General features: G+C 70.9%; 132 protein-coding genes and 1 pseudogene (2 of these 133 only partly in view). 37 read left to right on the top strand and 96 right to left on the bottom strand.

What is annotated here, in order from left to right; genetic code table 11:
- The 3 genes from PV396_RS24175 to PV396_RS24185 all read left to right on the top strand — a co-directional run.
- A protein-coding gene (locus PV396_RS24175; protein ID WP_319207848.1) for an ABC transporter permease/substrate binding protein crosses the window boundary here: on the top strand, positions 1-1,754 show its 3' portion. Its footprint begins 85 nt before the window's first position; the window shows 1,754 of its 1,839 coding nt (coding positions 86-1,839); its start codon lies off the left edge, out of view; its stop codon occupies positions 1,752-1,754.
- A gap of 466 nt (positions 1,755-2,220) precedes the next feature.
- Positions 2,221-2,790, top strand: coding sequence for an XRE family transcriptional regulator (locus PV396_RS24180; protein ID WP_319207849.1), 570 nt, complete (start codon positions 2,221-2,223; stop codon positions 2,788-2,790).
- A gap of 62 nt (positions 2,791-2,852) precedes the next feature.
- Entirely contained in the window at positions 2,853-3,596 is a 744-nt protein-coding gene (locus PV396_RS24185) for a helical backbone metal receptor (RefSeq protein ID WP_319207851.1), read from the top strand.
- Here the strand turns inward: PV396_RS24185 and PV396_RS24190 are convergent.
- On the bottom strand, positions 3,523-4,716 hold the full coding sequence (locus PV396_RS24190) for a TDT family transporter (RefSeq protein WP_319207852.1): 1,194 nt from the start codon (positions 4,714-4,716) through the stop codon (positions 3,523-3,525). The two genes, PV396_RS24185 and PV396_RS24190, sit on opposite strands and share 74 nt — an antisense overlap.
- A 70-nt stretch (positions 4,717-4,786) precedes the next feature.
- Between PV396_RS24190 and PV396_RS24195 the strand changes: the two genes are divergently transcribed.
- Positions 4,787-5,710, top strand: a complete 924-nt coding sequence (locus PV396_RS24195) for a LysR family transcriptional regulator (RefSeq protein WP_319207854.1) — start codon at positions 4,787-4,789, stop codon at positions 5,708-5,710.
- An 82-nt stretch (positions 5,711-5,792) separates the two neighbouring features.
- Here PV396_RS24195 and PV396_RS24200 read toward each other — a convergent pair whose 3' ends face one another.
- Together PV396_RS24200 and PV396_RS24205 are read right to left on the bottom strand one after the other, a co-directional pair.
- Positions 5,793-6,509: a gamma-glutamyl-gamma-aminobutyrate hydrolase family protein gene (locus PV396_RS24200; protein ID WP_319207857.1), complete on the bottom strand. Its 717-nt coding sequence runs from the start codon at positions 6,507-6,509 to the stop codon at positions 5,793-5,795.
- Positions 6,510-6,590: 81 nt separating this feature from the next.
- Complete coding sequence (locus tag PV396_RS24205) at positions 6,591-7,325, bottom strand: FadR/GntR family transcriptional regulator (RefSeq protein WP_319207859.1); 735 nt, start codon at positions 7,323-7,325, stop codon at positions 6,591-6,593.
- A gap of 96 nt (positions 7,326-7,421) precedes the next feature.
- Between PV396_RS24205 and PV396_RS24210 the strand changes: the two genes are divergently transcribed.
- From PV396_RS24210 to mycP, 5 genes are all read left to right on the top strand, one after another.
- On the top strand, positions 7,422-8,792 hold the full coding sequence (locus PV396_RS24210) for a glutamine synthetase family protein (protein WP_319207862.1): 1,371 nt from the start codon (positions 7,422-7,424) through the stop codon (positions 8,790-8,792).
- 11 nt (positions 8,793-8,803) lie between these two features.
- Positions 8,804-10,207 carry an aldehyde dehydrogenase family protein gene (locus PV396_RS24215; RefSeq protein ID WP_319207865.1) on the top strand — a complete coding sequence of 468 codons (1,404 nt, stop codon included), beginning with the start codon at positions 8,804-8,806 and terminating at the stop codon, positions 10,205-10,207.
- A complete protein-coding gene (locus PV396_RS24220; protein WP_319207867.1) occupies positions 10,204-10,995 on the top strand; it encodes a 3-oxoacyl-ACP reductase in 792 nt (263 codons plus the stop codon). The genes PV396_RS24215 and PV396_RS24220 overlap by 4 nt, the downstream gene beginning before the upstream one ends.
- A 1,207-nt stretch (positions 10,996-12,202) precedes the next feature.
- Positions 12,203-13,432 carry a hypothetical protein gene (locus PV396_RS24225; protein WP_416071468.1) on the top strand — a complete coding sequence of 410 codons (1,230 nt, stop codon included), beginning with the start codon at positions 12,203-12,205 and terminating at the stop codon, positions 13,430-13,432.
- Complete coding sequence (gene mycP / locus PV396_RS24230; RefSeq protein ID WP_319207869.1) at positions 13,429-14,652, top strand: type VII secretion-associated serine protease mycosin; 1,224 nt, start codon at positions 13,429-13,431, stop codon at positions 14,650-14,652. The genes PV396_RS24225 and mycP overlap by 4 nt, the downstream gene beginning before the upstream one ends.
- 55 nt (positions 14,653-14,707) lie before the next feature.
- On the opposite strand, the gene PV396_RS24235 is transcribed toward mycP, so the two are convergent.
- Positions 14,708-15,685 (bottom strand): serine hydrolase, encoded by a 978-nt coding sequence (locus tag PV396_RS24235; RefSeq protein WP_319207871.1) that lies wholly within the window; start codon positions 15,683-15,685, stop codon positions 14,708-14,710.
- Between the two features lie 149 nt (positions 15,686-15,834).
- On the opposite strand from PV396_RS24235, the gene PV396_RS24240 reads away from it, so the two are divergent.
- Positions 15,835-16,578: an SseB family protein gene (locus PV396_RS24240; RefSeq protein ID WP_319207872.1), complete on the top strand. Its 744-nt coding sequence runs from the start codon at positions 15,835-15,837 to the stop codon at positions 16,576-16,578.
- Here PV396_RS24240 and PV396_RS24245 read toward each other — a convergent pair.
- Positions 16,575-16,952 (bottom strand): DUF1844 domain-containing protein, encoded by a 378-nt coding sequence (locus tag PV396_RS24245; protein WP_319207874.1) that lies wholly within the window; start codon positions 16,950-16,952, stop codon positions 16,575-16,577. The genes PV396_RS24240 and PV396_RS24245 overlap by 4 nt on opposite strands.
- 369 nt (positions 16,953-17,321) lie before the next feature.
- On the opposite strand from PV396_RS24245, the gene infC reads away from it, so the two are divergent.
- The 10 genes from infC (at position 17,322) to PV396_RS24295 (ending at position 28,631) form a co-directional block, all read left to right on the top strand.
- Positions 17,322-18,038, top strand: a complete 717-nt coding sequence (infC, locus tag PV396_RS24250; protein ID WP_319208426.1) for a translation initiation factor IF-3 — start codon at positions 17,322-17,324, stop codon at positions 18,036-18,038.
- A gap of 106 nt (positions 18,039-18,144) precedes the next feature.
- Positions 18,145-18,339, top strand: coding sequence for a 50S ribosomal protein L35 (rpmI, locus tag PV396_RS24255; RefSeq protein WP_006374321.1), 195 nt, complete (start codon positions 18,145-18,147; stop codon positions 18,337-18,339).
- 100 nt (positions 18,340-18,439) lie between these two features.
- Positions 18,440-18,823 carry a 50S ribosomal protein L20 gene (rplT, locus tag PV396_RS24260; RefSeq protein WP_105974242.1) on the top strand — a complete coding sequence of 128 codons (384 nt, stop codon included), beginning with the start codon at positions 18,440-18,442 and terminating at the stop codon, positions 18,821-18,823.
- 272 nt (positions 18,824-19,095) lie between these two features.
- Positions 19,096-19,941 carry an RNA methyltransferase gene (locus PV396_RS24265; RefSeq protein ID WP_319208428.1) on the top strand — a complete coding sequence of 282 codons (846 nt, stop codon included), beginning with the start codon at positions 19,096-19,098 and terminating at the stop codon, positions 19,939-19,941.
- 55 nt (positions 19,942-19,996) lie between these two features.
- On the top strand, positions 19,997-21,178 hold the full coding sequence (locus PV396_RS24270) for an ATP-binding protein (protein ID WP_319207877.1): 1,182 nt from the start codon (positions 19,997-19,999) through the stop codon (positions 21,176-21,178).
- A 145-nt stretch (positions 21,179-21,323) separates the two neighbouring features.
- Positions 21,324-22,451 carry a phenylalanine--tRNA ligase subunit alpha gene (gene pheS / locus PV396_RS24275; RefSeq protein ID WP_319207879.1) on the top strand — a complete coding sequence of 376 codons (1,128 nt, stop codon included), beginning with the start codon at positions 21,324-21,326 and terminating at the stop codon, positions 22,449-22,451.
- Entirely contained in the window at positions 22,451-24,955 is a 2,505-nt protein-coding gene (gene pheT / locus PV396_RS24280; RefSeq protein WP_319207881.1) for a phenylalanine--tRNA ligase subunit beta, read from the top strand. The genes pheS and pheT overlap by 1 nt, the downstream gene beginning before the upstream one ends.
- A gap of 422 nt (positions 24,956-25,377) precedes the next feature.
- Positions 25,378-26,388, top strand: coding sequence for a PP2C family protein-serine/threonine phosphatase (locus tag PV396_RS24285; RefSeq protein WP_319207883.1), 1,011 nt, complete (start codon positions 25,378-25,380; stop codon positions 26,386-26,388).
- A 223-nt stretch (positions 26,389-26,611) separates the two neighbouring features.
- Complete coding sequence (locus PV396_RS24290; protein ID WP_319207885.1) at positions 26,612-27,961, top strand: transcriptional regulator; 1,350 nt, start codon at positions 26,612-26,614, stop codon at positions 27,959-27,961.
- Between the two features lie 130 nt (positions 27,962-28,091).
- Positions 28,092-28,631, top strand: coding sequence for an NUDIX hydrolase (locus PV396_RS24295; protein ID WP_319207888.1), 540 nt, complete (start codon positions 28,092-28,094; stop codon positions 28,629-28,631).
- A gap of 35 nt (positions 28,632-28,666) precedes the next feature.
- Here PV396_RS24295 and PV396_RS24300 read toward each other — a convergent pair whose 3' ends face one another.
- Positions 28,667-28,924, bottom strand: coding sequence for a hypothetical protein (locus PV396_RS24300; RefSeq protein ID WP_319207891.1), 258 nt, complete (start codon positions 28,922-28,924; stop codon positions 28,667-28,669).
- A gap of 193 nt (positions 28,925-29,117) precedes the next feature.
- A pseudogene (locus PV396_RS24305) lies at positions 29,118-29,252 on the bottom strand (3-hydroxyacyl-CoA dehydrogenase family protein); the annotation flags it as partial.
- Positions 29,253-29,797: 545 nt separating this feature from the next.
- Between PV396_RS24305 and PV396_RS24310 the strand changes: the two are divergent.
- The gene (locus tag PV396_RS24310; RefSeq protein WP_319207893.1) at positions 29,798-30,031 is read left to right on the top strand and encodes a helix-turn-helix transcriptional regulator; all 234 of its coding nucleotides are present in this window, start codon (positions 29,798-29,800) and stop codon (positions 30,029-30,031) included.
- A 77-nt stretch (positions 30,032-30,108) separates the two neighbouring features.
- Here the strand turns inward: PV396_RS24310 and PV396_RS24315 are convergent, their stop codons facing one another.
- From PV396_RS24315 to PV396_RS24325, 3 genes are all read right to left on the bottom strand, one after another.
- The gene (locus PV396_RS24315; protein WP_319207895.1) at positions 30,109-30,492 is read right to left on the bottom strand and encodes a hypothetical protein; all 384 of its coding nucleotides are present in this window, start codon (positions 30,490-30,492) and stop codon (positions 30,109-30,111) included.
- Positions 30,489-31,085: a hypothetical protein gene (locus PV396_RS24320; RefSeq protein ID WP_319207897.1), complete on the bottom strand. Its 597-nt coding sequence runs from the start codon at positions 31,083-31,085 to the stop codon at positions 30,489-30,491. Before PV396_RS24320 ends, PV396_RS24315 begins: the two co-directional genes overlap by 4 nt.
- 100 nt (positions 31,086-31,185) lie before the next feature.
- Entirely contained in the window at positions 31,186-32,370 is a 1,185-nt protein-coding gene (locus PV396_RS24325; protein WP_319207899.1) for a helix-turn-helix transcriptional regulator, read from the bottom strand.
- Between the two features lie 133 nt (positions 32,371-32,503).
- Here PV396_RS24325 and PV396_RS24330 point away from each other — a divergent pair, with 133 nt between their 5' ends.
- Both PV396_RS24330 and PV396_RS24335 read left to right on the top strand, forming a co-directional pair.
- Complete coding sequence (locus tag PV396_RS24330) at positions 32,504-33,052, top strand: flavoprotein (protein WP_319207901.1); 549 nt, start codon at positions 32,504-32,506, stop codon at positions 33,050-33,052.
- 9 nt (positions 33,053-33,061) lie between these two features.
- A complete protein-coding gene (locus PV396_RS24335) occupies positions 33,062-33,250 on the top strand; it encodes a hypothetical protein (RefSeq protein ID WP_319207903.1) in 189 nt (62 codons plus the stop codon).
- Between the two features lie 86 nt (positions 33,251-33,336).
- Here the strand turns inward: PV396_RS24335 and PV396_RS24340 are convergent, their stop codons facing one another.
- The 42 genes from PV396_RS24340 to PV396_RS24545 form a co-directional block, all read right to left on the bottom strand.
- On the bottom strand, positions 33,337-35,652 hold the full coding sequence (locus PV396_RS24340) for a hypothetical protein (protein ID WP_319207904.1): 2,316 nt from the start codon (positions 35,650-35,652) through the stop codon (positions 33,337-33,339).
- A 14-nt stretch (positions 35,653-35,666) separates the two neighbouring features.
- Positions 35,667-36,374, bottom strand: coding sequence for a collagen-like protein (locus PV396_RS24345; RefSeq protein WP_319207906.1), 708 nt, complete (start codon positions 36,372-36,374; stop codon positions 35,667-35,669).
- A complete protein-coding gene (locus tag PV396_RS24350) occupies positions 36,371-36,640 on the bottom strand; it encodes a hypothetical protein (protein WP_319207908.1) in 270 nt (89 codons plus the stop codon). The genes PV396_RS24345 and PV396_RS24350 overlap by 4 nt, the downstream gene beginning before the upstream one ends.
- Before the next feature lie 13 nt (positions 36,641-36,653).
- On the bottom strand, positions 36,654-36,848 hold the full coding sequence (locus tag PV396_RS24355; protein ID WP_319207910.1) for a hypothetical protein: 195 nt from the start codon (positions 36,846-36,848) through the stop codon (positions 36,654-36,656).
- A gap of 8 nt (positions 36,849-36,856) precedes the next feature.
- Positions 36,857-37,624 carry an N-acetylmuramoyl-L-alanine amidase gene (locus PV396_RS24360; protein WP_416071469.1) on the bottom strand — a complete coding sequence of 256 codons (768 nt, stop codon included), beginning with the start codon at positions 37,622-37,624 and terminating at the stop codon, positions 36,857-36,859.
- A 63-nt stretch (positions 37,625-37,687) separates the two neighbouring features.
- Entirely contained in the window at positions 37,688-38,116 is a 429-nt protein-coding gene (locus tag PV396_RS24365) for a hypothetical protein (RefSeq protein WP_319207912.1), read from the bottom strand.
- A gap of 74 nt (positions 38,117-38,190) precedes the next feature.
- A complete protein-coding gene (locus tag PV396_RS24370) occupies positions 38,191-39,993 on the bottom strand; it encodes a right-handed parallel beta-helix repeat-containing protein (protein ID WP_319207915.1) in 1,803 nt (600 codons plus the stop codon).
- Complete coding sequence (locus PV396_RS24375; protein ID WP_319207916.1) at positions 39,993-40,937, bottom strand: hypothetical protein; 945 nt, start codon at positions 40,935-40,937, stop codon at positions 39,993-39,995. The genes PV396_RS24370 and PV396_RS24375 overlap by 1 nt, the downstream gene beginning before the upstream one ends.
- 3 nt (positions 40,938-40,940) lie before the next feature.
- Positions 40,941-42,098, bottom strand: a complete 1,158-nt coding sequence (locus PV396_RS24380) for a siphovirus ReqiPepy6 Gp37-like family protein (protein ID WP_319207918.1) — start codon at positions 42,096-42,098, stop codon at positions 40,941-40,943.
- 1 nt (position 42,099) lies between these two features.
- Complete coding sequence (locus PV396_RS24385) at positions 42,100-43,074, bottom strand: phage tail domain-containing protein (protein ID WP_319207920.1); 975 nt, start codon at positions 43,072-43,074, stop codon at positions 42,100-42,102.
- The gene (locus PV396_RS24390) at positions 43,075-47,847 is read right to left on the bottom strand and encodes a hypothetical protein (protein WP_319207923.1); all 4,773 of its coding nucleotides are present in this window, start codon (positions 47,845-47,847) and stop codon (positions 43,075-43,077) included.
- 13 nt (positions 47,848-47,860) lie between these two features.
- Positions 47,861-48,259 carry a hypothetical protein gene (locus PV396_RS24395; protein WP_319207925.1) on the bottom strand — a complete coding sequence of 133 codons (399 nt, stop codon included), beginning with the start codon at positions 48,257-48,259 and terminating at the stop codon, positions 47,861-47,863.
- A 17-nt stretch (positions 48,260-48,276) separates the two neighbouring features.
- Positions 48,277-48,615 carry a hypothetical protein gene (locus PV396_RS24400; protein ID WP_319207928.1) on the bottom strand — a complete coding sequence of 113 codons (339 nt, stop codon included), beginning with the start codon at positions 48,613-48,615 and terminating at the stop codon, positions 48,277-48,279.
- A gap of 95 nt (positions 48,616-48,710) precedes the next feature.
- Positions 48,711-49,268 carry a hypothetical protein gene (locus PV396_RS24405; RefSeq protein ID WP_319207930.1) on the bottom strand — a complete coding sequence of 186 codons (558 nt, stop codon included), beginning with the start codon at positions 49,266-49,268 and terminating at the stop codon, positions 48,711-48,713.
- A 73-nt stretch (positions 49,269-49,341) separates the two neighbouring features.
- Positions 49,342-49,773 carry a hypothetical protein gene (locus PV396_RS24410; RefSeq protein ID WP_319207932.1) on the bottom strand — a complete coding sequence of 144 codons (432 nt, stop codon included), beginning with the start codon at positions 49,771-49,773 and terminating at the stop codon, positions 49,342-49,344.
- Positions 49,770-50,018, bottom strand: a complete 249-nt coding sequence (locus PV396_RS24415) for a hypothetical protein (protein WP_319207934.1) — start codon at positions 50,016-50,018, stop codon at positions 49,770-49,772. The genes PV396_RS24410 and PV396_RS24415 overlap by 4 nt, the downstream gene beginning before the upstream one ends.
- Complete coding sequence (locus PV396_RS24420) at positions 50,018-50,428, bottom strand: hypothetical protein (protein ID WP_319207936.1); 411 nt, start codon at positions 50,426-50,428, stop codon at positions 50,018-50,020. The genes PV396_RS24415 and PV396_RS24420 overlap by 1 nt, the downstream gene beginning before the upstream one ends.
- A gap of 1 nt (position 50,429) precedes the next feature.
- Positions 50,430-50,771: a hypothetical protein gene (locus PV396_RS24425; RefSeq protein WP_319207938.1), complete on the bottom strand. Its 342-nt coding sequence runs from the start codon at positions 50,769-50,771 to the stop codon at positions 50,430-50,432.
- Positions 50,768-51,397, bottom strand: a complete 630-nt coding sequence (locus tag PV396_RS24430; protein ID WP_319207940.1) for a hypothetical protein — start codon at positions 51,395-51,397, stop codon at positions 50,768-50,770. Before PV396_RS24430 ends, PV396_RS24425 begins: the two co-directional genes overlap by 4 nt.
- Positions 51,398-51,412: 15 nt before the next feature.
- Entirely contained in the window at positions 51,413-51,844 is a 432-nt protein-coding gene (locus tag PV396_RS24435) for a hypothetical protein (protein ID WP_319207942.1), read from the bottom strand.
- 62 nt (positions 51,845-51,906) lie between these two features.
- Positions 51,907-53,229, bottom strand: coding sequence for a hypothetical protein (locus PV396_RS24440; RefSeq protein ID WP_319207944.1), 1,323 nt, complete (start codon positions 53,227-53,229; stop codon positions 51,907-51,909).
- An 8-nt stretch (positions 53,230-53,237) separates the two neighbouring features.
- Positions 53,238-53,426 (bottom strand): ribosomal-processing cysteine protease Prp, encoded by a 189-nt coding sequence (locus PV396_RS24445; RefSeq protein WP_319207946.1) that lies wholly within the window; start codon positions 53,424-53,426, stop codon positions 53,238-53,240.
- A complete protein-coding gene (locus PV396_RS24450) occupies positions 53,426-54,157 on the bottom strand; it encodes a hypothetical protein (protein ID WP_319207947.1) in 732 nt (243 codons plus the stop codon). The genes PV396_RS24445 and PV396_RS24450 overlap by 1 nt, the downstream gene beginning before the upstream one ends.
- A gap of 70 nt (positions 54,158-54,227) precedes the next feature.
- A complete protein-coding gene (locus PV396_RS24455) occupies positions 54,228-55,280 on the bottom strand; it encodes a hypothetical protein (RefSeq protein ID WP_319207949.1) in 1,053 nt (350 codons plus the stop codon).
- Positions 55,264-56,754, bottom strand: coding sequence for a phage portal protein (locus PV396_RS24460; RefSeq protein ID WP_319207950.1), 1,491 nt, complete (start codon positions 56,752-56,754; stop codon positions 55,264-55,266). The genes PV396_RS24455 and PV396_RS24460 overlap by 17 nt, the downstream gene beginning before the upstream one ends.
- Positions 56,755-56,768: 14 nt before the next feature.
- Entirely contained in the window at positions 56,769-58,412 is a 1,644-nt protein-coding gene (locus PV396_RS24465) for a hypothetical protein (RefSeq protein WP_319207952.1), read from the bottom strand.
- Between the two features lie 321 nt (positions 58,413-58,733).
- A complete protein-coding gene (locus PV396_RS24470; protein WP_319207953.1) occupies positions 58,734-59,360 on the bottom strand; it encodes a hypothetical protein in 627 nt (208 codons plus the stop codon).
- Between the two features lie 374 nt (positions 59,361-59,734).
- Complete coding sequence (locus PV396_RS24475) at positions 59,735-60,124, bottom strand: holin (RefSeq protein WP_319207954.1); 390 nt, start codon at positions 60,122-60,124, stop codon at positions 59,735-59,737.
- A gap of 284 nt (positions 60,125-60,408) precedes the next feature.
- Complete coding sequence (locus PV396_RS24480; RefSeq protein ID WP_319207955.1) at positions 60,409-60,750, bottom strand: hypothetical protein; 342 nt, start codon at positions 60,748-60,750, stop codon at positions 60,409-60,411.
- A gap of 15 nt (positions 60,751-60,765) precedes the next feature.
- A complete protein-coding gene (locus tag PV396_RS24485; protein ID WP_319207957.1) occupies positions 60,766-61,008 on the bottom strand; it encodes a hypothetical protein in 243 nt (80 codons plus the stop codon).
- On the bottom strand, positions 61,008-61,337 hold the full coding sequence (locus PV396_RS24490; protein ID WP_319207959.1) for a hypothetical protein: 330 nt from the start codon (positions 61,335-61,337) through the stop codon (positions 61,008-61,010). Before PV396_RS24490 ends, PV396_RS24485 begins: the two co-directional genes overlap by 1 nt.
- Before the next feature lie 75 nt (positions 61,338-61,412).
- Positions 61,413-61,667, bottom strand: a complete 255-nt coding sequence (locus PV396_RS24495; protein WP_319207961.1) for a MerR family transcriptional regulator — start codon at positions 61,665-61,667, stop codon at positions 61,413-61,415.
- Positions 61,668-61,839: 172 nt separating this feature from the next.
- Entirely contained in the window at positions 61,840-62,526 is a 687-nt protein-coding gene (locus tag PV396_RS24500) for a hypothetical protein (protein ID WP_319207962.1), read from the bottom strand.
- Between the two features lie 83 nt (positions 62,527-62,609).
- On the bottom strand, positions 62,610-62,777 hold the full coding sequence (locus PV396_RS24505; protein WP_319207963.1) for a hypothetical protein: 168 nt from the start codon (positions 62,775-62,777) through the stop codon (positions 62,610-62,612).
- 135 nt (positions 62,778-62,912) lie between these two features.
- Complete coding sequence (locus tag PV396_RS24510; protein WP_319207966.1) at positions 62,913-63,491, bottom strand: hypothetical protein; 579 nt, start codon at positions 63,489-63,491, stop codon at positions 62,913-62,915.
- Positions 63,488-63,994: a hypothetical protein gene (locus PV396_RS24515; RefSeq protein WP_319207968.1), complete on the bottom strand. Its 507-nt coding sequence runs from the start codon at positions 63,992-63,994 to the stop codon at positions 63,488-63,490. Before PV396_RS24515 ends, PV396_RS24510 begins: the two co-directional genes overlap by 4 nt.
- Entirely contained in the window at positions 63,991-64,632 is a 642-nt protein-coding gene (locus PV396_RS24520) for a hypothetical protein (RefSeq protein ID WP_319207970.1), read from the bottom strand. Before PV396_RS24520 ends, PV396_RS24515 begins: the two co-directional genes overlap by 4 nt.
- 73 nt (positions 64,633-64,705) lie before the next feature.
- A complete protein-coding gene (locus PV396_RS24525) occupies positions 64,706-64,867 on the bottom strand; it encodes a hypothetical protein (RefSeq protein WP_319207971.1) in 162 nt (53 codons plus the stop codon).
- A 2-nt stretch (positions 64,868-64,869) separates the two neighbouring features.
- Positions 64,870-66,549 (bottom strand): hypothetical protein, encoded by a 1,680-nt coding sequence (locus PV396_RS24530; RefSeq protein WP_319207972.1) that lies wholly within the window; start codon positions 66,547-66,549, stop codon positions 64,870-64,872.
- A gap of 100 nt (positions 66,550-66,649) precedes the next feature.
- On the bottom strand, positions 66,650-66,835 hold the full coding sequence (locus PV396_RS24535; protein WP_319207973.1) for a hypothetical protein: 186 nt from the start codon (positions 66,833-66,835) through the stop codon (positions 66,650-66,652).
- Entirely contained in the window at positions 66,835-66,981 is a 147-nt protein-coding gene (locus PV396_RS24540; protein WP_319207975.1) for a hypothetical protein, read from the bottom strand. The genes PV396_RS24535 and PV396_RS24540 overlap by 1 nt, the downstream gene beginning before the upstream one ends.
- Positions 66,978-67,289, bottom strand: coding sequence for a hypothetical protein (locus tag PV396_RS24545; protein ID WP_319207976.1), 312 nt, complete (start codon positions 67,287-67,289; stop codon positions 66,978-66,980). Before PV396_RS24545 ends, PV396_RS24540 begins: the two co-directional genes overlap by 4 nt.
- A gap of 176 nt (positions 67,290-67,465) precedes the next feature.
- On the opposite strand from PV396_RS24545, the gene PV396_RS24550 reads away from it, so the two are divergent.
- The gene (locus PV396_RS24550; RefSeq protein ID WP_319207977.1) at positions 67,466-67,903 is read left to right on the top strand and encodes a helix-turn-helix transcriptional regulator; all 438 of its coding nucleotides are present in this window, start codon (positions 67,466-67,468) and stop codon (positions 67,901-67,903) included.
- Between the two features lie 69 nt (positions 67,904-67,972).
- Here PV396_RS24550 and PV396_RS24555 read toward each other — a convergent pair whose 3' ends face one another.
- From PV396_RS24555 to PV396_RS24705, 31 genes are all read right to left on the bottom strand, one after another.
- Positions 67,973-68,683 carry a hypothetical protein gene (locus tag PV396_RS24555; protein ID WP_319207980.1) on the bottom strand — a complete coding sequence of 237 codons (711 nt, stop codon included), beginning with the start codon at positions 68,681-68,683 and terminating at the stop codon, positions 67,973-67,975.
- Positions 68,680-68,910 carry a hypothetical protein gene (locus PV396_RS24560; RefSeq protein WP_319207982.1) on the bottom strand — a complete coding sequence of 77 codons (231 nt, stop codon included), beginning with the start codon at positions 68,908-68,910 and terminating at the stop codon, positions 68,680-68,682. Before PV396_RS24560 ends, PV396_RS24555 begins: the two co-directional genes overlap by 4 nt.
- Positions 68,907-69,485, bottom strand: a complete 579-nt coding sequence (locus PV396_RS24565) for a hypothetical protein (protein ID WP_319207983.1) — start codon at positions 69,483-69,485, stop codon at positions 68,907-68,909. The genes PV396_RS24560 and PV396_RS24565 overlap by 4 nt, the downstream gene beginning before the upstream one ends.
- On the bottom strand, positions 69,482-70,045 hold the full coding sequence (locus tag PV396_RS24570) for a 3'-5' exoribonuclease (protein ID WP_319207985.1): 564 nt from the start codon (positions 70,043-70,045) through the stop codon (positions 69,482-69,484). The genes PV396_RS24565 and PV396_RS24570 overlap by 4 nt, the downstream gene beginning before the upstream one ends.
- A gap of 2 nt (positions 70,046-70,047) precedes the next feature.
- Positions 70,048-70,209 (bottom strand): hypothetical protein, encoded by a 162-nt coding sequence (locus PV396_RS24575; RefSeq protein WP_319207988.1) that lies wholly within the window; start codon positions 70,207-70,209, stop codon positions 70,048-70,050.
- The gene (locus PV396_RS24580; RefSeq protein ID WP_319207990.1) at positions 70,206-71,321 is read right to left on the bottom strand and encodes a hypothetical protein; all 1,116 of its coding nucleotides are present in this window, start codon (positions 71,319-71,321) and stop codon (positions 70,206-70,208) included. The genes PV396_RS24575 and PV396_RS24580 overlap by 4 nt, the downstream gene beginning before the upstream one ends.
- Positions 71,318-71,641 (bottom strand): hypothetical protein, encoded by a 324-nt coding sequence (locus tag PV396_RS24585; RefSeq protein WP_319207992.1) that lies wholly within the window; start codon positions 71,639-71,641, stop codon positions 71,318-71,320. Before PV396_RS24585 ends, PV396_RS24580 begins: the two co-directional genes overlap by 4 nt.
- A complete protein-coding gene (locus PV396_RS24590) occupies positions 71,638-71,946 on the bottom strand; it encodes a hypothetical protein (protein ID WP_319207993.1) in 309 nt (102 codons plus the stop codon). The genes PV396_RS24585 and PV396_RS24590 overlap by 4 nt, the downstream gene beginning before the upstream one ends.
- The gene (locus PV396_RS24595; protein WP_319207995.1) at positions 71,943-72,272 is read right to left on the bottom strand and encodes a hypothetical protein; all 330 of its coding nucleotides are present in this window, start codon (positions 72,270-72,272) and stop codon (positions 71,943-71,945) included. The genes PV396_RS24590 and PV396_RS24595 overlap by 4 nt, the downstream gene beginning before the upstream one ends.
- Complete coding sequence (locus PV396_RS24600; RefSeq protein ID WP_319207997.1) at positions 72,269-72,472, bottom strand: hypothetical protein; 204 nt, start codon at positions 72,470-72,472, stop codon at positions 72,269-72,271. The genes PV396_RS24595 and PV396_RS24600 overlap by 4 nt, the downstream gene beginning before the upstream one ends.
- Before the next feature lie 90 nt (positions 72,473-72,562).
- Positions 72,563-72,847, bottom strand: a complete 285-nt coding sequence (locus PV396_RS24605; RefSeq protein ID WP_319208000.1) for a hypothetical protein — start codon at positions 72,845-72,847, stop codon at positions 72,563-72,565.
- Complete coding sequence (locus PV396_RS24610; RefSeq protein ID WP_319208002.1) at positions 72,844-73,086, bottom strand: hypothetical protein; 243 nt, start codon at positions 73,084-73,086, stop codon at positions 72,844-72,846. Before PV396_RS24610 ends, PV396_RS24605 begins: the two co-directional genes overlap by 4 nt.
- On the bottom strand, positions 73,083-73,796 hold the full coding sequence (locus tag PV396_RS24615; protein ID WP_319208004.1) for a hypothetical protein: 714 nt from the start codon (positions 73,794-73,796) through the stop codon (positions 73,083-73,085). The genes PV396_RS24610 and PV396_RS24615 overlap by 4 nt, the downstream gene beginning before the upstream one ends.
- Before the next feature lie 62 nt (positions 73,797-73,858).
- On the bottom strand, positions 73,859-74,215 hold the full coding sequence (locus tag PV396_RS24620) for a hypothetical protein (RefSeq protein WP_319208005.1): 357 nt from the start codon (positions 74,213-74,215) through the stop codon (positions 73,859-73,861).
- Positions 74,212-75,288, bottom strand: a complete 1,077-nt coding sequence (locus PV396_RS24625) for a hypothetical protein (RefSeq protein WP_319208008.1) — start codon at positions 75,286-75,288, stop codon at positions 74,212-74,214. Before PV396_RS24625 ends, PV396_RS24620 begins: the two co-directional genes overlap by 4 nt.
- A complete protein-coding gene (locus PV396_RS24630) occupies positions 75,285-75,509 on the bottom strand; it encodes a hypothetical protein (RefSeq protein ID WP_319208010.1) in 225 nt (74 codons plus the stop codon). Before PV396_RS24630 ends, PV396_RS24625 begins: the two co-directional genes overlap by 4 nt.
- Complete coding sequence (locus tag PV396_RS24635) at positions 75,506-75,826, bottom strand: hypothetical protein (protein WP_319208013.1); 321 nt, start codon at positions 75,824-75,826, stop codon at positions 75,506-75,508. The genes PV396_RS24630 and PV396_RS24635 overlap by 4 nt, the downstream gene beginning before the upstream one ends.
- Positions 75,816-77,528 (bottom strand): hypothetical protein, encoded by a 1,713-nt coding sequence (locus tag PV396_RS24640; RefSeq protein WP_319208015.1) that lies wholly within the window; start codon positions 77,526-77,528, stop codon positions 75,816-75,818. Before PV396_RS24640 ends, PV396_RS24635 begins: the two co-directional genes overlap by 11 nt.
- Before the next feature lie 98 nt (positions 77,529-77,626).
- Positions 77,627-78,319 (bottom strand): VWA domain-containing protein, encoded by a 693-nt coding sequence (locus PV396_RS24645; protein WP_319208018.1) that lies wholly within the window; start codon positions 78,317-78,319, stop codon positions 77,627-77,629.
- Between the two features lie 146 nt (positions 78,320-78,465).
- Positions 78,466-78,981 carry a hypothetical protein gene (locus PV396_RS24650; protein WP_319208020.1) on the bottom strand — a complete coding sequence of 172 codons (516 nt, stop codon included), beginning with the start codon at positions 78,979-78,981 and terminating at the stop codon, positions 78,466-78,468.
- Positions 78,982-79,138: 157 nt separating this feature from the next.
- Positions 79,139-79,678: a hypothetical protein gene (locus tag PV396_RS24655; protein WP_319208022.1), complete on the bottom strand. Its 540-nt coding sequence runs from the start codon at positions 79,676-79,678 to the stop codon at positions 79,139-79,141.
- Positions 79,675-80,028: a hypothetical protein gene (locus PV396_RS24660; protein WP_319208024.1), complete on the bottom strand. Its 354-nt coding sequence runs from the start codon at positions 80,026-80,028 to the stop codon at positions 79,675-79,677. The genes PV396_RS24655 and PV396_RS24660 overlap by 4 nt, the downstream gene beginning before the upstream one ends.
- Position 80,029: 1 nt before the next feature.
- The gene (locus PV396_RS24665) at positions 80,030-80,353 is read right to left on the bottom strand and encodes a hypothetical protein (protein WP_319208025.1); all 324 of its coding nucleotides are present in this window, start codon (positions 80,351-80,353) and stop codon (positions 80,030-80,032) included.
- 1 nt (position 80,354) lies between these two features.
- Positions 80,355-81,212, bottom strand: a complete 858-nt coding sequence (locus PV396_RS24670; protein ID WP_319208026.1) for a hypothetical protein — start codon at positions 81,210-81,212, stop codon at positions 80,355-80,357.
- Positions 81,212-81,691 (bottom strand): hypothetical protein, encoded by a 480-nt coding sequence (locus tag PV396_RS24675; protein ID WP_319208029.1) that lies wholly within the window; start codon positions 81,689-81,691, stop codon positions 81,212-81,214. Before PV396_RS24675 ends, PV396_RS24670 begins: the two co-directional genes overlap by 1 nt.
- Positions 81,691-82,302 (bottom strand): hypothetical protein, encoded by a 612-nt coding sequence (locus tag PV396_RS24680; protein WP_319208031.1) that lies wholly within the window; start codon positions 82,300-82,302, stop codon positions 81,691-81,693. The genes PV396_RS24675 and PV396_RS24680 overlap by 1 nt, the downstream gene beginning before the upstream one ends.
- Positions 82,302-82,568 (bottom strand): hypothetical protein, encoded by a 267-nt coding sequence (locus PV396_RS24685; protein WP_319208033.1) that lies wholly within the window; start codon positions 82,566-82,568, stop codon positions 82,302-82,304. The genes PV396_RS24680 and PV396_RS24685 overlap by 1 nt, the downstream gene beginning before the upstream one ends.
- Positions 82,565-83,176, bottom strand: a complete 612-nt coding sequence (locus tag PV396_RS24690; RefSeq protein WP_319208036.1) for a hypothetical protein — start codon at positions 83,174-83,176, stop codon at positions 82,565-82,567. Before PV396_RS24690 ends, PV396_RS24685 begins: the two co-directional genes overlap by 4 nt.
- Positions 83,173-83,709 carry a hypothetical protein gene (locus tag PV396_RS24695; protein ID WP_319208038.1) on the bottom strand — a complete coding sequence of 179 codons (537 nt, stop codon included), beginning with the start codon at positions 83,707-83,709 and terminating at the stop codon, positions 83,173-83,175. The genes PV396_RS24690 and PV396_RS24695 overlap by 4 nt, the downstream gene beginning before the upstream one ends.
- A gap of 108 nt (positions 83,710-83,817) precedes the next feature.
- On the bottom strand, positions 83,818-84,099 hold the full coding sequence (locus PV396_RS24700; RefSeq protein WP_319208039.1) for a DNA-binding protein: 282 nt from the start codon (positions 84,097-84,099) through the stop codon (positions 83,818-83,820).
- Entirely contained in the window at positions 84,080-84,322 is a 243-nt protein-coding gene (locus tag PV396_RS24705; RefSeq protein WP_319208041.1) for a helix-turn-helix transcriptional regulator, read from the bottom strand. The genes PV396_RS24700 and PV396_RS24705 overlap by 20 nt, the downstream gene beginning before the upstream one ends.
- Positions 84,323-84,499: 177 nt before the next feature.
- On the opposite strand from PV396_RS24705, the gene PV396_RS24710 reads away from it, so the two are divergent.
- From PV396_RS24710 to PV396_RS24720, 3 genes are all read left to right on the top strand, one after another.
- Positions 84,500-85,054: a helix-turn-helix transcriptional regulator gene (locus PV396_RS24710; RefSeq protein WP_319208043.1), complete on the top strand. Its 555-nt coding sequence runs from the start codon at positions 84,500-84,502 to the stop codon at positions 85,052-85,054.
- 213 nt (positions 85,055-85,267) lie between these two features.
- The gene (locus tag PV396_RS24715; RefSeq protein WP_319208045.1) at positions 85,268-85,729 is read left to right on the top strand and encodes an ImmA/IrrE family metallo-endopeptidase; all 462 of its coding nucleotides are present in this window, start codon (positions 85,268-85,270) and stop codon (positions 85,727-85,729) included.
- Positions 85,693-87,357 (top strand): site-specific integrase, encoded by a 1,665-nt coding sequence (locus PV396_RS24720; RefSeq protein WP_319208047.1) that lies wholly within the window; start codon positions 85,693-85,695, stop codon positions 87,355-87,357. Before PV396_RS24715 ends, PV396_RS24720 begins: the two co-directional genes overlap by 37 nt.
- 99 nt (positions 87,358-87,456) lie before the next feature.
- Here the strand turns inward: PV396_RS24720 and PV396_RS24725 are convergent, their stop codons facing one another.
- Positions 87,457-88,332, bottom strand: coding sequence for a 3-hydroxybutyryl-CoA dehydrogenase (locus tag PV396_RS24725; protein WP_319208049.1), 876 nt, complete (start codon positions 88,330-88,332; stop codon positions 87,457-87,459).
- A 241-nt stretch (positions 88,333-88,573) separates the two neighbouring features.
- Between PV396_RS24725 and PV396_RS24730 the strand changes: the two genes are divergently transcribed.
- Complete coding sequence (locus PV396_RS24730) at positions 88,574-89,839, top strand: glycoside hydrolase family 10 protein (protein WP_319208430.1); 1,266 nt, start codon at positions 88,574-88,576, stop codon at positions 89,837-89,839.
- A gap of 48 nt (positions 89,840-89,887) precedes the next feature.
- On the opposite strand, the gene PV396_RS24735 is transcribed toward PV396_RS24730, so the two are convergent.
- Both PV396_RS24735 and PV396_RS24740 read right to left on the bottom strand, forming a co-directional pair.
- Positions 89,888-90,082 (bottom strand): DUF1918 domain-containing protein, encoded by a 195-nt coding sequence (locus PV396_RS24735; protein WP_319208052.1) that lies wholly within the window; start codon positions 90,080-90,082, stop codon positions 89,888-89,890.
- Between the two features lie 14 nt (positions 90,083-90,096).
- Entirely contained in the window at positions 90,097-91,062 is a 966-nt protein-coding gene (locus PV396_RS24740) for a DMT family transporter (protein ID WP_319208054.1), read from the bottom strand.
- Between PV396_RS24740 and PV396_RS24745 the strand changes: the two genes are divergently transcribed.
- From PV396_RS24745 to PV396_RS24755, 3 genes are all read left to right on the top strand, one after another.
- The gene (locus PV396_RS24745; RefSeq protein ID WP_319208056.1) at positions 91,061-92,545 is read left to right on the top strand and encodes a PLP-dependent aminotransferase family protein; all 1,485 of its coding nucleotides are present in this window, start codon (positions 91,061-91,063) and stop codon (positions 92,543-92,545) included. The genes PV396_RS24740 and PV396_RS24745 overlap by 2 nt on opposite strands.
- Before the next feature lie 10 nt (positions 92,546-92,555).
- Positions 92,556-92,996, top strand: a complete 441-nt coding sequence (locus PV396_RS24750; protein ID WP_319208058.1) for a GNAT family N-acetyltransferase — start codon at positions 92,556-92,558, stop codon at positions 92,994-92,996.
- A 130-nt stretch (positions 92,997-93,126) separates the two neighbouring features.
- Positions 93,127-93,720, top strand: a complete 594-nt coding sequence (locus tag PV396_RS24755; protein WP_319208059.1) for a histidine phosphatase family protein — start codon at positions 93,127-93,129, stop codon at positions 93,718-93,720.
- Here PV396_RS24755 and PV396_RS24760 read toward each other — a convergent pair.
- The gene (locus PV396_RS24760; protein ID WP_319208060.1) at positions 93,717-94,193 is read right to left on the bottom strand and encodes a DUF6314 family protein; all 477 of its coding nucleotides are present in this window, start codon (positions 94,191-94,193) and stop codon (positions 93,717-93,719) included. The genes PV396_RS24755 and PV396_RS24760 overlap by 4 nt on opposite strands.
- Positions 94,194-94,356: 163 nt before the next feature.
- On the opposite strand from PV396_RS24760, the gene PV396_RS24765 reads away from it, so the two are divergent.
- Positions 94,357-96,834 (top strand): alpha-L-arabinofuranosidase C-terminal domain-containing protein, encoded by a 2,478-nt coding sequence (locus PV396_RS24765; protein ID WP_319208062.1) that lies wholly within the window; start codon positions 94,357-94,359, stop codon positions 96,832-96,834.
- Between the two features lie 60 nt (positions 96,835-96,894).
- Here the strand turns inward: PV396_RS24765 and PV396_RS24770 are convergent, their stop codons facing one another.
- Genes PV396_RS24770 through PV396_RS24780 form a run of 3 tightly spaced genes read right to left on the bottom strand, consistent with a single transcriptional unit; the run spans position 96,895 to position 98,993 of the window.
- Positions 96,895-97,665, bottom strand: a complete 771-nt coding sequence (locus PV396_RS24770) for a 2-phosphosulfolactate phosphatase (RefSeq protein ID WP_319208065.1) — start codon at positions 97,663-97,665, stop codon at positions 96,895-96,897.
- Positions 97,666-97,689: 24 nt separating this feature from the next.
- Positions 97,690-98,430, bottom strand: coding sequence for a VOC family protein (locus tag PV396_RS24775; RefSeq protein WP_319208067.1), 741 nt, complete (start codon positions 98,428-98,430; stop codon positions 97,690-97,692).
- 44 nt (positions 98,431-98,474) lie between these two features.
- Positions 98,475-98,993, bottom strand: coding sequence for a hypothetical protein (locus tag PV396_RS24780; protein ID WP_319208069.1), 519 nt, complete (start codon positions 98,991-98,993; stop codon positions 98,475-98,477).
- A 139-nt stretch (positions 98,994-99,132) separates the two neighbouring features.
- On the opposite strand from PV396_RS24780, the gene argC reads away from it, so the two are divergent.
- From argC to PV396_RS24805, 5 genes are all read left to right on the top strand, one after another.
- Entirely contained in the window at positions 99,133-100,161 is a 1,029-nt protein-coding gene (gene argC / locus PV396_RS24785) for an N-acetyl-gamma-glutamyl-phosphate reductase (RefSeq protein ID WP_319208071.1), read from the top strand.
- 88 nt (positions 100,162-100,249) lie between these two features.
- Positions 100,250-101,401, top strand: coding sequence for a bifunctional glutamate N-acetyltransferase/amino-acid acetyltransferase ArgJ (gene argJ, locus PV396_RS24790; RefSeq protein WP_319208073.1), 1,152 nt, complete (start codon positions 100,250-100,252; stop codon positions 101,399-101,401).
- The gene (argB, locus tag PV396_RS24795) at positions 101,398-102,309 is read left to right on the top strand and encodes an acetylglutamate kinase (RefSeq protein WP_319208075.1); all 912 of its coding nucleotides are present in this window, start codon (positions 101,398-101,400) and stop codon (positions 102,307-102,309) included. The genes argJ and argB overlap by 4 nt, the downstream gene beginning before the upstream one ends.
- Entirely contained in the window at positions 102,306-103,529 is a 1,224-nt protein-coding gene (locus PV396_RS24800; protein ID WP_319208076.1) for an acetylornithine transaminase, read from the top strand. Before argB ends, PV396_RS24800 begins: the two co-directional genes overlap by 4 nt.
- A 22-nt stretch (positions 103,530-103,551) precedes the next feature.
- Complete coding sequence (locus PV396_RS24805; RefSeq protein WP_319208078.1) at positions 103,552-104,088, top strand: arginine repressor; 537 nt, start codon at positions 103,552-103,554, stop codon at positions 104,086-104,088.
- Between the two features lie 65 nt (positions 104,089-104,153).
- On the opposite strand, the gene PV396_RS24810 is transcribed toward PV396_RS24805, so the two are convergent.
- The 6 genes from PV396_RS24810 to PV396_RS24835 form a co-directional block, all read right to left on the bottom strand.
- Entirely contained in the window at positions 104,154-104,891 is a 738-nt protein-coding gene (locus PV396_RS24810; RefSeq protein WP_319208079.1) for an FAD:protein FMN transferase, read from the bottom strand.
- 43 nt (positions 104,892-104,934) lie between these two features.
- Complete coding sequence (locus PV396_RS24815) at positions 104,935-106,098, bottom strand: FMN-binding protein (RefSeq protein WP_319208080.1); 1,164 nt, start codon at positions 106,096-106,098, stop codon at positions 104,935-104,937.
- A gap of 19 nt (positions 106,099-106,117) precedes the next feature.
- Complete coding sequence (locus tag PV396_RS24820) at positions 106,118-107,500, bottom strand: ferredoxin reductase family protein (protein WP_319208083.1); 1,383 nt, start codon at positions 107,498-107,500, stop codon at positions 106,118-106,120.
- A gap of 183 nt (positions 107,501-107,683) precedes the next feature.
- A complete protein-coding gene (locus tag PV396_RS24825) occupies positions 107,684-108,388 on the bottom strand; it encodes a L,D-transpeptidase family protein (protein WP_319208085.1) in 705 nt (234 codons plus the stop codon).
- A 3-nt stretch (positions 108,389-108,391) separates the two neighbouring features.
- A complete protein-coding gene (locus tag PV396_RS24830) occupies positions 108,392-108,979 on the bottom strand; it encodes a pyridoxamine 5'-phosphate oxidase family protein (protein WP_319208087.1) in 588 nt (195 codons plus the stop codon).
- 131 nt (positions 108,980-109,110) lie between these two features.
- Positions 109,111-109,133: the 3' end of a hypothetical protein gene (locus PV396_RS24835; RefSeq protein WP_319208089.1), read on the bottom strand. 850 nt of this gene lie beyond the right edge of the window; 23 of the gene's 873 nt are visible here — the last part of the coding sequence; the start codon falls outside the window, past its right edge; it ends in the stop codon at positions 109,111-109,113.

Here is a 109,133-nt window from a genome sequence, read left to right on the forward strand (position 1 = left end):
AGACGGTCGTGGAGGGCCTGTACGACGGCATCAACGCGGTACTCACCGCCCCGGAGCCCCTCCTCCTGGCCGGCATCCTCGCGGTGGCCGCCTGGTGGCTGCGCGGCCTGGTCGCGGGCGTGCTCGCCTTCGCCGGATTCGCGCTCGTCGACTCCATGGCCCTGTGGGACCGCGCCATGTCGACGCTCGCCCTGGTGCTCGTCGCCACCCTCATCGCCCTGGTGATCTCGATTCCGCTGGGCATCTGGGCGGCCCGCTCCAGGACGGTCGGCGCCGTTCTGCGGCCCGTCCTGGACCTGCTCCAGACGATGCCGTCGATGGTGCTGCTGATCCCGGCGATCCTGTTCTTCGGCATGGGCGTCCCGGCGGGCGTCGTCGCCACCCTGATCTTCGCCCTCGCTCCCGGCGTACGCATGACCGAACTCGGCATCCGCCAGGTCGACGCCGAACTCGTCGAGGCCGCCGAGGCGTTCGGTACGCCGCCCCGCGACACACTGCTGCGCGTGCAGCTGCCGCTCGCCCTCCCGACGATCATGGCGGGCGTCAACCAGGTCATCATGCTCGGCCTGTCCATGGTCGTCATCGCCGGCATGGTCGGCACCGGCGGGCTCGGCGGTGCCGTCAACGAGGCCATCGGCCAGCTCGACATCGGGCTCGGCTTCGAGGCGGGGCTCGGCATCGTCGTCCTCGCCATCTACCTCGACCGGATGACCGGCGCGCTCGGCGCCCAGATCTCCCCGCTGGGCCGCCGCGCCGCCGCCAGGGCTCGCACCGCGGGCACCCCGAAGCTCTGGAACCACCGCCCCAGCCCGGTCGTCGCACTGGCCGGCGTGCTCGTCCTGGCGCTCGTCGCCGGCGGCCTCGGCGTCTTCGGCTCCTCCTCGCAGACCGCGCGGGCCGCCGGGACGGACGTGGGCCAGGGCAAGAAGGTCACCATCGGCTACATCCCCTGGGACGAGGGCATCGCCACCACGTTCCTGTGGAAGGAGCTCCTGGAGGAGCGCGGCTTCGACGTCACGACCACCCAGTACGCCGCCGGCCCGCTGTACACGGGCCTGGCCACCGGCCAGATCGACTTCCAGACGGACTCCTGGCTGCCCGTGACCCACGCCGAGTACTGGAAGAAGTACGGCGACCAGCTCGACGACCTGGGCAAGTGGTACGGCCCCACCTCCCTGGAACTGGCCGTCCCGTCGTACGTGAAGGGCGTCGACTCGCTCGCCGACCTCAAGGGACAGTCGTCGAGGTTCAAGGGGCGGATCGTCGGCATCGAACCCAGCGCCGGGATGATGGGCCTGCTCAAAGGCAAGGTCCTGGGGGAGTACGGCCTCGGCGACGAGTACCAGGTCGTCGACGGCTCCACCCCGGCCATGCTCGCCGAACTCAAGCGCGCGTACGCCAAGAAGGAACCGATCGTCGTCACCCTCTGGTCGCCGCACTGGGCGTACAGCGACTACGACCTGAAGAAGCTCAAGGATCCCAAGGGCGCCTGGGGCAAGGGCGACGGCGTGCACACGCTCGCCCGCAAGGGCTTCGCCGAGGACAACCCCGAGGTCGGCGCCTGGCTGAAGAACTTCTCCATGACCGAGGCACAGCTCACCGGCCTTGAGGCGCGCATCCAGCAGGCGGGCAAGGGCGGCGAACAGGACGCCGTCCGCGCCTGGCTGAAGGCGAACCCCGGGCTCGCAAGCAAATGGGCACCGGCCGCCGATCCCGAGGGGAAGAGCGGCGCGAAAGGGGTATCGAACAACTGAGGGAGCCGCTCAGGAGGGGTGGGTCGAAACCGGCGACACGCGCGCGTGCGGGTGTTTCCGGTGCGGCCCACCCCTCGCGGCGTTCCCGGGCACGGATGTCTCCGCGTACGAAAAGGATCCGGACAACCACGGAGTGCTATGCCCTCACCCCGGCCTGACCGCCGCGGCGGCCCGTCCCGCTGGTCAGCCGCCCCGCACGCGCGCGTGGGACCGCGCCGGAAGGGGCCGGGCGGCCCTTCTCCTGGCGTGAACCGTGGGGGTCGTACCCGACGGCGGACGACACCGATCTGACGGGCGCATGAAACGGTTTGACGAACATGCGTAGGGTGCAAGGAAGTCATCAGGGAACGCGTCGTGCATGTTTCGGAGACGATCCGGCGAACAGCCACCGAACACGCGGCGCGATGCGCTGTGATGGACGTACACGAACCGGGCGCGACGACGAGCCGAGGAGGGAGCCGGAGCTATGGGCGACCACAAAGAACAGCCCCTTCGGGTGGGCGCGGCCGTCCGGCGGCGGCGCCGGGCGCTGGAGCTCACCCTCGCCGTCGTGGCCGAACGCAGCGGGCTGTCGGTGCCCTTCCTGAGCCAGATCGAGAACGAGCGGGCGCGGCCCAGCCGCAGCTCCCTGGAGAAGGTCGCCGACGCCCTGCGCACCACCGCGGTCGAACTGCTCGCGGCGGCGGACCCGGCCTGCAGCGTCGACGTCGTCCGCGCGGACGCCCTCGAACCCGCCCTCGACGAACCCCGGGTGCGCTCCCTCGTCCGAGGACACCAGCAGCTGCACGCGATGGAGTTCACCGGCGACCACGACGCGGGCCGCGAGTTCCAGCACCGCAACGACGAGCTGATGTACGTCGCCGACGGCGCCGTGGAGATCGAGGCGGAGGGCCGCGCACACCGGCTCGGCCGCGGTGACACGCTGTACCTGACCGGTGGCGTACGGCACCGCTGGCGGGCGACCGTGCCGGACACCCGGGTGATCGTGGTGGCGGTGGCCGAGCACATCGAGGCGGTGCAGGAAGGGCGCCGCTGAGACACGGCAGCCGCGTTCGCCGTCAACTCGTATCCGGTGCGCAGCAGTTGAGGAAACCCACCATGAGAGTGATTTCGCTGGTGCCGTCCCTGACGGAGGCGGTGGCGGTCACCGTGCCGGGCGCTCTCGTCGGGGTCACCGACTGGTGCAGCCACCCGGCCGACCTCGGTGACGACGTCGTATGCGTCGGCGGCACCAAGAACCCCAAGGTCGAGCAGATCGTCGCGCTCGCCCCGGATCTGGTCGTCGCCAACGAGGAGGAGAACCGCGAACCCGACCTGGCCGCCCTGCGCGAGGCGGGCATCGAGGTGCTGCTCACCGAGGTGCGGGACGTCCCGCAGGCCTTCCGGGAACTGGAGCGGGTGGTGACGGCATGCGGGGCCGCATCGCGCCCCCGGTGGCTCGACGAGGCGGAGACGGCGTGGTCGGCGCCGGAGCGCTGGTGGAGCACGGCCACCGACCTGCGGACGACCGCTGTCGTGCCGATCTGGCGGCGACCCTGGATGGTGTGCGGCCGGGACACCTTCGCGGGTGACGTGCTGGCGCGGCTGGGCGTCGACAACGTGTACGCGTCCCACGCCGAACGCTATCCGCGCGTGCCGATCGAGGAGCTGCGAGCCGCCGCCCGGCCCGGGATCGTCGTGCTGCCGGACGAGCCGTACCGCTTCACGGCCGAGGACGGTCCCGAGGCGTTCGACGGGGTGCCGTACGCGCTCGTCAGCGGGCGCCACCTCACCTGGTACGGGCCGTCACTGGCCGAGGCGCCGCGGGTGCTGGGCGAGGCCCTGCGAGCAGCTCACCGCTGACCACGCCCCGGACGGTACGGACGGTGGCCCCCGCCCAGGCGGCGACGAGCAGGACGTACAGGGCGACGGCGAGAACGCCGAACACGGCGATCCCGGTGTGCCGGGCGAGGCCCGCAGCCCCCGTCGCACAGGTGCCCACCGGGAAGGTGAAGGCCCACCAGGTCATCGCGAAGCCCATGCCCCGGCGCCGGGCACGCAGCACCAGAACGCCGGCGAGGGCGAGCCACAGCAGGGCGAAGCCCATGACGGGGACGCCGTAGAGGACGGCGGCGCCGGCGGCGGTGGCATGCGGGGCGGGTACGACGCCCGGGGCGAGGTCGGCGAAGTTGCCGGCGGCGGTGGTGGACTGGCCGAGCGGGCCCAGCGCCAGGAACAGGGTCGGGGTGAGGGCGAGCGGGAGCGGACCGCTCGTGAGGAGACGGGCCACGACGACCGGCAGCATCACCAGCGTCGCGAGCAGACTCGTGCCGAACATCGCCAGGCAGGCGATCAGCAGCGTCCGCTGCCCCTGCCCGGGCGGGAGGTGCGGGACGAGAAGCGGACCGAGCGCCGCGGACACCATGGGCGCGACGACGGGCAGCAGCCATACGGGGCTGGGGGTGCCACCGCGCACGACCAGGAGACAGGGGACCGCGACGGCCGCGACGAGCCCGACGAGCGTCCCGGCGGTGAAGAGGATGGCGTCGAGGGCGACGGCGGCCGGTACACCGATCCAGTCCCGCCCGACGACGAGGGCGCCGCCTCCGACCGCCGTCAGGGCCATGGCGAGACAGCCGTAGAAGGGTGCCGTGGAGGGGTCGAGGAGGTGGGCGCGGGCCTGGTCGCGGTGGTGGACCCAGTGCAGGGCACGGGCGCAGAGCAGCGCGAGCAGGAGGGCGAGGGAGAGGGCCCAGACGGCCGTGCAGACGGTACGCAGTCCCGGGATGCCGTCCGCGCCGGGGAGCCCGGCGCCCGCGGTGCCCACGATGGCGGTGCCCATGACGGGGGCGTACCAGTTGGGGCCGAGGTGGCGGAGGCCGGCGAGGGGGAGGGGGCGCACGGAGTGGGGGCGCTGGGGCTGGGTCTCGAGGCCGGCGAGTGGGCGGGGGTGGGCGGCGGTTGCGGTGACTGCGGTTGCCATGGCCCCACGCTCGCGCGGGGTGAGGGCGGTCACCAGGGGGTTCGGATGAATGAGGGCATAAGCTGGATCTATGGGCGATGTGGAGGGCAGGGCCGCGCGGTCGGCGGGGGTCGCGCACCGGGTCCCGGACCTCGGCGCGATGGAGCTGCTCCTCGCGGTCGCGCGGCTGGGCAGTCTCGGGCGGGCCGCGCAGGAACTCGGCGTCACACAGCCGGCCGCCAGCAGCCGTATCCGGTCGATGGAACGCCAGCTGGGCGTGGCTCTCGTGGACCGCTCACCGCGCGGCTCCCGGCTCACGGACGCCGGTGTGCTCGTCACCGACTGGGCCCGGCGGGTCGTCGAGGCGGCGGAGGCGTTCGACGCCGGGGCGCAGGCCCTGCGGGCGCGGCGCGACTCCCGGCTGCGGGTGGCGGCGAGCATGACGATCGCCGAGTACCTGCTGCCGGGCTGGCTGCTGGCGCTGCGCGCGCTGCGTCCCGAGACGGCGGTGTCGTTGCTGGCCGGGAACTCGGCGACGGTGGCGGAGCGCGTCCTGGCGGACGAGGCGGACCTCGGGTTCGTGGAGGGGACGGGCGTACCGAGCGGTCTTGACTCGACGGTCGTCGCCAAGGACCGGCTGATCGTCGTCACCGCGCCGGGACATCCGTGGGCGCGGCGGCGGAAGCCGGTGGGGGCACAGGAGTTGGCGGTGACGCCGTTGATCCTGCGGGAGGAGGGGTCGGGGACGCGGCAGGTGCTGGACACCGCGTTGGGCGGGCTGGCGCGTCCGCTGATCGAGCTGTCGTCGACCACGGCGGTGAAGGCTTCGGCGGTGGGTGGGGCGGGGCCGGCGGTGCTGAGTGAACTGGCGGTGGGGGAGGAGTTGGCGACGCGGCGGTTGGTGTGTGTGCCGTTGGACGGGGTGCGGTTGGATCGGGAGTTGCGGGCGGTGTGGCCGGTGGGGCATCGGCCCGTTGGGCCGGCTCGGGAGTTGTTGGGGTTGACCCGGGGGTGAGTTCGCCCCCGCCGCCCCTATCCGTCCCATCCCTGGGGGCTGCGCCCCCAGAGCCCCCTACGGCCCTGAACGGGCCTTGTCCTCAAGCGCCGGACGGGCTGAAAGCAGCCGCCACCAGTGACTCCATGACCCGCGTGTCCTCTCCCATCTCCGGGTGCCACTGCACCCCAAGTACCCACCCGGCGTCGGCATCCTCCGTCTCCACCGCCTCCACCGTGCCGTCCGTCGCGTACGCCGAGGCCAGTAGGCCCCGGCCCAGGCGGTCCACCGCCTGGTGGTGGTACGTCGGGACCGATGTCTCCTCCGGTACCGCGTCCTCGTAGCGGGTGCCCGGTACCGGCTTCACGGTGTGGTGGCCGAAGGCGCCCGGGGTCCGCGCGTGGCCGTCGATGTGCTGGACGAGGGTGCCGCCCAGGGCCACGTTCAGCAGCTGCATGCCCCGGCAGATGCCCAGCAGCGGTGTGCCGGACGTCAACGCCGCCTCGATCAGGGCGAGTTCCCAGGCGTCCCGCGCCTCGGCCGGCGGGCCCGTGCGCGGGTCGCGCTCCGCACCGTAGCGGGACGGATCGACATCGGGACCGCCCGCGATCACGACCCCGTCGAGCCGGGCGACCGTCGCCGCGGCGTGGGCCGGGGCGTCCGGCGGGAGCATCGCGGCGATGCCCCCGGCCCGCTGTACGAGCTGCGGATACCCGGCCGGCAGTAGCGCCGCGGGCAGCTCCCAGACCCCCCAGCGCGTGCTGGACTCGAGATACGTGCTGACGCCGATGAGCGGTCGTCGTCCGGTCGTCGGTGTCACGAGGGGCTCCCTGGCATCCGGTAGAGAATCAATGGCGTACGGCCATACCTTTGCCGACCCTCGCCCCGGGTGGCAACCCCGTCACGCCAGGAACCCCCGCAACAGGGCCGCCGTCCCCGAGCAGTGCTCCCGCATCATCTCGCGCGCCCCTTCCGTGTCCCCGTCGAGCACCGCGTCGACCAGTGCCGCGTGCTGGCGCTGGGAGTGCTCCAGGTTGCGTACCAGGAGCGGGATGCAGTCCAGCAGGTCGTTCACCTTCGCCCGTACCGCCGCGTACTGCGAGGTCAGCGTCGGGGAGCCGCAGAGTTCGGCCAGGGTGAGGTGGAGCAGCGTGTCCAGGCGGCGGTAGTCCGCGAGGGGCGCGTCCTGGGTGCGGACCAGCGCGTCCCGCAGCCGGTCCGCCTGTTCCGGGGACAGCCCGTGCTGGGCGCACAGTCCCGTCGCGCCCACCTCCAGGACCTCCCGGAAGCGCAGTACGTCCTCGAGGTCCACCGCGCTGATCCGTCTGCGCAGCTCGTCCTCGCCGCCCGCGTCACCGCGCGGCAGCACGAACGTGCCGCCGTACCGGCCGCGCCGCGACTCCACGAGCCCCTGGTCCTGGAGCACCTTCAGCACCTCGCGCAATGTCACCCGGCTGATCCCGAGCCGGTCCGCGAGTTCGCGCTCGGCCGGCAGCCGTTCGCCGCCCGGTACCAGACCCAGCCGAACGACCTGCAGGATCTGTTCCAGTGCCTCCTCGAACCCGTTGCCCGCCCGCACAGGCCGCAGCACCGGCGTCAACCGGTCCTCCAAGCCGCCATCGGCGTCCAGCGACATCTCGCCGTGCCCCCTTCCCAAGCAATGGTTCTCGGCAATACCTTATGGCTTCCGGGCCCGGCCGAAAAAACGCGCAGAAGCCGAAGGAGCTTTCCCGTGGCAGACCGCACACCCCCGCTCGGCGTCGAGGAGCTGCACGCCCTCGTCGCGAGCGGTGAGATCGACACTGTTGTCCTGGCCTTCCCCGACATGCAAGGGCGGCTCCAGGGCAAGCGGTTCGCCGCTCGCTTCTTCCTCGACGACGTCCTGGAGCACGGCACCGAGGGCTGCAACTACCTCCTCGCCGTCGACACCGAGATGAACACCGTCGACGGCTACGCGATGTCCTCCTGGGAGCGGGGGTACGGCGACTTCGCCATGCATCCCGACCTGTCGACGCTCCGGCGGCTGCCCTGGAACGCGGGCACTGCGTTCCTCGTCGCCGACCTCGCCTGGAACGACGGGACCCCGGTCGTGGCCGCGCCCCGCCAGATTCTTCGCCGCCAGCTCGAGCGCCTCGCCGAGCACGGGTTCAGCGCCAAGGTCGGGACCGAGCTCGAGTTCATCGTCTTCAAGGACACCTACGAGCAGGCCTGGGACGCGAACTACCGCGGGCTGACCCCGGCCAACCAGTACAACATCGACTACTCGGTCCTCGGCACCGGCCGTATCGAGCCCCTGCTGCGCCGCATCCGGAACGAGATGACGGCCGCCGGGCTGATCGTCGAGTCCGCCAAGGGCGAGTGCAACCCGGGCCAGCACGAGATCGCCTTCAAGTACGACGACGCCCTCGTCACCTGCGACCAGCACGCCGTCTACAAGACCGGCGCCAAGGAGATCGCCAGCCAGGAGGGCGTCTCGCTCACCTTCATGGCCAAGTACAACGAGCGCGAGGGCAACTCCTGCCACATCCACCTCTCGCTCGCCGACGCCGACGGCACGAACGTCATGGCCGGTACCGCCGCCGACCCCGGCGGGATGTCCGAGGTCATGCGGTACTTCCTCGCCGGGCAGCTCGCCGCCCTGCGGGACTTCTCGCTGCTGTACGCGCCCAACATCAACTCGTACAAGAGGTTCCAGCCCGGTTCCTTCGCGCCGACCGCCGCCGCCTGGGGGTACGACAACCGCACCTGCGCGCTGCGGGTGGTCGGCCACGGGCGGTCCATGCGGTTCGAGAACCGGCTGCCCGGCGGTGACGTCAACCCGTACCTCGCCGTCGCGGGGCTCGTCGCCGCGGGGCTGTACGGCATCGAGCAGAAGCTGGAGCTGCCGGAGGCGTGCGCGGGCAACGCCTACGCCGGCGACTACGCCCACGTCCCCACCACCCTGCGCGAGGCCGCCGAACTGTGGGAGAACAGCCCCATCGCCCAGGCCGCCTTCGGTGACGAGGTGGTCGCCCACTACCGCAACATGGCCCGCGTCGAACTCGACGCCTTCGACGCCGCGGTGACCGACTGGGAGCTTCGCCGCTCCTTCGAACGCTTGTGAGAGGTCCTTTCTTGTCGTACGAGCATGAGCGCGAACTCGCGTCCGAGCGTGAGCTTCGCGTCCTCAATCCCGCCACCGAGGACGTCGTCGCCACCGTCCCCGCCGCCACCCGGGAGGACGTCGACGCGGCCGTCCGGCGGGCCGCGCACGCGCAGACGCGCTGGGCGGCCCTCGCGCCCGGCGACCGCGCCCGCCTGCTGCGCCGCTTCGCCGCCACGGTCGACGAACACCTCGAGGAACTGGCCCAGTTGGAGGTGCGGGAAGCCGGGCACGTCATCGGCAACGCGCGCTGGGAAGCGGGCAACGTCCGTGACCTGCTCGACTACGCGGCCGGGGGAGTGGAGCGGCTGACCGGACGGCAGATCCCGGTCGCCGGCGGCCTCGACATCACCATCCTCGAACCGCTCGGCGTCGTCGGCGTCATCGCGCCCTGGAACTTCCCGATGCCGATCGCCGCCTGGGGTACGGCTCCCGCGCTCGCCGCCGGCAACGCGGTGATTCTCAAGCCCGCCGAGACGACCCCGCTGACCGCCCTGCGGCTGGCCGAACTCGCCCTGGAGGCAGGCCTGCCCGAGCACCTCTTCCAGGTGCTGCCCGGCCACGGTCCCGTCGCGGGCAACGCGCTCGTCGAACACCCCGGCGTCGCGAAGATCGTCTTCACCGGGTCGACCGGCGTGGGCAAGCAGGTGCTGGCGAAGGGGTCCGCACTCCTCAAGCGCGTCACCCTCGAACTCGGCGGCAAGAGCCCCAACATCGTCTTCGCCGACTCGGACCTCGAGGCCGCCGCGGCGGCAGCGCCCATGTCGTTCCTCGACAACTCCGGCCAGGACTGCTGCGCCCGCACCCGCATCCTCGTCCAGCGCTCCGTGTACGACCGCTTCCTCACCCTCCTCGCCCCCGCCGTGGAGTCCGTCCTCGTCGGCGACCCGGCGGACGAGAAGACCCAGATGGGCCCGCTGATCTCCAGGGCCCAACTGGACCGCGTACGCGCGTACGTCACCGACGAGCTGGCCGGCATCCGGGGCGAGGCGCCCACAGGGCCCGGCTTCTGGTTCCCGCCAACGGTCCTCACCGATGTCGACCCGCACGCGCGCGTGGCCGTCGAGGAGGTCTTCGGCCCCGTCGCCGTCGTGCTCCCCTTCGACGACGAGGTGGACGCCGTGGCACTCGCCAACGGCACCGACTACGGCCTCTCCGGCTCCATCTGGACCCGGGACGTCGGCCGCGCCCTGCGCGTGTCGCAGGCCGTCAGGGCAGGCAACCTGTCCGTCAACTCGCACTCCAGCGTGCGCTATTGGACCCCCTTCGGCGGCTTCAAGCAGTCCGGGATCGGGCGCGAGCTCGGGCCGGACGCCCTGACCGCCTTCACCGAGACGAAGAACGTCTTCATCAGCACGGAAGGCCCCGCACAGTGACCGAATCGACCGAACAGAACGTCTGCCGCCGCCTGGTCGGCCGTACCGCCGTCATCACCGGCGCGGGCAGCGGCATCGGCCTCGCCACCACGCGCCGGCTCGCCTCCGAGGGCGCGCACGTCGTCTGCGGCGACGTCGACGAGGCGCGTGGCAAGGCCGCCGCCGACGAGGTGGGCGGGATCTTCGTCAAGGTCGACGTCACCGACCCCGAGCAGGTCGAGGCGCTCTTCAAGACGGCGTACGACACCTACGGCAGCGTCGACATCGCGTTCAACAACGCCGGTATCTCGCCGCCCGACGACGACTCCATCCTGGACACCGGCCTCGAGGCGTGGAAGCGCGTCCAGGAGGTCAACCTGACCTCCGTCTTCCTGTGCTGCAAGGCCGCGATCCCCTACATGCGCCGTCAGGGCAAGGGCTCGATCATCAACACGGCCTCGTTCGTGGCGAGGATGGGTGCGGCGACGTCCCAGATCTCGTACACCGCGTCCAAGGGCGGTGTCCTCGCCATGACCCGTGAACTGGGCGTGCAGTTCGCCCGGGAGGGCATCCGCGTCAACGCCCTCTGCCCGGGGCCGGTCAACACCCCGCTCCTGCAGGAACTGTTCGCCAAGGACCCCGAGCGCGCCGCCCGCCGGCTCGTCCACATCCCGGTCGGGCGGTTCGCCGAGGCCGAGGAGATCGCCGCCGCGGTCGCCTTCCTGGCCAGCGACGACTCGTCCTTCGTCAACGCCACCGACTTCCTGGTGGACGGCGGCATCGCGGGTGCGTACGTCACGCCGGTGTAGGCGGCCGGCCACCGGCCGTGCGTACGTTCGGGGCTGCCCCCGCCGCATCCCGGCGGGGGCGGGGGCGTGCCCGTAACGGCCCCGGTCAGTGGCGCGGGCAGCCCTGAACGAAGCCCACGGGGACGATTCCCGCAGGACAGGGGACGATCCGGGCAGAAGCCCCAGGTGCCCCGGACTGGTTCCCGTTCGGTGGGGGTCAACCCGTAGAGTGACGCTTCACGCAGGGAGGAGCCACCGCGCGCGGAGGTACGCGCCCGGATGGGCGCCCGCCCGCGCGGGTATGCGTGCCCGGGACGGCCGCGTCCCGCGCCGCACGGACTCCGCCGGCCCTGCGCCGGTACGAGGAAACGGGGGGTGCATGAGCACGGAAGCGCGCCGCGCCTCCATCCCCCCGCGCCCGGCCACACCCACGTCACCGACGGAGCCATCGGCCACGCACGGTACGGGTGAGACGGTTAGGGACGCCCCGGACGTGTCCGGTGCGTCGGACGCGGCGGGTACGCCCCGCTCGACAGGGGCCGCCGCCCACCAGGACGCGGCGACCGGCGACGGGTCGAACACGCCCCGAGTGGCGTCGCCCCCGTCGGCCCCCCGCACGGGACGTGGAGACGGAACGCGAACGTCCGGTACTGCTTCGGACCCGGTGACTTCCGGCTCGACGCCCCCCGATGGGCCGGCCACCCCGGCGCCGACACGGAACCCGGCCCGATCCGCCGCCCCGCCCCGCTTCCCGTACCTGCGCGCACGCTCCCACGAGGGCACAGACCCCATAGCCCCGCCCCCGCCGCCGGCCTCCTCCGCCCGGCTCCCCGACGCACCGCCCGCAGGCCGTGCCCCGACACCGCCGCGCCCGCGCCCCGACCTCCCGCCGCGCCCGACGCACCAACCGCCGGTGGCGCCCTGGCGCCCGACGGTCCCCGCGGACCCCGAGTCGGACACGACCAGGCGCCTGCGCAAGTTCCCGCCGCCGTTCGAGCCGCGCGAGACGCCCCCCGGCTCGAACGGCACGACCCGGCCAACGAGCCCCACAGGCGTGCCCCCCACCCCGCCCAAGTCCGGACCGCGCCCCTCGGACCAGCCCCTCGCCCCAACAGGCCGCCCATACCTTCCGGACCCACCCCAGCAAGCGAACGGCCGTCCAGCCGGCGCTGAGACACCGGCGAGGCACACCGATCCGCCCCGCCCGGGGAGCGCGCCCGCTGCGCCGATGGGCCGTTCGTACCGCCCGATCCCGTCCCAGGCGCCGACCGGCCGGCCGGGTGCCGCCGCGATGCCCTCGGTGCCGGCTGATCCGCCTCGCCCTGCCAGCGCGCCCGGCGCGCAGACCGTGGGCCGCCCCTATCGGCCCGACCCGTCGCAGGCGGCGAGCGGCCGGCCGGGTGCCGCCGAGATGCCTGCGACGCCCGCCGAACCACCCCGTCCCGTCGGTGCCCCCTCCGCGCCCACCGGCCGCCCGTATCTCCCCGACCCTCCCCCGTTCCAGGCGCCGACCAGCCGGCCGGGCGCCGCCGCGATGCCCTCGGCGCCCGCTGATCCGCCTCGCCCCGCGAGCGCGCCCGGAGCACCCGATCCCGCCCTCTCCTGGAGTGCCCCGTACGGCGACACCGGTGGCCTCGGTTCCGGGCGGCCCATCGTTTCGCTGGCTCAGCCCGATGTGTACGGGCGTGAGGTGCGGTCCCGGTCGTTCAGTGGGCGGGCGCTGCTCGCCGTCGCCTGTGCCGTGCTCGGGCTCGGGCTCATCGGCGGGGCGCTGACCGGGAGTTGGCTCACCGGAGACGACTCGGGTGACCTCGGCGCGCGTACCGCGTTCACCGCGGCCGGGAACCTCTGGCACAGCGTCCCCGTGGACCAGCTCTTCCCGCCCACCGTCGAGGGCGACGGAGCCGGCCCCGGCGGCGCCGACCGGACCTGGATCCGGATCGCCGTCGCGCCCGACACCGGCTGCGCCGACGCCTTCGACCCGCTGCTGCGCCAGGCCCTCGCCCCCGTCGGCTGCCAGCGACTCCTGCGCGCCACCTACACCGACGAGACCCAGAGTTACGTCACCACCGTCGGCCTGCTCTTCACCAAGGCCGACGAGGCGGCGATGAACGCCCTGCGCACCCGCTTCGGCAAAGAGAACCTCGACCGTCGTACGGACCTGATGCCCCGCCCCTACGCCGCGAAGAACACCGTCGCCGCCGGCTTCAAGGACGCCCAGCGCGCATCCTGGACCATCTCCGTCCTCACCGACGCCCCCGTCGTCGCGTACGCCGTCTCCGGCTGGGCCGACGGCCGCAAGGTCGACACCCCGCAGCCCGCCGAGGAGGCCATCGCGCCCGGCGGCACCACGGCCGTCGACCAGGCGGGCCTCGGCAACGAGGCGAAGGGGCTGGCCGACCGCGTCGAACGGGCCCTGCGCAAGAACGTCGGCTCGGCCGCGAAGCAGCCGTCATGACCCGTACCCCCACCCGTACCGGCACCCGCACGGCCCGGAGCGGCCTCCTCGTCCTCCTCCTCGCCGGCTCCCTCGCCCTCCTGCCCACCACAACCGCGTACGCCGACGGCATCCGGAGCCAGCAGTGGGCCCTGGACGCCATGCACATGCAGGAGGCCTGGCGGACGACCAAGGGCAAGGGCATCACCGTCGCCGTCCTCGACACCGGCGTAGAAGCCAACCACCCCGACCTCGTCGGCAACGTCCTCAAGGGCAAGGACCTGGTCGGCTTCGGAGCGAGCCGGGGCAACCCGTACTGGGCCAAGCACGGCACCGCCATGGCCGGCATCATCGCCGCTCACGGCCACGGCTACGACGACGAGGACGGCGTCGTGGGCATCGCCCCCGAGGCGAAGATCCTGCCGATCCGGGTGATCCTCGAGGACGGCGACTCGGCTCGCCGCAAGGCCCGCAACACGCGCGGCAACGCCCTCGCCGAAGGCATCCGCTGGGCCGCGGACCAGGGCGCCGACGTCATCAACCTCTCCCTCGGCGACGACTCCAAGTCCGCGCATCCCGAGCCCGCCGAGGACGAGGCCGTCCAGTACGCCCTGGAGAAGGGCGCCGTCGTCGTCGCCTCGGCCGGCAACGGCGGCGAGAAGGGCGACCACATCTCCTACCCGGCCGCCTACCCCGGCGTGATCGCCGCGACCGCCGTCGACAAGTACGGCGTCCGCGCCCCCTTCTCCACCCGCCGCTGGTACGCCACCGTCAGTGCCCCCGGCGTCGGCGTCGTCATCGCGGCCCCCGACGAGCGCTACTACGAGGGCTGGGGCACGAGCGCCGCCGCCGCGTTCGTCTCCGGCACCGTCGCCCTCATCAAGGCCGCCCATCCCGGACTGTCCCCGGCACAGATCAAGAAGCTCCTGGAGGACACGGCCCGCAATGAACCGGAGGGCGGCCGGGACGACTCCCGGGGCTACGGTTTCATCGACCCGGCGGCGGCCCTCGAGGCGGCGGGCAGGCTCAAGCCGGAAGAGCTCGACTCGGCCGCGTACGGCAAGAAGTACTTCGGCGCCGGCCCGTCCCCCGTGCTCCCGGAGGACGACTCCTTCGACTGGGCCGGCCCGGTGGCGGGCGGCCTCGGTGTCGCGCTCCTGCTCGCCGCCGTCCCCCTGTGGCGAGGCCGCCGCAGGACCGTCGAGCCCCCCGCCCACGACTCGTACGACGACGACTTCTAGACCCGGCTTTCCAGACCCGGTGAACCCGGGCCGGTGGCAGCGTCATTGACGGACGTCAAGAACTGCCCGCGGTACCGGACTTCGTGGTGAGCGCCGAGACCGCCGCACGTGCCGCCGACTCCACCAGCGAAACCCCCTTCGCCTTCGTCGTGTTGCCGTTCGACACCACCGCGACGAGGAACTCCCGCCCGTCCGCCGCCGTCACCCGTCCGATGCTGTTGATGTCCCACAGCCCGGTCGCCGTACGCGGCAACCACCCGTTCTTCAGGGCGAATCGACCACCCGAGGCACCGCCCGCAGCCGCGGCCGACACTCCCCAGTCCTGGTCCTCGGCGATGGTGGACATCAAGCCCTGGAGATACGTCCGCGACGCCCCACTCAGCACCGAATCCGCCCCGGAGGTGGCGAACACCTGCTGGAGCAGGGTGAGTTGATCGGCCGCCGTGGTCTGGGTCAGGCCCCACAGCGCACCCGAGCCACCCTCCGTGTCCGTCAGCCCGAAGCGCTTGTTGGCGGCGCCGAGTCCCGCCGCCCTCCCGATCGCCGTCCACAGCGCCGACGCCGAGGCGTTGTCACTGACCTCGATCATCGAGGTGGCGTACTGCTTCTCCCGCGCCGTGAGACCCCGGTCCTCGTCCTGCGCCTGGAGCAGCAGCGTCGCCAGGATGTCCACCTTGACGATGCTCGCCGTGTCGAACTGCCCGTCCCCGTAGGTGGCGTGGTCGCCCGACTCGACGTCGAGCACCGCCACGGACACCTCGGCCCCGTCCTCGGCCGCCGCGATCACCGGTTTCATCGCCTCGGAGAGCAGAGTGTCCGGTTCCACCGTGGGCTGTACGACGGGTTCCACCGACGCCTCCTCGCTCGCTTCGGCCCGTACGGGCGCTGCCGCCGCCGACGTCACGCGTCCCACCGCCGTGTGAGCCTGTGCCTTCACATACGCGGTGGCCGCGCCCGTACCACCCATGACGATCGCGGAGGCGGCGACGACCAGGACGACGGACCGGCGCCGGGGAACTCTCTCAGAGGCCATGCCGTGATGCTGGCGGCCGTGACTGTGCGGTTGATTAGCCGAATGTTAGATGTGTGTCAGCGATGGCTGAGAATCCCGTGAAACCGGTGAACGCCGGGTTTCCGGGGCGGCGAAGGCCCAGGAGCGATCCCCCGATAGGGTCGGTCACCGTGGCGAACAAGAACATTCCCGACTCCGGCTTCCCCGACGACGACGGCGGCGCCGACCCCGGGCTGAGCGCCGCGCTGGCGGCCTGGGCCGAGGACCGTACCGCCGTCGGACCGGTACTGGCGGCTCTCAAGGGAGCCCGACTGCTCGTCCCCGTCGTCGCCGTGCTCGGTGAGGTCGAGGAGGACGCGAACGGTCTGCGCCACGAGAAGACCAGCGACATGGCCGTACCCACGCTCAAGGCCGGCGACCGGACCGCCCTGCCCGCCTTCACGTCCACCGACTCGCTCGCCCGCTGGGACCCGGCCGCCCGCCCCGTCGCCGTACCCCTGCGCCAGGCCATCCAGGCGGCCGTGCACGAGAAGGCGGACACGATCGTCCTCGACCTGGCCGGACCCGTACCGTACGAGCTGACCGGCCCGGCGCTGCGCGCGCTCGCCGAGGGGCGTACGACCACCGATCCGCTCGCCGACCCCGCCGTGGTCGACGCCGTACGGGCCGTCGTGGCCGCCGAGCCCGCCGTGGTCCGCGCCCATCTGGGCCCGGGCCGGGCCGACGGCACCCTCGCGCTCGTACTGGACCCGGCCGCGGCCCCCGCCGAGGCCGCCCGCGCGGTCGCCGAGAGGCTGGCCGCCGACGAAACACTGAGGGCCCGCCTGGTGCGCGGCCTCGACCTGGCACTCCTGCCGGCCGAGGCGACGCCCCCCGGCGAGCCCCTCTACGTGCGTTCCCGAGCGGCTTCCTAGCCGTAGACCGGGCCCGTGTACTTCTCGCCCGGGCCCTGCCCCGGGTCGTCGGGGACCAGGGACGCCTCGCGGAAGGCGAGCTGGAGCGACTTCAGACCGTCGCGCAGGGGGGCCGCGTGGAAGGAGCTGATCTCCGTCGTGCTCGCGTCGAGCAGCCCGGCGAGGGCGTGCACCAGCTTGCGGGCCTCGTCCAGGTCCTTGTACTTGTCGCCCTCGTCGGTCAGGCCGAGCTTCACGGCGGCGGCGCTCATCAGGTTCACCGCGACCGTCACGATCACCTCGACCGCCGGAACCTCGGCGATGTCGCGGGTCATGGCGTCGAAGTCGGCACCCGGGGAAGCGTTCTCGGAACTCTGGGGAGGGGTCTCACTCATGACCCACACGATAGGCCCCGGCGGTACGGCACCCTTGTGCGGGCGCCCGGTACCCGACGGTTAGCACCACCTCCTACTTGGTGCTAACCTTTTGTAACGACCGGCTGGACATTCACGTGCCCGGCCCACAAGTGGAGGCTCCGATCTCCCACCCGACCGTCCTCACGGATGGCGGGTCACTCCGGTCAGGCGGCCACCATCGTTCCGTACGGACGATGGAGTCGCCCGATGTGCGCCCCGCGGTTGACCGCGGCGGTGCTCCGGTATTCCTTTGGAGCCCCGCCTGTGTCCCGTCGGGGCATTTTTCATGCGCCCCGGTAGTTGGTCCCATTGTCATCAGAGACATACGCGACGGTCCGCCAGACCGCCGTGTGGTGCTACCGAGGAGGATCCATCAGCACCGAGCCCCGCATCAACGACCGGATTCGCGTTCCCGAAGTGCGACTTGTCGGTCCCAGCGGCGAGCAGGTCGGGATTGTTCCGCTTGCCAAGGCCCTGGAGCTTGCGCAGGAGTACGACCTCGACCTGGTCGAGGTGGCGGCGAGCGCGCGCCCGCCGGTCTGCAAGCTCATGGACTACGGGAAGTTCAAGTACGAGTCGGCCATGAAGGCCCGTGAGGCGCGCAAGAACCAGGCGCACACGGTCATCAAGGAAATGAAGCTCCGGCCGAAGATCGACCCGCACGACTACGACACCAAAAAGGGTCACGTCGTCCGGTTCCTCAAGCAGGGCGACAAGGTCAAGATCACGATCATGTTCCGTGGTCGCGAGCAGTCCCGGCCCGAGCTGGGCTACCGGCTGCTGCAGCGGCTCGCCTCGGACGTCGAGGACCTCGGGTTCATCGAGTCGAACCCGAAGCAGGACGGCCGAAACATGATCATGGTTCTCGGTCCGCACAAGAAGAAGACCGAGGCGATGGCCGAGGCCCGTGAGGCTCAGGCGGCCCGCAAGGCGGAAGCGAAGGCCAACCCGGGCAAGTCGCAGAACGCCGCGGAGACCGACGGAGTCGACGAGAACACCGCCGACGACGTGGACATCGCCGAGGAGAGCGCCGAGGCTCCGGCCGAGGCATCAGCCGAGGTCTGATCCCCGGGCTCACGCCCAGGGATGCCAACCCATACACATGACGTTCCACCGTGCCCGGTTTCACGACCGGGCACCGGAACGCCACTGACGAGGAGAGAACGGCGCTATGCCGAAGAACAAGTCGCACAGCGGTGCCAGCAAGCGCTTCAAGATCACCGGCTCCGGCAAGGTGCTCCGCGAGCGCGCCGGCAAGCGCCACCTGCTCGAGCACAAGTCGTCCCGCGTGACGCGCCGCCTCACCGGCACCGCCGAGATGGCCCCGGGCGACGCCGCGAAGATCAAGAAGCTTCTCGGCAAGTGACGTACCGGCGCCCGAGCGCCGTACGTACATCTGAAGACCGGGACCCCATCGAAATCGGGCCGTGTGAGGACCACCACGGCCCCGCTGCAAGGAGTTAAAAGTGGCACGCGTCAAGCGGGCAGTAAACGCCCACAAGAAGCGCCGGGCGATCCTCGAAGCCGCCTCCGGCTACCGCGGTCAGCGTTCGCGCCTGTACCGCAAGGCCAAGGAGCAGGTCACCCACTCGCTGGTCTACAACTACAACGACCGCAAGAAGCGCAAGGGCGACTTCCGTCGGCTGTGGATCCAGCGCATCAACGCCGCCGCCCGCGCCAACGGCATCACGTACAACCGCTTCATCCAGGGCCTGAACGCGGCGAACATCGAGGTCGACCGCAAGATCCTGGCCGAGCTGGCCGTCAACGACGCGGGTGCGTTCGCCGCGCTCGTCGAGGTCGCGCAGAAGGCGCTGCCGGCGGACGTCAACGCGCCCAAGGCGGCGTGACGCTCGCGCTGGCTTGAGCGGCTTGTGAAGTGATCCCGGGCCCACAGGTGTTCGCCGCCTGTGGGTCCGGGCGTTTTTTGGGTGCGTTGTCGGGTGCGGGTCCGGTGGGGGTTTCTCGCGCAGTTCCCCGCGCCCCTGAAAAGCTGGGGCTGCGCCCCATGCTTTTCGGGCCGCAGGGCCCGTGTCTTTGTCTTTAGGGGCGCGGGGAACTGCGTGACCAGCCCCCACCGGGCCCGCACCCGGCGATGAACCGAACCCTGGAGAAGGTGCCCATGCCCGCCGCCCCCGAGTTGATCTCACCGCGTTCGCCCCGCGTGTCCGCCGCGCGGCGTCTCGCCCGGCGGAACTTCCGGGGGAAGGAACGGCTGTTCCTCGCCGAGGGGCCGCAGGCCGTGCGGGAGGCGGCCGGGCACGCGGACACCCTGGTCGAGCTGTTCGCCACCCTCGACGCCGCGGAGCGCTACGCCGACATCGTCGGGGAGGCCCGCGCCGCCGGCGCCCGCGTGCACCTCGCCGACGAGGACGTCATCGCCGACATCTCCACCACCGTCACCCCGCAGGGCCTCGTCGGGATCTGCCGGTTCCTCGACACCCCGTTCGAGGACATCCTCAAGGCGCGGCCCCGGCTCGTCGCCGTCCTCGCCAATGTGCGCGACCCCGGCAACGCCGGCACCGTCCTGCGGTGCGCGGACGCCGCGGGCGCCGAGGCCGTCGTCCTCACCGACGCCTCCGTGGACCTCTACAACCCGAAGGCCGTACGCGCCTCCGTGGGCTCCCTGTTCCATCTGCCCGTAGCGGTCGGTGTGCCCGTCGAGGAGGCTGTGGCCGGGCTCCGGGACGCCGGCGTGCGGATTCTCGCCGCCGACGGCGCGGGCACCGACGACCTCGACGACGAGCTGGACAACGGGACCATGGGCGGGCCCACCGCCTGGGTGTTCGGGAACGAGGCCTGGGGGCTCCCGGAGGAGACCCGCGCACTCGCCGACGCCGTGGTGCGCGTTCCGATCCACGGAAAGGCGGAGAGCCTGAACCTGGCGACCGCCGCCGCCGTATGTCTCTACGCGTCCGCCCGTGCACAGCGCGCCTCCGGAGGGTGCCGTTCCGTCACCCAGAGCTAGTAGGGTGACGTAACTCGGGGGCCCACTGCGCCAGTACGAGAGGTGGGGTACGGGGATGACTGTCGGCACGAGCGGAACACTGGGGGCATGGGCATTGCGGAGCGACCCCGCCTCCCCGCACGGTGATCCCGCCGGGCCCGGAGCCGGATTCCGGGCCGGGTTCGGAGCCGAGCTGGGCATCGACCCCGACGACCTGCCCGACGGGCTCGTCGTCGCCGACGAGCACGGCCGGGTCATCTGCTTCAACGCCGCCGCCCAGCGCATCACCACCGTCCCCGCCGCCGACGCCCTCGGCCTGCGGCTCGAACGGGCCCTTCCGTTAGAAGACCTGGAAGGGCGCCGCTGGTGGCAGCTGACCGACCCGTACGGCGGGCTCGCCATCAGGAACGGCCAGCCCGAGCGGAACCTGCTGCTCCCCGGCGGGCGCGAGGTACTCGTCTCGGCGCGCTATCTCCGTACGCGTCCCACCGGACCGGTCCGCCGTGTGGTCGTCTCCCTGCGTGACACCGAGGCCCGGCGGCGCACCGAGCGCAGCCACGCCGAGCTGATCGCCACCGTCGCCCACGAACTGCGCTCGCCGCTCACCTCCGTCAAGGGTTTCACCGCGACCCTGCTCGCGAAGTGGGAACGCTTCACCGACGACCAGAAGAAACTGATGCTGTCGACCGTCGACGCCGACGCCAACCGCGTCACCCGGCTCATCGCCGAACTGCTCGACATCTCGCGCATCGACTCCGGACGCCTCGAAGTGCGCCGCCAGCCCGTGGACATGGGCGCCGCCGTCGGACGGCACATCCAGGCGTACGTCGCCGCAGGCCAGCCCGCCGACCGGTTCCTGCTGCGGATAGCGCAGCCGCTGCCCGCGCTCTGGGCGGACCCGGACAAGGTCGATCAGGTGCTCAGCAACCTCCTGGAAAATGCCGTGCGCCACGGCGAGGGAACCGTCACCATCGACGTCACGGCCGCGCTGTCCCCGCGTGAGGGGGACGCCGACCAGAACACGGCCACGTCGGTCACCGTGAGCGACGAGGGGCCCGGCATCCCGGAGGAGTCCATGAACCGCGTCTTCACCCGCTTCTGGCGGGGCAGCAAGCGCGGCGGCACCGGGCTCGGGCTGTACATCGTCAAGGGCATCGTCGAGGCCCACGGCGGCTCCATCACGGTCGGCCGAGCCCCCGGCGGCGGCGCCGAGTTCCGATTTATGCTGCCCGTGAGCACCCCGGCGTACCTGCAGTAACGCCGCCGAGGGCACACGGGCGCGTTCGAACACCTCACCCCCGTTAGACTCGGCCTTTGGCACCTTTGCGTCCCTCTCTGTGGACCATTCGTCTCCGAGCCGTAGACGGGGACCATCCGCCAGCCAACCGGAAGCACGGGAAGAGATGTCGGCACCGAATAAGTCGTACGACCCTGTAGAGGTCGAGGCCTTGAAACCGGAAGAGATCGAGCGCATGCGGGACGAGGCGCTCGCCGCCTTCGCCGCCGCGGACTCCCTCGACGCGCTTCAGGAGGCCAAGGTCGCGCACACCGGCGGCACCTCGCCGCTGGCCCTCGCCAACCGCGAGATCGGCGCGCTGCCCCCGCAGGCCAAGGCCGCCGCGGGCAAGCTCGTCGGCCAGGCCAGGGGCGCCGTCAGCAAGGCGCTCGCCGCCCGCCAGACCGAGCTGGAGGCGGACCGCGACGCCCGTGTGCTGGTCGAGGAGGCGGTGGACGTCACCCTGCCGTACGACCGCGTACAGGCCGGCGCCCGCCACCCGCTGACCACGTTCATGGAGCGCGTCGCGGACGTCTTCGTCTCCATGGGCTACGAGGTCGCCGAGGGCCCCGAGGTCGAGGCGGAGTGGTTCAACTTCGACGCCCTCAACTTCACCCCGGACCACCCGGCCCGGCAGATGCAGGACACCTTCTTCGTCGAGGGCCCCAAGGGGACTACCGGCGACGAGTCCGGTGTCGTGCTGCGGACGCACACCTCGCCCGTGCAGGCCCGCTCCATGCTCGACCGCGAGCCGCCGGTCTACATCGTGTGCCCCGGCCGCGTGTACCGCACGGACGAGCTGGACGCCACGCACACCCCCGTCTTCCACCAGATCGAGCTCCTCGCCATCGACGAGGGCCTGACCATGGCCGACCTCAAGGGCACCATGGACCACATGGTCCAGTCGCTCTTCGGCCCGGGCACGAAGACGCGGCTGCGGCCCAACTACTTCCCCTTCACCGAGCCGTCCGCCGAGATGGACATGCTCTGCTACGTCTGCAAGGGCACGTCCGTCGGCAACCCAGACCGGCCCTGCCGGACCTGCTCCAGCGAGGGCTGGATCGAGCTGGGCGGCTGCGGCATGGTCAACCCGCGCGTGCTCGTCGCGTGCGGTGTCGACCCCGAGAAGTACAGCGGATTCGCCTTCGGGTTCGGCATCGAGCGGATGCTGATGTTCCGCCACAACGTCGAAGACATGCGAGACATGGTTGAGGGCGACGTCCGGTTCACCCGGCCGTTCGGGATGGAGATCTGATGCGGGTCCCGCTTTCTTGGCTGCGGGAGTACGTCGACCTGCCGGCGACTCAGACCGGCCGCGACGTCCAGGAGAAGCTCATCACGGTCGGCCTCGAGGTCGAGACCGTCGAGCAGATCGGCGCCGGCCTCAAGGGCCCCCTGGTCGTCGGCCAGGTGCTGACCATCGAGGAGCTGGAGGGCTTCAAGAAGCCGATCCGCTTCTGCACGGTCGACGTCGGCACCGCCAACGGCACCGGTGAGCCCCAGGAGATCGTCTGCGGCGCCCGTAACTTCGCCGTCGGCGACAAGGTCGTCGTGGTCCTCCCCGGCGCCGTCCTGCCCGGCGACTTCGCGATCGCCGCGCGCAAGACGTACGGCCACACCTCCCACGGCATGATCTGCTCCGGCGACGAGCTGGGCATGGGCGACGACGGCAGCGGCGGCATCATCGTCCTGTCGCCCGAGCACGAGGTCGGCACCGACGCCATCGAGCTGCTCCAGCTCGTCGACGAGGTCCTCGACATCGCTGTGACCCCGGATCGCGGGTACGCCCTGTCCCTGCGCGGCATCGCCCGCGAGACCGCCATCGCCTACGGTCTGCCGCTGCGCGACCCGGCCCTGCTCGACGTACCGGCCCCGAACGCGTACGGCTACCCGGTCGAGGTCGCCGACCCGTTCGCCTGTACCCGCTTCACCGCGCGCACGGTGACCGGGCTCGACCCGGACGCGCAGTCCCCGATCTGGCTCAGGCGCCGCCTCCAGAAGGCGGGCATGCGCCCGATCTCGCTCGCCGTCGACGTCACCAACTACGTGATGCTGGAGCTGGGCCAGCCCCTGCACGCGTACGACCGCTCCCGCGTCCAGGGTGCGATCGGTGTGCGCCGGGCCGAGCCGGGCGAGAAGCTCACCACCCTCGACGGTGTCACGCGCACGCTGGACCCCGAGGACCTGCTCATCGTCGACGACCGCGGTGCCATCGGCCTCGCGGGCGTCATGGGCGGCGCCAACACCGAGATCGACGACGCCGACGGCACCACCACCGAGGTCGTCATCGAGGCCGCCCACTTCGACGCGATCACCATCGCGCGCACGGCCCGCCGCCACAAGCTGGCCTCCGAGGCGTCCAAGCGCTTCGAACGCGGTGTCGACCCGCAGGCCGCGGCGGCCGCCGCCCAGCGCACGGTCGACCTGCTGGTCCTCCTCGCCGGCGGCACCGCCGACGCGGGCGTCACCGAGGTCATCTCGCCGTCCGCGCCGCACACGATCTCCATCCCGGCGAACCACCCCGACCGGGTCGCGGGCGTCCACTACGGCCGTGAGACCGTCGTACGCCGTCTCCAGGAGGTCGGCTGCGACGTGTACGGGCAGGACGAGCTGATCGTCACCGTCCCGTCCTGGCGTCCCGACCTGACGGACCCGAACGACCTCGCCGAAGAGGTCATCCGCCTGGAGGGCTACGAGAACCTGCCCTCCACGCTGCCCAAGCCCCCCGCGGGCCGCGGCCTGACCGACCGGCAGCGCCTGCACCGCCGCGTCGGCCGGGCGCTGGCGGGCGCGGGCTATGTCGAGGCGCTGAACTACCCGTTCATCGGGGAGCACGTCTTCGACCAGCTCGGCCTGGCCGCCGACGACCCGAAGCGCAAGGTCGTCAAGCTGGCCAACCCGCTCTCCGACGAGGAGCCCGCCCTCCGTACGACGCTGCTGCCGGGCCTGCTCGGCGCGCTGCGCCGCAACGACGGGCGGGGCAGCCACGACCTGGCCCTGTTCGAGACGGGGCTGGTCTTCCACCCGCAGGACGAGCTGCTGGTCGCCGGGCGCCTCCCGGTCGACCGGCGTCCCACCGACGAGGAGATCGTGTCCCTCACGGCCGCGCTCCCCGCCCAGCCCCGGCACGCCGCCGTCGTCCTCGCGGGCGCCCGCGAGCAGGCCGGCTGGTGGGGCAAGGGCCGCCCGGCGGACTGGGCCGACGCGATCGAGGCGGCACGCAGTCTGGCGGAGGAGTCGGGTACCGAACTCCTCGTCCGCGCGGGCCAGTACGGGCCCTGGCACCCCGGGCGCTGCGCCGAACTGGCCGTCGTGCTCGACGGTACGGAGACGGTCATCGGGTATGCCGGTGAGCTGCACCCCCGCGTGCTGAAGGCGCTGGGTCTGCCCGCGCGCACCTGTGCGATGGAGCTGAACCTGGACGAGCTGGAGGCGGCGAGTTCGGGTGTGCCCGAGGGGCCGAAGATCTCCACGTTCCCGGTCGCCACGCAGGATGTCGCCCTGGTCGTCGCGCGCGAGGTTCCGCACGCGGCTGTCGAGGCGGCGCTGCGGGAAGGTGCGGGGGAGCTGCTGGAGTCGCTTCGACTGTTCGACGTGTACGAGAGCGGTGAGCAGTTGGGGGAGGGGCGGAAGTCTCTTGCCTATGCGCTGCGGTTCCGGGCTGGTGATCGGACGTTGACCGTTGAGGAGGCGTCGGCTGCGCGGGACGCTGCGGTTGCTCTCGCGGGGGAGCGTACGGGAGCGGTGTTGCGCAGTTAGCGCGGGTGGGGGCGGGCTGCTGTTTCGGCTGCGGGTGCGTCGTGGCTGGTCGCGCAGTTCCCCGCGCCCCTAGTGGGGGGCGGAGCCCCCACACCCCCCATCCCCCAGCGGTCCCTTCACTCCTTCGGGTGAGAAGTTCGGGCGATCTGGTCCTTTGGGGCATGCGGTCGACAGAATCGGACCGGCCTTTCGGGGCCGGTCCGATTCTGTTGTCAGGGCCTGACTGGGGGACCATCGGCATGATCCGTATCAAGGCTGGGGTTTCCTGTGGGGCTCGGCTTCGGAGCGGGCGGCTGCGGGCCGCGCTCGTGGGGCGCAGGTGCCGGTTCCGGGCCGGGGGGACGGGGGCCGGGTGCCGAAGGCGGCGTCGGCAGCCCGAGCGGCAGGTCGGCCGGCGGATCGAGCGGGGGTCCTCGCGGCGGATGCTCTCGCTCGCGCTGCCCACCGTGTGGGGGGCCACGGCGATCACGTACAAGCTCGTCTGCCCGCTCGCCCAGCAGGACGGGCTGGGGGCTCGGATCGTCACCAGTGCCGTCTTCTTCGCCGTCGGGACCGGGCTCGTGCTGCACGTCCGCCGGACGTTCATGCGCGAGTTGAGGATCGCCCGGCAGGTCGCCGGCGCGGCGCAGAGCGTGCTGCTGCGTCCGCTGCCGCAGCGCATCGACGGGCTGCGGGTCGCCGCCGCCCAACTGTCCGCCGACCGGGGTGCCGTGGTCGGCGGGGACCTGTACGAGGTCATCGCCACCGAGCACGGCGTACGGGTCGTGATGGGCGACGTGCGTGGACACGGCATCGCCGCCATCGGGACCGTCGCCGCCGTTCTCGGCAGCTTCCGTGAGGCCGTGCACGACGAGGCAGAACTCGGCGGCGTACTAAGGAAGTTGGAACGGGCGTTGGCCCGGCATCTGGGCGAGCGGGCGCGCGCCGCACATCCCTCGGCGGAGCTGGAGTCCGACAGTCAGGTCGGCGAGGAGTTCGTCACCGTACTGCTCCTGGAGATCCGCGGCGACGGTGGGATGTGGGCCTTCAACTGCGGACATCCGGCGCCGTATCTGCTCAGCTCCGGCCGGGCCGACGTACTCACGCTCGCCGAACTCCTGCCCCCGCTGGGGCCTTTCCCGCTGCCGGCCGAGCTCTCCGCCGAACACTGCGGCCAACTGCTTCCCGGGGAGGCCCTGTTGCTGCACACGGACGGAGTCGAGGACGCCCGCGACGCCCATGGCCGGTTCTTTCCCCTCCCGGCCGTGCTGGCAGAGGCCGTCCGCACCCAACACGTCTCCCCGCAGGCGGTGCTGGGGGCCGTCTTCTCCCGCCTGCTGCGCCATACGGGCGGCTCCCCGGCCGACGACGTCGCGGTACTCGTCCTGAGAAACGACCGCGGGCACTTCCCCAGGCAGCCACAGGAACCCCCGGTGGCTCACCAAGTCACGTGAGCCACACGCCTTTCGCGGAGCCAGGCCGCCGCACTTACGAGGGGGAGCCGGCGGCCCGGCGGCCTCTTGCGAGGCATTTCAGTCAATCGGACGGACACTCTCCGCGACAGTGCGCGCACGCTATGAATTCGCGTACTTCGATCACACCCCGTGTGAAGCCGGACACACTACGCTGACGGGCGCGGTAGGCGTACCGCCGGCACCGAGCCACCGGAGGGCATCCATGCAGCCCAACACCCTGCTCGACGCGATCCTCGACGAGGCGGGCATCTCGCACGCGGGACTCGCCGCCCATGTGAACCAGGCGGGTCGGGCGCGTGGCCTCGCCCTGCGGTACGAACACACCGCCGTGGCGCGGTGGTTGAAGGGGCAGCGCCCCCGTGGCCAGGTGCCCGACCTGATCTGCGAGGTGCTCGCGGCCCGTCTGCACCGCCCGGTCAGGCTGGACGACATCGGGCTCGGAGTGCCCGGTGACACCGCCGGCCCGCTCGGCTCGGCCGGTACTTCGCTGTCCGGGTTCGTCGAGCGGGCGACCGCCCTGTGGCGCTCCGACGAGCAGCAGCGCCCCCATCTCCTGGGCGCCCCCGCCGTCACCGGCACGCCCGCCGTCATGCCGGTGTGGGAGTGGGAGAACCCGCCCGAGGACGTCGATGTGTCGCGCGGCGGCAGACACCGGGTCAGCATGGCCGACATCGAAATGCTCCGCTCGGCCCGCGCGCACTACGAGCAGATGTACCGCAAGGCCGGCGGCGTCGCGACCCGCACCCGGATCGTCGGCTTCCTGAACGCCGAGACCGCGCCCCTGCTGCGCGGCAGCTACACCGACGCCACCGGGCGCCAACTGCACCGGGCCACCGGCGGGTTGGTGGCGATCGCCGGTATCTGCGCGTACGACTCCGATGCGCACGGTCTCGCCCAGCGCTACTTCCATCAGGCGCTGCGGCTGGCGAAGGCCAGCGGGGACCGGGGCCTCGGGGCATACGTCATCGGCCTGTTGGTCAACCAGGCGCTGTTCATGCGGGAGTTCCGGCAGGCCGTCGCCTTCGCGGAGGCCGCGCTGCGTGCTGCGGGCAAGCACATCACGCCGGCGCTCGCCTCCGACCTCTACGCGATGCAGGCCAAGGCGTACGCGCACCTGGGTGACGGCAGCAGCGCGCTGTCCTGCATCCGGCGGGCGGAGCAGGCCGCGGATCGCATCCGGCGCGGTTACGAGCCCGACGAAACCGGCTATGTCCAGCCGGGGCTGGTCAACGTCCAGGTGGCGGAGGCGCTGCTGAGCCTCGGTGATCTGGCGGCGGCGGGGGAGCATGCGACGGCCGCGGTGGACACCCCGGCGCACGACCGGGGCCGGGTGCACCGGCTCGCCATGCTCAGCCAGATCGAGCTGCGCCGGGGCAACGCCGACAAGGCCGTGGCCACCGCCGTGCAGATGGCCGAGCAGGCCCGGGGAATGGAGTCCCAGCGGCTGCGGGACAGACTCCGGGCGGTGCGCGAACACCTGGTGCGCAACGGCTGCGCGGGCACGGCCGAGGCGGCCGAGATGATCGACGGGGCACTGCGCGTACCGCTCTAGACGCCCTTGCGGTGACACCTTTGGCGCGCCGGTTCTCGGGTAACCGTGCGGCAGGGCGGATTCTGTGTACCTGCTTTCAGCACGTTCCTGCTGCCATATTGCCATCTACTCGGCGGAAGGTGGCAGAACCGTGCAGTGGACGAAACAGAACGAACAAACTGTGTATGAAAACCGCTGGTTCAGGGTCAATCTCGCAGATGTCGAGCTGCCGGACGGACGGCACCTCGACCACTTCCTGATACGGCTGAGGCCGGTCGCCGTGGCGACCGTGGTGAACGAGGCCAACGAGGTTCTCCTGCTCTGGCGGCACAGGTTCATCACCGACAGCTGGGGGTGGGAACTCGCGGCCGGGGTGGTGGAGGACGGCGAGGACATCGTCCTCGCGGCCGCCAGGGAACTGGAGGAGGAGACGGGCTGGCGGCCGGGACCGCTACGGCATCTGATGAGCGTCGAGCCGTCCAACGGGCTCACCGACGCCCGGCACCACATCTACTGGGCCGAGGAGGGCGAGTACATCGGGCACCCCGTGGACGACTTCGAGTCGGACCGACGGGAGTGGATCCCCCTCAAGCTCGTCCCCGACATGGTCGCCCGTGGGGAGGTCCCGGCCGCCAACATGGCGGCCGCGCTACTGCTGTTGCACCATCTCAGGCTCGGCGAGGACGCCTAGGACGCCGAGGGCGCTGGGTGCGCCCGGGGCTTCGCTCAGCGTCCGAGGGCCTGCCAGACCGTCACGACCAGTGCTCCGAGGGCCGTGAGGGCCGCGACGGCCGGCAGCGGCCATCGACCGTGTTCGAGGTGGACGACGCGGGTGCTCAGGTCGTCGAGTTCCTTGTCCGTCTCCTTCGTCCGATGACTGAGCAGGGCCAGCCCTCCCTCGACGCGCGCGTACGCGACATCGAGGCGGCGGCGTAACTCTGCGAGTTCTCCATGGGCTCCGGGATGCTCCGGGTCGGCGGTCACTTGTCCGCTCCTTTCCGTAGTCGTCACATCCCTTGTCTGCGCGGTGAAGAGTCAACTCGCCTGGTGGGCAGCGGGGGAGAGTGTGCGAACGGCATATGCGTGTCCGACGCGCACACGGTGTGTGAATGCCGCGGGCCCGGCACTCCGAAGAGTGCCGGGCCCGCGAAGACCCCAGCATGACGCTGGGTGATGTTCACGCGTAGGTGTAGAAGCCCGAGCCGGACTTCCGGCCCAGCCGGCCCGCGTCGACCATGCGCTGGAGCAGCGGGGGAGCGGCGTACAGCGGCTCCTTGTACTCCTCGTACATGCTGAACGCGACCGAGGCGACCGGGCTGTGGACGGGTGCAGCGCGCTGAGCTGGCATCCAGACCTTCCGCAGTCTTTCAAAGGCTTTCGTGTTCTTTCACCAGCTTCCCCCCTGGGACCTCCCTCGGGGAGGTGTAACTCCCTGGGAACTCCCCGGCGTTCCCCCCTCGTTGCTGGCGTCGGAGCAGCATCTCGGTGAGAGAATGTCAGTACCCCCTGCACCAGCCGTCGGCGCAGGGGGTACTGCTGCCCGTCCGGCGGCGCGCTTCCCAACGGCTGGCCGGGCGGGCGGCTCTGGAGTGAGACCGCTTTCTGTCTACATCTTGTCTAACGGATGACCATGACGCGAGTCACTCACTCGTTCGAGTGAACACACGTTCGAATCTTTCACACTACATCTAGCCCTGCGGCATATGCCAGAGCGCCGCAGGGCTGTGCGTATGCGCGGCAGCTGGGAGCCGCCGTTGTTGCCTATGCCCCGAGAAGTCTGCGGTCATACCGACCATGATCGCAAAATGCTGAATGTAGTCAGCAGACATGCGACCTTGATCACTTCAGCGTGGTCGGGTGCGAGACCTGCCCGACGACAACACATGGATCACCGAAGGCCGCCGTGCCATTGGCGCCCGGATACGGGCGGAACGCGAGCGACAGAACCTCACCCAGGAGCAATTGATCCTCGCCGCCCGCATCGACCGCGTCACCCTCTGGCGAGTGGAGAGCGGCCAGGAATCGACGCTGTCCACCCTGCTCCGCATCGCGCGGGCTCTTGAGGTTTCCCTCGGCGAGCTCACAGGCTGACAGGCGACCGCCCCCAACGGGGTATAGGGGCGGTCGCCCTCCCGCCGTCGGCCCGGGAAGGTGCCGGCGGCGGGGGATCAGGTGCGGGCGGCGGTCATGTCGTCGCCCGCCAGTTGCCGTATCGCCTGCAGGACGATGTCGAGGCGCCGGCTACCCAGCTCGGTCACGCGCATCAGGCTGGTCTGGTGTGGCCACGCGATCGACAGGACGAGGTCGACGAACGAACGCTCCGAGTCGTCCAGCCCCAGAGCGTAGAGGCCGCACGAAAGGTGCTGCCACGTCAGCTCGATGCCCTTGTCGGTCTGCCAGACCAGGGTCCTGCGGACCTCGGACCGGGCGAAGATCTCCCCCTCCTCCACCAAGGCCCACACAGCCGCCTTCTCGCGCGGGGAGGCGGCTGCCTTCAGCAGCTTCCTCCCCAGCGCCCGGGCCTCGGCATCGGCGGCCGTCGTGCTGCTCATCGGCCACGTCCCTTGGGGAGCGGCAGCGCCTGCTCCTCAGCGGCCTGTGCCTGGGCTCGCCGGGCCAGCTCGTACTGGCCGACCTCGACGAGCGCGGCGACGGCGGCGGGGAGACACAGCTCTGCCATCGACGGCATGTGGACCGACCAGTACGGGATGCCCGGGGCGGCATCCTTCGCGGTCAGCCCGGGGCGGGGTACGCCTACGTAGGCGCCCCGCCCAAGCGGTGTGATGTCCCGCCCCCGGCTCATTTCCCACGGCCGGCCGCCGCTGGCGGGAACGAGCGCGTAGTAGCGGCAGCGGTCAGGGTCGTGGATGACGGGCCCGCCGATGAGGGCGCGTTCGAGGTAGCTGTCGACGGCGCCGGGGTCGGAGGCGCCGGCGGCAGCGTGGACGAGGCGCGTAGACATGGCGATTGCGGAGAAGAGCGTGCCGGTCTTGAGCATGGTGACGCCGTACTTGTCCCACTCCATGCGGGACCGGGTGGGGGACTCGGTCGCGGCCAGCAGCCAGTGACCGATCGCCAGATCCACTTCCGCTCTGGTGTGTAAGACGACTCCGGACACGGGGTGTTCGGTCGTTTCGTGCGTCATCGCTCACGCCTCCGCAGTCCGGTGATCTGCCTCACACCAGTGACCGTACGGATACGGAGGGGTAGGAACGCTCACAGATTCTGTGAGCGTTGTGAGCGCCCTACAGGCCGACCCAGGAAGCCATGTGGTTCAGCGTGTCCGGAGTCCGGCGCGCCATATGCACCAGGCCACGGATCGTTTCCCGGGCCCCGGGGTGGTAGCGGGTCTGCTCGGGCGCAGCCTTCCGCGCCTCCACGAGATGCTCGAGCGCCTTGTCGGTCAGCCCTGTTTCCATCTCCGTCCGCGCCCGGTCGATCAAGAAGTGCGCGCGGCGCGACGTCGCGAGCGACGCAGGCAGTCTGATCTTGCGGGCCTGCGTCAGCGCGTCGTCGTACTGGCCCATCTCTACGGCCGCCGACATCCGGTGCAACGCCACATTCGCGGGACCGAACGACAGCCAGTGCACGTCCGAGGCGTCGCCGGTCCGCTTGGAAATATCACGTGCCTCCTTGATGTGACGGTCGACCCCGGCCTGGTCCTCCGCACGCGCACAGATGACGGACGCCCCGAGATGCAGCTGCCCGGTGACGGCGAGCACTTCCCTGGTCGGCTCGGCCTGCCCGACGATGCCGTGCCCGGACGCCACCAGCCGCTGCCCGATCGTGTACTCACCCTCACGGAAGTACACGAGCGCACGCATGTACTGGCGGACAGCACCCAGGCACGGATCGGACGCACGCTCCGCCGCCCACGCCATCCGGTCCAGGGCCACGGCGGACAGGTCGTAGTAGCCGAGCTTCACCGTGATGTCGTGCGCCGTGCGGTACGTCGACGCGAGCGCCTGCCACAGCTCGGTAGACGGCGCCGACCAGGCGGTGTGCGTCAGCTCAGCGATCGTTCCCGGCAGGGAGCGGGCCGCGTTGCGGATGTGGGTCGCGCGGACCTCGGCACACAGATGGTCCGCCGCAGTGACCAGCTCGGTGGCCGGCCGCGCGACAAGGTCCGGGTTCACGCCGAGGTCGTACAGGTCGAGGGCCTCGCGGATCGGACGCACCAGCTCGGCGAGTCTGTCCCGCTGCAATTCGGTCACGTACGGCTGTCCCGTCAGGACGGTGACGTCGATGCCGAGGGCATGCGCAACCGCGGCGACGAACGTCGAAGTCGCGGGGCGCGCACCGCATTCCACCTGGTTCAACAGGCTGTACGAGTAGGGGATCCGGGCGGCCAGACCACGCTGTGTGAGCCTGGCCAATCTCCGCTGCTCCCTGATACGGGTGCCGGTGTGGTCGTCGTCGAGTGAGGGCATACTGGTCTCCTCGTTCCTTGCAGCCACTTGGAACGGTACCCGCGCCTGACGGTGCGGGGCAGGCGTCCGCCCCCGACTCCCCCCGGAGCGGGGGCGGTTGCATGTGATCCACCGGCCGGGATGGTATGAGGCCATGACCTCTCGGACCCTGTACCTGTTCGGCTCAGCAGCACCTCCCGTCTTCGACCTCGCGACCGTGATCGAGAAGGCGCAGCAGCGCGGCTTCGACGTGTGCCTCGGGCTGACGCCGACAGCAGCCCGCTGGCTCGCCGACGACCTCTCCGGCCTTGCGGATCTGACCGGGCATCCCGTGCGCTCGGAGTACAAGACACCTGGCGAGCCCGACGTCTGGCCGAAGGCGGACGCCATCGTGTTCGCGCCGGCCACCTTCAACAGCATCAACTCGTGGGCTCTCGGGCTGACTCACGACTTCGTGATCGGCGTGGTCGCCGAGGGGATCGGCAAGCGGATCCCGATGGCGGTGATGCCGTGCGTGAACGCCGCGTACGTACAGCACCGCCAGTTCGAGCGGAGCGTTAACGAGCTGCGCGAGATGGGCGTCCGAGTCTTGTACGGCGACGGCGGCTTCGTGCCCAACCAGCCCGGCCAGGGGAAACCGAAGGAGTACCCGTGGCGCCTGGTCCTCAATGAGGCCGAGAGGCTCGCTCCCAGGCGCACGTAGTCTTGCCGCATGCCCGCCACCCCTCAACTGCCTGGTTCCGTACGGTCCGCCGCCGACCTGAACGACGAGATTCGCGCGCTGTGGGACCGCGCCGGCGGGACGCTGACATCGGATCAGCGGCGGGAGTACGAGGTCCTCGTCACCGCCTGGGCGATCGCCGTACGAGACGAGCAGACCACCACCGCCGAGGCCGCCTGACCCCGGACATGACGAAGCGGCCCTCACCGCCCGAAGGCGGTGAGGGCTCGAGGCCTTGTTGTCGGGTCGGGTGTTGTCGGGATGGCTCAGACCGCGTACCAGCCCCACGCGCTGCCGTTGTACAGGGCCTGGACCCGGAGGGTCTGCCCGGTGGTGACGGTCGCGGTGGTGGCCCCGGTGCCGCTGCTGGTGTAGATCAGCTGACCGCCCGTCGTGCCCACGGTCAGGTCGTTCGCGCCGATGTTCTTGAAGGCGTACTCGACGGGGTTCACGTCGGCCGCCGGGAGCGTGCTTGTGAAGGCGCCCCCGCTCGTATCGCAGACCAGGGTCCGATCGATCGGCGAGCAGGTGAACGTCGTCGTCTTCCGCTTGATCGCCCGGGGAATCTGACCGTTGACGAGCTCGATCCCGGTCGGGTGGGCGATGCTCACCCCGGCCTCGGTGAACAGGCCCGTCAGCCGGACCCGTCCGAGCGCGGCCATCAGGGCGCCGAGACTGTTCCCGTCCACGGTCGGCGTGCTGTTCTCCGTGGACAGCTGGTCGATGTCCACGGTCGGACCCACGCCGGACGAGCCCGCACCCACGATGTACAGCTCATTCGTGCACGCCTCGATGCTCGCGCTGAGAATCTTCATCGCGTGCACGGAGCCGACCGACCCGGCGTACGAGCCGACCGCACACAACCCGGCCCAGCAGTACAGGGCCATGTACCGGTCGACGACCGCGTGCTCGGTCAGGAACATCGCGTACGTGTAACCACCCCCGCACGACACGTTCCGGGCGATGACGTTGTCGTTATTGCCAGGCGCCGGCAGCAACAATCCCACCGACAAGCCGGTGCCGAACAGACCCGGCGACGTGTAGTCCGTGGACGGCGACGCGACCGTCCCCGCCGTGCCGTACCCGAAGTCGTCGACGTGCGCGTTCGCGCAGCCCCACAGGTTCCCGGCCCCGTAGGTGAGACCGTACGCACTGTGCGTCGTGAGGATCGCCAGGTTCTTCAGCACCGGCATCACGTTGCTGAAGCGGGCAGCCGACCCGTAGGCGAGCCCATTGGACGTGCCCTCGTTCGGACCGCTGATGACCGCCGGGTTCCCGTTCGCGTTGAGGCTGGCGATCTGCGCCGCCGTAGAGGCGAACACCCCCAGCGACAGCAGACAGGACCCCGCATACTGCGGGACGGCCTGCTCCCAGTGCCGGACCGCAGCGGCCCCGTCGCCCTCGCCGCGGAACTCCAGGACTCTCTTCACGCCGCTCGTCGGGTACACCCCGAACACGACCTGCCCGGAGCCCGACTTGGACGTGTTCAGGGCGCCCGCCACGACGAACGCCCGGGGCGGGAAGTACACCTGCGCGTAGGTCCGGCCACCTGCCAGGTACGCCTCCGCCGCGTCCACGGCGGCCTGGATCGCCGCAGTGTCGTCGGTGCCCCAGATGACCACCGCGCTCGAGACCGCACCGCCTGACGCGTTCGCCGCGTTGAGGGTGATCTGTGTCGGGCTCTGCCGGGATGCCACGGTGGTGACCAGTGTCGTGACCCCGGTCGGGCCCGCGCCCTTCACGGAGATGGGCTTGCCGACCACGGTCGACGGCCAGTCGGCGGTCGCGCTCGTCAGCACCGCCGACCCCGACGACATCGCCCCATCCCCGACGACCCGCCCGTCCCCGGCCGCCCCGTACGCGGCAGCCGTCACGTCGAACACCCACGGGTCCCCGCTCGCTACAGGTGACCACGTGGCGTTCTCCGAGTCGGTCGCCACCAGCGCGTCACCAGCGGTGGGCGCACCCGACACCGCAACGCCGCGGACCTTGGCGACGTCGGGATTCGGGTAGTTGCCGGACAGGTCACCGCCCGCCGGCCCCGTCGGCGTACGGGAGTTCGCCAGCCGCGAGTCGTCGCCAGCCGCGACCGTGCCCTCCTCCGTCCCGACATCAAGGACGGCAGCCTCCCCGAGATCGAGGTTGTCGCGGGCTGCGGCCGGGTCGGCGAGGTCCGCGAGGTTCTCGGCCTTGGCCAACAGGCTGGAGCCGTCGACGAGGACGGAGTATTCGCCGGCCACCGGGTCGGGGACCAGGACGTCCGCCAACTTCACGTCCGGTGTCGCCTTCGACAACAGGATGTACCGGACCCAGCCGGGCCCGTTCGTCAGCACCGCCTCCACCCGGTACGTCCACCCGGTCTGCGACATCCCCGTCGCGTCAGACGGGACCAGCACTTTGGTGAACTCGCCGTCATCGAGGACGGCTTCGACCGTGCCGCCGAGGACCATGTCCCGGTCGCCGATCGTCACCAGGTCCGGCCCCGTGAACAACAGGCGACCCTTCGCGAGTGCCCCGTCAAACCCGGTCAGGGGCTCACCCGCCGACAGGGTCACCGTCTCCACACCCACAGGCAAAGGCATGCGTCCTCCAACTCCTACGGGTACTCGCGACGGCTCGGGTCGAGACCCGCAGCCAGAGGGCTCGACGGCGTACCGCCGCCGCTGTCGGACGGCGCACTGTCCCGCCGGCAGACCAGGGCATCCGGATCCCACGGCGGCACCTGCAGGCTGTACCCGTCCCGGCAGTCCGGCCCCGCCGGCCCCCGCTCACCGGTCTCACCACGCTCACCCTGCGGACCCGCCTCACCCTGCGGGCCGACCGGACCAGCCGGGCCTGCCGGGCCCTGCGCACCCTCAGGACCAGGCGGCCCCGAAGCACCGACCGCGCCGGGGGGACCGGAGTCCCCCGCACCACCGGGTTCACCTGTCGGCCCGGCCGCCCCGTCCTCCCCGTCCGCGCCGGCCTTCCCCGGCGAACCGGACGGCCCCGGCGACCCCGGATCCCCCGTCGGACCACGCGGCCCCGGGATCGGAACAGGGACCCGCGTCCGCTCATCCAGGTCCTCGACCGCCTGACTCGGGTCCGGCGCCTTCGGCGTCTCACCCGCAGCCTGCACCTGCGCACGCAACACCCGCACATCACCCGCCAGCGTCGACACAGCCGTGCCACGCCGGTCGGCCTCGGCTGCGAGCTGGCTGTACCAGGACCAGCCGATGACGGCCATCCCGGAGAGTGCGAGGAGCCAGCAGAAGACGGCGATCCACCGCCAACTGCCGGCGAGCGCCCGTTCAGCACGGGTCACGGAGGATCGCCTCCTAGGGTGATGACTTGGGCACGGAGGCGGGCGATCAACACGTAGTCATCGCCCTGCTGCTTGAGCAGCTCGGCGACGCGCGCGTCTCGCTCGGCGAGCCGCTGGCGCAGCCCGTCGCGCTCCTCCTGGATCTGATCAATCTCGCTGTTCATGCGGGTGGTCGCGTTCTCGCCCCGCTTACCGAGGTACGCCACCACCGAACCGGACAACACCCCGACCAGCGCGAGGAGTGCGCCCAGGGTGGTGGCGTCCAAGGTGACTCCCTACTTACTGGCCGTACGGGGTGGTGCGGGTCTGCCGGTTGGGCACGGCATAGGTGATGCCCCACGCGCCGAGGACAGCGAGCGCGATGGTGACGCCCTCCCCGGTGGTGAGGACGTTGTCCTGTATGGCGGTGACGGCCGCCGTGGTGCCGGCGGCGACACCGGAGACGATCGACTTGGCGTAGCGGGAGATCCTCATGAGGGGCCTCACTTCTTTTCGAGGGCGGCGATCCGCTTGCCCTGGTCGGTGACGGTCTTCTCCAAGGCGGAGATCCGCTGTTCAGTCGTCGGCACCGGCGCGGGCGCGGGCTTCGGTGGCGCGGGCGGCTTCGGCGCAGGAGGTTTGGCCGGGGACCACGACGCGGGATGCGCCAGCCGTTCCGCGATCCGGGCCCTCGTCTTCGGCATCGCCACGTCCGCGCCGCCGGGTGACGTACGCGGGTCGACCTTCCCGGGCTGCCACTCAAGGTGGCCAATGACGGACTCGTCCTTCCAGCCGTACGCCCGGCAGATCGCCGCCGAGGCCCGCACCATCGCGTCTGCCTGCGCCTCGGGCCACGGGTCCTTGCCGTCGCCGAGGTTCTCGCACTCGAAGCCGTAGAAGTGCCGGTTGCCGTCGGTGTTCGCCTCGTTGTCGACGGGCAGCGCCGTCTCGGCGACGACCGCCTTCAGGACGTCGTCGTCACCCAACCCGGCATGGTTGGCACGGCCGTTGCCGACGAGGTACACGGTGCCGTCCTTGGCGATGACCCCGTGGCACAGCGGGCCGGGCAGATCCGAGTGGCCGTCATAGCAGAGCGCCACCGTGGCTGCGGTGCCCTTGGTCACGGTGTGGTGCAGCATCACCCCGTTGACCGGCCCCCACGGGCCCTTCGCGTTGCGGTTGTGGGTGCGCCACGACTTGTACTCGACGACGCGCACGCCCTCGGCTTTGAGGGCGGAGACGAGTCTGTCCGCGGTGAGTGGTGTGGCCATGTGGCCTCCAGACATGAAGATGCCCCGGGCCAAGCGCGGGGCAGGCGGGTTGAGGGGCGACGGTCAGTCGCGGGGCGGCCAGGTCCAGACGGCAGCGGGGACAGCGACGTCGTCGAGGTTGTCGCGGTAGACCACCGAGGTTCGCCACACGACTGCGTCGCTGTCGGCCAGGACTCGGACGTTGATCGTGATGGGGTTCCACACGCGGGTGACGATGGCCGGTGCGACGGCGGCGCCGTTGTTGAGGGTGGGGTCCATCGGGACCAGGACCACGTCGCCGACGTCCGGGGTGAGCGGGGACGGGTTGTTGGCCAAGGACGTCAGGATGTCCATGGCGATGGTGCCGGCCGCCGCGATCCACGCTTTCTGGATCCGCTCGCCCAGCGCTTCCCACTCGGGCATGGGCTGGCCCTGATAGTTCTGGTGGTCGGTCGCTTCGCCGTACGCCGCATACGCGGACTGGGCGAGGTCCATTGCTGAGGGTCGGGACATGATGCTCCTGACATGCGAAAGCCCCAGGCCGCAGGGCATGGGGCGGCGGGTTAGGTATGCGCGCAGCTGCCTCATCAGGAGGGTTCGTACAGAACCCACGCCACGGTCGACGTGTCGGACGCGCTGCTCGACGTGATCGTGAAGGACGTGGCCGCGACCTTGGTCGTGGACAGGTGACCGAGCGTTCCGCCGGCGGCCTGCCGAAACGTCGCGACACGGGTGGTGGCGGTGACGCTGGTGTTGGCGACGGTGACGGTGCCGCCCACGAGGGTGGCCACGCCCATGCGTCCGTTGGTGCCCTCCTTGATGGCGATGCCGCCGCCCACGCTGCCGAGGTTGAGTGCCTTGGCGGTGCCGTCGAAGATCTGCCACTGGCCGTTGGTCTGTCCAGCGTCGGCGGCGAAGTAGCCGCTGAACGTGGCATTGCCTGCGGCTCCCCAGGGGTTGGAGAAGTGGTCCACCGGGGCGGCCGTCGTCCCCGTGCGCTCGCCGACGTTCGGGCCTCGGCGCAGGATGGTGTTGCCGCCGCCGTCGCTCCATCCGGTGGTGGCCGCGTGCAGGAACCCGGAGGCGACAGACACGTACGTGCAGTCCTCGACGCGTACGCCGTACTGCGGCGAGTTGGTCTGGGTCCCGTTGTCGTCGACGCCCGGGTAGCAGGTGACCATGCCGACCAGGACCGGCACCGTGGCGGCATCGCACTTGAAGCCGGCGTATCCGCCGCCGCCCGCGCCGCCGTTGCGGCCGTCCCTCCTGGTGTGGAGGTTCTCGAACTGGATCGGTCCGTTGCCGGTCGCGTCGACCAAGACCCCGTTGTACCCGTTGCGGTCTGTCGAGCAGTCGCCGAGGAGCATGCCGCCAGAGCCGGCACCGGTCGCCCAGTCGCCGGTGATGTGGATTCCGTGGTTGTCGTTCCACTCCGCACGGCAGCCGATCATCTGGCTGTTGGCGGCATTGCTGATCTCGAATCCGTTGGCCCCGTTGCCGATGGCCTGGCAGTCGACCATGGTGATGTCCGTCATCACCTGGACGTTGATGCCGTGCCAGCCGCAGTTGTCGACCATCACCCGGTGCAGGCGCCACGAGTACGGGAAGAACCCGGCGTTCTCTGCGGTGTTGATGCCCGCACCGGTGACCTGGCGGATGGTGACGTCTCTCAGTCCGACGTTCTGGATGTTGCCCTCGGCGCGGATCCCGTCCATGCCCGGGTCGGTGTAGTCCGACCCGTCGATCATCACGTTCAGGATCCGGTGCTCGGCGCTGATCGTCGAGTAGCCGCCCGTCGCGGCGTCGAGGAACTTGATGACGGCGTCGCCGGCGAACGAGGCCAGAGGCTTGATGTAACAGGGAGGATCGACGAGCCCGACCACCGCCATGAGGTTGGTGTGGGTGCCCTGCAGGGTGACCGCCGGCGGGATCGTCAGCGGGGCGCTGGTGCGGTAGGCGCCGGCGGGGAGGTAGACGATGCCGCCCATCGGGCAGGCGGCCAGCGCGGCCTGGATGGGAAGCGTGTCGTCGGTGACGTTGTCGCCGACCGCCCCGTAGTCGCGGACGTTGAGCCAGTCCCGCACGGACCCGGCGGACGCCCCGCCGCTGGAGACGCTGTGTGCCTCGATCCAGGCGCGGCTCGCGCCGCCCGCGTCGGCCCACATGCCGGTGACCGTGTCCGGTCCCGAGAACCGCGGCAGGAAGCCGTACTCGTTGGCGGTGACCGAGGTGATCGGGGTGGAGCTGGCGTTGAGGAGGTCGGTGTACTGGGTGCCCTCGGAGGCCTGGTCGTAGAACGTGACGACCGCGCCCGGGGCGACACCCCACAAGCCGTCGGACGGGCGGACCACGAAGTCCGCCATGCCTGCGCCGAAGTCGTAGCGCGCCATCAGTTCACCACCCAGCTCAGGCCCGAGGCGGGCAGGACCTGGCCGCCGGTGGCGATGGACGGCTTGTGCGTCAGCCACACCTGGCCCGGCCGGTCGCTGCCTCCGGCGTAGACGACGAACCGGCCGATCGATGTCCCGGAGACGTAGGCCAGGCCGTACTGGTCCCGGTTGGGGTGGCGGTAGGCGGCCGGGATGAGGATGGGCAGGCGGCTCTCGTCGGCGCCTGCCAGGGTGCCCGCAGCACGGCGGAGTACGCCGAGCCTGAGGTGCACGTTCCCGGAGCGGGTGGCCAGCACCGAGTTGGTGAGGATTTCCCAGGCTGACAGGGGGGAGTCGATGACGGTCTCGCCCCCGCCGTCGTCGTAGACCAGCACCCACAAGGTCCCGTTCCACATCCGCACCCGGCCGGTGTCCGTTTCCAGGCACGTCTCGCCCAGGGCGGGCGCGGGGTTGCGGGTGGAGGACGTCGCCGGGCGGATGCGGGCACCGACGTACAGCTCGCTGCGGGTGACGGTCACCGTGGACGCTCCGCTCAGGAGCGACACCAGGGCCAGGGGGATCTCGTACACGCCGGTGTCGCCGGTGTCCTGTACGAGGGCGGGTGCCCCGCTGCCCGGGGTGCCTGCCCTCACGACGGCCCGTACGGTCCACGTCGAGCGGTCCAGGCGCAGCACGACGCGGTCGATCCGGGTCGAGCCGGACACGTTGGCGCCGATGGACAGGGTGACCGTGGAGGTTCCCGACGTCCAGGCGTGGCCGCGCACGGAGGCGAACACGTCTGCGCGTACGGCCACGTTGAGGCCGGTGCCGACGGCGACGACCTGGGTGTCCGCTGGGGTTCCGTAGACGCCGTCCTCGCTGAAGTGCGCGGCGATCTTTTCGTACTCGACGTCGGTGACGGCGCGGGAGTTGTGGGCCGGGGACGGCCAGGAGTCCTGTGCCATCAGCTACCTCGTTTCCAGTCGGCCGACTTTGCGGCTCAGGGTGCGGATCAGCCGCACCGTCTGCGGGTCGGTGGTGGCGTCCTGCGAGCCGACGACGGAGGCGACCTGTTCGCCGCCTCCAGCGCTCGCCTGCAGGTTGATGGCCCGCACGATGTCGGTGACCTGCAGGCCGTGGGGCAGCGCGACCGCGACCTTGTCGCCGAGGGTGTAGTCCCGGCCTGCCTGCAGGCCTTCGGTGTCGACGGTGACGGTGGCCAGCGTGACCGGGGCGGCGGACTCGGCGAGGTCGGAGGTGCCGGCCGCGGTGAGCTCACCGGTGGAGTCGTTGTCGGCGCCGCCGTCGATGAAGTGCTCCACCCGCCACCACAGGGCGGCTGCCCCGGTGTCGGCGACCTCGACGAACGTACGGATGGACGAGCCGGCGGTTTCGTTCCCGGCGACCAGGGCGTGGGTGGCGGTGGGCGCGGACTGCGAGTACTGCAGGCCGCGCAGGTTCCCCAGCCCCACGGAGAAACGGGCCGTCGCGGATTTGTCTGCGGGGGTGTAGCAGCCGAACTTGATCTGCGTGCCGTCCTGCCGGGTACGGAACCCGATCAGCCCGCCCGCGCTGGCGGCACGGCGGCACGCCTCGAGGACGGGCTCGAACCGGGTGGACAGCGCGGTGTTCGTTCCGGCGGACGCCACCGTGTCGAGGACCAGCTGCGGGATCCGGCGGGCGACGATCGCGCCGGGGCCGCAGTTCTCGTTCACCAGGGTGCGGATGATGGTCTCGGCGTTGGTCGCGGTGAACGTCCGCCAGGTGTCGCCGTGCTGCCCCGCCCAGGCGAGAGCCGGTTCGGGCCAGGTGATGTGCCCGGCGATCGTCGCCAGGTCGTCGCTGAAATTCACGGTGACGGTGCCCACGCCTCGGTCGCTGTCGACGGACCAGCTGTAGTCGGTCGGCTGCTCCATCGGGCCGGCCATCCAGATGGCGCCGTCGCGGACCAGGACCAGTCGGTTGCCCGGCTGCAGCTGCTCCATCACGGCCGGGTAGGCGGGCAGGGTCACGGACCCTGCGCCGGGTTCGTTGAACTTCAAGGTCGCGTCGAGGTCGGTCCAGCCGGTGAGCGGGTCGCCCTGGACGGCCAGGTTGTCGTCGGTGATGAGCAGGGTGATCGCCATATCAGGCTGTCTCGTAGCGGGGGTTGAACGCGAGGTCGACCGACGAGCCGGGGCCGGACCCGGACAGGGCGAAGGTGACCTCGTTGTCGCCCGGAGCCAGGCCCCACAGGGTGGCGGTCGGCCAGTCGAGGCCGCCGATCCAGTTGTCCCCGTTCTGGTAGCGGACCTGCGGCGGCTCGGTGGAGATGGTCACCTTCTCCCCGGCGAGCAGGTTCCCGTGCCCGATCGCCGCGGCGTCCGGGTCCAGGGTGAAGGACTCGCCGGTGCCGGCGTGGGTGAACTCGATGAGCGAGGCCGGGCCGGTCACCACCCACGTCGGCCACACCACCGTGTCCCCCGGATTGTTGACGGTCGTCGAGCCGAGGATCTGGCTGGACGACACCGTCGGGTACGGGTCGAAAAAGGTGGAGGCGGTGCCGGTCTCACGGTGGACCGTGAGCGTGAAGGGGTCCGTCCAGTACGGGTCCTCGCACCACAGGCTCAGCACCGCGCTGTCCGCGTCGCGGTAGTAGCCGGCCTTGGCCTGCCCCTCGAATCCCTCCTGGTAGAACACCTCGATCTGCCGGCGGCTGCCGTCCGGCCGGGCGATCTCCAGCACGCCCGGGCCTTCCCCTTCCCGCAGGGTGCGCGTGAACGCCGTCGCCAGCGCCCGCCACCGCTGCGTGAACTCCATGTGCGTGGCGCCCTGGACGAACAGCGGCCACACGATCGTGCGGGGCTGCGCCTGGGCGTGGCGCAGGCGGGCGCCGCCGCGCGGGTGCTGGTCGCTGGTCAGCTCGTACGGCACGGCCCCGAGTCCGGACACGCCGTCGGCGAGGGTGAACCAGTCGGCGTCTCGGTCGGTGAGCGGCCACACCGTGCCGGAGGGGTCGGTGTAGGTGGCGGTGGCGTAGCCGATCTCCGGCAGCGGTACCGGTGTGCCACCGCCCCCGCCGGGATCCGGCGGGGTGGTGACGGGTGCGGCGATCAGGGGCATTTAGCGCGGCCTCCCTACCCGGGCCCGGGCCTCCTGGACGCGCTGGACGCGCTGCAGGTCGGCCACCGTGAAGTCGGCGGTACGGGCGTTGATCTCGTAGGTGACCGACGCCCCGCCGCCGGCGGAGACACCGACGGCGGCGGCTCCCTCGAGGGTCCGCAGTTGCTGCGGGGTGAGCACGGCCTCGGGGGTGCGCATGCCGTTGTAGTTCCAGCCGGGCTGGAGCCATCCGCCCTGGTCGTACTTGCCGGGCTGGAAGCCGTACCAGTCGGTGAACAGCTTGTCCCGGTAGCCGCGTGCCCCCTTCCCGATGACGACGCCGTCGCCGCCGCGGCTTTCGACGTTGACGCCGCCGATCGTGCCGGCGGTGTGACCGACGCCGGCGTTGGTGACGCCGATCCGGTAGGGGCTCTCCCCGTGCAGGACCCACCCGGGCGGCGCGGTCTTCCCGGAGAAAGATCCGGTGGCCCACCTGCGGTGGGGCTTCTGCCCGCGGATCACGGACTCGATCGCGGAGACCAGGCCGGAGCAGTCCCAGCTGGGGTCGCCGTTGCCGCCCCACTGGTAGGGCAGCCCGTTCTGTGTGCGGGCCCACTTCAGGCCGGCCTGGATACGCGGGCCGCCGATCCCGCCCGCGCCCTTCTTGTCGGCCTTCCCGCCGTAGTCGAACAGCGCATCCAGGATCCTGTCGGGGATGTGGCGGATCATCTTCCCGATCGACGTGTCCATTCCCGGGAACGACTTGAGGATCGGGTCGACGACGTTCTTCACGCCTGCCCGCGCGGACGCCAGGAGCGTGTCCGCCAGCCAGCCCGCTCCCTTCTTCACACCGTTCCACACGGCCGACCCGGCGCCCGTGACAGCGCTGGCCGCACTGGAGATCCAGCCGAAGATCCCGCCGTCCGCGAACGCCTGACGGTGGATGCCGCCTCCCGCGTACCTGAGGGAGCGGTCGACGCCGGTGCGGGGGTTGCCGCCGAGGACGGGGGCGAGTGCCTTGCGCACCCCGGCCGCGCCGGAGGACTTCGCCAGATGGTTGAAGTAGGAGACGAACTCACTGCCCACGCCGCGGGTGAACTCCGGGCGGAAGATGGACTCCCCGCCCGACATCTCGAGCGCCCCGCCGGTCGGGCTGTAGAACTTGTGCGGGTCACGGCCCGGGGTGTAGCCGGGCAGCACGCCGCCCTGGGCGAAGCCCTTGGGGTGGAACTCCTTCAGCTTCGGCGCACCGAACGCCGTAGCGATCTTGTTCCAGACCCCGACGATCCCCGCGTTGTACACCGTCCCGATCACGAAGCTGACGGGCTTCTTCGCGATGCCGGCCAGCTTGTCCCACTGGGTTTTGATCGCCTGGACGGCGCTGCCGAAGGCGGTCCCCACATAGCCGACTGCCTTGTTCAGGGTGTCGAAGACGGGCTTGATGTGGTTGTTGTAGGCGCCCTTGATGGTGCCCGCGACGCTCGCCCACACCGGCTTGACGACCTTGTCGAGCAGGTACTGCATGGCGTCGCCGAGCCGGTCCAGACCGCCCCGGATGTAGCCCATGACCGGGCGCAGGTTGCCCTCCCAGGCTGCCTTCACCGCGGCCTGGATGAACCGCCACACCGGCTGGACGACCTTGTCGTTCAGCCACTTGAAGGCGGGGCCCAGGTACTTGGTGACCCAGGTGACCAGGTCCGCGATGACCTGGATGATGCCCGCGATCCAGCCGATCGCCGTGGACAGCGCGCCCGCGAACACGCCGACGAAGAAGCCGGCCAGGTCGATCAGCGGCGGCAGCAGCCACGACAGGATGTTGACCGCCAGGGTGACGACCAGGCCGACGAGTTGGGCGAGCGGCGGCAGGATCGGCAGCAGTGCGACCGTCAGGTCCACGGCGGCCGTCACCAGCTGCAGCAGCGGCGGCAGCAGGTCCATGAGGACCCCGGCCGCCATCTCCAGCACCATGCCGACCAGGTCACCGATCAGCGGCAGGATCGGCGCGAGGGCCTTCACCAGGATCAGCAAGGCGTCCGTCAGTGGCGGCAGGACACCCGCCAGGGCGGTGGCGAGCAGGCCGACGAAGTCCCCCAGCAGGGGGGCGAGATCGGCGAGGATCGAGGCCAGGGTCTGGGCCAGGGAGACACCGACCTCGACGAGCGGCTTGATGATCTCGAGGAGGGCGCCCGCGATCCCCACGAAGGCGTTCGCGATGACCGGCAGGACCGGGACCAGTGCCTTGAAGACGGTGGTCACCAGTTGGACGCCGATCGGGATGAGCGGCGCCAGGCCCTCGACGAGCGTGATGGCGGCCTGCGCCACCTGGGCCAGCGGGGCCAGCATGGTCACCAGGGCGCCGCCGACCGTCTCGAGCGCATCGCTGACCACGGGAAGCAGCGGCTCCAGCGCTTTGAACACGACGCTGATGAGCTGCGTGCCGACGGCGAGGAGGGGCGCGATCGCCGTCATGAGCTGGCCCAGCGCCGCCGCGAACACGTTCGCGACGAGCTCGGCGACCTGGCCGAGCAGCGTGACCAGCGGAGCCAGCATCGGCTCCAATGCCTGGAACAGCTGCGTGACCGCCAGCCCGATGAACTCGAGTACGGGCTGCAGCACCGTGATCACGGTGGTCAGCGGGCCGATGAGGACCGCGACCAGGCTGCTGATCACCGACACGATCGGCGTCAGTGCCGGCGCGAGCGCGTTGATCACACCGGCGATCAGGGCCGCGATCGGGGCGAGGAGCGGCATCACCGCCTGGACCAGCTGCACGATCGCCGTGCCGACGGTGACGAGGACCGGGCCGAGCGCCTCGACGATCGGCAGCAGGACCGCGCCGAGGGTGGCCGCGAGCTGCTGCAGCACCGGGCCCAGGACGACGGCCAGTTCGGCGAACGGCTTGGCGATCGCGGCGAGCAGCGGTACGACGGCCTGTACGACCGTCCCGATGACGGGGACGATCGCGCCGACGATCTGCGCCACCGACGCGAACAGGGTGCGCATGGCGGCCTGCATCTCGTCGCTGGCGAGGATCTTCCTGAGCTCCCCGAAGACGGAGCCCAGTACGCCGACGATCTGGCCGCCCGCGTCGGAGGCCGCCTTGAAGATCTGCGAGACGACGCCGAGGACGTTGCCCAGCAGCGTGCCGAACTGGGAGAGGATCCCGAACGCCGTGCTGATGGCGTCCTCGAGACCACCCGACGCGAACGACTTGGCGATGCCGTCCGTGAACGACTTGATCGCCCCGGCGAACTGGGTGAGCAGTGCGTTGAAGGCCGGCTGCGCGGCGACCGACAGCTGGCCGAACGCGGTGATGACCTGCTTCGGGGTGTCCTTGAAAACGGCGAGGTTCTTCGTGGCCCCGGCCAGGATCTTGTCCAGCATCCCGGACTTGGCCATCTCGGTGACACCGGCCGCGGCCGACTTCGCGATCTGGTTCCACACCCCGGCCGTCGCCGTCAGCTGCCGCTGCAGGATCGGGATCGTCGTACGCCCGAGCGCGGTGACGGTGGAGCCCAGGCCCTCGAACAGCCGCTGCTGCACGCCGAGCTTCATGTCCGTCCACGCCGGCCCCAGCCCCTGCACAGCGCTCACGAACAACCGCGCGTTGGGGGCGAGTTTCGCCATGGCCTTGTCGAACTCGGACGCCTGCCCGGCCGCCGCAGCCTGCGCATCCGCGACCGCAGCCGCCGCGTCCGCCACGGCCCGCTGCGCGTCCGCGATCTGACGGGCCCCGTCCGCACGCGCCTCATCGACCCCGGCCTGCGCCTCGGCCAGACCACGCTGCGCATCCGCCACGCTCTGGGCCGCGTCGACGCCGGCACGCCGCTGCTCCTCCTGGGCCCGGGCCAGGGCACGGGTCTTGTCGGCGACCTCCCGCTGCGAGGCGGCGATCCGGTCCTGTGCGTCCTTGACCTTTTTGCTGCCGTCGACGCCGGCCTTGGTGGCCTTCGCCGAGTCCTCGGCCAGGCGCTTGGTCTCCAGGCGCTGGTCGGCGACGGCCTGGGCGGCCTCGTCGTAGGCGAGCTGCAGCTTGGCGATGTCTTCGGGGCGGTTGCCCGGCTTGGCCTGCGCATCGCGCAGGGCCTTCTCCGCCTCCTGCATCTTGAGGACGCCGGCGCGTTCCTCCAGGCGCGAGGCGGCCAGCTTGCTCTTGAGGTCTTCCAGGTCACGGGCCGCTTCCTGGCGGGCCTCGTTGAGACTGGTCTGCACCTCGCGGGCCTCGCGCTGGGAATCGGCGAGGTCGCGTACGGCGTCCTGGACGTTGCGCTGGGCGTCGGCCTGCTTCTGCGCGGCGTCCTGCACCGTGCGGGTGAGGGTGCGTTCGGCGTCGTCGACGGCGCGCAGCGCATCCTGCACCCGGTCGGCGGCCTGCACGCGCGCGTCGGCCAAGGAGCGTTGCGCGTTGGCGAGGCCACGCTGCGCGGACTCCACCGCACGGGTCGCGGACGCTGCGGACGAGGCCTGCTTCGAGGAGTCGGCGAACGCCGCCTTGAAGGCGCCGCTCACCCCGGACAGGCCCAGCTTGAGGGCGCCCGCCGCAGCTCCGGCCGTGGTCAGGGCCGGGGCCAGGATCGCGGCCCCGGCCGCTGCCGCGTTCAGGTTCGCCCCGATTGCGACACCGGCCAGTGCGCCGACGCCCTTCAGGCCGACGCCGAACGCCTTGCTGAAGGCGCCCGCGCCGGACTTGCCCGCACGCGAGGCGCGGGCGTTGACGGAGTTGGACCAGTCCCCTTCGAACTCCGGTCGGATGCTGACGTATCCGCGGCCGACGAGCGTGCCTCCGGCAGCCACCGCCCACCTCCGATCAGGGGTTGGCGGCGCGGCCTCCGAAGACCTTCGCCAGCTCGCGGGCGCCACTGCCGTGACGTCCGCCGAAACGGATCACCGTGGGGTTGCGGCGCTTGGCCACACCCGGCCGGGGGATCGGCTCAGGCGGGCGCATGCGCTTGGTCTTCTTCGGGTCGCCGTGCAGCTTGATCTGCACGTATGTGCTCTCCCGCTGGGCGTCGACCATGGCGGCCATCAGCTGCCGGTCCGGGGTCCAGTAGTCCTCTTCCGGCGTGGCGTCCCGTACGGAACGGGCGGTCGCCGAATCCGGCGGCAGGTGCTTGAGGAAGATGCGCAGTTCCCGCCAGGACATCTCGCCCCGGTACAGCTCGAGCAGGGACCGGCCTGGCCAGTAGCGGGCCACGTCCCATTCCACGGCCTCCCCGTGTTCGCTCAGGAATCGGAGGAGGCCGGCGATTCCCCCGGCTCAGTCCCGCCGCGCTTCTGCCATTCCTGTGCGATCAGTTCGATGTCGAGGAACGTGTAGTCGGCGGCGTACATCTCCTTGACCTTGTCGTCGCCGAGGATGTCCTTCAGCACTGCGGGGATGTCTTCGAGATTCCCCACGCGCTCCTGCAGCTCGAAGGGCAGCGACCGCATCGGGGGCAGCGTGAACTCCACACCCTTGAGCGAGAAGATGCTGGGCTCGGGGAGGGCGTCGCGCTTCTGCTGGGCGAGCGAGTCGAGGGAGACGACCTCGCGGCCGACCGCCGCCTGCTTCTTCGGGGGCATTGAACTCTCCTTACGGGTGCGGGTGGCAGCGGGTTGAGCCCCCGGCAGGCGCGACCCGCATCGCACGCCTGCCGGGGAGTTGGGGGCGGGCGCGCTTACGCGGCCCAGGCCGGGTCGTTGGACAGCCAGGTCGCGATCTCCGGGGCCGACGACGCGTACGCGGACACCGTCATGCCCAGGCCGACCGCGCTGGAGCGGCCCAGGGTGATCGACTCGCGGCCGGTGATCTCACCGCGCGGGACGACGAGCCGGTTCTTGATGTCGCCGTCGAGCCACTCCAGGCCGAAGGCGTACTCCTGCGGCCCGGGCGCGGCGGGGATGTCGAGGCGCTGGATCGCCCCGGACACGTTGGTGATCGTCGAACCGGGGAAGTAGGCGGTGACGGTGCGGGACTTCAGCTCGATGGCGGTGAACCCGAGCGTCATGTCCACCGAGGTGAGGACTCGGCGGACGGGGCTGAGGGACTGCCAGGCGTTGATGTCCTCGACGTCCGTCGAGTACTCCATCGCCACGCCGTCGTCGGACATGAACCCGAGGTCCAGCCAGGCCGCGTCCCACGCGGTGTCCAGGTCGGTCGGTGCGGTGGACCCCTTGGGGGCCATGTAGATGGAACCGGTCAGTGCGACCCTGACGTTGTCGGCGTCGTTCGCCACGGGATGCCTCCAGGCATAGCGAGGACCCGTGCGGCCGACGGCCGACGGGTGAGGGATGAAGGAAGGGCGCGGGTTACGGGGTGGCTGGCAGGGCGCGCAGACGCATCTGCATGACCAGCACGTACCGGGGGATCAGGGTGGTTTCCGCGTCGGGCTCGTACGGCAGCCAGATCAGGCTGAGGTCCGTGACCGTGTAGATCTGCGCGGTGCCGACGGTGGTGCCCTCGGCCGCGTGCAGGTGCGCGCGGACCAGCTGGGCGACGTCGTGGGCCTGGGCCTTGGTGGCGGCCAGGACGTCGATGTCGAGGGTGACGTCTTCGGTGACGAACCGCTGCACGCTCGCGCCGCCGCCACGGGACACGGACACCACGCCGGATGTCAGCTTGGCCAGCAGCCCGTCGGGCCACTCGGTGCCGATGTGCGTGCCGCCGTCGAGGGCGGCACGCAGCAGGGTGCACGCGGTCTCTTCGGCGTCGGGGAAGGTGACGATGGGCTGCGGGCTCATCGCCGCTTACGTCCACTCGGCGGCGGCTCCTCGGCTGCCGCCTCGTCCTCGGGGGCTTCGGGCTCGGGCGCCGCCTGGTCCTCGGGCTCGGGGGCGCTGCTGGGTTCCGGCTGGGCGCCGGGGCCGTCGAGGACCTCGGAGATGCGGCCGTCACGCCGCAGGTCCGCGAGCTCCTCATCGGTGACGTCGAGTTCGTCACCCGGCGCGCGGCCGGCATGCCAGTGGGCAAGGATGACTCGGGGCATCAGGTGCTCCTTAGGGAATCGAGCGCCCGGCCCAGCGGCCGGTACTTGGGGGAGTAGCCGCCCTGCGGACGGGCGCTGACGGACCGGTAGCGGCCCCGGCTGTCACGGGCCCTGTCGCTGTGACGGCCGGTACCGAACTCCACCTGCAGCGACCACGGGGCAGCCGCCCCGAACTCCGCTCGCCACCCGTTGGGGTTGAGGTGGGCGGCCGAGTAGATCTGCGACTTGTACTCGCCGTGCCGGGCCACGCCCGGCTTGTATGTCGGGCCGGTGTACGACGGGGCGAAGGCGCGGGCGAAGTTCGCGCCCTGCTGCGCGACGTCCAGGAGCAGGGTGTGCATCTCCTGGCTGCGGGCGATCTCGTCGAAGAAGCCTGGGTTCGGCACGTACCGGAAGCGGCCGGCGGGCATGTCAGGCCACCTCCTTCAACTGCGCCTCGATGTGGCGGACGCCGTGGGGTACGGGCCAGCGGCCGATCTTCCCGGTGACCTCCAGGACCTGGCCGTCGAACTCGACACGGTCCGTCTCGCGCAGGTCCGGGTACGTGCCCGGCGCTGAGATCAGCAGCCAGCCGGTGACGGTGACCTGCTTGTCGTCGGTGTCCTCCCGGCTGTCGTTGTTCGGCTGCACGTTGACCTGCCCGACGGGGATGCGCTCTGCAGTCGGGCCCCAGTCCCTCGTCTCGTTGCCGTACCGGTCGCTCCCCTTGGCCGGGCGGATGATGACGACGGACTGTTCGTAGAGAACACTCACGACTGCCTCACCGAGTAGGCCGTCCGCATGTAGTCGCGCAGGGTCGCCTTGTGGTCGCCGGTCAGCGACCCGGTGCCGAACGTCTCCACCGTGTAGGTGACCGACGTGGCACCAGCGGATTCCGAGCGCAGCCGGCGGGGGTTGGACAGCGTGGCGGCGGCCAGGTCCAGGCACACCCCAACGAGGTCGTCGGGCATCTCCTGATAGCCGTGCGAGTAGGTGACCTTGACCCGGTCCGCCCAGATCCCGAGCGGCCGGTTGAAGGGCCAGCCCATGGTGCGGGTCGGCGCGTACAGCGGGCTGCCCCGCTTCAGCTCGTTGCCGCTGACGATGAAGTCCCGGCCCTCGATGGCGGGCACCTCGATGCCGGTGCCGTCCGGGATCTCCAGCACCGTCAGCGGATGGGTCGCATCGACGAAGAGGGGGCGTTGCGGCAGACGCAGCACCTGCTCCCCGCCGGACAGGATGACGGTCTCGTTCTCGACGAACGTGAAGTCCTGCCCGGTGAACTTGCGGATCCTGCGCGAGGCGATCCGCAGGGCGAGCAGGGCGGAGTTGGTGGGGATCGTGACGCCCGGCAGATAGTCCCGCAGTTCGTACTCGGTAGCCAGTGGGGGAAGCGCCACGGTCGGCCTCCCTTCCTACGCGCCGCCGTCGGCGAGCAGCTGCTCCAGCGGCTTGACCAGCGTGCTGCGCGGGCTGGTCTTGGCCTGCTCGGCGGCCAGCGCCGTACGGGCACGCTCGATGTCCTCGCCGACCCAGACGAGGACGTCCTTGACCGAAGCCTCGATATTGAGTTCAGCCTGTGGTCCGCCCGGAGGCGGGACGGTGGGGTTGGCGCCGGCGCTCGGGTCCGGGACCTTCTGGTCATCGCTGCCGGGCGGGGGCGGCGGCTCCTTCTCCTGCTGGCCCTCCGTGGCGTCCTGGTCCTCGTCCGGTAGGGCGGTCACCTTCTTGCGGGCACTGCGCAGCAGCAGGTCGGCCAGGCTGCCGGAGACGATCTGCCCGGCTTCCAGCTTCACGGGCGAGTGCCCGTGGAACACCTTGAAGTTCTCGTTGACGACACAGCGCACGAGACCTCCCCTTTCGTCTGGGCCGCCCGCCCGGCCGGTGCCGGGCGGGCAGGCGGGGGTTGTCAGTTGGCGCTGTGCTCCAGCATCACGGCCCGCTTGAACAGGGCCGGGTCGCCGCCGGACAGGGAGTCGGACGGCACCCCGTAGTCACCGACCCACGACCAGGTTGTGGACACGGTCTGCTGGTAGCGGTCCTGCGGCGGACGGACGATGCGGGCCACGTCCACACCGGGCGCCACGTTGATCATGGCGATCTCCGGGACGTCGCCCACGCCGGTCTCGCTGAGCATGTCGGCGATGCCCTCGAACGGCGCGGCGATCAGCGCGCCGTCACCGAGCACGATCGGCCGGTGCACGGTCGTCGCCAGGTCCTCGTACCCGGTCGAGGCCGTGGTCAGGTACGGGACCTCCTCGTTGCGGACCCACACCAGGCCGCCGAACACACCGAGCGCCAGGTCCCGGTACGTCTCCGAGTCCGCGCGCCCCTGGTACAGGTTCTGGAACTCGGTGTCCTCGAACAGCTGCGACTCCGTCACGCTGTCGATGTGGGCGATGTAGTTGCTGCCCTCAGCGGCCGGGACGCTCATCCGGCGCATGCGCGCGACGGCGGCCCGGAAGTGGGAGAACTTGATCAGGTCGCCCGCGCCCAGGTCGAACGAGGTGTCGTTGGACGTACCCGCACGCACCGAGTACGGGGCCTGCGCGGAGATGACGTAGTCGCCCACCACATCGACTCGTGCCGTGCCCAGGGTCAGCACGTTCGTGGTGGTGTTGACGCCGGTCACCGTGTTCGCGACGCCCTCGATGCTGACGGTCAGCGGAGTGGAAGCGCTGACCGGCGTGGGCACACCGTTGACCAGGACATGCGTGAACCCGTCCGACGAGGCGACCTCGATGCTGGTGTCGGACGTGCCCGCGGTACGGCAGAAGGTGCGCCCGCCCGCGTACCCCTTGTACAGCTTGTTGCGGGCCAGCCGGTTCAGGGTCTGCCCGGCCTGGATGGCCAGGCGGCTGGCGTCGTTGAGGAACTTCGACGCCTGGGTCATCTTCGACTGCAGCAGGTCGGTGTCGATGGACTTGCCGTACTGGTCCATCACCACTTCCCACTGCTCGATGCTGTACGAGCCGGTGCCCGCGTCGGAGCCGGTGGTCGGCGTGGGGTCCGGGGTCATGAGCCCGTTACGGGTCATGATCTTCCGGTCGCCCTTGGCGCCCTGCCACGCCTCGATGTCCGCGACCTGGGCGAACAGCAGCTGCGGCATCAGCGACTCGCGGAACAGACCGTCCAGCAGTCCGTTCTGCATGATCGCGCGGATCGCCGCAGGGAGCTGGGAGCGGACGTCGTGCCGGTCGGCCTGGAACCACGGCCTCTTGGTCGTCTTCATGTGCATGGTTACTCCGTGGTGATCTCGACGGACACAAGGTCCGGGAACTGCTGGGCGTACTGCTCCAGCCCCAGCAGCGCGGTTTGGGTGATTGCCGTGATTGCGGCGCAGACCCGCCCGTCCTCGACACCGCCCTCATGACCGTCGACCTCGATAGAGGTCCGGCCCTCGCCCAGCCGGGCGCGGATGCGGATCATCAGCGCAGGCGGACGCCGTACTGGGCGGCTGCGGCCTTGACGGTGCTGCGGTCGGCTTCGCGGTAGTTGGCCGGCGGGGTGTTCGGGCGGGGGCCCTGGCCGTGGTCAGGCTTGGGGGTCTGCTTGCCCGGCTCCGGCGCGGGATCGGCGGGCGCCGTCTGCTTGCGCAGGTGCGGCTTGCGCTCGAGGATCTCGGCGAGGTCCGCCTTGATCGTCTCGGTGTCGACCTCGCCGTCGGCTGTCGCGTAGCCGGCCATCTTCGCCTGCAGATGGACGACCGCGTCGTCAGCGTCGGCGAAACCGGAGGCCAAGACCTTCACCTCGGCCTGGACCGCCCGGGCCTGAGCCTTTGCGGCCGTGGCCTCGAAGCGCTCCGCCTTCGCGGTCGCCTTCTCGAGCTCGCTCTTGTCGCGGTCCTCGAACTCGGCCACCTTCGCGGCGAGGTCATCGGCGCGCTTCTTCTCGGCGGCAGCCGCCCTCTTGGCTGCGGCGCGCTCCGCCTTCATGGTGTCGAGCGCCTTCTTCCCGGCGTCGCCGAGCTGGTCGGCGCCTTCCGGGTCGGCGGGGTCCGGGTCCGCCGGGTCTGCGGCCGGATCCGCTGCGGGGGCCGGTGCCGGATCGGCAGCCGGGTCCGCCGGCGGGGCGGCCGGGTCGGGGTCGTCGTGCCGGGACAGCTGGAACCAGCCCGCGCTGTGCGCAGCGGACAGCCAGCTCCTACGGGTTGCGTGCATGGTGGGGTGTCTCCCGTTGCGGGATCGGCGACCGTACGTTGCGCACGGCCGGGATGGGTTGGTGCAGCGGCTACAGGACGTAGCCGTAGCGGCGCAGTAGCCGCAGTTCCTCGTCGCGGTCGTCATCCGCGATCCGGAAGATTTCCTCGGGCATCAGCCGCGGTGTGCGCGTCGAGCGGAAGTACCGCATGGACGTCGCGGCCCCATGCCGCTGGCCGGCGAACCGGCTCATCTGGTCTCCGGCCCGATCCCGGCTGCGGCCGTACACGCTGCGCCGGGTCGCGCCCTCGTGGGTGACCTGCAGGGTGCGGCGGTAGATGCGGGCGGTGTCCATGCCCCGGCGGGCGTTGACGACCTGTCCGATGTCACCGCCTGCGCGGATGGCCCGGGCGCCGGCCACGGTGAACACGCGCTGCTGCTGCTCCTTGTCGAGCTGCTCGAACAGCTTCTGCGGGCTTAGCACTTGGGGCCACTCATGCTCGCGCAGAGGCAGTGTCTGACAGTCGCAGTTCGGGTGCCGCAGGAACCCCTCGCTGTAGGTGTACATCTGGCCGGACAGGATGATGCACCGCGCGCAGGCGGGCAGCCGTACGACACGGACATACGCCACGCACGACGGGTTCACTGCCATGGCGACCTGGTCCGCAGTGCGCGCGGCGTCCGCGATCGCGGTTTGCACGTACATCGTCATGTCGACGAGCCCGCCGATCATCGCCTCCTCGGGCGGGAGGCCGGCCGCCAGGCGCCGCCGCACCCCGATGGACGGCAGGTACAGCAGCGTCTCGAGCGGTCCGCCACCCGGTGCTACGCCGGTGAACGCCGACGGGATCAGCGGAGGGATGAGCGTAGGGGAAAGCGCGGCCTGGGCGAGGGAGAGCGCGCCCTGGACCGCCATCTGCGAGGCGATGTACGCCTGGGCTGCGTCGGCGACGCTGGCCTGTCCGGCGACGGCCGCCGCGGCGATCGCCGCGCCGGGCTCGCCGAGCAGGTCCTCCTCGATCGTGGCGGCGGACAGCGTGCGCCAGATCTGCTGGATCTGCTCGATGATCGCCCGGATCGTTGCGGCGACCTGCTCGTACCGGGCCTGGCCCAGCCCCTCCGGTGTTTCAGGCGGCGTTGCCACCGGCCGCCCCCGTCACCGCAGGTTCCGGCGCGGGCTCCGGGTCCGGGTCCGGTGGCGGCTTCGTGCCGAACAGCGGCGTGACGTCGCCGCCTGCGATCCGCTGCACCGCATCCTGCGCGGCCTGCTCGTCGAGCTCCTCCATACGCTGGATCTGCACCTGCGAGAACCCGAGACGCTCCCGCGTCGGACGCAGCGGAACAATTTTCGCGGTGAACAGCTTGACCGCCGCGTCCGCGGACTGCGCCACCGTCGGGGTGGACGCGTCCCGCCAGATCGTCTCCAGCGCCCGGGCGTCGTCGGACCACTTGCCGTCCCGCACCCGCAGCACCAGCCGCATGACCCGCTCCCACGTCCCGCCCCACGCACGCTGTTTGCGCTCGGCCCGCTTGACCAGGCGGGTCTCGCTCGAGCGGATCGCATCCGCGCTGGCCGGGTTGGCGGTGCTGTAGCCGAGGAAGTGCGGCGGGATGCCCGACAGCGAGGCGGTGAGCTGGGCCAGCTGGTTGATCGTCGAATGGAAGTTGGAGAGCGACGCCTCCGGGAACTGCATGACGTCCGCGCCGTCTTCCTTGCGGCTCTTGGCCGTTGCCCAGATCCGTCCGGCAACCCGGGACCACACCGACATCCGCCGGCCGTCCTGGTCGACGAAATCTTCCTCGCCGAACCCGAACGCCACCCGGCGCGGCATGGCGTGGAACTCCGCCGAAATCATCATGTCGGTGGCGATCTTGCAGGCGGCGTCCGACAGCGGGATGACGTCAGCCAGCTCCGACACACCGTTACGGGCCTTCAGTCGCGGCCGGTTCGCGAGGACCTCCACCGGCAGCTCGCCCATGTTGTGGTCATCCCGCGGGTACTCGGGGTCCTCCGTCCACGGGCCGCCCTTCGCCTTCACCCACCAGATGGTTGAGTTCGGCAGGTACAGCGTGGCGTGGTCGACCTGGTCCGCGCCCTCGCCCACACACCACCGCTTGACCGCGGCGACCAGGCGGCGGGTGCGCGGGTCGTGCTCGGCGTACATGTCGAGCGCGGACTCGACGGTGACGATCGGCGTCTTCCCGTCGTCGGCGTTCGTGCCGACCACGACGTACGCGCGCTTCATCACCAGTGCATCGAGATGCCCTTGCTGGGACTGCTCGTCGAGGTCGTTGGCCTGCCAGATCCGCCACAGCTCGTCGTCCGCCTCCGCCTGCCCCGGGAAGCGGAAGCCCTCGACGTCCAGGCGCTCCTCGATGGAGTCGACGACCAGGCGGGGCCAGTTGATGACGACCTGGCGGACGTTGTCCTCAAGCTCCCGCTGCAGCTCGGGGTGCATGTACGACAGGGGCTGGGTGCCCTCGTAGTAGCTGTTGAGCTTCTCGAGCTCGCTGAGCTCCGACTCGTGGCACTTGATCAGGTGCGTGAGCCAGTCGCGCTCGCTCCGCCCATGCACCACAGCAGCGTCTTCATAGTCGTCCACGAGAAGTCCCGCCACGGGTCACCTCGCTTTCACCGCAGAACGATCATCTTGCCGGGCTTCTTCTTCGGCTTGGCCAGGCCGGCGGCGACCGCGTCACCGGCAGCCTCGTGCGCGAGGACCGACACCACACAGACGTCGATCTTCTGGTTGACGCTGGCCTTCTTCAGCACGTACCGCTTCGCCGGCCGCGCTGCCTTGCGGGCGTTGCCGACGTGCGCGGCCGTGGTCTCGCAGCCGTCGTGCACGAACGTCGTGTCCTTCTTCGTGACGTCCGTCAGCAGCCGCTCGCAGGCGGCGTGCATCTGCACCGTGCGCTGCGTGTACCAGCGCACGACCCGCTTCTCCCCGTGCTTCTCCGCCCAGCCGTCGACCTCGGTCTCCCAGTACGGCGGATCGAAGTAGCCGCGCACGACGTCGTAGGTCTCCATGACCTCGTCGAGTGCGGCGGCGACCTCGAGGCGGGGGACCTGGCCGTCGTAGTCCGCGGGGTCCCAGATCGTCTGCAGCTGATCGGGTCCGTACGTCGGGGTGAACTGGTAGCCGTCCAGGGTCTCCAGACGGATCGCGGTCCAGTCGTCGACGTCGGAGCCGTCGAACCCGAGGACCACCTGAGTCCCGGCCTCGATCTCCCGCAGCTGGGTGCGCAGCTGCCAGATTTCCTTGGCCAGCCACGACCCGGTGCCGGCCGTTACCCGGTTCCCGAAGAACCGCTCGGCCTGAGCGAGGTCCTTCTCGATGATTTCGGCGGCCTCGCCCTCGATGACGTCGAGGTCGACCCAGCCGCCTTTCCCGGCCGAGTCCCCGTACACCACCCGGTGGATCTTCCGGCGGTCCGCCTTCAGCTTGTACTGCAGCCGAGGATCGGCGAGCCGGTGATCCCGGTAGATGTCCTTCGTCCGCGACTCCGCAGTGCGCTGCGCGACCGAATCCTCCGACGGATCCCACGAGTTCGTGGTCTCCACCGAGCGCCCGCCCATGCCGGCCAGGCCTCGTCGCTGCGTCTCAGCGACCGACACCATGCCGGACGAGACGGTCCACAGACCGGTCTCGTCCTGGACCACGAACGTGACGCGCTGCCCCAGGCGGGTGCGGGCCCGGCTGGTGACCGGGTCGATGCGCCCACCGTTCGGCAGGTTGATCCGGGTCTCGCCGGTGTCCGGGATCAGGTCGGCGAGCGGCCCCAGCTCGATCATCGGGGTGAGCGCCGAGTAGACGTTGGCCGTCTGGTCCTCGGAGTTCGCCGTGATCTGGATCAGCGGGGTCGGCCACGGCCGGCCCATCGGGTCCCCGGGCTCGAACTCCCAGATCCACCCGCACCCACAGTCGTGGTCCCGGCAGTCGTAGACCTCGCCGCCCTCGGCCCAGTCGTCGAACAGCACCGGACCGACACCCTCGCCGCAGATCATCGCGGCGGAGAATGGGCCCTTGCCCCACTTCTGCGGCCTGACGAGCTGCGAGCGCCGGTACTGGAACGCGGACGCCTTCTGCCCCGGCTCGGCCTTGGCCTTCAGCCGGTAGTGGTGGACCAGGAAGGTCCACATCTCGTCCGTCAGCTTGTACGGCTCACCGGCCCGGTCGCCGTCCGGGATGACGCAGTGCCGCTCGATCCACTCGCCGACCAGCCATCCGAGGGAGGGGAACTCGCCGCGATACTCAGGACCCCGCCACGGCACGTGATGCCGCCATCCGCCTGAGACCGTCGTCGACCACTGTCCGGATCCGCGCCGCGTCGCGACGCAGCTCGAAGCCGGGCAGGTACACCACTTCGAAGTTCCGCATCCCGACGATCCGCGCGGGCGAACCCGCATGGATCACGCGGCGGCACGGCAGGCCGCGTTCGCGCCGCCATGCCGCAGTGTGCGCGGCGGTTGGGGAACAGACCACGTAGACCTGCGGTTCTGCGCTGTCCCCCTCGCGTCCCCGCTGCTGCCGACATTCAGGCCCAAGGGGGTGGACGCTGTGCGGCTGGCACGCCACCGGCATCTGGTCGGACATCATTCGCCCCCTGCCGCCGCGTCGGGGTCGACGACCCGCAGCCGACGCCGAGTGGACGACTGCTGCGTCCGCGCGGCCCGGGCCTGCCTGGTCTCGGCGACCTCGTCGGTGCCGACTTCCCACCGCAGCCGCAGCATGGACAGCGGCGTCAACCCCAGCCGGTCGGCCAGCTGCCGGGCTTCCTTCGCGGCGTCCAGGTCGCCGGCCTCTGCGCGGCTCTTCCACCTCACGTACTGCGCGACCTCACGCGTCCAGGACAGCCGCTGCCACATGGTGGCCTGCGGCGTCTTCCACAGCTCCCGCCACAGCACGCCCTCGATCTGCTGCTGGGCCTCCAGCTGCTTGGTCAGGATCAGCGCGGCCTCGCGCGCCGAGTCCGCCTTCTTCTCCGCCGCGACCTTCGCCCGGCCCGTGAGGTTCGGCTCGAGGAGAGCGAGTTCCAGGTCATCGGCCTTGCGTAGCGCCAGGTCCCGGCGGGCGGTCAGTACGACGTCGTCCATCAGCGGCCACTTCGGCGGCCGGCCTTTCCGCCCTTCGGCGGGGAGTTTCGTCGTCGCGACGGTGGCGTTGCGCCGACGTCGCTGTCCGGCCGGCTTCGGGGGAGGCCCGTTCCCTGCCATGGTCATCACTCCAGGTGAGCGCCATTGCGGCGCGTCGGCGCCCGGCCGTTGCGGCAGGGCGAGCGGGTGCGTGGCACGGGGGTGTTCGACGCGTCAGACGGGGATCCCCAGACCCGTACACAGACCGAGCGCCCTCCCCCGCGGTCTCCTGCGCGCACGCCCGCGCGGGTGCGCCCCCACCCCCGCGGCCGGGCAAACCCGCAGGTCAGAGCGTTGCGCTCTGGCCGTCGGGGTCGCCTGCAGGGCTCTGACCTGCGCGTTTGGCTCTGGGAGGTGCGAACGCTGTTGCCGGGCGCATGTGGAGCGAGGGTCGGAGGCCGTCGGCTGCCTCGGTGTCCCTTGGCGTGTCCTGTGCCGTCGCCCTCGCCTGTCGGTCAGGGTCAGAGCTGCTCGGCTGCCCAGCCTCCGGGCTGGTGCCGTGCGGTCTCGCTGCTGTGGCACGGGCCGCACAGCCCGCGGCCGTGGCGCGGGTCGTCGGCGTCCTCGCCGTCGGCGACCAGCTCGCGCCGGCTGCGTGGGTGATGGTCGGCGTGCTGGCTCGGTGCGCCGCAGGGTTCGCCGTGGTCGTGGTTGGTCTCGGTGCAGACGCACCACGGATCACGGGCGAGGACGGCGGCGCGGAAGGTGTTGCGGTGACGGCTGCCGTAGCCGCGCTGGGTGCTGGTGCCGCGCCGGGCTTCGGCCTCGGCCTGGCAGCCGGTGCAGCGTCCCCCGTTGGTGTACTCGGGGCAGCCTGGTGTGGGGCAGATGGACATTGCCCGTCTGGCCATGGTGACCACCTGCCCTTGGCTACGGTGTATGCGGTGCAGGACCAATGGGGGTCCTGGTGAGGGGGATGCGCAGTGGCCAGTGGGTGTCGTGACTGCCGGACGTGCACGATGAGTTTCATCGCGCGTCAGGGGCGTCACATGTTGTACCTGATCACGATGGCGTGGCTGATCAAGCCTGTGTTCCTGAAGTGCTGTCCGCAGTGCAAGCACATGATGGGGCGTCACCAGCGGCGCCGGGACGGCTCGTTCCAGGACTGAGCAGCGGCGTGCCGTGGCCGCGTTCTCTACGCGTACCTGCCGGGGATGCGGTCGGGGTCCGTGAGGAGCTCGCCTACGGCCGGCGGCCCGAACTTCGGGTAGTCGGCTTGGAACTCGAGTCGGACGTCGCCCGTGGTTCCGGTGACGTAGGCGCTGGTGTCGTTCGCGGGAATGTCCATGGTGTCCTGGAAGGCGAGGACCTGCCGAGCACCGATGGCCTCGGCTAGGTTCCCGTCGCCGATGTCCTGGTGGAAGCGTTCGGATGCTTCGTCGTCGCCGAGCTGGTCGATGACGACAACGAAAGGGGTCTCGTCGTCGCCGTTCGCGCGGCAGACGGTGGGGAGTTCGAGGATCTGGATGCGGGCCATGCGGGTTGCCTGCCTTCAGTCTGTGTCGACAGTGGATGTGTCGGTGTAGCCGCTGTTCTCGATTTCCTGGGCGGCGGTGACCATGCCGAGGCGGGTGATCCAGTCGAGGCCTTCGGAGCGGGCGCTTGCGAGGCTGACGGTTCCGTCGGCCTTGACGACTTTGAGGATCACGAAGGCGTCGGTGGGGAGGTCGCCCTCTTCGAGGTCGGCTTGGACTCCGAGGGCGTCGATGAGTTGCCCGATGTTCTGCTCGGCCATCAGACGCCGAAGGCGAGGAGCTTGAGTTCAGCGTTGTCGACGTCGACCTGCAGGAGGGAGCTGTAGTCGCCGGTGGGGAACGGGCCGATGTAGCGGCTGGTGGACTGCGCGATGCTGACGGTGCGCGGTGTGACGGCCTGGCCGTCGGTCAGGCCAGGCAGGCGCAGGGTGACCGTGCGGGACACGGTGGATCCGCTGTTGCGGACGAGGAGCACCATGCGTCCGTTGTTGGCGACGACGTGGTTGTTGGTGGCGTCGCCGGTGACTTCTGTGGGTGCGGCTACGCCGGCGCGGGTGATCTGGGTGACGGGCACGTTGACGCGGGGCACGGCGGCCTCCAAGAGGGTGTGGGTGACGGCGGGCGTCAGGGGGGTCTGGTCGTTGAGGCCGAGCGTGTGGAGGCGTCAGCTGGCGAGGCGTCGCACGGCGGCGGTGTTCTCGCGGGTGGTCCGTACGGCGGCGGCGATCTGCGCTTGGCTGTAGATGCGCCGGCCGTGCTCGTCCCTGCGGGGGTTCTGCAGGTGGCCGCGGCGCTCCCAGGAGTAGATCGTCTGGGGGCTGCCGTCGATGAAGGCAGCGGCTTGGCGGACGGTGAACCAGATGGTTTCGTCGGCTGCCTCGCGGCCCTGTGCGGGTTCGCGGTCTCCGTCGCGGGGCATTGGATCACCCCCGTGAAATGCGAAAACCCCCGCTCAGGCGGAGGCTGGTGTGGTGTGTGGGCACAACTGTGCTGCTGGCACCAGAGTATGCAGTGCTGGATCACCGGCTGTCCAGCATGAACGCCCAGGCCTCGCCGCGACCGGGGCGCGGCGAGGCCGAGGATCTGTGGACTCAGTGGGTGAGCAGGACGATGGCAGTCGCGTCGTCCCGGTAGCCGTCCTTGTCTTCCTGTGCGGCCGTGACGAGGGCGTCGGCGAGAGCTTGAGGGTCGGTCTCGTGCTCGCGTACCAGGTCCTCCAGCGCGCTGGCTTCGATCTGGTCGTGGACGCCGTCTGAGGTGAGGATGACCAGCTGGTCGCGGATGCCGGCTGTGTAGACCGTGCCGACGCTCGCGCGGGCAAGGGATGTCCGGAGCCAGTTGTCGTGCGCCCTCGCGATCTCCAGCGCCACTCCGTTGGCCCGGAGCTGCTTCCCAACGGTGTGGTCGTCGCTGTACAGCTCCAGGCGCTGGCCGTCCCATCCGTACGCCCGGGCGTCGCCGGTCCAGTTGACGACGGTGACGGGATCGCCGGGGATGGCCCGGGCCGCGACCGCGACGGCGTCCGCCTCTTGGCCGTCGGCTCCTGCGTCGGCGATCAGTTCGGAGGCGGTGAGGAGTCCGGAGAGCGCGCCGCGCCGGGCGCCGATGCGGGCGGCGACTTCGGCGAGGAGTGGGGCGGTGGCGGAGGTGTGGGGGCCGTGGCCGATGCCGTCGATGACGGCGGCTCCCACAGTGCCGTCCGCCAGGACGTACACCCGGGCGGCGTCGGCGTTGTCCTCGGCGGTGCCCTCGCGGGTGGCGTAGCCGGTCGTGATCAAAGCGGTGTCCTTTTCGTCGTACGCGGGCCCCGCCGCAGCCGGTTGGTGCGGCGGGGGCTGGCGTTCAGAGTGCCGGTGCTGGGTCAGCTGTGGTTGGGGTTTACGCCGTTCTGTTCGCGCATGGCGCGGTCGGACTGGGTGGTGAACTGCTGGCGCTGCTCGGGGGTCCAGGTGGTGGGGTTCTTCGGGAGCTGGCTGACGGTGGTCTGGAGGGCCTGGGTTTCGGGCTGGGTCTTCTTGCCGAATGCCATGCTGGTGTTCCTGTCTCGTGTGTCGGGATGGGTGACCGGGGCGGTCGGGATGCTTGGCGGCTGTCGGCCGCCCCGGGGTAGATGGCCTGGTAGATGCCAGGGAGATCGTGGGAGATGCGTCGGTAGACGTGCAGGTCAGGTGCCGGGAGACGGGCTGGGAGACGCCTGCGGCTCCTCGGGTGGGGAAGGGGTCTGCAGGTCCCTCCGGCGGACCCCCCAGGTCGGGATCCGGCCCACCTTCACGCGCCGGTCCAGGGGGATCCCCAGGAGCTCCAGATGGGCGCGCAGGTCCGCCACCTTGCGGCCCTCCCACTGGCCGTGCTCCTGGAGGTGTGCCAGGACGGTCCGCAGGTGCACTCCGTCGGCGCTCCCCATCACGTCCAAGAGCAGGGTGTGTACGGCCTCGACCGAGGGCGCGGCGGGGGCATCGGTGGTGGTCTTCGGGGGCGGCTTGCCGGCGCACCAGGCGGCGATCGTCCAGGTGGCGCTGAGCAGCCAGAGCAGGTTGGGTACGGCGCGGATGAGGCGCCACAGCAGGTAGAGGCCGAGGAGGAGTGCGGTGAGGCGGGCCCAGCAGCCGAGGGCAGCTTTCCAGCCGGTGAGGTCGGTGCGGCGGCCTCGTGCGACCCAGGCGGCGGTGCGGGTGGCGAGGCGGCGGGCGATGAGGGTGGATCCGGTGGCGAGCCGGTCAGCGGCGTGGGAGAGACGGCTCACAGGAAGTTTGCTCCCTGGACTGCGGCGGCCACGCCGTCTCCGGCCGCGTTGAGTGCGCCGGGCAGCCAGGCGAGCGCGCCGGCCACGCCGGCGGTCAGGCAGAGGTTGGAGCCGACGAATGCCCCTCCGACGATGCGGCGCTTGTCCTTCTTCCCGGCGGCCTTGTACGAGAGGAAGACGAGGAAGACGGCCAGGACCACGATGACCGCGCCGGTGATGCCCAGGCCGACGAGCTGGCCGCTGGTGAGGCCGCCGGTGGGGCTGGTGCCCGTGGCCGCTTGTCCTGTCTTACCTCCCGCCTCGTTGGCGATGCCGCCGGTTTTGGAGTGGGCCCAGCCCAGGATGCCGCCGGGGCAGGCGGCGGCGCAGGCGGCGGCGCCGAAGCCCTTCCCGAAGGCGGCGAGTTGTTTCGGGTCGCGGTTGCCGGTCCACCAGGGGTAGAGGTTCGCGGTGAGGACGAGGAGGGAGAGCAGCAGCCCGCCGACGGTCAGGGTGTTGGTCATCGGTCGACTCCGGTGAGCATGAGGATCGGGTCGTACCAGCTCAGGACGCCGAAGGCGCCGAGGCCGGCGGTGACGAGGAGGAAGCGGGGGACGACCTTCCCGGTGCGCCAGTCCAGGACCCAGGCCGCGGTGAGGGCGACCCCCGCGATGATGTACGCGGCGCCGATCCCTGCATCGGTGCGGGCCTGGTGGACGGTGTGGGACCAGATCCCGACGGGGCTCTGGCCTCCCGCCCAGGGCAGCAGCGCGGCGAGGACCGCGATGACCATGCGCCAGGTGACGAGCCAGTCCCACAGCCGTTCCCACCAGCGCGGCGCGGGCTCTTCCTCGGGTGCGACGAGGAGGATCTCGTGGACGTGGCGGACGACCAGCTCGCCGGGGTCCGGGGGTATCGGCGCGGGCGCTGGGATCGGCGCCGGGGGTACGGGCGGGGAGGGCGGCGGGGTCCGCCACGGCGGGAGCTCGCCGGGCTGCGGCGGCCGGGTGGGCAGCGGGGCGCCGGCGGGGATGATGCGGGTCGGGGTGATGGGGCGGTCGGTCATGACGGTCCTGTCGATGGGGTGGCCGAGGGGGCGGGCGCCGAGCCGGACCAGGTAGTGCCGTACGCGGCGCTCGTCCGGTTCCGGCTCGCGGCTCACGCGTGGAAGCCCGTTGCGTCACCGGTGCCGGGGCGCTGGAGGACGCGCGGTTCGCCGGCGGCCGGGGCGGCGGTCACCACTGGCTGCGGATGGCGATCACGGCCGCGATGAGCGCGGTGATGATGCCGGCGGCCCGGGACATGGCGCGGGTCTCGGAGTCGGGGTGGTTCCAGCCGGTGATCCCGGCGAGCATCCCGGCGGCGAGCGCGAGGTAGAGGACGTAGGCGACGGGCATGGTCAGGCCTTCCGGGCGGCTTCGGTGTCGAGGGCGGCGCGGATCCGTTCGGCGCGGGTCTGGCCGATGCCGAGCTCGGCCTTGAGGACACGGATCGAGGCGGGGCGCTGGCGGGTACGGCGGTGCTCGGCGTCGACGGCCCGGGCGCGGTCGAGTACCTCCGTGTCGCCTGTACCCGGCGCGTCCGGCCGGGGCGCGGGTACGGCAGGTACGGAGGCGGGTACGGGGCGTCCCGGGGGTACGGGTGTGTACTCGGGTACGGGTGCGGGCCGGGGTACGGCATGTACCTGAGTGCGGGTACGGGGCTGTGCGGCGGCGGCTTCGCGTTCCTCGAGGGCGCGGCGCTGGATGAAGGCTCCGGTGTCTTCGAGTCCCGTGGGTACGTCGGGTACGCGGGCGTGTACCTGGCTTCGGGTACGGGGGCTGCGGATCATCGCGGCGGGTACGGCGCAGGCGACGTCCCGGTGTACCCGGGCGTGGGTGGTGAGGTCGAGGTGCAGGCCACCGGCCACGTGCCCGATCGAGTGCGCCAGGGGTGCATCGGGTACGGGGGCGGCGGGTACGGCCGGAGCCGGGTTGTCCGCGGGCTCGGGCGTGGTGGTCAACGGGCGGGCGGGGGCGGGCGGTTGGGGCCGCTCGGGTACGGCAGGTACGGAGGCGGGTACGGGGTCCGGGTTGCCTGCGCGCAGGGCGATCCGTACGAGGGTGTCGGTGACGGGTACGCCGTACTCGGTGGTGATCGCTGCGAGTTCGGTGGGTGTCCGGTCGGGGTGCGCGGCCCGTACCCGGAGGATCGCGTCCATGGGTTCGAGGCGGCGGAGCTCCGCGCCGGTGACGCCGAGCGGGGTGGCCGGGTACGGGTCGGGTACGGGCTCGGAGATCCAGGGGGACGCGATGGGTACGGTGCGCAGTTCGGTGGCGGTGCGGCGTCCGGCGAGGAGTTGCATGAGGTGCTGGCGCTGCTCGGCGTGGACGGACGCGCCGGAGCGGGCGACGGACGCGGCGAGTGCGGCGCTGCCCCAGGGGCCGAGCCAGCGGCGGGAGGCGAGGCGTACGGCGCGGGCGGTTGCCCGGTCGCGGCTGATCTGTTCCGCGCTGCGGTTCCGGGTCGCGAGGCCGAGGTAGGACAGGAGGCGTTCGCGGAGCTCGGCGCCGATCTGTGCGGGCAGGCCGGTGGAGAGGGCGTCGGGTGTGGTGACGCGGATTTCCAGGCCCATGGCGAGGTGCCAGAGCAGGGCGGCCATGACGGGGCCGAAGACTGTTCGTACGGTGCCGCCGAGGAGACCGGACTCGGCGTAGGCGGGGATGGTCTGGACGCCGGTGATGCACCAGACGAGGACGCCGGGTACGCCCGGGGTGCCGGCGGTGGTGTCGGTGGCGGTGGCCTTCTTGTTGGCGCGGGCCATGACGGCGCAGGCCAGGAGGGCGATCTCCCCGGCGGCGAACAGGCCCAGGCGTTCGGAGTCGGCCATGCCGAGCTGGTGACCGGCGAAACGCCAGGAGGTGTCGCCGGAGAAGGCGGTGGCGACGGCGGCACCGAGGCCTGCGGTGAGGACGGCGCCGCTGGTGCGGCGTACGACGGTGACGGCGAGGGCGGTGAGGGCGGCGGCCAGGACGACGACGACGGTCGCGGCCGCCGTGGTCTGGTCGAGGGCCCATCTGGTGAGCTGGTCCCGGATCACGTGGGCTCCAGAAGAGTGACGGGGTGCCGGGCCCCGCTCGGGGGCGGTGGCGGGGCCCGGCGGTCAGGTGGCTACGGGGCGGCGATACAGGCCAGGGCCGTCAGCGACGGCTGGCGTGCACCTGCTTGGTCACCTCGGCGCAGAGGCGTGAGCTGCACGGGGCGAAGTCGTGCGTGATGCCGGCGTGCACGACGGTCTGGACGGCGTCCGTGACGGTCAGGGTGGGGTCGGCCGCCATGACGTCGCGCACGCGTTCGAGGGTCTCGGAGAGGAGCAGGGCGTCCATCAGCGGTTACCACCCTGGCTGCGGGTGAGGTTGCCGGTGGCGGCGCCGTGCTGGCGGGTGGCCTGGTAGGCGGCGCGGTCGGCGGCGGCCTGCTGCTGGAGGGCGGCGACGCGTTCAGCCTCGGTGGGCTGCTGCTGCCCGCTCATCCCAGGCTCCGGGCGGCCTGGCGGACGAGGAGGGCGTACTGGCCGCGCGTGACGTCGAGGGCGAGGGCCGGCATCGCGGCGTAGGCGCGGGCCAGGCTCTCGCGGGCGACGACGTCGGGCAGGGTGCGCAGGATCGTGTCGGCGGCGATGTCGGCGGCGCGTTCACGGACCAGGCCGGTCATCTCGTAGCTGTGGTCGAACTCGAGGACGCGGGCCAGGGTGATGAGGACCTGCGCGGCGTAGGACGGCTGGTCGAGGAGGACGCGGAGGCCTACGTCTACGGGGTCGGGCTGGGTAAGGTCTTGCATAGTCATTTCTCCTGGTGCTCAGGGGATTTGGCTGGCCCCGACGGGAGTTCGCACCTGCCGTCGGGGCCTTCTGTTGTTGCATCGCAAGACTGACAGAACCTCTTTACAACGTCAAGAGGTTCGGGGAGGATGTAGCCGTGCCCAACAGCCCTGAGTCAGAGGGGAGTCCGCGCTTGATGACGACCACGCAGATCGCGGCGGAGCACGGGGTCAGCCGTCAGACGATCCACACGTACCGGCGTTTGGGTGGCTTCCCTCAGCCTGTAGAGGGCGAGGGCAGCACCCGCGCCCGGTTCCGTGCCGACGAGGTGGACGCCTTCTTCAAGGCCAACCCGAAGCAGCCGGGGAAGAAACGACCGGACCCCGCATCCCCGCCCGAGCAAGGAGCGTCCATGACCGCCGCGACCGACCGCACCGATACGCGCACCGACGCGTGGCTGCCTGCCACCGAGACCACGGAGTACGGGCTGCGCCTCCGGGACGGCACGCTGCTCACCTTCGACGCCCGCAGTGAACGCGCCAAGCGGCAGGCCCAGCTCGAGGAAGCAGAGTGGGAGGTCACTCCGCTGATCCGGCAGAGGCGCGTACAACTGACCGAATGGACCGAGGAGTAGCCGACACACCAGAGCCCCGCCGCCCCAGTCGAAGTGGGGTGGCGGGGCTCTGGTGTGTCGGCGCTGACTTTATGCGGCGTCGGTGTCGAGGGCGGCGACGGCGAGGCGGGCGGCGAGGGCGAGTTCGTCCCGGGTGAACAGTCCCCCGCAGCTGTCCTGGGTGCATTCGGTGTACAGCTGGTGGTCGGTCTGGACGAGGGTCAGGGAGTCGCAGCGGGGGCAGGGCTGGGTGATGGGCCTGCGCTGTGGCCGGAGGCGGGTGGTGTGGCGGATGGTGCGCATCAGCTCGTGGAGCTCGTCGCGGTAGTCGCCGGCCCACACGCGGCGGGATGCCCAGGCGAGCGGGCGGGGCCGGGCGAGCCACGCGGCCAGGCCCTGCGGCGTCAGCGAGGCGGGCGGGTCCCAGCGGCTCTCCTCGGCGATGAGTCGGGCCCAGGGGGTGAGGATGCCCGCGATGGGGAGGGTGCCGTGCTGGTCGCCGTGAGCGTCGCCGTACGGGTCGCGGGTGGCGTAGGCCCAGGGGGCGGGGCCGATCAGGTTGAGGACGTCCGCGCGCCCGGGCAGGGGGGCGGTCGCGTGGACCGTACGGCCGCCCGCGGCGGATCCGGTGGTCTCCCGCTGGCGTGAGCCCTCCAAGACCGTCATCTGCAGGGGGATCTCGTGGCCCAGCCACGCGCGGAGGGCGTCGACACACGGGGTGCAAAGGGTCTGCCCGGCGGCGAGTTCGGTGGCGAGGAGGGTGCGCGCGCAGGTGGCGGCCGTGCAGGCGATGTCGGTCACCGTGGTGCTCCTTGCTGTGCTGGTGGTTCTTGTTCGCCGGTGGCGGCCGGCCATTCGATGTGGCCGCCGCCGTAGCCGCGGATCAGGTCCTCGGGGGTGGCGGCGGATGTGGTGAGCCCGTACTCGGGGTCGTCGACGGCGACCGCGGTGTGGCCGTCCGTCTCCACCCAGCCGTCCAGCACCAGCTGGTAGGCGAGGTGGAGGCGGAACGGCCCGACCACGGTCATGGGGCTGGCGCCTGGACGGGCAGGCGTACGGGCTGGGGGACGGTGAGCCGGCCGTAGCCGTCGCCGATCCCGGCGGCCTCGAGGACGTCCTGTACCGCGTCGAACTGACGGCGGACCAGAGACGGGGGACGGCCGAGCTCGTCGGCGAGGCGGGACACCGTGGAGTCCTGGCGGGCGCGGACATGGGCGTCGACCCAGGCGAACAGACCTTTCACGGCTTCGGTCTGCTGGAACGCCGCCTCGAGGGCGAGGGCGACGACGCGCTTGCCGGACTCGGACTGGCGGGGCCAGACGACGACGGCCTCAGCCGGCTCGTATCCGAAGTCGACGCCGACCAGACCGTCGACCGCGGTCCAGACGTGGTCCTCGTCCCGGATGAACACGAAGTCCCGAGGTGGCGGGGCCGGCGGGTTCTCCCTCAGACAGCGCTCGAACTCGGTGAAGGCCAGGGTCGCTGCCTCAACGGCGGGCCGCATCACGTTGAGGTAGGCCCGGGCGATGCCCTCTTGCATGAGCCCGAGTGCATGCAGGCGTTCGGCCAGGGCAGGCGGCGGGGGCGGGAGCTCCACGGTCATGCCTCCGAACCGGCGAGGGCGTCGAGGACGCGGGCCCGCACGAGGTTGTGGCGGGCGTCCGCAAGCGCGTTGTGCAGGCCATCCGGCTGCTCGGGGAGCTGCGGGTTACCGAGTCGCTCGCACTCCTGGCGGAGGTCGTTGGTCCACATCGGCATCCCTTCGGGCAGGTCGATCATCCGGCCGAAGAGCTGGGCCAGGGCGACATGGTCGTAGGCGCCGTACCAGGCCCAGAGTTCGACGTGCGGCAGCTGTTCGGGGTCGGTGCCGAGGACGAAGTCGCGGACCCGGCGGGCGATCTGCGCGCGGGAGTCAACGTCGGGGTGGTCGTAGTCAAGGTGTCCTTTGCCACGGGAGAGGCAGCGGTGCCCAGCCGGGCAGGGCTTCGTGGGCAGGGAGGGCCAGACGTTGTCGACCAGCCACGGGTTGATGAGCAGCTTTGAGGAGTCGAACTCGCTGCTCACGGCGTACAGTTCGCGGCCGTCCTCGGCGACCATGCCGATGGAGACGAGGTCGATGGTGGTGCCGTTCTCGACGAACTCGGTGTCGTAGAAGATGCGCATGGTCACTGCTCCTTGGTCGGACGGATGGCGTTGCGGAAAGCGGTGCGGACACGGGCGAGGAGCCCAGGCCTGCGTGGCGGGCTGGAGTTGGGGTCGGTGCGGCAGCAGGTGCCGGTGCAGTCCTCGCCCTCCCAGCCATCCGGGTCCCAGCCGACGGCCGTCACGACTGGCCCTCCTCGACAGGCTGCTGGACGTCCGGGCAGGCACTGCCGGGTTGTTCGTCCACCGTGCTTGACTGGCTGGCCTGCGGGTTCGTCTCGGGGTGGGCTACTTCAGCGGGCGCCTGGCGGGATTCGTCCAGGGCGGCGACCGCGCGCCGGTACGTCTTCAGCCGGTCCACGTCCTCGTTGGGCCAGCGGTGGCGCGCGGCAGCCCGCCTCAGCGGGTTGTCCCGGTCGCAGACGACATCGTGGTCGTGCTGCTCCTCGCACTCCCAGCCGCAGACGATTCCCCAGAGCCAGGCGTCTCGCTTGTCCTGGCCCCAGTCGCGGGGGTCGTGGGCCATGGTGCGACGGAGAGAGCCGAGCGCGTCGCGTACGGCCGCGATCCGCACGCGGTCCTTGTCCCGCTCGGCCTCGGCGCGTTTCAGCTCTTCGCGCAGCTCGGCAACAGTCACCCACCACGGCCGCTCCACGGTCGGCGCGACGACGCTGCGCCACCTTTTGTAGGTGCTGGGGGCGACGGCAACGGTGAGTGTCCTGGTCGCGCCTGCGCCGTGGGAGAGGAACTGGCCCAGCACCTCGGTGAGTACGGCGGCGTGTTGGTCGCGGTCGCGCTGCATGTCCGCCCGCAGCTCGGCCTGGGCCTGGCAGTCGACGCGAGTCTGTTCCAGCTCGGCGTACATCACCTGGACGTGTCGCCTGTTCCCGGCGGCTGTGGCGCGGGCGGTGTCGGCTTCGCGGATCTCGGCGTCGACGTCCTTGCCCAGGCGTGCGGCGTCGGTGGGGCTGAGTGCGCAGCGTTCGGCGCGGGCGAGGAGGGCGCCGAGGCTGGCCCGCCGGTTGGTGCGGTTCGTGTCCTCGTCGGTGGCCGGGGCCTGGGTGGTGTGGCGGTTGTGCCAGACGCAGTCGTCGTGCGCCTGGTGGTCGCCGTCGTGCCCGGCGGTAAGCCGGCAGGTGTGCGCGTCGCCCCACGGGCCGGGGGCGTTACAAGTGCCGGCATCGGGCGCGGCGGGAGCGGGTGGCGTGAGGGCGTCGGCGATGCGTCGGACCTGCGTGGTCAGCTGTTCGCAGATACGGACGAGGACGTCCGCGTCCGGGCCCAGGGGGCTGCTCACTGGTGTGCCTCCGGGAGGGTGGGGTAGCCAGAGCGGGACGTGGCGGCAGGCGCGCCCCGTGTGGGCTCCGGGTCGATCAGGTTGGCTGCGGTTCGCATGGCCATCTCTGTGTGCTCGCCGTACTGACGAGACGCTCGCCGAATCTCCTCGGCGAGTTGGTGGGCGTGCGCGTCCTTCACCGCGGTCTGGTGGTCGTCGATCAGCTGCGCCACGCGTTCGTGGACGCGCGCACCGGTGAGGCCGATGCCCTTGTAGAGGCAGGCGCTCAGTGCTTGGCGGGCGCGGGCGAGTTCGGCCATGGCCGGGTCGGGGGTGCTCACGTGGTCTGGTCCTTCGTGATGTCGTTCTCGTTGGCGGGGGTGCCGTAGCCGGTGGGGATGGTGAGGGCGTGGCAGCAGGGGGTGCAGCGGCGGCGGCCGAGGCGGGAGAAGAGGCCGGGCATCCGCCAGCGGCGGGGTATGCCGCACGCGGCACGGGCCCGGACGCCGGGTGGTTCGCACAGTTGGTCCATGGCGTCTTGGTTGGCGCGGTCGATCGAGGCGGCGGGGATGGCGTGCAGGACACGCCACTTGCCGCAGCACAGCCACCAGTGGCCGGCGTTCTCGGGGATCGGGTGTGAGGTCACAGGTCCTCCCCGCTGAGCGCGGCGTGTTCGGGGAGGGTGCACCGGTGGTCGTGTGCCTGGCCCTTCGACGCCCGGGCGAGGAGGCAGCACGGGTCCAGGGCGGGCACGGTCTCACCGCGGGATCGGCGGAGGGCGAGGTGGTGTTCGGCCAGGCGGCGCCGGTGGAGGACGGTCTCGCGTCGTGTGTCGCAGGCGAGGAGGATGGCGCTGCCCAGGGCGCACGCGCCGAGCCATGGCCGGCCGTCGACGGCCAGGACGAGAGCGAAGACGGTGAAGGCCGCGCTGGCGGCGGCGGTGCCGATCGCGTACCGCAGGTGGGTGGTCAAGGAGTCACCTCGATGTCGGCGAGCGGGACGCCGTTGGCGACCTGGCGGTAGAGGTCCTGCAGGCGGGCCATTGCTCCGGGGCCACGCCGACGGAGGGCGTGGCGGGAGGCTGGGGTGAGGGCGTGCCAGCAGGTGAGGCACAGGTACTTGCCTGGGCCTTTCACGCCGGACGGGCAGCCGGGGCAGCGTGTGTTCGCCACGGTGTTCTTCCTTCGGTTGTCGCGTGCGATGAGGAGGGCAGGCCGGCTACGGGCCGCCAGGGGGACGAACTGGCAGCCCGTACGGGTGGCTTACGTGAGGGGGCTCGGGGCGCTGAGGTGCGGGAGGGCGCGTGGGCGTGGTCCCGCGATGAGGCCAGCCACGATCGCGGGGGTGCACCGGCCGTCGGGGCAGTGGGCCTCGCCCTCGGAGACGAGGTGGACGTGCTGCCCGTCGTCGAGGAGACGCTGGGCGGCTTCGTCGGCGCTACGCGGTGCGGTGCTGTCTGCGAGAGCGCTGGTGAAGGGGACGGTGGTCTGGGTGGTGACGAGGAAGCTGAGGCCACCGCTGGTGACGAGGACGGTTTCGCTGCTCATGGGGTGTTGATCTCCTGGGTGTCGAGGGGGAGTTGGCCCTCACCCGGCGGGGTGAGGTGGTTGAGGGCAGCGCGTACGCGGGCCGTGCTCGGGGCGGGGGTGAGCTTGAGGAGGCGGCGGATCGTGGCGCGTTCGGCGGGCGAGAGTTTCCGCCAGCAGTGCGACCCGATCCGCCGGGCTGTCGCTGCGGCGGAGCGGATGGGCTGGTGACACCGGGCGCACTCCGCAGCCGTGCTCACGGCATCTCGTTGAGTGCGTAGTTGATGGCCGCGTTGATCTCCGCCTGGTGGTGTTCGCGGTCCGACTCGGCGCGGGCGTTGGCCTCGGAGGTGCCGCGCCATTCGTCGTGGTCCGGGCCGTCGCTGTCGCAGACGGCGCGGCCGTCGGCGAGGACGGTCCAGCCGTGGTCGCGGAGGACCTGGTGGGCCTCGGCGAGGGTGTCGAAGTGGACGGTGTACGACTGGTCTTCGTCGAACTGGTACTCGCAGACGGCGCACTTCACGGCGATCACCACGGCGGTACGGAACCCGGCGGGCAAGCCTGCGGCCTGGCCGGCGGTCGGGGGAAGCACCGACAGCACCGCGTCGGCCCGCCCCAGGTACGTGTCGTGCTCATCCCGGTCCAGGTCGGCGTAACACCGTGCCCAGCCGGGGTGACTGTGGCCGTACAGGGCCTCGGCGATTCGGGCCCGCAGCGCGACCCGGTCCGCAGGCGGCTGCTCCAGGGGGAACGTCAGCACCGAGTCGAGGAGTTCAGCGACGGCTGGCGTCTTCTCCTCGGCGGTCAGCGCGTGGCCGTGCTCGCTCAGCCGTTCGGCTGCGATCCATCCGTCGCGGGCAGGATCGGCGCGCAGTTGAGCGGCGAGGACGTCGGCGTGGTGGGCGAGGAGCGCGGCGAGGTCGCTGCGGCTCAGGGTGATGTGCGTCGGGGGCTGCGGTTGGGTGGTCATGATCACGTCCTGTGTATGTGCGTGGGCGGGCGGAACTGGACGGCGGTGCTCGCGCTCGACGATCACGAGGCGACTCCGAACAGGTCGAGCTGCTCGGCGACCGTGGGCGCGGGCTGCTGCGTGGCGGCGTGCTGCTCCTGGTCGTGCTCGTCGTCGGACCGCTCGGCGAGGAGCCAGGCCTGCCCGTCCGGGCTGGCCTTCCAGTCGGCGAGCATGGTGCGGCCAAGGCCGGTGAGGACCATGCCGCCGTCCCCGTCGACGAGGAGACCGGCCCAGTGGCAGGCGATCGCGTTGTTCGAGACGCCGTGGACGCTGTACTGACCCCGGTCGTACGTCAGGCGGCCGGCCTCGGCGGCGAGGAGCGAGCCGAGGTGGTACCAGGTCAACCGCTCAGGGGGCAGCTCGAAGCTGAAGGTCACGACGCGGCTCCGAAGATCGCGGCGAACGCCTTGTCCGCGCGCCGGTCCGCCGCCCGCTTCAGCTGGGCGGCGTGACGGCTGGCTTGTCGTGTCAGTTGGTCGGTGAGGTGGGCGCCGGCGAGGCAGCCGTCCACCGGGCAGCCGTCGGCCCTGACTTGGCCTGCCGGTGGGCGGCCGTGGTGGAGTTCGAAGGACACGCGGGCGGCGGGGACCTTCTGCCGGTGGAGGCGTACGTACGGGGTGCCACGCCCGGAGTCGAGGGATCCGGTCCAGCGCAGGTGCCCGCCGTCGGCCGGCGCGGTGTTGGCGCGGAACGCTTCCTCGAGGGAGCTGTACCGTGCGCGAGGCCCGGACCGGGGCACGGTCACTCCCAGCCGCCGCCGGGTGCGCTGGACGGTGGCTACTCCGACGTGCAGCTGGCTGGCGATGTGCGTCTGCGGGATGCTCTGGCGGAGCATCGTCTCGATGTCCCGCCGTACGGCCGCGCGGGCGGCGGCCCGGGCTTCGCGCTGCGCCTGCGGTTCGTGCTTCTTGGCGCGCTTGCAGGCCTCGCAGTACGGGCGTCCGTCCCGCTGCAGACGCCTGTTCGTGCTCTGGTCGTGGCCGCCCGTGCAGGTGCCGGGGCGGTCGTCCAGGCCGCTTGCGCAGCGGAGTTCCTGGCGCTTGGCGAGGCGGCCGGCCTCGTCGTCGACGTGGTCGGGGGCGACGCACTGCTGCAGTCCGCAGTCGGCGATCGCGTAGCCCTGCGGCGGGCGGCCGTGTCGCATCTCGAAGGCGATCGCGGTGGGGCTGTAGGAGGCCTCCTTGTACCGCATGACCGGTGACCCGGCGGGGCCGACGCGCTCTCCCCTCCACTCCATGTGGCCGCCCTCGAGCGGCCTCGTACGGGCGGCCCACTTCTCTTCGAGGGTCGGCACCTGCGGGGACGGGTTGGGGGTGCCGGTCAGCTTGCGGATGCGGCGGACGGCGGCGCGGTCGACGTGCAGTTCGGCGGCGATGGCGTAGTTGTTCTTGCCCTCGGCGATCAGCGCGCGGATCTCTGTGTCCTTGGGATGCAGATACGGGTTCCTCACGACCGGCCTTCCGATCGGGCCCGGGCGCGGCCGAGCGCGACGGTGACGGCGAACCCGGCGATCCCCTGGGCCAGTGCGGCCAGGTGTTCGGCCTGCTCGGCGGGGGTCCAGGGGCGGATGTGGCCGGGGAGGCCGGCCGGGTGGGGGCTGGTCCAGGCGGCGCCGTTGGAGTGGTCCTCGTCCGGCACCATCGGCTCCGGCTCCGGCTGCAGTTCGGTCACCGTCCCCACCGCCAGGCGCCCGGGCGTACGGCGGCGCGCCGCCGGTTGGGCCGGCGGGCGGGGGCCGGGACGCGCAGGGGCGGGGCGGTGCAGGTCGCGATGTGGGGCATGGCCTGCCACTCCATGCCCTCCAACCGGTCCCGCTCCTTGGTGAGGACCCGGACGCGGAGGGTGCCAGTGCCGTCGACGTACGCGCCGAGGTTGCCCTTGGGGTCGGGGTCGGCGTTGAGCGGCTGGCGTCGGCCGTGGGCGGTGATGGCCCACCGGATGCGGGCCTGGCAGGTGTCGCACAAGACGACGCCGGTCTCACTGGGCATAGCCGGTCCTCGATTCGGTGTCCTCGGATAGGGCGGCCAGGTGCGGGAGGACCCGGGCGTGGCCGTAGATGTGGATGGCGCCGGTGCGCCCGTAGCGGGCGATCGCCGTACGGATGTCCAAGCTGGTGGCCGTCTTCCGTTCGGCCTCGGTGGCCCGAGCAGGCCACGGCACGACCGCCTGCACGGGCGCGGCCTGGGCGGCCGGGGCGGAGAGGGCAGGTTGGGCGCCGGGCGGCTCGAGCAGCTGCTCGCGTACGACGGCCACGCCGTGCGGTTCGCCCACCGCCTGGTCGTCGACGGCGTGCAGCCTCGCCTGCCGCTGCGCAGCCATCTCCAGTTCGCGGGCGGTGAGTTCGGCATCGCGCTGCGCCCGGGCGGCGGCGGCCCGGCGGTTGGTGGCGCAGAGTTCGCAGTCGGCGCCGGTGTCCCAGATGGTGCCGGTCTCGCAGGCCGGGTTGCCGCAGCCGTGACGGATGAGGGCTGCGCCGAGGAGCCAGCGGCCGATGTCGTGGATCTCGGTGGTGGTGGCGTAGCGGCGCTCGAGACGGCCTGTGAGTCGCTGCTCGTCGGTGCCCTCGTCCAGGAGTGCGCCGAGAGCGTGGGCGATCTTCCGCAGCACGAACGGGCTGAGTGCGGCGAGTTCGTGGTGGACGGGGACGAGGACGCGCCAGACGCGGGGCGAGAGCTGCAGACCGGGCCCGGTGTACGGGGCGCGGTCGGCAACGGTGGGTGACGGTGAGGTGTGGGTATCCGTGCGCAGCACGCGATCACCGGAAGCGAAGGTGTCCGGCACCGGGTTATCCACAGGGGCCGCGACCCACTTACGGTCACCTCGCCTACGGCGGATACCCCCACCCAGCTTCGTCTCACCACGTCGGTCAGTACCCAGGTCTTCCTCAGTCGCGAGGGATCCGTCATGATCGCCCGGACCCGATCCGTCATGAATGACCGGTGACTCGCCCTCCCACAGCGCCAGTTGCTCGTCCGCCTGCGGCTCACGGACGACGACCGGGGCGGGGACGGGGAGAGCGTGCAGAGGATGACGGTGTGCCTCGTACGCGTGGCGGCCCTGGTGGTCCTCGCGGTCGTGGACGGTGATCCAGCCGGTTGTTTCGAGGCTGCGGACCAGGCGGCGGGCCGACGATTCGCTGAGATGCTGCCCCTTCTTCTTGCCGCTGTGGTGGTAGAGCATCTCGCTCAGCTCGGTGAGCGTGACCGGGATACCGCGGACCACCGCGTAGGCGATGAGCGCGTACAGGCGCAGCAGGCGGGGGCTCAGGGCCTCGGCCGCGCGGACGGGGATGCGGACCCACAGTTCGCCGGCGGTGAGGGGGCGGGTGACGCGGTGTGCGGACTCGCCGGTGCCGCCGGACATGGTGCGCCGTACGGTCGGGATCTCGGTGATGCCGTCGACCAGGTCGGGCCCGATGAGCGGGCGCAGGCCTCGTTCGACCGTGCTCTTGGACGTGCCGAGGTATCCGGCGATCACGGCGACTTTGGCGGTGCAGCCCTCCGGGCGGAGGGCGAGGGCTGCGATCTTGACGTAGGTGCTCAGGGCCGCATCCGGGTACTGAGCACCTACGACGAGGCGCAGGGGGACCTTGATGGGGGCGCCGCCGGCGCGCGCGGGCGCACCCTCGGCCGCGCGGTGCGGCTGGGGGTGCGGTGCAGCCGGGAGGGCTGCGCGCGCGACGGCGGACATCGGGGTTCCTTTGATCGGTGTGGGGTCAGCGAGTGGTGGGGGCAGTCAGCACCGGCGCGGCCGGGTGAGGGCGGCGGCGCGGGCGGCGGGGGCGAGCCTCACTGGACGATCCCGGCGGCCCGGGCGGCGGCCAGCCATCCGGCGAACTCGCCGGTGATGCCGTCGTACAGGGCCTCGTCGGTGACGGTGTGGGGGTCGGCGGCGTGGAAGAAGGAGGCGTTGTCGACCTGGCGGCCGTCGAGGGTGTCGAGCTGCTGGAGAAACCGCATGTTGCGCTCGGGGCCGAAGCCGACGAACGCGAAGAACAGCGGCCGGTTGGAGATGGAGCGCAGGGCCCGCTTGGTCTTCTCCGCGTCGTTGGGTTCGCCGTCGGTCTGGAAGATGACCAGGCCGGGGAAGTCGAAGCCGTTGATGTCGTGCTCTTCGACGGCGGCCTGCATGGCGGCGACGTAGTTCGTGGAACCCCACGCGGACGCGGTGTGGGTGGTGTCGATGATCCCGACGTAGTTGTCCAGGCGGACGTCCACGGTGTGGTCGACGCTCGCACCGAAGTAGGAGACGGGCACGGAGCCGTCGTCGTCGAGGTTCACGGACAGGCCGAGGGTCTGCTCGGCCAGGCGCTGGACGCTCCCGTCACGGTAGAAGCCGCGCATGCTGCCGGAGTGGTCCAGGACCAGCTGAACGGCAGCGCGCTGCCCGGCCAGGCCGGCCTTCTCCAGAGAGACGGCGGCAGTCTTGGCGAGGTTGACCAGGCCGGGAGCCTGCGCTTCGACCTTGCTGAGAGAGATCACGGTGTTCCTTCGGGTAGTGGATAGATGCGGGTGTGGGGGTGGGCCCCGCCCGTTGGGGGATGGGGGCGGGCGGGGCCCTGGGGGGTGGCGGCCTCGGGCGTGGGGGACGCCCCGGGGGTGAGGCCGCTGGGATGGTGGCTGTGGGTTCAGTCGGTCTGGAAGGTGTGGTAGGTGCGGGAGCGGATCTGGTTCAGGACGGGTGCCGGGATGCACAGCTGCGGTGCGAGCTGGCCGATGCCCGCGGGTGCGGGGAGGGGGTTGGTGCGCAGCCATCCGCGCTGGGTGAGGATCTGGACCTGCGTGAGGACCTGGGCCTTGGTCAGGCCGGTGGCGTAGGCGAGTTCCGCGGTGGTGGGGTGCCGTCGGATGAGGCCGGTCTCGTAGTGGGAGTAGCCGAGGAGGGTGAGTGCGACGAGGCGGGAGTTGGGGAGCAGGCGACTGATGCGCATGGCCTGCTGGAACATGGGGCGCAGGCGTTCCCTGCGGTGCAGGACGCCGGGGGTGAGGGAGCTACCCGGGCGAGGGGCGGGTGTCGCCGTCACCGCAGGTGCGGCGGCCTCTGCGGCGGCCTGCGCGGGGGGCACCGCAGAGGTGGGTGGGGTGGGACGCCGGGCCGCCATGTCGGCGGGCGAGAAGCAGCGGGCGCGGGACGCGGTGCTCATGGGGTGTCGTCCTTTCGGTGCGGGGTGCTGGCGGGGCCGACCGGTTTCCGGTGCCAGGTCGGGATGTGGCGGGCGCACCACCAGCCGGACGGGTACAGCCGGGCGTAGGTGAGGGCGTGTGGGGAGGGGCTGAGCCACGTGCATGGGGGTGGCTTCTTCACTCCTCGCCCTCGGCGTTGCCCCATGCCTCGCATGCGGCGTTCACCGTGTCGGCCTGGTCCCAGGAGTCGCCGATGGTGCCGCCGTCCCACGTCGGCTGGCCGCTGTTGTGGAAGTGACCGGCGCCGATCTCCTGGCCGATGACCTTTCGGGCGGCCTCCAGGACGGCGGCCGGGCTGGCGTAGCCCTCGATGGGGAGGTCGGTCGGGTACTCGTTGGAGCCGTCGCCCTTCAGCTCGGCGAACAGCCATTGCGGGCCGCGCGCCGGCTCGCCTTGGTCGGCTTCGATTCCGGTGTGCCACTCCCAGATCAGCAGCAGCCCGTGCGGCCACTCGGCCTTGGCGCCCAGCACGTCCTCGGCGTCGAGGCCGAGGGTCCCGGACGGGTCGAGGGTGATGACAGCGTCGAGGTAGCAGTACGTACCGCGGGTCTCGCCGTCACCGGTCCAGCACTGGTCGGTCAGTTTCAGCCCGGCGGCGGTGAGGGCGTCGCAGACGGCGGTGATGTAGGGGTCGTGCGGGAGGGCGCGCTCGGTCATGTCGTTCCGTTCGGTCCGGTGGCGGGGGAAAGGCCGGTGATGGCGTCGGCCCACATCAGGTCGGCGGAGGTGGGGCCGGTGGCCGGGCGCCGGCGGGGCTTGGAGATGCCGCCGGTGTAGCGGGCCTCGAGGAGGGTGCCGTCCTCGACGGGCGTGGTGCGGGTCTCGAAGTACCCGGCGGGCCCGTACACGCAGAACCTGTCCTCGGCGGCCTGGATCTTGCGGGCGATGTCCTCAGCCGAGTACGCGGTGGGGTAGACGCGGACGGGCCCCCACTCGTAGGGGTGGGCGGACAGGTGGTGGGCGATCTGCGAGTGGTCGGCGGTAGGCCGTTTCTTGGGGCGTGGCATGTCAGGCCACCCCCGGGTCGGTGTGCAGAGAGTGGTTGGTGTCCGGTGTTGCGTGGATCAGGCCGGGCAGGGCGCGGGCGATACCGCGGACGTAGCGGGCCTCGAGGAGGGTGCCGTCGTCGACGGTGATGACGCGGGTCTCGAAGGAGCCGGCGGGCCCGTACACGGCAAAGTTCCCTTGCGCGGCGCGGATGTCGCGGGCGACCGTCCTGGCCACGTAGTCGGCCCGGTAGGTGTGGACGGTGCCCCACTCGTATGGCCGGGTGGTCAGCTCGCGGGCGGTTGCCGGGTGATCGGCCTGTCGCCCATTTCTGCTGATCGCCATGTCAGGCCACCTCCGTGTTGGTGTGGTGCTCCCAGGCGGGGACGAAGGTGTCCAGCGAGGCGTCGGGGGTGGTGATGCCGAAGCGGCTGCCGCACTGGCAGGAGGCGTGCATTTCGCAGTCGTCGTACTCGACGACCAGGGCGTGGCCGCCGCCGAGGGTTTCCCGGAAGTCCGGGTCCGGGTCGGGATCGCGGGGCTCGCGGTCGGCGCGGGTGAGGACCTCGAGGGCTGAGGCCTCGCTGTGGCCGGCCGCGATGAGGGCGGCGAGGATCTCGCCTCGAGCAGTGGACGCCGCCCCGGCCGACGTGGCGGTGCTGTCGGCCGGGGTGTCCTCCTCCTCATCCCTCTGCGGGGTGGTGCCGGTCTCCCCAGCGTCGGCGTGAGCGCGCAGGAGGGCTGCGGCGTCGGCGCCGGTCATGATGGCGCCGTCGAGGAGACTGCGGCCACGCTCCTCGAACAGGTCGGCCGCCTGAAGTACCGCCTTGCGGGCGGCGTTTCGTGCGGCGCGGAGGGCGACGGGCAGGATGGCGTCGGCCAGGACCCCGGCTTGGGCGAGGACCTCGACCGGCATGGTCGCGGGTACCTGGCCGGCGGTCCTGAGTGCGTCCTCGAGCTGGTCGCGCAGCGGGGTGTGCAGGTCGTCCGGCTCGTCCTGGTCGGCGGTTCCGTACAGGGCGAGTGCGATGCGCTGCGCGACGGTGTCGACGCCGCCGGTCCACGAGTCCGTTGCCGGGCGGCCGAGCAGCTCGTACTCGCGGGTGACCGTGACGGTGGTGGCGTGAGCGACGGCGCGCGGGACCAGGGAGAGGATCCGGCGCTCGACGATCTGAGCGGCTTGGACGCGGCGGGACTTCGACATCAGGCGCCACCGTCCTGATCACGGAGAGGCGAGCACGGCCCCTTATGGGCGATGCGGCGGTGGCAGGTGAGCGGGTACTCGCTGCGGCGGGCGAGGTCGGCGCCGCAGTACTGGTACTCCTCGCTCGCGGGTGCCGTCTCGTCGGCGGCCTTCTGCGCCTGCTCGGTCTCGTACTTGGCGAGCTTCGTGGGGTCCGGGTGCCAGTCGCCGTCGCGGTAGATGGCGAAGCGGGAGAGGTGCTTGCCGCGGTAGTGGTCCTGCTGGTGGTGGTACATCTCCGGCGGGGTGGCGGCGAGCCAGCGGCGGATGATTTCCCAGCCGACCTTCGCCACCACACGGCCGGCCATCTCGTCAGCGTGGGGGGCGGGGTTGGCCTGGGCTACGTGCCACACCATGGCGAGTCGGGAGTCCGAGACGCGGGACAGGGCATTGAGGTCGAGGTCGATGCTGATCGTGACCTTCGTGTCGCGCTCGATCATCAGACGCTCACCACCAGCGAGCGCTGCGGGCGGGTCTCGGCGTCGGTGATCCAGGCGGCGGCCTCGCCGAGGGTGGCGAGACCCTTGGAGGAGTGGCGCCAGCGGAGGGTGGAGACCTGGTGGGCGCCGTCGGGGTCGGGTACGGCGGCGGCGATCCAGCGCTGGACGTGGTCGGCGTCGCGGTAGCCGGTGATGATCCCGTACACGGTGTCGGGGGTGGGGATGTGGGTGTTGTCGCGGGTGATGAGGTACTCGTACGGGGTGTGGCCGGGGGCGGGGGCGCGTCCGGGCCACAGCCACACGCCGGCGAGCTGCTGCGGGGGCTGGCCCCACCCGGTCACCGAGGTGTGGGCCATGGCCTGGTTGAGGTGTTCGGCGGAGAGGGTGATGACGGTGTGGCAGGTGCGGCACAGCAGGCGCAGTTGCACGCGGTCGAAGCCGGTGTCGTGGGTGCAGTCGGGGTGGGCGCACTCGTGGGGGCGGGTGTCGCCGGGGGTGGTGCGGATGGCGTCGGTGTGGCGGATGTCGGCGTCGTCCCAGACCGGGATGGTGCATCCGGGGGCGTGGGCCAGCGGGTTCCACCCGAAGTAGGTGGTGGTGATCAGATCCATCAGGCCTGTTCCTTGCGGTGGAGTGCGCGCTCGAGCTGCACGGAGGTGATGGGTGTGGTCTCGTCGCACGCGCGGGGCCGGGCGTGGGGGCGGCTGTCGGCGAGCGCGGTGGGGAGCGCGGGCGTGCGCGTACGGCGGGCGGCGGGGGTGTAGGTGCAGGGCTTGTCGAGGGCGTGCTTGATGAGCAGGGCCGCGATAAGCCATGCGGCGGCGGTGGCGAAGATGAGCGCGAACACGACTCCCTGGTCGCTGGTGGTGGCGCTCACCACGGGTGTCCGGCAGGGCCACCGGCGATGACTCCGGCGAGGCGGGCTGCGGCCCGGTCGGTGAGGAGCTCGGGGACGCCGTCGCCGCGGAGCTGGATCGTGACGCCCTTGTACTGGCCGGTCGCGGTGGCCGCGTCGCCGTGCGTTTCGACGGCGCCGACGGGCACGTTGAGGTGGGACAGCCACCAGCGCCAGCAGTCGATCGACTGCGGCCGTACGGTCAGCCCGAGGGTGGCCGCGTCGGGTACGTCGGTGGCGATCACGTCCGGCTGCGAGGAGCGGAGCTTGTCGGCGAGGACGGCGGCCGGGGAGTCCAGGTCGATTTCCAGGCCGATCCGGGAGACGCAGCCCGCGTACTCGCTGGTCTCCACCCCGGCCGCCTCGTCGACGTCCGGGTGGGGGCCGGCGCTGATGACGGGGACGGCGACCGAGACGGCGAGGGGTGCCTGTTCGTCCGCCGTGGCGAGGGCCTCGGCGAGCATCGCTTTGACGGGGGCGGTCATCTCGACGGCCAGGCGCTCGAGGTCGAGGTCGGTGAGCGGGAGGTCGAGGACGGCGACGGCGGTGACCAGTTGGGTGTGCAGGCGGTGCTGCAGGTGGCGGCTCACAGGGCATCCGCCTCGGGCCCGGCCTGCGGGGAGACGGCGGTGACGTGCGCCAGGATGCTGGATCCGAGCGGCATGGCGGTGGGCGTCGGCAGCACCGTGGCGGTGTCGTCCGCCGCCTGGTCCTCGCCGTCGGGCGGGGCGGGGGTGGGCTGCGGGTCGGGCGGCGGGAGCATGAGCCGGGCCTGCTCGGCCTCGGTTTTGGACAGGAGGGTCCAGGCCCAGATGGTGATGCCGCCGACGCGGGGGCGGGTCTCGGCGTAGACGCCGATGCCGGTGTCGCTGGGCACCAGGTCCCAGGAGGCGTTGGCCCAGGCGGCGAGGGCGCGGACCCCGGACACGTCGTGGCTCCACATGACGTGGACGCTGTACTCGCCGTCGAGTTCGCGGGCGAGGTCGATGCTGCGGGGCAGCGTGGTGAGGTGGCCGATGATCCGGCCGGCCACAGCGTAGGCCTGCTGGAGGGGCGTACCCGGCGAGCCGGGTGCTCTGGTCTCGGGTGATGCGGTGGGCGTGGTGGCGGTAGCCTGTTCCACGTGAACCTCAGCTTTCAGAGTGGTGAGGCGAACGTTCTTGAGCGGGGTCGTACGGACCGGGCCTGGTCCGCGCGGCCCCGTTTCTCATGGCCGGAGACCGATGCCGAGTCAGGCGGCGGCGGGCTTTCGGCGATGGCGGGGGCGCTGTGCCTCGGGCGGCCGGTGTTCGGCCGTGGTGCCGCGGTGGGAGAGGCGGTCGCCAGCCATCTGCGCGGCCTCGTAACGCTCCACTTCGGCGATCGGGAACAGCACGTTTCCGCCACGCTTGAAGGCGGCCGGCGCCTTGCCACGGTGGCGGGCGATGTAAATGGCGGCCTTTGTGGTCTGCCAGCGTTCGGCGAGCTGTTCCACGTTGAGGTGGGGGGAGTTCTCACTCGGGGGGCTTGTCATCACTTCCCTCGTCTTCGGTGATCTCAGCGATGGCCGCCCTCCTCGCGCGCTCCTTGCGGAGCTGTTCGGCGATGCGCCGAAGCACGGTCGGGCTGGGGTTGGCCTGGTCTCTTTCGACCCGGGACAAATACGAGGCGGAGATCCCGATGCGGTTGGCGAACTCCGTCAGGCCGTAGCCCGACTCCTCGCGATTGCGCCGGATGTTTCTTCCTCGCGCCTTCACGGAGGAAAGATTAGGAAAGAAGCGGCAGTAGCACAAGCCCCAAACGGGAAAGAACAGGAAAGATTGTGAAGTTGCAGGTCAGCGGCGAGATCTGATCTGTCCTACGCAGGTAACCGGTTGGTAGGTTGTTTCCTGTCGTTGCTTCCTGTTGCTTGCGGAGACTGGGCGGAGACTGGGATGAACCACGACCCCGAGCGATGGGCCGTGCTAGGGCGCGCCATCCGCAGCGACCGCGAACGCCAGGGACTCACCCGCGAGCAGCTGGCCGAACGGGTCCGTGACCGCGGCGGGCAGGTCACTGGGCGCAGCATCACGAGCCTCGAGAGCGGTGTCGTTCCGAAGCAGCGGTCGAAGCCTCCGAAGCTGGAGCCCGTCGTTGCAGCGCTCGGCTGGCTGCCGGGATGGACCGACCGCATCCTGGCCGGCGAAGACCCGAGCACTGTGCTCCATCAGCAGGAGGCGGAGACTCCGACGGGCTCCCCGCGCTCTCGCCTGCTCGAACTCGTGCCGGTGGTCTACGAGTTCAGCAGGACGGCCGTCCGCCTCGGGGCTCCCGCCTCGCTGCGTGACCGCTTCGACCACCTCGTACAGGAACTGCTCGACTCGCTCGCCGCCACCCAGCAACCGCGCGCGCCTTATGCGCTCGCGGCCTACCGTCCGCATGCTGAGGGCGAAGGGGTGCCGGCCGACGACGAGGCGCGCATCGAGGACGCGATCCGCCGTAACAGCTGACGGCGTACAGCCATCCACCTGCGGCGAGGGTCTACACCCTCACCCCGTCGCCATATCTACAAATCGCCGAGGTTGGTCGCGGCTGCCCGCATTCGGCCCCCCCATGAAGGGAGTTGAAAGATTTCCTGTCGTTTCCTTCCCTTGCCTGTGGGTGGTCGGGTAGACAAGAGATCCGGCGCGCTTCCCACCCGTCCGACTCCGCTTGGGGGGCGCATGTCTGTCGTGCCGATGTTCTTCACCAACCACGCTGGGTTGCACTACGCACCCGCTCTCGAACTCGAACAGCTCGGCATCCGCGTCGTGCGTACCTGGCTGCGAGACACGTGGGGTGCCTGGTCCCGGGAACGGCGCGACGTCATCGTCGTCGCCTCCGGACTCAGCGAGGTGCAGGAACGTTGCGTACTGGCCCACGAACTCGAACACGTCCTCGCCGACGACGCCGACTGTGACGGCCGGCTTGCGTCCGTCCGCCAGGAACGAAGAGCTGATCTCGAAGCTGCCCGAAAGCTGGTCGCCATCTCGGACCTCGCCGAAGTCGCCCAGTGGGCCAACGACATCCACACGGCGGCGGCCGAACTCCGTGTCACGGAGCGCCTTCTCGAGGTCCGGCTCACAGATCTCCGAGGAGAAGGGTGGCCATGGCCGCATCAGGGTGGATCGAAGATCGCTGGCTGAAGAAGCGGCCGAACCCGGAAACGGGAAAGCGCGAGCGCACCGCCCTGTACGGGAAGTGTCTGCGCTACAGGGTCGCGGGCATCCCGGGCGTGCGGAAGCGGTCGTTCGAGACGCTCGAAGAGGCGAAGACCTGGAAAGCCAAGGCGATCACCGGTGCCAAGAAGAAGGAGTTTGTCGACGACCGCGACGGCGAGATGCTCCTCGGCGACTACATCACAGACGAGTGGTGGCCGAGGCGGACGGACCCGGTCAACACCGCGACTGCGATGAAGTCGAAGATCTTCAACCACATCGTGGACACATCGCTCGGGCGCACCCAGATGTACGTCATCGATGACGGCCACCTCGTCGAGTGGAAACGGGAGTTGAAGAACCGCGGCCTGGCCGACTCGACGATCGAGGTGATCTGGAACCATCTCAGCTCCGTCTTCAAGTCGGCCGTCGGAAAGCGGATCGCGAAGAACCCGTGCCGCGAGGCTGAGAAGGGGGTGCGGCCGGCGGGTCCAGGTGAGACGAAGGCGCGTGCCTGGGCGAAGGAGGAAGCACACTCGATCCGCCAGGCCTTGCCGGTGCGGTTCCGGATCATCGCCGACCTGGGCATGCGTGCCGGCCAGCGGCAGGCGGAGACGTTCGGCTTCAGCCCGGACGACGTGGACCGGGACTTGATGGTGCTTCACGTGCGGCGCCAGCTGCTTTGGGAGAACAGCACCAAGCCGTACTTCAAGCTGCCCAAGGGAGACAAGGAGCGGGATGTCCCGCTCTCGCCCGGCCTGCTGAAACTGATCGACGAATACAGCGAGCAGTTTCCGCCCGTAACCGTGACCCTGCCGTGGAAGGGACCGGGAAACAGTAACCGCTCAACGGCTACGGTGCGGCTGCTAGCAACGTCGGCCACCGGGAAGCGGCACCTGCCGTCGACGTACAACAACCGGATTATGAAGCCGGCGCTCGCCGAGGCCGGGCTCATCAAGCCGCGCGCCGAGGGGGCGCGTTCGTGGGGGTGGGAGGCCTCACGGGAACTGATGCACCACCGCTGGCGGCATACCTACGCCAGTGTCCAGCTCGGCGCCGGCGAGGACGTCATCTCCGTGTCGCACTGGATGGGGCACGCGTCGCCTGATGTCACGCTGAAGATCTACGCCCACTTCATGCCGGACCGTGGGCTGCGTGGCCGCACCGCCGTGGACAACTGGCTGGAGTCCGGAGCCACGCAACGGCCGGCTGTTGCCGACCTGCGGACCGTCGAGCCCTACACCTTCGCCGAGACCATGCCGCTGTCGCTGCCCTGGGAGCGGCTGAAGGATCCGGTCGAGGCCTACGTCCAGGGATCGCGGTACGCGGGTGGTCCGTGGACGGTCGGCGTGGTCTTCCAGGCTGGCGGCCCCATCCGAGGTGAGATCCGTACCGTCTTGGGTGATGACCCGGACCGCGCGGTGGCGGCCGGCCTGGCCTGGCTGAAGGAGTACTGTGCTGGGGAAGGTCTGGCCCTGGTGAAGGCGGAGAACCTGAACAGTCAGGTCGCCGAACCGCTCCGGCCGTACCAGGCGCTAGGGCGCTTCCTGCTCGCGCCTGCCGAGGGAGTTCGTGATCTTCCGCCGAAACTCCCCGAGAACCCCCTGAGTGTCTGAACGATCTACGAGGGCCGCTCCCCGGAATACGGGTAGCGGCCCTCACTGCTGCGTCAGACGGGGGTCGAGAGGGCCGTTAGCGGTCAGCGTTTACGCAGGTCACGCGTAGGTGTAGAAGCCCGAGCCCGACTTCCGGCCCAGCCGGCCCGCGTCGACCATGCGCTGGAGCAGCGGGGGAGCGGCGTACAGCGGCTCCTTGTACTCCTCGTACATGCTGAACGCGACCGAGGCGACCGTGTCCAGGCCGATCAGGTCGGACAGTCTCAGCGGGCCCATGGGGTGTGCGCAGCCCATCTCCATGCCGTTGTCGATGTCCTCGCGGCTGGCCATGCCCGACTCGAACATCCGGATCGCGGAGAGCAGGTACGGGATCAGCAGGGCGTTCACCACGAACCCCGAGCGGTCCTGGGCGCGGATCGCGTGCTTGCCGAGGGCCTTCTCGGCGAACAGCTGGGCGCGGGCGAGGGTGCCCTCGGACGTGGTGAGCGCCGGGATCAGCTCGACGAGGTTCTGCACCGGGGCCGGGTTGAAGAAATGTATGCCGACGACCTGGTCGGGCCGGGAGGTGGCAACCGCCAGCTTCACCAGGGGAATCGAGGAGGTGTTGGAGGCGAGGATCGCGTCGGGGCGGGTCACCACCTGGTCGAGCACCTGGAAGATCTCCGTCTTCACCTGCTCGTTCTCCACGACGGCCTCGATCACCAGATCGCGGTCCGCGAACTCACCGAGGTCGGTGGTGAAGCTGAGCCGCGCCAGCGTCTCGTCCCGCTCCTCCTCGGTGATCTTGCCGCGCTCGGCCGCCTTCGAGAGGGAGTTGAACAGCCGGGTACGGCCGAACTCCAGGGCTTCGCCGGTGGTCTCGGCGACCTTCACGTCCAGCCCGGAGCGGGCGCACACCTCAGCGATGCCCGCTCCCATCTGGCCGCAGCCCACAACTCCGACGCGTGAGATCTCTCCCACTGGGCTGTCCGTCACATCGTCCCTTTCACAGATACTCTTCGCGGGCCGTCCGGCCTGTGCGGGCCCGCGGTCGTCCGGGGTCTTCCGTCCGTCCGGTGCCTGCGCCAAACCTGCACGTTACCTTCGGCGGCCCTTGCCCGATTGTCCGGGCCTCACATGGGAGTGTGGCCCGGGACGGGTGAGGACGGTCTGTGACTTGTCCGACACAGCGCTTATCGGAGGTACGGGAATGAGTGGGAAGGCGCGGCACGCGCGCATGTCACGGCGGGCGTTCGCGGTGACCGCCCTGTCGACGCTCGTGGCGGGCGGGGCGGTGGCGGGAGCAGCCCTGGCCGGGGCGCAACCTAGCCGGTCCGACGGGTCCAACGGATCGAACGGCAAGGGCAGGCGGGCGACCCGTGAGCTGCGGGGCATGTGGCTGGCGACGGTCACCAACCGGGACTGGCCGTCCAAGCCCGGGCTGAGCGCCAGCCAGCAGCGCGCCGAGCTGATCGCCCACCTCGACACGGCGGTGAGCCGCCGCCTCAACGCGGTGTTCTTCCAGGTCCGCCCGACCGCCGACGCCCTGTGGCCCTCGCCGTACGAGCCCTGGTCGCAGGTCCTCACCGGAACCCAGGGCAAGGACCCCGGCTGGGACCCGCTGGGCACGGCGGTCACCGAGGCGCACGCGCGCGGTCTCGAACTGCACGCCTGGTTCAACCCGTACCGCGTCGCCAACAACACAGACCCGAGCAAGCTGATCGCCTCCCACCCGGCGCGCAGGCATCCCGACTGGGTGGTGCCGTACGGCGGCAAGCTGTACTACAACCCCGGTCTGCCGGAGGTTCGCCGCTTCGTCCAGGACGCGATGCTCGACGCGGTGCGCAAGTACGAGATCGACGGCGTCCACTGGGACGACTACTTCTACCCGTACCCGGTCGCCGGCCAGACCTTCGACGACGACGCCGAGTTCGCGGAGTACGGCGGTGCGTTCCCCGACCGTGCCTCGTGGCGGCGCGACAACATCGACAAACTGGTACTGGAGACCTCCGCCCGCATCAAGGCCGTACGGCCCGGCGTGGACTTCGGGATCAGCCCCTTCGGCGTGTGGCGCAACGCGGCGACCGACCCGGCCGGCTCGGACACGCGGGCGGGTGTGCAGACGTACGACGACCTGTACGCGGACACCAGGAAATGGGTGCGGCAGAACTGGATCGACTACATCTGCCCGCAGATCTACTGGAACATCGGCTTCGCCGCGGCCGACTACGCCAAGCTGCTGCCCTGGTGGGCGGACGTCGCCAAGGGCACGGGCACCAAGCTGTACGTCGGTGAGGCGCTGTACAAGGCGGGCGACCCGGCGCAGCCCGCGGCCTGGCAGGACCCGGCCGAACTGTCCCGGCACCTGACCCTCGCCCAGGACTACCCCGAGGCACGGGGACACATCTTCTTCTCCGCGAAGGAGGTGGGCACCGACAAGATCGGGGCCATGGCACGGGTGGTCGCCGACCACTACCAGCAGCCGGCGATGCCACCGCGCTGATGCCCAGCGGGAATCGAGCTGTGCCTCAGAGGTCGTGAACCTCGCTTGCTAGCGGTCCGAGTCCTTGTGGCGGACCTGGCAGTCGGGGCCGGGGGACATCACTGCCTCGTGCCCGTCCGGGAAACGGACGCGGTACGGGGGAGTGCCCTCCTGGCCCATGACCTCGACGACTTCCGTGACCTGGTCGTGCTGGCCGACCACCCTGCCGTGCTGGACAAGCTGGTCGCCCACGGTTGCGCGCATCTGCGGGCCTCCTCTCAGCCGCGTACCCGCTGGGTGACGGCGATACAGACGAGCACGGCCGCCGCCGTCAGCGGGGCGGCCGGCGTCAGCTGCTCGCCCAGCAGCAGGACCGACCACACCAGTGTGAGCAGGGGCTGCGCCAACTGCAACTGGCTGGCCTTCGGAATGCCGATCGCCGCCATGCCCCGGTACCAGACGACCAGGCCGAGGAACTGCGACCCCACCGCCACCCACAGCAGCCCGGCCACACTGTGCGCGGTGAACCGGACGGGCTCGTACGACAGGGCCAGCGCGGCGGCGGACGCGGTGAGCGGCAGGCACAGCACCAGCGCCCAGCCGATGACCTGCCACCCCGGCATGACCCGGGCCAGCCGGCCGCCCTCGGTGTAGCCGGCCGCGCAGACCAGCAGGGCGCCGAAAAGATAGGCGTCCGCGCTGGTCAGAGCGCCGCCGCTCTGCTGGACGGTGAACGCGACGACCGCCGCCGCGCCCACCAGGGCCGCCGCCCAGAAGGTGCGCGAGGGCCGGGTGCCCATGCGCAGCGCCGAGAAGAGGGCCGTCGTCAGCGGCAGCAGGCCGACCACGACGGCGGCGTGCGCGGTGGTCGACGTCCGCAGGGCGAGCGTCGTGAGGAGCGGGAAGCCGACGACGACACCGGCGGCGACGACCGCGAGCCCCGCCCAGTGGCGGCGGGCGGGCGGCCGTACCCGCAGCGCCAGCAGACAGCCACCCGCGACGACCGCCGCCAGGACCGACCGCACGGCCACCAGCGACCACGGGCCGAAGCCCTCCAGCCCCCAGGCGGTGGCGGGGAAGGTGAGCGAGAAGGCGGTGACGCCGAGAGCCGCCTGAAGGGTTCCGGCGCGGCGGGCCGGGGACTTCGCGGACTTCGCCGACTGCGCGTGCGGTGGGCTCGGGGCTGGTGTGCGCCTGCTGACCGCTATCGGAGTCGGTGTGATAGCGCTATCGTGTGCTCTCATGCAAGAGCGTAGCAGTGTCGGTGAACTGGCGAATCGGCTGCGACAGGAGCTCAACCGCTACTCTCCAGGTGGAAAGCTGCCGTCGAGCCGGGTGCTGGTGGAACGCTTCCGGGTGAGCCCCGTGACCGTCTCCCGGGCGCTCGCCCAACTGGCCGCCGAGGGCCTGGTCGTGACCCGCCCGGGGGCCGGCGCGTACCGCGCGGAGGCCCGCCGCGCGTCCGCCCCCGCCGGGGACACCTCCTGGCAGGAGGTCGCCCTGAGCGCGGACGGCGCCGCCGACCTCGTACCGCGCACGGTGGACGCGGCCGGTGTCGTCGTCTCGCTGGCCGCGCCACCGCCCGGTGTGATCGAGTTCAACGGCGGCTATCTGCATCCCTCCCTCCAGCCCGAGCGGGCCATGGCGGCGGCCCTGTCGCGGGCCGGACGCCGTCCCGGAGCGTGGGGACGGCCGCCCCTGGACGGGCTGCCGGAGCTGCGCGAGTGGTTCGCGCGGGGCATCGGCGGTGCCGTCACGGCGGCCGAGGTGCTGATCACGGCGGGCGGCCAGGCGGCCCTGACGACAGCCCTGCGGGCCCTCGCCCCGCCCGGCGCCCCGGTGCTGGTCGAGTCGCCCACCTACCCCGGAATGCTGGCCATCGCCCGCGCGGCCGGCCTGCGCCCGGTGCCGGTCCCGGTGGACGCGGACGGGGTACGCCCACCGCTGCTCGCCGACGCGTTCCGGGCGACCGGCGCCCGGGTGTTCGTCTGCCAGCCCCTGTTCCAGAACCCGACCGGGGCCGTGCTCGCGCCCGAGCGGCGCGCGGAGGTGCTGCGGATCGCCCGCGAGGCCGGCGCCTTCGTGATCGAGGACGACTTCGTACGGCGGCTGGTGCACGAGGACGCGGCGCCGCTGCCGCGTCCGCTCGCCGCGGAGGACCCCGACGGGGTGGTCGTCCATGTCGGCTCGCTCACCAAGGCGACCTCGCCGAGCTTCCGGGTGAGCGCGCTCGCGGCCCGGGGGCCCGTCCTGGAACGGCTGCGCGCCATCCAGATCGTCGACACCTTCTTCGTCCCGCGCCCGTTGCAGGAAGCGGCCCTGGAGCTCGTCGGCTCACCGGCCTGGCCCCGCCATCTCCGGGCTGTGTCCGCCGAGTTGAGGATCCGCCGGGACGCCATGACGTCCGCGCTCCTGAGCGGCCTGCCTCAATTGTCCCTGCCGCACATCCCGTCGGGCGGTTACCACCTGTGGCTGCGCCTGCCCGACGGCACGGACGACACGGCTTTCGTCGCGGCGGCCCTGCGCGCGGGTGTCGCGATCACCCCCGGCCGCCCCTACTTCAGCGCCGAACCCCCGGCAGCACACGTGCGGTTGAGCTTCGCGGCGGTCGCGGGGACGGGAGAGATCGGGGAGGGGGTACGGCGGCTGCGTACGGCCTGTGACGAGGTGTTCCGCGGTGGGCGGACCACGGGAAAACCGTTCGACAGCGCCCGCCCCGACCTGTGAACCTCCCGCCATGAACGACGACATACCCGCCTTCCCCGAGGGCTACGAATGCTCCACCGACCCCGCCCGGATCGATGTCGAGCGGGTGCACCGCTGGCTCTCGACCGACGCCTACTGGGCGCTGGGCCGGCCCCGGGAGAAGTTCGAGGATGTGATCGCGCACTCGCTCAACTTCGGGGTGTACGACGCGACTTCGGGGGAGCAGGTGGCGTACGCGCGGGTGGTGACCGACCAGGGGCTGTTCGCGTGGCTGTGCGATGTGTACGTGGACCGGTCGGTGCGGGGTACCGGGGTCGGTACGGCGATGGTGCGCGAGGCGCGCGATCACCTCGGGGCGCTCGGGGTGCGCCGCATCCTGCTCGCCACGAGCGACGCGCACGGCGTCTACGAGAAGATCGGCTTCCGGCCGCTCGCGAAACCCGAGCAGTGGATGGCGCTCTACTTCGAGTGAAGCCCCTGTGGAGCCGGCGTAAAGCCTGTGTGACGGTCGCCGGTGACTCGTGCGAAGGTCGGCGCGCACCCTCGATAACTCCTGAGTAACGCCACTTGACCTGCGCACTTTCCCGGCACACCATCGCCGCATGCAACTTCGGGTCACCTTCGTCGCCGCCGCGCGCAGCTCCCCGCTGCTCGCCGAGCGCTTCGACGACGACCGGCCGCTGGACCAGGCCGGCTGGGACGAGGTGCAGCGCGCCGCCCAGGACCTGATGCCGCTGGCGGCGGCCGAGCTGCGCTACTGCTCGCCGACGCCCCGCAGCCGGGCCACCGGGGACGCGCTCGGCTACGGGCCGCTCGTCCAGCTGGCGCTGCGCGACTGCGACATGGGCCGCTGGCGCGGGCTCACCCTCGGCGAGGCGATGGCCCGGGAGCCCGACTCCGTGGACGCGTGGCTCGCCGATCCGCGCGCCACGCCCCACGGAGGCGAGTCGCTGCTGGACTTCATCTCGCGCGTCGGCGGCTGGCTCGACACCCGGCCCGTCGACGACGGTGGCCGGATCGTCGCGGTCGCCGAGCCCTCGGTCGTCAGGGCGGCCCTCGTCTACGCCCTGAAGGCGCCGCCCTCGACCTACTGGAACCTCGACGTCCGCCCGTTGTCCACGACCGTCGTCACGGGCCGCAAGGGTCGCTGGAACCTGCGCTTCGAGGGTGTGTTCCCCCAGTCGGTGCGCGGCTAGACCGTCGTGCCGCGCAGGTAGTCGGTGGTGAGGACGAGGTCCTTGGCCGGGCCTGCCACCCGCCACACCGTCCGCCAGTGGTCTTCGTCCAGGACCGTGAACTCGCCGCGGTAGAGATCGGCCGCGCAGGGGTGGTCGGTGATCCATCGGCCCGAGGTCAGGTCCAGGTCGTGGAACGGGCGGCCGTCCGCGAAACACACGGCCGCGGTGCCCGGCGCGGCGCCCGGGAGGAAGCGGAGCGTCCGCTCGGCGGGGCGGGCGACGCCCCGCCACACGAACGTGCCCGACTCGTGGTGCAGCAGACCGCGCGGGACTCCTTCGTGCGGCTGGTCCGCCTCGTGCAGCGGGCTGAACGTCGTGGTGCCGACGAAAGTCCCCTCGTCCGTGCCCGAGAGATCCCGCACCGACCTCTCCAGCCGCCAGGTCCCCGCCAGAAACAGCAGCACATCGCCCACTGGCCGAAACTCGTCCATGCCGCCGCCCCTCCGAAACATTCGGGATCCCGCACGCCCCATTGACGCGCTCCGATCACATACCTATCTTGCCGTTCGAAGTGCTGATCATTGTCCGATATCCCGAACCGCATTGACCTGCCATGACCTGCATCGACCGCATCGACAGAGCCGCGGAGTATCCATGTCACGCACAAGCACCCGCTGGAGACTGGGCCTGACGGCCACCACCGCACTCCTGGTGGTCTCGGCGGTGGTCCCCGCCCCGGCCAGTGCCGAGGACGTCACCGACTACGCCATCACCGTGGACCCGGCCGCCAAGGGCGCCGAGATCGACGACACGATGTACGGCGTCTTCTTCGAGGACATCAACCGCGCCGCCGACGGCGGTCTGTACGCCGAACTCGTACAGAACCGCTCGTTCGAGTACTCCACCGCCGACAACCGCTCGTACACGCCCCTCACCTCCTGGGCCGTCAGCGGTACGGCGACAACCGCGGACGACGACGGGCGTCTGAACGCCCGCAACCGCACCTACCTTTCCCTGGCATCCGGCTCGTCCGTCACCAACTCCGGCTACAACACCGGAATCAGGGTGGAGGACGGCAAGAAGTACGACTTCTCCGTCTGGGCCCGCGCCGACCGGGCCACCGGGTTGACCGTGTCCCTCGCCGACGCCGGGGGCACCCTCGCCGAGGCCCGCCAGGTCACGGTGAAGGGAGGCTGGGCCAAGTACCGGGCGCGGTTCACCGCGACCCGCTCCAGCACCACCGGCCGGCTGACGGTCGCGACGGACAACCCCGTCGCCCTGGACATGATCTCGCTGCTGCCCAAGGACACATACAAGGGCCACGGGCTGCGCGAGGACCTCGCCCGGAAGATCGCCGCGCTCGACCCCGGCTTCGTCCGCTTCCCGGGCGGCTGCCTGGTCAACACCGGGTCCATGCAGGACTACAGCGAGGCGTCGAACTGGCAGCGCCAGCGCTCGTACCAGTGGAAGGACACCATCGGCCCGGTCGAGCAGCGCGCCACCAACTCCAACTTCTGGGGTTACAACCAGAGTTACGGACTCGGCTACTACGAGTACTTCCAGTTCTCGGAGGACATCGGCGCGATGCCGCTGCCCGTCGTCCCCGCACTGGTCACCGGCTGCGGGCAGAACAAGGCCGTCGTCGACGAGGCGCTGCTCAAGCGGCACATCCAGGACACCCTCGACCTCATCGAGTTCGCCAACGGGCCCGTGACCAGCGAGTGGGGCCGCAAGCGGGCGCAGTTGGGCCACCCCAAGCCCTTCCACCTCACCCACATAGAGGTGGGCAACGAGGAGAACCTGCCGAACGAGTTCTTCGCCCGTTTCACGGAGTTCCGGACCGCCATCGAGGCCAAGTACCCGGACATCGCCGTGATCTCCAACTCCGGCCCGGACGACAGCGGTTCGACCTTCGACACCGCCTGGAAGCTCAACCGGGACGCGAACGTCGCGATGGTCGACGAGCACTACTACAACAGTCCGCAGTGGTTCCTGCAGAACAACGACCGCTACGACTCGTACGACAGGAGCGGCCCCAAGGTCTTCCTCGGCGAGTACGCCTCGCAGGGCAACACCTTCAAGAACGCCCTGTCCGAGGCCGCGTTCATGACGGGCCTGGAGCGCAACGCGGACGTCGTCAAGCTGGCCTCGTACGCCCCGCTGCTCTCCAACGAGGACTACGTGCAGTGGCGCCCCGACATGATCTGGTTCAACAACCACGCGTCCTGGGGCTCGCCCTCGTACGAGGTGCAGAAGCTGTTCATGAACAACGTCGGTGACCGCGTGGTGCCCACCACCGCCACCGGCACACCCTCGGTGAGCGGCCCGATCGCGGGTGCCGTCGGACTGTCGACCTGGGCGACCACGGCGGCGTACGACGACGTGAAGGTCACCGGCGCCGACGGCACGCCCCTGCTGAGCGACGACTTCTCGGGCGACGCCTCCCGGTGGACCCATACGGGCGGCGGGAGTTGGACGGTCCAGGACGGACAGTACGTCCAGACGGACGTGGCCGCCGAGAACACCATGGTCTCCGCGGGCGACCCCGCCTGGCACGACTACGACCTGCATGTGAAGGCCACCAAGAAGTCCGGCAAGGAGGGCTTCCTCGTCGCCTTCGGCGTCAAGGACACCGGGAACTACTACTGGTGGAACCTGGGCGGCTGGAACAACACCCAGTCCGCAGTCGAACAGGCCTCGGACGGCGGCAAGTCGACGCTCGTCTCGAAGGCCGGCTCGATCGAGACGGGACGCGCGTACGACATCGACGTCAAGGTGCGGGGCCGACAGGTCACCCTCTACCTCGACGGCAAGGAGTGGGGCGGCTTCACCGACGACAAGCCGGCCGAGCCGTTCCGGCAGATCGTCACCAAGGACGCGAAGACCGGCGACCTGATCGTCAAGGTCGTCAACGCCCAGGCGGCGCAGGCCCGTACGACGATCGACCTCGGCAAGGTGAAGGTCAGGTCCAAGGCCGCGGTGACGACCCTGGCCGCCGCGCCGGACGCGGTGAACACCGAGACGGCGACCGCGGTGGCGCCGGTGAAGTCGACGTTCACGGGCGTCGCACGGAAGTTCACGTACACGTTCCCGGCGAACTCGGTCACCTTCCTGCGGATCAAGAAGGGCTGACCGGAGGGGCGGCTCAGGTGCCGAAGGGTGCCTGGGCCGCCCGTGGCGGGCCGGTAGCGATCAGCCGCCCGCAGCCACGAACGCCCCGTCGACGAGGACCGGCACCACGGCGCTCCCCTCCAGCTCCGTGGCGATCGCCACGTCCTCGGGGAAACCGCCGTCGACCAGTTCCCGCCCCGAGGCGCTCGCGAGGACGTCGGCGGCGACGTCCGGGGAGGCGGCGAAGGCGGCGGCGGCCGTAGCGGCCTCGGGGGAGAGGGACGTACGAGCGCTGCCGTGGCGGTCGCCCAGCGCGGCGATCACGGCACCCGCCCCCAGGAGATCCTCCAGGGCCGGTCGCAGGCCGCCGTCGGGCCAGCGCTCACCGGCGGCGATCACACCGACCGGCCGCTCGGCGGTCCCGTACCCCTGCTCGGTGAGCCACGCGCCCACGGCGGTGGCGTTGCGCAGACACGCGGCGACCACCGTCGTCGTGTCGTCGGCCGCCGCCGAGATGGCCGAGCCGTTGGGGGACGGCAGCACCAGCCGGCCGGCGAAGGGTGCCCGGCGCAGCGCCGCCGGGGAGAGCGACCAGGGCGAGTCGGGCCCGACCGCCCTGCGGCCGACGGCGAGCCGGGCGTCCTGCCGCGCCGCGAAGTCCAGGGCCGTGTCGTCGCGCCATGGGTAGGGGAAGACACGGGAGCCGCTCTCGACGGCGACGGAGACGGAGGTGGTGAACGACAGTACGTCGACCACGACCAGACAGGACACGTCACGGGCGAGGTGCAGCGCCCCCGCCGGCCCCCACTCGAACCGAACCCCGTACCCGGACTGGAGAAAGTCCTCAGTCATACCGATGCTCACTTCTCCGGCGTGTCAGGACCGGGCGAGGACGCAGAACTCGTGGCCCTCGGGGTCGGTCAGAGGGGTCCACGGCACGTCGCCCTGTCCCACGTCGAGGTCGGCGGCGCCGAGGGCCCGCAGCCGGGCCACCTCCGCGGCCTTGTCGTCACCGGGGTCCGGCACCAGGTCGAGATGGACGCGGTCGGGCACGGTCTTCCCGCCGGGTACGCGGAGGAACTCGAGATACGGGCCGACACCCTTGGCGTCGCGCAGCACCGCGTGATCGTCGGTCACCTCGAGCAGGGTCCAGTTCACTGCCTCGCCCCAGAACCGGGCCATGACCCGCGGATCCTCGCAGTCGACGACCACGGCGGCGATCGGCCCGGTGTCCCGGTAGACCTCCCGGGGCTCCAGCACACAGAACTCGTTGCCCTCGGGATCGGCGAGGACCGTCCACGGCACGTCGCCCTGACCCACGTCGACGGGCGTGGCGCCGAGCGCCTTCAGCCGCCCGACCAGTTCCGCCTGATGGGCGGCGGAGGAGGTCGCGAGATCGATGTGCACCCGGTTCTTCGTCACCGTCTTGGGCTCCGGCACGGCGATGACGTCGACGCACACACCGACGGGGTCCCGCCAGTCGAAATCGGAGGGCTTCGCGGCGGTGGCGCCGGGCTCCGGGCTGGAAACACCCCACCCGAGCGCGTCCGCCCAGAACCGGCCGATCTTCGCGTCGTCGAGAGCCTTGATGTTCACCAGGACGGGTCGCAGTGTCATGCCCACGATCCTAGGCAACCCCCCGCGGCCGGCGCCGCCAGAACCTAACGGCCAACGGTGCTCCAGTCGACCGGGGCGGGCGGCACCGAGCGGCCGGCGGCATGATCACGAAGACGCTGGGTCAGTTCCGGCAGGTCATGGGCAGGGAAGCTCACCTGGAGCAGTTGCAACTGGAACCTTGACGGAAGGTCTTCCCTGAACATCGCCGCGTCCATCGGTTTGATCGTCACGTCCCACGCATCGGGCGCCGCCCAGTGCGTCATCCGCACATAGAACGCGTCTCGAGGACCGGCATTCGCAACCGCAGAGAGGAAGGCGAGTCCGCTGTCGACCGGAAAGTCGATGAGCATCCAGCCTCGTCGGGACTCCACCCACTGGACCATGTGCGGCAGCTTCTCCGGCCAGTCCGCGTTGCTCTCAGCGAGGTCCTGACAGCAGGTGAAGGTGTCGAACCCGCACTCCCAGATCGCCTGGATCGTAGGTGCGAGCTGATCGTCGATCTGGGCGGAGCGGCTACCCACCTGGACGAGGACGGTGGGATGCGTGCCTTCGTAGGACGTCATCGCAGGAGCATAGAAGCGGGGTCGGACATCCAGGGGCGCGGCCAAAGCGCTCAGTCACACCCGGCTCCGCATACTGATCCACCATATTGCATAAACGTGCAACGAAACGTATAGTCATGCCATCAAGGAGGAGGGTTCCATGGCGGTACGTGTGGCGGTGGCCGGAGCGAGTGGGTACGCGGGTGGGGAACTGCTGCGTCTGCTCATCGTCCACCCTGAGGTCGAGATCGGCGCCCTGACCGGCAACTCCAACGCCGGACAGCGGCTCGGTGCGCTCCAGCCGCATCTGCTGCCGCTGGCCGACCGTGTACTCCAGGAGACCACACCCGACGTGCTCGCCGGGCACGACGTCGTCTTTCTCGCGTTGCCGCACGGGCAGTCCGCCGCCGTCGCCGAGCAGCTCGGGCCTGACGTCCTCGTCGTCGACATGGGTGCCGACTTCCGGCTCCACGACGCGGCCGACTGGGAGAGGTTCTACGGCTCCGCCCATGCCGGGACCTGGCCCTACGGCCTCCCCGAACTGCCGGGTGCCCGCGCCGCGCTGGAGGGGTCCAAGCGTGTCGCGGTGCCCGGTTGCTATCCGACCGCCGTCTCCCTCGCCCTCTTCCCGGCGTACGCCGCCGGGCTCGCCGAGGCCGAGGCCGTGATCGTCGCCGCCTCCGGGACATCCGGCGCCGGCAAGGCGGCCAAGACGCATCTGCTGGGCAGCGAGGTCATGGGGTCCATGTCCCCGTACGGGGTCGGAGGCGGTCACCGGCACACGCCCGAGATCGTCCAGAACCTCAGCGGCGCAGCCGGTGAGCCCGTCGCCGTGTCCTTCACACCCACCCTCGCCCCGATGTCCCGCGGCATCCTCGCCACCTGCACCGCCGCCGCCAAGCCGGGCGTCACCGCCGAGTCCGTGCGGGCCGCCTACGAGAAGGCGTTCGCCGACGAACCGTTCGTGCACCTGCTCCCCGAGGGGCAGTGGCCCGTCACGGCGTCCGTCTACGGTTCCAACGCCGTTCAGATACAGGTCGCGTACGACGAGTCCGTGCGCCGCATCATCGCGATCAGCGCCATCGACAACCTGACCAAGGGCACCGCGGGCGGTGCCGTCCAGAGCATGAACATCGCCCTCGGGCTCGACGAGAGCACCGGACTTTCCACGATCGGAGTCGCTCCGTGAGCGACGCACGTGCAGCCACCGGGCTGCAGACAACGACGAAACCCGCACCTCTGCGCTGCACGGGCGGAGAAGCGAACGAGGAGATTCAGTGAGTGTCACGGCAGCACAGGGGTTCACGGCGGCCGGCATCGCCGCCGGGATCAAGGAGAACGGCAACCCGGACCTGGCCCTCGTGGTCAACAACGGGCCCCGCCTGGCCGCCGCCGGCGTCTTCACCTCCAACCGCGTCAAGGCCGCACCGGTGCTGTGGTCCGAGCAGGTCCTGAAGGGCGGCATCGTCTCCGCCGTCGTCCTCAACTCCGGTGGCGCCAACGCCTGTACGGGCCCGAAGGGCTTCCAGGACACCCACGCGACCGCCGAGAAGGTCGCGGACACCCTCGGCCTCAACGCCGGGGAGGTCGCGGTCGCCTCCACCGGACTGATCGGGCTGCTGCTGCCGATGGACAAGCTCCTCGCGGGAGTCGAGACCGTCGCCGGTCAACTCTCCGAGCACGGCGGTGAGAAGGCCGCCATCGCCATCAAGACCACCGACACCGTCCACAAGACGGCCGTCGTCAGCAAGGGCGGCTGGACCGTGGGCGGCATGGCCAAGGGTGCGGGCATGCTCGCCCCGGGCCTCGCCACCATGCTCGTCGTCCTCACGACGGACGCCGACGTGGACAGCGAGCACCTGGACCAGGCCCTCCGCGCAGCCACCCGCACCACCTTCGACCGCGTCGACTCCGACGGCTGCATGTCCACCAACGACACGGTGCTGCTCCTCGCCTCCGGCGCCTCCGAAGTCGCCCCGGACCAGGCCGAGTTCGCCGAGGCCGTACGGGCCGTCTGTGACGATCTCGGGCAGCAGCTGATCCGGGACGCCGAGGGCGCCAGCAAGGACATCAAGGTCGAGGTCGTGAACGCGGCCAGCGAGGACGACGCCGTCGAGGTGGGCCGCTCCATCGCCCGCAACAACCTCCTCAAGTGCGCCATCCACGGCGAGGACCCCAACTGGGGCCGCGTGCTCTCCGCGATCGGCACGACGCAAGCCGCTTTCGAGCCGGACCAGTTGAACGTCGCCATCAACGGCGTCTGGGTCTGCAAGAACGGCGGCGTCGGCGAGGACCGCGACAAGGTCGACATGCGCTACCGGGAGGTCCACATCGTCGCCGACCTCGCCGCCGGCACCGAGACCGCCACCATCTGGACCAACGACCTCACCGCGGACTACGTCCACGAGAACAGCGCGTACTCGTCATGAGCACTACACGCAAGCACACCGCCCTGCCCAAGGCCAGGATCCTCATCGAGGCGCTGCCCTGGCTGACCCGCCACAACGGCAAGGTCGTCGTCATCAAGTTCGGCGGAAACGCCATGGTGAACGAGGAGTTGAAGAGCGCCTTCGCCCAGGACGTCGTCTTCCTGCGCCAGGCCGGCCTCAAGCCCGTCGTCGTGCACGGCGGCGGCCCGCAGATCAGCGCCGCCCTCGACAGGCACGGCATCGTCAGCGAGTTCAAGGCGGGCCTCAGGGTCACCACCGAGGACGCCATGGACGTCGTACGCATGGTGCTCGCCGGCCAGGTCCAGCGGGAGCTGGTCGGGCTGCTCAACCAACACGGGCCGCTCGCCGTCGGGATGACCGGCGAGGACGCGCACACCATTACCGCCACCAAGCACCGGCCCGAGATCGACGGGGAGTTGATCGACATCGGGCGGGTGGGCGAGATCACCGCGATCGACACGGGCGCGATCGAGGCACTGCTCGCCGACGGCCGTATCCCGGTCGTCTCGTCGATCGCCCGTAGCCAGGACGACGGACATGTCTACAACGTCAATGCTGATACGGCGGCTGCGGCACTCGCTGCTGCTCTTGACGCCGAAACCCTCATGGTCCTCACGGACGTCGAGGGCCTCTACGAGGACTGGCCCAACTCCGACGAGGTGATCAGCCGCCTCACCGCTTCCCAACTGGAGAAGCTGCTCCCGGAGTTGAGCTCCGGCATGGTGCCGAAGATGGAGGGCTGCCTGCACGCCGTACGCAACGGCGTGCAGACCGCCCGTGTCATCGACGGCCGGGTCCAGCACTCGATCCTGCTGGAGATCTTCACGGACGAGGGCATCGGCACGATGGTCGTGCCCGATGCGGAAGAAGAGGGGGACGACGCATGAGCGCCGGCCAGGAGTCGCACGCCAGTCAGGAACTGAGCGCCAATCAGGAACTGACCACGCGCTGGCAGGGCGCGCTCATGAACAACTACGGCACCCCCCGGCTGCCCCTCGTCCGCGGCGCGGGCAGCACGGTGTGGGACGCAGACGGCAAGGCGTACGTCGACTTCGTGGGCGGCATCGCCGTGAACGCGCTCGGCCACGCCCACCCGGCGATCGTCGAGGCCGTCTCCACCCAGATCGCCTCCCTCGGCCATGTCTCCAACCTCTTCGTCGCCGAACCGCCCGTCGCGCTCGCCGAACAACTGCTCCGGCGCTTCGGCCGGGACGGCAAGGTGTTCTTCTGCAACTCGGGCGCCGAGGCCAACGAGGGCGCCTTCAAGATCGGCCGGCTGACCGGCCGTAAGCACATGGTGTCCACCGAGGGCGGCTTCCACGGCCGGACCATGGGCGCCCTCGCGCTCACCGGCCAGCCCGGAAAGCGGGAGCCCTTCGTACCGCTGCCCGGTGACGTCACCTACGTTCCGTACGGCGACGCGCAGGCACTGGCCGCCGCCGTCACCGACGAGACCGCCCTCGTCATCATCGAGCCGGTCCAGGGCGAGAACGGCGTCGTCGTCCCGCCCGCCGGCTATCTGAAGGCCGCCCGCGCGATCACCGCCGCCACCGGCGCCCTGCTCGTTCTCGACGAGGTCCAGACCGGCATCGGCCGTACCGGAAACTGGTTCGAGTACCAGGCCCACGACGGTGTCCTGCCCGATGTCGTCACCCTCGCGAAGGGCCTCGGCGGCGGACTGCCCCTCGGCGCGACCGTCGCCTTCGGCCGCGCCGCCGACCTGCTCCAGCCCGGCCAGCACGGTACGACGTTCGGCGGCAACCCGGTCGCCTGCGCCGCCGGACTCGCCGTACTCGACACCATCGAGAACGAGGGGTTGCTGGAGAACGTCAAGCGGCAGAGCGAGCGGTTGCGGGACGGAATCGAGGGTGCGGGCCACCCGTTGATCGATTATGTCCGGGGTGCGGGACTTCTCCTGGGTATCGTGCTCAACGAGCCCCTCGCGCCCCAGGTGCAGCAGGCGGCTCAGGACGCCGGGTTCCTGGTGAACGCGCCCGCTCCCGATGTCGTACGGCTGATGCCGCCGCTGAACATCGGTGACGCCGAAGTGGACGCGTTCCTCCAGGCGCTTCCCGGGGTTCTCGACGCGGTTCACGCAAAGGACTAGCCCGGGGAATGAGACGACGACGATGACGCAGGCGCAGGATCACGAGCACGCGGGGCCTGCCGTACCGCAGACGCGCACCGCACGCCACCGCCGGATCGTGGACATCCTCAACCGGCAACCGGTGCGGTCGCAGAGTCAGTTGGCGAAGCTGTTGGCCGATGACGGGCTGACCGTCACTCAGGCGACGCTCTCCAGGGACCTGGACGAACTGAACGCGGTGAAGATCCGTAACACCGACGGCGATCTCATCTACGCGGTGCCGAGCGAGGGTGGGTTCCGTACGCCTCGCGCTCCGCTGGGGGAGTCGGCGAAGGAGGAGCGGATGCGGAGGTTGTCCGCGGAGTTGTTGATCTCCGCGGAGGCTTCGGCGAATCTTGTGGTTCTGCGGACCCCTCCGGGGGCTGCGCAGTTCTTGGCGTCGGCCATTGATCAGGCCGAGCTGCACGACATCTTGGGGACGATCGCCGGGGATGACACGTTGATGCTGATCAGTCGGGATCCTGTGGGGGGACAGGCGTTGGCTGATCATTTGTTGGGGTTGGCTCAGAAGGGGCATTGAGCGGTGGTGTGTCGGGTGCGGGTCCGTCGTGGCTTGTCGCGCAGTTCCCCGCGCCCCTAAAAACGTCAGCCGAGCCTTCTTGCAAGTCCTCCTGTGCACCTCACCTCGTCGCCCGCTGTGATCAGCAGGGCTTCCACGTCCGGGAGGGACTCCAGCCAGCGCAGGGCCTGCCTCGAACCCATCGCGAAGGCTGCTGTTGCCCAGGCGTCCGCCCAGGTCAGTTGGGGGGCTACCACCGTCACCGCGACCAGGTCCGTCACCGCGGACTTGCCGGTGCGGGGGTCGACGATGTGGGTGCCTCGTTCCGCTGTGCCGGAGGTGGCCACCGCCAGTTCGTCGGCGCCCGCCGCCGAGACCACGGCCGCCAGACCGCCGGGGCGCAGCGGATCGGACACACCCACCCGCCACGGGCGCCCGGGGCCCGGAGCACCGCACAGCTGGACGTCTCCGCCGCCGTTGACGCTGACCCCGCTCACCCCGGCCGCGGCCAGTGTCCTCGCCGCACGTTCCGCGGCCCAGCCCTTCACGATGCCGGTCGGGTCGATCTGCCCCTGGTACGTGTGGCTGAACCAGCCCTCGCTGGCCTGCTCCGCCTCGGCGCACAGGTCGAGTACCTCGGCGACCTCCGGATCGCAGTCGGCGACGGTGAGCTCGCCCCGGGCGAGGCGGGAGATCTGGCTGTTCGCCCGGTAGGTGCTGAACACCTCGTTGACCTTGTGCAGTCCGGCGATCGCCGCTGCCAGCGCCGATCCGACCGCACGGGGTTCCCCGCCGCGGACGTCAAAGGAGAAGACGGTCCCCATGACCTCCTCCGCATGGCGTACCGCGACGGGAGCTTCTGCGGGATCAACCACCGGCCTGGTCCAGGGCCGACTGGAGGGACTTCTTGTAGCCGGCGCTGGTGTAGCTGGCGCCGGACACCGCGTCGATGTCGCCGTCGCCCGCTGTCACCGCTTCCAGGTTGAGCTTGGGGATCGCGTCGGCGGACACCTGGTCGCTGCGACCGCCCTTGGGCGCCTGCACCGCCGACGCCGAGGTGATCCTGCCCTTGGTGAGCGTGACCCGGACCTGCACCGGGCCGTACTCCGTCTGGACCACGCTCCCGGTGTACGTGCCGCCGCCGTCGGAGGTCGCCCCGCCGGCCGCGGCACCCGAGCCCGCTGCCGAGCCGGGGGTCGTAGCCGGTGCCGGAGCGGGTGCGGCCGCGCCTGTGCCCGAGCTCTTGTCCGATTCGGCTGCCGGAACCTTGTCCAGGGCCGACTGCAGCGACTTCTTGTAGCCCGCGCTGGTGTACGTGGCACCCGAGATCGCGTCGATGTCCGCGGTGCCGGCGGCGACCGCCTCCTGGTTGAGCTTGGGCACGGCGTTGCCGGTGATGATGTCGCTCTGGCCGCCCTTGGGCTGCTGGACCGCCTCCGCCTTGGTGATCTTGCCGCCGGCCACCGTGATCCGGACCTGCATCGGACCGTACTGGGTGTCGACCTTGTCACCGGTGACCGTGGCGGCCTGCGCCGCACCGCCGCCGGCCCCGCCACCCGCGGCGCCCGTACCGGCACCCGAACTGGCCTTGTCCAGGGCTGACTGGAGCGACTTCCCGTAACCCGCGCTGGTGTAGCTGGCGCCGGAGATCGCGTCGACGGTGCCGCCGAGGCCGGCCGTGACCGCTTCCTTGTTGAGTTTGGGGATCGCGTTGCCGGAGATCTGGTCGCTCTGGCCGCCCTTGGGCTGCTGGACCGCCTCCGCCTTGGTGATCTTGCCGCCGGCCACCGTGACCCGGACCTGGACCGGACCGTACTGGGTCTGGACGGTGTCGCCGGTGAAGGTGCCGTCCTTGGCGGCCGCGCCGCCCTGGGCCGACTCCTGCGCCGCCGACGTCTGCTGCGGCAGAGCGCCGGCCGCCTGCGCGCCCCCGGGGTCCGAGGACGGCTTCAGCGTCAGCAGCAGGACGATTCCGGAGACTGTGGCGGCGCTCGCCAGCATGACGCGCCGAAAGGGGTGACTCTTCTTCATCGCTCCTGGCTCCCGTCGCTCACATCTCGAACGACTCGTGGTGGATACGGCGCGCCGGAACACCCGCGCCGCGCAGTGCCTCGTACACACCCTGGGCGAAGCCGGGCGGCCCGCACAGGAAGACGTCGTGGTCGTCGATGTCCGGCAGCTTCCGGCGCAGCGACTCCGGCGAGATGTCCGGGCGCTCTCCGTCGGGGCTGTTCACCGCGTACATGAGACGGGCGCCGCGCTCGTTGGCGATGGTCGCCAGCTCGTCCCACAGGGCCAGGTCCTGGGTGCTGTTGGCCCGGTACAGAAGGGTCAGGTCGCCCGCCGCGCCGGGCAGGGTCTCGAACAGGGCGCGCATCGGGGTGATGCCGACACCGCCGGCCACCAGCAGGACCTTGCCCTGGCTGCGCTTGGCGGCGGTCAGGGCGCCGTACGGGCCCTCGGCCCAGACACGGGTGCCGGGCTCCAGCTCACGCAGGGCCGAGCTGTGGTCGCCGATCGCCTTCACGGTGATGCGCAGCATGTTGGGGCGGGGGGCCGCCGAGAGCGAGTACGGGTGCGAGCTGAAGCGCATACCGGGGGCCAGGAAGCGCCAGCGGAAGAACTGGCCCGCCTCGGCGCCCATCCGGTGCAGCTTCCGGCCGCTCATCAGCACGGACACGATGCCCGGCGTCTCCTCGATGACCGCCTCGACCCGCAGCCGGTGGCGCAGGTTCAGCCGGACCGGTGTGACGATGCGGTACCAGACGACCAGCGCGGTCACGGAGCCGTACAGCGCGTACCAGGCGGTTTTCGCGGCCGGCTCCACGACGAACTCGTTGCCTGTGGACAGCTGGTGCCAGAAGGTCAGGAACGTGGCCGCGTACGTCAGCAGGTGCACGTGGTACCAGAGGTCGTACGGGATCATCCGGCGGACCGGGCCGATGGAGATGAGCCCGATGACCACCAGCAGGCCCGTGCCGATCGCCGCCTTGCCCATGTCGGGCAGCTGGTTCACCGAGTCGACCGTCTGCTGGACGATGTCGCCGAACGTCTTCCCGGCCTGGAGGGCGTACCCGTACATGATCAGGACGACGTGAGCCACGACGAGGGAGAGTGTGTACCGGCCGCTCATCGCGTGCCAGCGCGCCACCCGGTCCGACCCGACCCGGCGCTCCAGCGCGGGCACCCTGGCCATCTGGAGCACCACCAGGGCCATCAGGTAGCCGGCGAGCAGACCGGTGATCCGGCCCGCCGCGATGACCTGGGCGGTGGTGTCGGCGAGGGAGGGGGTGTTGTGCCACCACAGCCAGATCACCCCGGCCGCGCCGGCTCCTACGGCGAGCAGCAGCGGGACGGCGGGGGAGCGGCGGGGGCGGATGCGGCGCATCGTCTGGCGCCGCGCGGCACGTCCGCCTGCGATCGTGGTGGTCACGGTTCCTCCGTGGGACGGGGTCGAGAGGCTTTGACCCTTGGCCCACACATACGTGCCGCGCCCGCCGAGTGTTCAGAGACCCGATAAGTCCACAGATAATTGGGGGTGACGACGGGTAACACCTGCCCGACAACGCCTGCCCGACAACGTCTGCCCGGTGACGCCAAGCCGCTCCCGTGTCGCTCAGTAGCGGACGACGGCCGTCGGTCCGCTCTCCGTGCCGATCGCGATGTGCGGCCGACGCCCCGGATCGGCCCACGCCAGGATCGCCCGCATCGCCTCCGCCGACACCGACACACAACCCGCCGTCGCGCCCCGCCCGTTGACGTGAAGGAAGATCCCCGCGCCGCGCTGGCGCACCGGCCTGGCGTAGTTGAAACCGATGACGTACGCGTGCGCGTACTGCTGCGCGTACGAGATCAGGTGCTCGGACTCGGAGGCCCGGCAGTCGGCGGGGCGGGGCTCGGTCCAGCGGTTGTAGGAACGCGAGTCGTTGTCCTGGCACCACCAGGAGTCCTGCCGCACGGGCCGGTACACGACCTTGGTGCCACTGGGCGCCTGCTTGACGCCGAAGGCGTAGGGGAGGTCGTACAGCCCGGTGGGAGTGGTGTTCGTGCCCTGTCTGCGGGAGTTGCCCTCGACGAGCCCGCCCGCGCCGAAGCGGGCGGGCGCGGAGCCGGCCTTCCTCCAGGTCCCGTCGCGCAGGTTCCACCAGGTGACCGTGCCCGACGCCGACTTGGCACGCGGCGCCTGGGCGATGATCAGCTGGGAGCCGCCGCCGGTGTCGGCCATCCGGAAGGGCAGCGGCGGCGCGGCCGTGGGAGGGGCACCGGGGGCGAGCACGAGAAGGGACGCGGACGCGAGGACGACGGCGGCTCCGGGACGCATGGCTCAGACGCTACTGGGCGGGAGCGGCAACGGCAGCCCCGGTAGTCCGTCCAGGCTGGTCGCGATGTGGTCCTTCTTCTCGAAGTAGGCGCTGAGCGACGTGTCGTCCTCGCGGGCGAAGCGCCTGGCGTGCAGATCGCGGTCGCCGTCGTACGACATGAGGGGGACCGAGTAGCCGCAGCTGTCCCGGACGAGTTCGGCCCGGACGACGATGATCGCCCGCAGCCCGTGATCGGCGGGGTCGATGTCCGGGAAGCGGGCGAGGAGGTCGGGGAAGCGCGGGTCGTCGCGGAAGACGGGCTCCCCGCGGCCGTGCACCCGCACGATGTTCGGCGGACCCTCGAAGGCGCACCACATGAGCGTGATCCGGCCGTTCTCGCGCAGATGCGCGACGGTCTCGGCGTTGCTGCCCGCGAAGTCCAGATAGGCCACGGTCAGCTCGTCGAGGATCACGAAGGAGCCCTTGAGGCCCTTGGGGGAGAGGTTGACCGTGCCGTCGCCGGACAGCGGGGCGGTCGCGGTGAAGAAAAGGGGCTGCGCCTCGATGAACGTACGGAGGCGGCCGTCTATGCGCTCGTAGGTCTTTCCCATGACTGATCATTGTGCGGGAAAGTAGTTCGCCCGTCTAAGGGTTTTGCTGATCCGTCCACGGTTGTGCGGGCCGGAAAGGACCGTGGCCGCCCTGGCCGTGTTGCCACGGGGCGGCCACAGAGCCTTTCACGTCACTTGGTGAACGTGCAGGCGG

It is taken from the genome of Streptomyces sp. ME02-8801-2C (assembly GCF_033793965.1).
Classification (GTDB): Bacteria; Actinomycetota; Actinomycetes; order Streptomycetales; family Streptomycetaceae; genus Streptomyces.

Bases quoted from the DNA above. Each gene is read 5' to 3' on its own strand.
- PV396_RS24180 (WP_319207849.1), top strand. From the start codon at position 2,221: ATGGGCGACCACAAAGAACAGCCCCTTCGGGTGGGCGCGGCCGTCCGG.
- PV396_RS24185 (WP_319207851.1), top strand. From the start codon at position 2,853: ATGAGAGTGATTTCGCTGGTGCCGTCCCTGACGGAGGCGGTGGCGGTC.
- PV396_RS24190 (WP_319207852.1), bottom strand. From the start codon at position 4,716: ATGGCAACCGCAGTCACCGCAACCGCCGCCCACCCCCGCCCACTCGCC.
- PV396_RS24195 (WP_319207854.1), top strand. From the start codon at position 4,787: ATGGGCGATGTGGAGGGCAGGGCCGCGCGGTCGGCGGGGGTCGCGCAC.
- PV396_RS24205 (WP_319207859.1), bottom strand. From the start codon at position 7,325: ATGTCGCTGGACGCCGATGGCGGCTTGGAGGACCGGTTGACGCCGGTG.
- PV396_RS24225 (WP_416071468.1), top strand. From the start codon at position 12,203: ATGGGCCGTTCGTACCGCCCGATCCCGTCCCAGGCGCCGACCGGCCGG.
- mycP (WP_319207869.1), top strand. From the start codon at position 13,429: ATGACCCGTACCCCCACCCGTACCGGCACCCGCACGGCCCGGAGCGGC.
- PV396_RS24235 (WP_319207871.1), bottom strand. From the start codon at position 15,685: ATGGCCTCTGAGAGAGTTCCCCGGCGCCGGTCCGTCGTCCTGGTCGTC.
- PV396_RS24245 (WP_319207874.1), bottom strand. From the start codon at position 16,952: ATGAGTGAGACCCCTCCCCAGAGTTCCGAGAACGCTTCCCCGGGTGCC.
- rpmI (WP_006374321.1), top strand. From the start codon at position 18,145: ATGCCGAAGAACAAGTCGCACAGCGGTGCCAGCAAGCGCTTCAAGATC.
- PV396_RS24265 (WP_319208428.1), top strand. From the start codon at position 19,096: ATGCCCGCCGCCCCCGAGTTGATCTCACCGCGTTCGCCCCGCGTGTCC.
- PV396_RS24270 (WP_319207877.1), top strand. From the start codon at position 19,997: ATGACTGTCGGCACGAGCGGAACACTGGGGGCATGGGCATTGCGGAGC.
- pheS (WP_319207879.1), top strand. From the start codon at position 21,324: ATGTCGGCACCGAATAAGTCGTACGACCCTGTAGAGGTCGAGGCCTTG.
- pheT (WP_319207881.1), top strand. From the start codon at position 22,451: ATGCGGGTCCCGCTTTCTTGGCTGCGGGAGTACGTCGACCTGCCGGCG.
- PV396_RS24285 (WP_319207883.1), top strand. From the start codon at position 25,378: ATGCTCTCGCTCGCGCTGCCCACCGTGTGGGGGGCCACGGCGATCACG.
- PV396_RS24290 (WP_319207885.1), top strand. From the start codon at position 26,612: ATGCAGCCCAACACCCTGCTCGACGCGATCCTCGACGAGGCGGGCATC.
- PV396_RS24315 (WP_319207895.1), bottom strand. From the start codon at position 30,492: ATGAGCAGCACGACGGCCGCCGATGCCGAGGCCCGGGCGCTGGGGAGG.
- PV396_RS24320 (WP_319207897.1), bottom strand. From the start codon at position 31,085: ATGACGCACGAAACGACCGAACACCCCGTGTCCGGAGTCGTCTTACAC.
- PV396_RS24325 (WP_319207899.1), bottom strand. From the start codon at position 32,370: ATGCCCTCACTCGACGACGACCACACCGGCACCCGTATCAGGGAGCAG.
- PV396_RS24330 (WP_319207901.1), top strand. From the start codon at position 32,504: ATGACCTCTCGGACCCTGTACCTGTTCGGCTCAGCAGCACCTCCCGTC.
- PV396_RS24335 (WP_319207903.1), top strand. From the start codon at position 33,062: ATGCCCGCCACCCCTCAACTGCCTGGTTCCGTACGGTCCGCCGCCGAC.
- PV396_RS24340 (WP_319207904.1), bottom strand. From the start codon at position 35,652: ATGCCTTTGCCTGTGGGTGTGGAGACGGTGACCCTGTCGGCGGGTGAG.
- PV396_RS24355 (WP_319207910.1), bottom strand. From the start codon at position 36,848: ATGAGGATCTCCCGCTACGCCAAGTCGATCGTCTCCGGTGTCGCCGCC.
- PV396_RS24360 (WP_416071469.1), bottom strand. From the start codon at position 37,624: ATGGCCACACCACTCACCGCGGACAGACTCGTCTCCGCCCTCAAAGCC.
- PV396_RS24365 (WP_319207912.1), bottom strand. From the start codon at position 38,116: ATGTCCCGACCCTCAGCAATGGACCTCGCCCAGTCCGCGTATGCGGCG.
- PV396_RS24370 (WP_319207915.1), bottom strand. From the start codon at position 39,993: ATGGCGCGCTACGACTTCGGCGCAGGCATGGCGGACTTCGTGGTCCGC.
- PV396_RS24375 (WP_319207916.1), bottom strand. From the start codon at position 40,937: ATGGCACAGGACTCCTGGCCGTCCCCGGCCCACAACTCCCGCGCCGTC.
- PV396_RS24380 (WP_319207918.1), bottom strand. From the start codon at position 42,098: ATGGCGATCACCCTGCTCATCACCGACGACAACCTGGCCGTCCAGGGC.
- PV396_RS24385 (WP_319207920.1), bottom strand. From the start codon at position 43,074: ATGCCCCTGATCGCCGCACCCGTCACCACCCCGCCGGATCCCGGCGGG.
- PV396_RS24400 (WP_319207928.1), bottom strand. From the start codon at position 48,615: ATGCCCCCGAAGAAGCAGGCGGCGGTCGGCCGCGAGGTCGTCTCCCTC.
- PV396_RS24410 (WP_319207932.1), bottom strand. From the start codon at position 49,773: ATGAGCCCGCAGCCCATCGTCACCTTCCCCGACGCCGAAGAGACCGCG.
- PV396_RS24415 (WP_319207934.1), bottom strand. From the start codon at position 50,018: ATGCCCCGAGTCATCCTTGCCCACTGGCATGCCGGCCGCGCGCCGGGT.
- PV396_RS24420 (WP_319207936.1), bottom strand. From the start codon at position 50,428: ATGCCCGCCGGCCGCTTCCGGTACGTGCCGAACCCAGGCTTCTTCGAC.
- PV396_RS24440 (WP_319207944.1), bottom strand. From the start codon at position 53,229: ATGAAGACGACCAAGAGGCCGTGGTTCCAGGCCGACCGGCACGACGTC.
- PV396_RS24445 (WP_319207946.1), bottom strand. From the start codon at position 53,426: ATGATCCGCATCCGCGCCCGGCTGGGCGAGGGCCGGACCTCTATCGAG.
- PV396_RS24450 (WP_319207947.1), bottom strand. From the start codon at position 54,157: ATGCACGCAACCCGTAGGAGCTGGCTGTCCGCTGCGCACAGCGCGGGC.
- PV396_RS24470 (WP_319207953.1), bottom strand. From the start codon at position 59,360: ATGACCATGGCAGGGAACGGGCCTCCCCCGAAGCCGGCCGGACAGCGA.
- PV396_RS24475 (WP_319207954.1), bottom strand. From the start codon at position 60,124: ATGGCCAGACGGGCAATGTCCATCTGCCCCACACCAGGCTGCCCCGAG.
- PV396_RS24480 (WP_319207955.1), bottom strand. From the start codon at position 60,750: ATGGCCCGCATCCAGATCCTCGAACTCCCCACCGTCTGCCGCGCGAAC.
- PV396_RS24485 (WP_319207957.1), bottom strand. From the start codon at position 61,008: ATGGCCGAGCAGAACATCGGGCAACTCATCGACGCCCTCGGAGTCCAA.
- PV396_RS24495 (WP_319207961.1), bottom strand. From the start codon at position 61,667: ATGCCCCGCGACGGAGACCGCGAACCCGCACAGGGCCGCGAGGCAGCC.
- PV396_RS24505 (WP_319207963.1), bottom strand. From the start codon at position 62,777: ATGGCATTCGGCAAGAAGACCCAGCCCGAAACCCAGGCCCTCCAGACC.
- PV396_RS24515 (WP_319207968.1), bottom strand. From the start codon at position 63,994: ATGACCAACACCCTGACCGTCGGCGGGCTGCTGCTCTCCCTCCTCGTC.
- PV396_RS24525 (WP_319207971.1), bottom strand. From the start codon at position 64,867: ATGCCCGTCGCCTACGTCCTCTACCTCGCGCTCGCCGCCGGGATGCTC.
- PV396_RS24535 (WP_319207973.1), bottom strand. From the start codon at position 66,835: ATGGACGCCCTGCTCCTCTCCGAGACCCTCGAACGCGTGCGCGACGTC.
- PV396_RS24540 (WP_319207975.1), bottom strand. From the start codon at position 66,981: ATGAGCGGGCAGCAGCAGCCCACCGAGGCTGAACGCGTCGCCGCCCTC.
- PV396_RS24545 (WP_319207976.1), bottom strand. From the start codon at position 67,289: ATGCAAGACCTTACCCAGCCCGACCCCGTAGACGTAGGCCTCCGCGTC.
- PV396_RS24550 (WP_319207977.1), top strand. From the start codon at position 67,466: ATGACGACCACGCAGATCGCGGCGGAGCACGGGGTCAGCCGTCAGACG.
- PV396_RS24560 (WP_319207982.1), bottom strand. From the start codon at position 68,910: ATGACCGTGGTCGGGCCGTTCCGCCTCCACCTCGCCTACCAGCTGGTG.
- PV396_RS24565 (WP_319207983.1), bottom strand. From the start codon at position 69,485: ATGACCGTGGAGCTCCCGCCCCCGCCGCCTGCCCTGGCCGAACGCCTG.
- PV396_RS24570 (WP_319207985.1), bottom strand. From the start codon at position 70,045: ATGCGCATCTTCTACGACACCGAGTTCGTCGAGAACGGCACCACCATC.
- PV396_RS24605 (WP_319208000.1), bottom strand. From the start codon at position 72,847: ATGAGCAGCGAAACCGTCCTCGTCACCAGCGGTGGCCTCAGCTTCCTC.
- PV396_RS24615 (WP_319208004.1), bottom strand. From the start codon at position 73,796: ATGACCACCCAACCGCAGCCCCCGACGCACATCACCCTGAGCCGCAGC.
- PV396_RS24635 (WP_319208013.1), bottom strand. From the start codon at position 75,826: ATGCCCAGTGAGACCGGCGTCGTCTTGTGCGACACCTGCCAGGCCCGC.
- PV396_RS24640 (WP_319208015.1), bottom strand. From the start codon at position 77,528: ATGTCCGCCGTCGCGCGCGCAGCCCTCCCGGCTGCACCGCACCCCCAG.
- PV396_RS24650 (WP_319208020.1), bottom strand. From the start codon at position 78,981: ATGAGCACCGCGTCCCGCGCCCGCTGCTTCTCGCCCGCCGACATGGCG.
- PV396_RS24655 (WP_319208022.1), bottom strand. From the start codon at position 79,678: ATGACCGAGCGCGCCCTCCCGCACGACCCCTACATCACCGCCGTCTGC.
- PV396_RS24660 (WP_319208024.1), bottom strand. From the start codon at position 80,028: ATGCCACGCCCCAAGAAACGGCCTACCGCCGACCACTCGCAGATCGCC.
- PV396_RS24665 (WP_319208025.1), bottom strand. From the start codon at position 80,353: ATGGCGATCAGCAGAAATGGGCGACAGGCCGATCACCCGGCAACCGCC.
- PV396_RS24670 (WP_319208026.1), bottom strand. From the start codon at position 81,212: ATGTCGAAGTCCCGCCGCGTCCAAGCCGCTCAGATCGTCGAGCGCCGG.
- PV396_RS24675 (WP_319208029.1), bottom strand. From the start codon at position 81,691: ATGATCGAGCGCGACACGAAGGTCACGATCAGCATCGACCTCGACCTC.
- PV396_RS24680 (WP_319208031.1), bottom strand. From the start codon at position 82,302: ATGGATCTGATCACCACCACCTACTTCGGGTGGAACCCGCTGGCCCAC.
- PV396_RS24700 (WP_319208039.1), bottom strand. From the start codon at position 84,099: ATGACAAGCCCCCCGAGTGAGAACTCCCCCCACCTCAACGTGGAACAG.
- PV396_RS24710 (WP_319208043.1), top strand. From the start codon at position 84,500: ATGAACCACGACCCCGAGCGATGGGCCGTGCTAGGGCGCGCCATCCGC.
- PV396_RS24715 (WP_319208045.1), top strand. From the start codon at position 85,268: ATGTCTGTCGTGCCGATGTTCTTCACCAACCACGCTGGGTTGCACTAC.
- PV396_RS24720 (WP_319208047.1), top strand. From the start codon at position 85,693: ATGGCCGCATCAGGGTGGATCGAAGATCGCTGGCTGAAGAAGCGGCCG.
- PV396_RS24730 (WP_319208430.1), top strand. From the start codon at position 88,574: ATGTCACGGCGGGCGTTCGCGGTGACCGCCCTGTCGACGCTCGTGGCG.
- PV396_RS24735 (WP_319208052.1), bottom strand. From the start codon at position 90,082: ATGCGCGCAACCGTGGGCGACCAGCTTGTCCAGCACGGCAGGGTGGTC.
- PV396_RS24745 (WP_319208056.1), top strand. From the start codon at position 91,061: ATGCAAGAGCGTAGCAGTGTCGGTGAACTGGCGAATCGGCTGCGACAG.
- PV396_RS24740 (WP_319208054.1), bottom strand. From the start codon at position 91,062: ATGAGAGCACACGATAGCGCTATCACACCGACTCCGATAGCGGTCAGC.
- PV396_RS24750 (WP_319208058.1), top strand. From the start codon at position 92,556: ATGAACGACGACATACCCGCCTTCCCCGAGGGCTACGAATGCTCCACC.
- PV396_RS24755 (WP_319208059.1), top strand. From the start codon at position 93,127: ATGCAACTTCGGGTCACCTTCGTCGCCGCCGCGCGCAGCTCCCCGCTG.
- PV396_RS24760 (WP_319208060.1), bottom strand. From the start codon at position 94,193: ATGGACGAGTTTCGGCCAGTGGGCGATGTGCTGCTGTTTCTGGCGGGG.
- PV396_RS24765 (WP_319208062.1), top strand. From the start codon at position 94,357: ATGTCACGCACAAGCACCCGCTGGAGACTGGGCCTGACGGCCACCACC.
- PV396_RS24770 (WP_319208065.1), bottom strand. From the start codon at position 97,665: ATGACTGAGGACTTTCTCCAGTCCGGGTACGGGGTTCGGTTCGAGTGG.
- PV396_RS24775 (WP_319208067.1), bottom strand. From the start codon at position 98,430: ATGACACTGCGACCCGTCCTGGTGAACATCAAGGCTCTCGACGACGCG.
- PV396_RS24780 (WP_319208069.1), bottom strand. From the start codon at position 98,993: ATGACGTCCTACGAAGGCACGCATCCCACCGTCCTCGTCCAGGTGGGT.
- argC (WP_319208071.1), top strand. From the start codon at position 99,133: ATGGCGGTACGTGTGGCGGTGGCCGGAGCGAGTGGGTACGCGGGTGGG.
- argB (WP_319208075.1), top strand. From the start codon at position 101,398: ATGAGCACTACACGCAAGCACACCGCCCTGCCCAAGGCCAGGATCCTC.
- PV396_RS24800 (WP_319208076.1), top strand. From the start codon at position 102,306: ATGAGCGCCGGCCAGGAGTCGCACGCCAGTCAGGAACTGAGCGCCAAT.
- PV396_RS24805 (WP_319208078.1), top strand. From the start codon at position 103,552: ATGACGCAGGCGCAGGATCACGAGCACGCGGGGCCTGCCGTACCGCAG.
- PV396_RS24810 (WP_319208079.1), bottom strand. From the start codon at position 104,891: ATGGGGACCGTCTTCTCCTTTGACGTCCGCGGCGGGGAACCCCGTGCG.
- PV396_RS24815 (WP_319208080.1), bottom strand. From the start codon at position 106,098: ATGAAGAAGAGTCACCCCTTTCGGCGCGTCATGCTGGCGAGCGCCGCC.
- PV396_RS24825 (WP_319208085.1), bottom strand. From the start codon at position 108,388: ATGCGTCCCGGAGCCGCCGTCGTCCTCGCGTCCGCGTCCCTTCTCGTG.
- PV396_RS24830 (WP_319208087.1), bottom strand. From the start codon at position 108,979: ATGGGAAAGACCTACGAGCGCATAGACGGCCGCCTCCGTACGTTCATC.